Genomic DNA, 115,343 nt, shown 5'->3' on the forward strand with positions numbered 1-115,343 from the left:
TCCGACGGCCTGGCGATCTGGAACGGCAACGGCGAACACATCTGGCGTCCGCTCAACAACCCGGCGCGCATCACCGCCTCGGCGTTCGGCGACAACAATCCGCGCGGCTTCGGCCTGCTGCAGCGCGACCGCAACTTCGACCACTATCAGGATGGCGTGCATTACGAGCGCCGTCCAAGCCTGTGGGTGGAGCCGCTGGAAGGCTGGGGCGAAGGTTCGGTGCAACTGATCGAAATCCCGACCGACGATGAAATCCACGACAACATCGTCGCGATGTGGGTGCCGAAAGCCAAAGCCGCCGCCGGCAGCAGCTATCGCCTGCGCTACCGCCTGCATTGGATGAAGGACGAGCCGTTTCCGTCGCCGCTGGCGCGCTGCGTCGCCACGCGCCTCGGTAACGGCGGCCAGCCGGGCCAGGCGCGTCCGCAAAACGTGCGCAAGTTCATGGTCGAGTTCAAGGGTGCCCCGCTGGAGAAGCTGGCCTTCGGCGAATTGCCCGAGGCCGTACTGTCATCGTCACGCGGCAGCTTCTCGTATGTCTTCACCGAAGCCGTGCCGAATGGCGTAGCCGGCCACTGGCGCGCGCAGTTCGACCTCACCGTCGACGGCGACGATCCTGTCGATCTGCGCCTGTACCTGCGCCACAAGAACCAGACGCTGTCGGAAACCTGGCTCTATCAGTACCAGCCGTTCAAGACGCGCGGCGTCTACTAAGGGCGAGCTGGCGTCAATCTGACCGCGCCGGAACATACAGCATCGTTCCGGCGCACGCCATCCCCCCTCTCCTTCTGTTTCTTCCCGGCACACTCCGCACGATTCACAATTGCGCCGTCTTGTCATCAATTCGACACATTAGCCGCTTACTCTCTGGGAAACACTTTGCGGTCACGCAGAGGCATTCCATATTGAGGCAACAAATTGCGGTTATTGCGGGTATTGCGGTTACAACTATCGACGCGGCCGGCCTGGCTGAGCTCGGCGTTTCAGGACGGCCGGGGGCTGTCATCTGTGTATTTGCTGCTGTCCTGCTTCCTGCTGATCGTGATCTGGTCCATCACCTTCACACGCATCCGCAATGAAAAGGCGCTGGCAGTGGAAAGCTCGCTGTCCGACAGCAGGAACGTCGCCGCCATCATCTCTTCCAACCTAGAGGAAGTCCTCAGCAAGGCGCTGCTCTATTCCCGCATCGGCCAGTCGGTGCTGGACGGCGACGCGCACGCCGCAAGTTATCTGTCGCCGCTGTTCTTGGGCGACTCGGCGTATCTGCGCGTAGCCATCTTCGACGCCAACGCCAGGCTGGTCTATTCCTCGGCGCGGCAAAAAGAGGAGCCCGAGTTTTCCCAGTTGATCAACGCCGCTTACGTGTCGTCTCTGATGTACTCGCAACGCCAGGGTGGCATGATCATCAGCCCGCCGCTGAAAAAGGACGGCTACACCTGGCGCGTGCCCTTGCTGATCCCGCTGAAGAACAAGAACAATGAATTGCAGGGATTTTTCACGGCAATCCTTGACCTCGGGTATTTCCTGAAGACCTACAAGGACGTCAGCGTCGGCAGCGGCAGCCGCATCGAAATCCTCAACGCCACCGGCTTCCAGCTTGCCGAACTGAGCGGCAGCACGCTCTCGGGCGGCAGCAATTTCGCCGGCGAAGACTATGCGCTGTTCCTGGTCGACAACAAGGCCGACGGTGAAATCCGTGCCGTCCGCCCGGGCGAGCAGGAACAGCAGATCGGTGTACAACGCAAACTCGATCGCTATCCGCTGGCTGTGATCGTCAGCCGCGATCCCGACTTCGTGCTCGGCAAGCTGGCGCTGCCGCATCGCGACTACCGCTACCAGGCGATCATCATTTCCGTCATCGTGCTGCTGTTCTGCTACGGACTGATCAACATCGCACACCGGCGCAAACGCCTGTACGAAAAACTGCTGTTCTCGGAACGGGAAAAGAGCGGCCTGATCGATCAGCTCGAACAGGAAAAATCACGCGCCTATCAACTGGCTTCGCACGACTACCTGACCGGCATCCCCAACCGCATGCTGTTCCACGAAATCGCCGCCACCGAGTTGTCACGCGCGCGTCGCAGCCGCAAGTTGTATGCGCTGTTCTTCCTCGACCTCGACAAGTTCAAGGTCATCAACGACACGCTCGGCCACGCTGTCGGCGACGCCTTGCTGCAGACCGTCGCCACGCGCTTGCGCGCAGTCTTGCGCGAATACGACCTGGTGGCGCGGCTGGGCGGCGATGAATTCGTGGTGCTGGTGTCCGAAATCGCCGCCGAAGAACGTGTCGCCCAGATCGCCCGGGAACTGATCGCCGCCATCAGCGCGCCCTACCCCGACCTCGAAGGCCATGAAGTCCTGACCACCACCAGCATCGGCATTGCGCTGTATCCGCGCGACGGCCAGAGCGTCGACCAGTTGCTGACCAGCGCCGACGCCGCGATGTACACCGCCAAGAAAGCCGGCAGCGGCGCCTACCGATTTTACGACGCCTCGCTCAATGCTTCCGCCGCGCGCGGGCTCGAGTTGCTGGCGCGCTTCCGCCAGGCGCTGAAGAACGACGAGTTCTGCCTGCACTACCAGCCCAAGGTGGAGATGCACGATTTCGACATCGTCGGCATGGAGGCGCTGATCCGCTGGGAGCATCCCGAGCACGGACTGATCTTCCCCAACGACTTCATTGCACTGGCCGAAGACCACGATCTCATCATCCCGCTGGGACATTGGGTCATCAAGGCGGTCTGCCGCCAACTCGCCGACTGGAAGAAGCGCGGCCTCAAGGTGGTGCCGGTCGCCATCAACGTCTCGGTCAAACAATTGCAGGATGAGTTGCTGCTGGAGACCATCCTGGACGCGCTGAAAAAATACAAGCTGCCGCCCTTCCTGCTGGAGATCGAAGTCACCGAAAGCTGCTTCATTGACGACATCGACAGCGCCAAGGCTGTGCTGGAAAAACTGCGCGCGGAAGGCTTGCGCATTTCGCTCGACGACTACGGCACCGGCTACGCCGGCCTGAGCCACATCAAGACGCTGCCGGTCTATGCGCTCAAGATCGACCGCTCGTTCATCCGCGACATCCGCAACGACAACAGCGACGCCATGATTGTCGCCTCGACCGTGTCGCTGGCACGCAACCTCGGCCTCAAGGTCATCGCTGAAGGCGTGGAAAGCAAGGAGCAACTGATGCATCTGAAGGTGATCGGCTGCGATGAGGTGCAAGGTTTTTACCTGCAACGGCCGGTATCGGCGGAACAGATCGAGCCGGTATTGCAAAAAGGGAGATTCGATCCGCTATGAATACACTGAATGCATTGCTGACGCTGGCGCAGGCCGTCCGGAAAATTCCGCATACCCTGCGCGGCGGCGTGGCGCTGCCGCTGCTCCCCTTGTTTCCGCTGTCAGTGCTGATCGTGTTGCTGATCCTGACGCTCAACAGCCTGCCGGCCGACGCCGCCCAATGCGAGCGACCGGCGCGGCTGCGCTTCTCGTTTGTGCCGCAAGGTGAATTGCAAGACGATGGCGCTGCCTTGAAGCCGCTGTTCAATGATCTGGAGAAATCGCTTGGCATACCGGTCGAGGCGATTACGCCCGCCTCCTACGGAGCCGTCAATGAGGGCTTGCTGGCCGGCGCCGTCGACGTCGCCCGGCTGGGACCGGCGACTTATGTCTCGGCGCACAAGAGTGATCCGCAGATCACGCCATTCGCGACCTTGATGAATATGGCCGATGCATTCAGCGACGGCAATACGGCGGCATATTACTCGCTGCTGATCGTGCGCCAGCACGGCCCGGTGACGTCGATTTCGGGATTGAAGGGCAAGCGACTGGCATTGGCGGATCCGGAAAGCACCTCGGGTGCGCTGATCCCGCTGCATGTGTTTGCGCGCCAGTTGGGCACGACGCTGGACAAATACTTTTCGCGGATCGGCTATTCCGGCAATCATGAGCAATCGGTCAGCGCCGTGCTCAACCAGGAAGTCGACGCCGCCTTCGTCGCCAGCGCCAATCTCGGCGCCTTGATCGCCGCCGGCAAGGTCAAACGCGCCGATGTGCGCGTGCTGTGGAAATCGGCGCCGATTCCCTTCGATCCCTTCGTCTATCGCGGCCAGCTGTGCGAGGACATCCAGAAGAAAATCCGCGCCGTCTTTTTCAACAAGAAGAGCGCCAATGTGCAGGCAACACTGAGCAACCTGCGTGCCCAGGAATTCGTGCCGGCGCTGGACAAGAACTACGACATCATCCGCGGCCTGCCGTAAGGTCGATTTTGGTCTCGAACAATCTGCGCAGCCAGCGGATCAATCCGCCGATGACCGGCAATTTCTGAAACAGCTCTTCCGCCGCGTCCCAGTAGTCTCGATGCAACACGACCAGGCCTTCATCATTGAACTTCAGATGCGTGCTGCCGACAACGCTGTAGTGCTTGCCCTTGAGTTCGAACTCGAACACCCAGGTAATGAAGGCCTGATCGCCGTCGATCATGCGGTCGTGGATGATGAAATGCGGATTGTCGGTCGTGTCGAACATGTGTTCGTACACGGCGATCATGGCCGCGATGCCGCGGATGTCGTTGAACGGATCCTTGAAGTGCACGTCGGACGCATAGAACTGGCCGATGTGGCGCACGCTTTGTCGCGTCAGCGTGACATACCATTCGGCCAGCGCATCGAGTCGGTCTTTGAATCTGATCTCAGTCATGTCAGTCAGGTCATGTGCAAGAAACGGTGGAACAAGGCGAAGCGCCAGCGATAGGGAAGCATCTGGACCAGCTTCAGGATACGCGTAAAGCGGCGCGGAAAATGGATTTCAAAACGTCCCTCGGCGATGCCCTTCCAGATTTCGACCGCTGCGGCGGCGGGCGTTTGTATTGCGGGCATGGCGAAATCGTTTTTCTCCGTCAGGCCGGTCTTCACGAAGCCGGGATTGATCAGATAGACATTGATGCCCTTGCTGCGCAAATCACTGTAGAGAATTTCCGCCAGGTTGATCAGGGCCGCCTTGCCGGGACCGTAGACGCTGGCATTCGGCAAACCCATGTAGCCGGCCACGCTGGCCACCAGCGCTATGCCGCCGCTGCCGTGCGCCAGCATGTCGGGCAGCACGCTGGACAAGGCCGAATAGACGCTCACCAGATTGGTCTTGATGGTCTGCTCGGCGACGTCATCGCTGACCTCCCAGCTGCGCTCGGGACGATAATCGGCGGCGCAGAACAGCATCAGGTCGACGCCGCCGAATGCCGCGCAGATCTGGGTGTGACGCGCGCGCCAGGCGGCGTGATCGAGTACGTCGAACGGCAGGATCAGGGCCTTGTCGCTGGTCCCCGCCACGGCCTGCAAGGCCTCCAGGCGGCGCGCCGAGATCGCCACCTGCGCCCCCATCGCCAACGCCTGCCGCGCCAATGCGGCGCCGATGCCGCTGGAGGCGCCGATCAGCCAGATGCGCTTGCCGGTCCAGTCGTGCACGGGCTTGTTCATGGGACTAAACATCATGGTCTCCGTCAGTCCTGCTTGCGAAAGAACAGCGTCACCTGTCCGACTTCCAGTCCGAACTTGCTCATGCTGGTGCGGTTGATCATGGTGCGCTGGTCCATCTGATACATCCAGTCGTCCATGTGCATTTCATACGTCTTGCCGTCGACCGGCAGCAACAGGGTATAGCGCCAGTTCAACGCGTTGCCGGCGGCATGGCCGACCGCTTCGCCGACAACGTCGCCGGCGGTGCCGCGCCAGCTGCCGTCGGCTTGTTTGATCAGTGTCCAGACGCGCTGCTGGGTGCTGCCGTCGTCATAGCGGAAGCGCTCGTCCAGCGTCAGCTTGCCGTCCTGCGCGCTGCCGGTGATGTCGACATGAAAGCGCTTGACGACTTCGCCGCCGCGTTTCTGGAACATGCCCCAGGCCTCCGTTTTCCCGCTGAAAAATTGCACCGGGTCGAATACCGGCTCGTTCTTGGCGTAGTGCGAAACGTCGGTGCCGGCGCAGGCGCCCAGCAACGTGAGCAGCGACAAGGCTGCAAACCAGCGGATGATTTTCATGAAGTTGTCTCCGGTAAAACAGCAAGAGAATCGGATGCCGGCGTCGTTTTCAACAACAGCAAGGCGATCAGTTTGAATACGCAGGGTACGGCGGCATACACCCAGCCCAGCGCCGGGTTGCCGCTCATGCCGGGTTGATAATCGAACAGCGCCAGCAGCGGCAAGGCAAGGCCGGAGATCGCCAGCGCCAGTTTCGCCAGCAACGTCCAGACGCCGTAATAGGCGGCAGTGCTTTCGTGCCTGCCGATCACGTTGGCCAGCAATACCGGCGGCAAGGCCAGGTCGGCTCCCAGAGCCAGACCCGCTGCTACGCACACAGCGCCATAAAGCAGGACATCGCCCGCGCCCAGCAACACCGTACCGCTGAAAGCAAGGATCGCCAGCAACATGCCGGCGCGCCAGGCCTGCAATACACCGACGCGTTTGGCGGCGATTACCCACAGCGGCAAGCCGATCGCGGTAGAAATGAAATACGTCGCGAGAAAGCCGCCGGCGTAATCCGACGCTTGCAATCTGTCATTGATGAAAAACAGCGCCAGCGTCGCCGGTATCGCCACCGAGACGGCGTTCAGGAAATACGGCAACAGCAGCCGGCGAAATCCCGGATTGGATTTCATCGTCGCCACGGCATTGCGCCAGCCGCCCGCCTGCGCCGCGACTTTGTTCCAGCACGGCGCCAGCCACAGCAAAGCCGCCAGCGACGCCGCCAATGCCACGGCGAAAGCGGCCGAATACAGCGCGAAACCACTTTGGCTGCGAGCCCCGCTGACCATGATGAAGCCCGGAATCACACTCGCCAGGACCGCTCCCAACAAACCCATCAACTCACGCAAGGCGGAAGCGCCGAGCAAGCCGCCGGCGTCTTCCGACAAGCGCGCACCCCACGCCAGATAGGCAATATTGAGCATGCTGTGCGCGGTATAGGCAACGATCAGCATGACGCCCAGCCACGCCAGCAGATAGCCGCCTGAAGCGCGCACGCTCTGCGGCGGCAACCAGATGCCGAAGAACGCCAGCGCCAGCAACAACGCGGCCAGCGTCATCCATAAAGTCAACCTCGCGCCGTGCAATCGGTCGATGCATTGCCCGAGCCAGGGGTCTTGCACCGTATCGACGATGCGCGCCAGGAACAAGACCCAGCCGGTGCCCGCCAGCGTGGCGCCGAGATAGGAGGTGTAGTACAGCGGCGCCTGGATATACACGGGCAAAGCCGACATCGCCAACGGCAGGCCAAGCAAACCGTAGGCGAGATAGCGAAGCCGACTTTCGCTGTTCATTGGACTGCCTTCATTTTTCTGCTCCCAGCAGGCGATTGCGCAATTGCGTATCTCTGGTGCGAGGATCAAGCCAGATGGCGAAGAAGGCGCGCGCGAATTCCGCATCGCGCACCTCCGCCAGCAAGCGCGTGCGGCTGTAGAAACGGCAGCCGATGCCCGGCAGATAGACACCGGTGAGCTGATCGCCTTCATTGACGTCGGTGAAGGCGCGCGTCATGTCGGCTTCCCAGCGCTGCAATTGCTCGTTGCTGTAACGGTCGCCGAACAGGCGGCGGATTTCATCCATGCTGGTCTGCACGATGCGCGCACGGCTGATACTGCGCTGATAGGTCAACTCCAGCGCAAACGGCTGTTCGGGATCGAACGGCGTCGCGGCGCTCCACAGTGATGCGTCATAAATTTTCAGCCCGAACCAGCGCAGTCCGGCGCTACCCTGCAGGTGCGCCTGCGGCAGATCGTCACGCCAGCCCGCCGCCTGTGCAGGACCGGCGAACAATGCGACCGCGAGCAAGATGCATGCTGCAACACCTCTGCAGAAACACCCGCTTACGCAATCAGCCTTTCCGTAACATAAACTGAATGACATCGGTGCGCTCCTCATCGAAACCCACTTCGCAATAGGCATAGTAGAGTTGCCACAGGCGCATGAAGCGCTCGTCGAAGCCCTGCTCCTGAATCGCATCGCGGGCGCGCAGGAAGGAGGCGTGCCAACGGCGCAGCGTCTCCGCATAGTCGAAACCGAAACGGTATTGATCGAGGGTCTGAAGGCCGGCGTTGCGCGCCTTGGCGCAGAAGCGTTCCGGACTCGGCAGCATGCCGCCCGGGAAGATGTACTGGCGGATGAAATCGGACGTGCTGCGATAGCGTTTAAAGTATTGCTCGGCAATCGTGATCGACTGGATCATTGCGCGGCCGCCCTTTTTCAGGCGCGCCGACACGGTATCGAAATACTGCTGCCAGAAGCGCTCGCCGACGGCCTCGAACATTTCGATCGAGACCACGGCGTCGTACTCGCCTTTCAAATCGCGGTAGTCGCACAATTCCAGCTTGGCCAGATGACCGAGGCCGCGCACGGCGATACGCTGCTGCGCCACCTGCAACTGCGCCGCCGAGATCGTCACGCCGTGCACGCGGATACCGCGCACCGCAGCGTGTTCAGCGAAGCCGCCCCAGCCGCAACCGATTTCCAGCACGTGATCGCCGGCCCGCAAACCGAGTTGATCGATGATGCGCTGATACTTCTGCGCCTGCGCCGCCTCCAGGCTTTGTCCGTGATCGCCGTTGAAGATCGCACTCGAATAGGTCCAGCTGTTGTCGAGCCACTGATGGTAGAAGGCATTGCCGATGTCGTAATGCGCATGGATATTCTTGCGGCTGCCGGCGCGCGTATTGGCGCGCATCAGATGCCGCAGGCGATACCACAGCCCGGCCAGCTTGCCGCCGAACATCATGCGTTCCAGTTCCGCCTGGTTGCGCAGGCACAGACGCAGCAGCGCGCTCAGGTCGGGCGTGTCGATCCAGCCGGCGGCATAGCTTTCGGCGAAACCGATGTCGCCCGATTGCAGCATGCGGGCGCAGGCGCGCCAGTCGCGAATGATCATCTGCGCGCTGGGCGGTTGATGCAGGTCGCCGAAGGTCAGCGTATTGCCGTGCGGCGTAACCAGTTGCAGGTGACCGTGCGCAAGGCAATTGAGCAGGCGCAGAAACAGGCGCGTGGCCGGCGGTGCGGAGACGGAAGCGTCCAGGGGACGCGATGAATTCGATAGCGCAGCTTCGGGCATGGATGCGCTGAAGTGCTTCATCTCGGTCGGGTTCACGGTGACATCTCCTTGTTGAAATTGGCGGTCGCAACCGCGCTATCCGTTGGACGGGCCGGCTTGCGGAAAAACGGCACGCGCTTGCGCCAGAGTTTCCAGGCCTGCCAGTGAATTTTTGCGACGATGCCGAAGGTCAGGAAAGGCTGCGTCAGCAAGGCGCGCAACGCGACCGCCGACGTCATTGCCTGCAAGCGGCCGCCGACGGTGGTGTGGATCAGTACGCCGGGGCTTTCGCAATTCTCGGCGCCGTCTTCATAGTCGATGCCGATCAGCGTGGTCTTCTCCGTATCGCGAAAGCGAAACCGGTAGCTGCCGCGTACTTCGCAAAACGGCGACACATGCATGGCTTTGGCGCAGACCAGGCGCGTGTCGGGCGTAATCGCTTTTCGTTCGCCGTCAGCCAGCAGATAACGGTGCGTCTCGCCGAAGGTGTTGTTCACTTCGGCCAGTACGGCGCGCAAGGCGCCGCTGCTGTCATGGCACAGCCAGAAGCTGACCGGATTGAACACGAAGCCGAACAGCCGCGGAAAAGTCTGCAGCCAGATTTCACCGTCGCAAGGCAAGCCGGCGTCGGCCAGTTGCGCACGCATCCAGCCGTCCAGATCGCTGCCGTCGCGCGGACCGTAGTCGCGTGTCCTGAGCGACATCAACCGCGGGCGATTGACGCCGAACCAGGCATTGTTCGCAGCGGACAGCCGCGCCAGATTCAGGCGCACATAAAACACCGGGTAGACGAAGCGGTGCTGCGCCGGGCGCAGCCGCTCGTGCATGACCTGGCCGCGAACCAGATAGGCCGGTGCGCATGGGTTCGTCATGGTCAGACCTTCGCCCATAACGGCGCCACACCAAAATCCGCGACCACGCGCAGCGCCGATTTCAGGCCGTCTTCGTGAAAACCGTAACCAGTCCAGGCGCCGGCGAACCAGGTGCGTCGTTTTCCCTGGATGGCAGCCAAGACGTTTTGTGCAGCAATGGCCGCCTGATCGAATACCGGATGATCGTAGTCGAACTTCGCGATCGTCTTGTCGGCGGCGGGCGGCGAGAATGGATTGAGCGTCACCATCACCGCGCTCTTGCATGGCAACGCCTGCAATTGATTGAGCCAGTAGCTGACGCACACCGCACGGGCGCCGTCTTGCGCCGCAGAAGCTGCACCGAGGTAATTCCAGGAAGACCAGACTTTGCGCCGCTGCGGCATCAGCGACAGATCGGTGTGCAGGTAGGCAGTGTTGGCCTGATAGCGTACTGCCGACAACAGGGCGCGCTCTTCGGCATCGGCGTCAGTGAGCATGTGCAAAGTATCCGGAGCATGCGTGGCGAACACGACGCTGTCGAATTGTTCGTAACCGCTATGCGTGCGGACGGTCACCGCGTCGTCGCTGCGCAGCACCGTCAGCACCTCGGTGTTGAGCCGCACCGCCGGCAGGGTGGCCGTGATCTTCCTGACGTATTCGCGCGCGCCGCCTTTGACCGTGCGCCATTGCGGGCGATCATTGACCTGCAGCAATCCGTGATTGAGGCAGAAGCGCAGGAAGGTCGCGGCCGGGAATTGCAAGATATCCGCCGGCGCGCTTGACCAGATCGCCGCCGCCATCGGCAGCAGGTAGGCATCGCGAAACATCGCGCCGTAGCTGCCGGCGGCCAGCAGCTGTTCCAGCGTTACAGGCGCATCGAGGCTGGCGGCGAGATTGCTTTCCGCCGCGCGATTGAAGCGCAGGATGTCGCGCAACATGCCGAGGAAAGCCGGCGACAGCAATCGCCGGCGCTGTGCAAACACCGTATCCAGGCTGGTGCCTGCCCATTCGAATCCGCCGTCGTCGAGCGACACGCCGAACGACATGTCGGTGGTGTAACTGTCGACACCGAGTTCGTCGAGCAAGGAGATCAGATTCGGATAGGTCGCTTCGTTGAACACCAGAAATCCTGTATCGACCGGAAAGCTCAGGCCTTCCAGCGTCACGTCCACCGTGTTGGTATGGCCCCCTATATAGCTGCCGGCTTCGTACACCACGACGTCATGCTCACGGGCAAGGAAATACGCGCTCGCAAGGCCGGATATGCCGGCCCCGATCACTGCGATTTTTTGCCTTGCTTGCGTCATTGGCGACCTTTCGTGTCGTTTTGTCGTGCATGCGCCCGTTTGCGCGTTGTTGGTTTTGCTGCTTTTGCCACTTCGGTGCTAAGATTACTACCAATATAAAATAAAATCTACCAATTAGTAACTAAAGCTACCAATGAGTATTTTTGGCAAATTAAGCTTCAAGGATCAAGCCTTCAAGCTGCGTGAGAACGCCATTCTGGATGCGGCCACGTCCGTATTGGGCACCAAGGGTTACGACCTGATGACCATGGACGACGTCGCCGGCGCGGTGGGGATCTCCAAACCGAGCCTGTACAAGCATTTCAAATCGAAGGAAGACCTGGTCGGCGAAGCGCTGATCCGTCTGATCGATGGCGCGGTGGACTATCTGGCGCAACTCGATGCTGCGTTAAGTCCGAAAAACAAGCTGGCGGCACTGCTGGAATGGGCCTTGCGCGTGCGGCTGGACGGCGGCCTGCCGTTTCTGCCGTCGACCAGCGCACATGTGCGCGACATGCTCATGCGCAACCTCAAGTACGTCACGCGCGTACTCAAGCTCAACGGTCAGATCGAAAAACTAGTGCTGGCGGCGCAGAAAAGCGGTGAGCTCGACGCCGCCCTGCCCAGCGACGTCATCCTGTTCAGCTATTACGCGCGCACCTGCGATCCGGCGGTGGAATACCTGCAGCGCTTCAGCAAGATGAGCAACGAGGATATCGTGCGCCACATGCTGCAAGTGGCGTTCGACGGTTTTCATCCGGCGCGCTGACATCCTTGCGGCCATAAAAAAACCGGCGCTCTCGCGAGGGCCGGTTTTTTATTGTGCCGAGGTATCGATCAGAACGGGATGTCGTCATCCATATCCGAGAAGTTCGGCGCCGGACGAGCTGCCGCCGGCGCGCGCGCTGCGCCACCTCCGCCGCCATTGCCACCAGCACCGCCACCCGGGCTCTGACGCGCCGGCGCACCGCCGCCACCGCCGCCATAACTACCGCTGCCGCCGTCATCCGACGCGCCACCGCCCATGCCCTGGCGGCCGCCCAGCATTTGCATGGTGTCGGCGATGATTTCAGTCGTGTACTTTTCGACGCCGTCCTTGTCGGTCCACTTGCGTGTCTGCAGGCGGCCTTCGACGTAGACTTGCGAACCCTTTTTCAGGTACTGGCCGGCGATCTCAGCCAGCTTGCGATAGAAGGTGATGCGATGCCATTCGGTGAGTTCTTTCTTTTCACCGCTGTTCTTGTCTTTCCAGCTTTCGGTCGTGGCGACGGCGACGTTGGTGACGGCTTCGCCATTGGGCATGTAACGCGTTTCCGGGTCACGTCCGAGATTGCCGACGATGATGACTTTATTGACCGATGCCATTGTTTCTCCTGGATTTCACTAAATTTGATAATTGATTCACTGATTAAGCAGCTGCGCTTGCCGGCTGGACGCCGCGGCGCGGCAGATTTTTCATGTTAGACGCGATTATAAGCCAGGTCAGTGTTGCCACAGCACACATTACAAACACCGAGGGGGCGCCGGCATATTGTTTAAGCCATCCGCCCAGCGCGCCGCCGCAGAACAGACCGAGCGCCTGCAGCGTATTGTAGACGCCCAGCGCGGTGCCTTTGGCGGCGGCCGGTGCAATGCGCGACACCAGCGACGGCTGGCAGGCTTCCAGGATGTTGAACGCGATGAAAAATGCAAACAACAGCAACACCAGCACCCACCAATGCGCGGCGAAATGCGACAAGGTCAGCCACATGCCGATCTGCACCAACAGCAGCAAGGAAATGGCGGCGACGAACACCTGCTTCATGAGTCCACGCTTTTCGCCGATGAACACCGGCGGCAGCATGAAGACGAACGAGGCCAGCACCACGGGCAGGTAAATCTTCCAGTGCTCGGCTACCGGCAAACCGGCATATTGCACCAGCGCCGCCGGCAACACCACGAACATCGCCATCTGCGTCATGTGCAGTGCGAATACACCGAAATTCAGGCGCATCAACTCGCCATGGCGCAGCACCTCGCCCAGCGGCACGCGGCGCGCCTTGACCATCGGCGCATCGGGAACCACGAACAGCACTACGCCGATGGCAGCCAGCGCCAATACGCCGGTGAGCCCGAAGATGCCGCCCATGCCGATTGCCTTATATAACAACGGCGAGGCTACCAGCGACACCGCGAAGGTCAGGCCGATCGAGCCACCCACCATCGCCATAGCTTTGGTGCGATGTTCTTCGCGCGTCGAATCGGCGATGAAGGCAGTCACCGCCGCCGAAATCGCCCCCGCACCCTGAATGGCGCGGCCGGCGATGACCCAGCCGATATCCTGCGCGCCCGCGGCAATGAAAGAACCCAGGGCAAACAACACTAGTCCCACCACGATGACGCGCTTGCGGCCATATTTGTCGGATGCCATGCCGAACGGGATCTGGCCGAACGATTGCGCCAGACCGTAGATGCCCATGGCGAGTCCGACCATGGCCGCGCTTTCGCCGCCCGACATGCCTTTGGCATGGACCGCGAATACCGGCAGGATCAGGAACAGGCCGAGCATGCGCAAGGCGAAAATCGATGCCAGCGAGGCGCTGGCACGGATTTCGGCGCCGGACATGCCGGCTTTCTGTGCGGATTCGGAAGAATTGGCGTTCATGGTGGAAATGGTGGAGACGACGTGGCTGAGCATTCTGCAAGACCGGGTGAAAAATCAACAGACCGCGTTGACGGCTACCCAAACCGGCAAACCCGCAAACCCGATATGTTAGCAGCAAACAAATCCGGCACTGCTTTTTCCGAATCGCTTGAGTGGAACACCGTCGAATTCCCAATGCGCGGCATTTCTTTACTTAATTTTCATGTTTCGTTTTGTAACGCCATGTTTCCGGTTTGATCATTATGTAACAATAGACGGTTGCCCATTTCAGCCTGTTGCTCGTATTCAATTTTATGCTTTCGCCTGTCCGCTCTCCCTACCTGACGCCATTCCAGCAGCACCTTTCGCCGAAGGCGGCATGGTTGATTCTGGCAGCCGTGGCATGCGCCTACTTGCTTCCCGGTATCTTCGGACACGGCCCCTGGAAACAGGATGAAGCCTACAGCTTCGGCATGATCCATCACATGCTCACCAGCGGCGACTATCTGGTGCCGACCAACGCCGGCGTACCCTTCATGGAAAAGCCGCCGTTGTATTACTGGAGCGCCGCGCTGTTCGCCACCGCGCTGCATCCCTGGCTCAGCTATGCCGACGGCGCACGCGTGACGTCGGTGTTCTTCATGCTGGTGACGCTGCTGTTCGTGGCGCGGATTGCGCGCGCCGCCTGGAACGAAGATGGTTTCCTGAACGCGCGCGTGCTTGGCACGCTGGCGCTGTTCGCCGGCACGGTCGGCATGATCAAGCATGCACATGACATGTTCACCGACGTCGCACTGGTGTGCGGCGGCACGATTGCCATGTACGGCCTGCTGCGGATCGCGCTCAACGAACAACGCAAGACGCCGCGGCTGTCGGCGGCGCTCTGGTTCGGCCTCGGCGTGGGCATTGCCGAAATGTCCAAGGGCCTGTTCGTTCCCGTCATCTACGCTGCCACCGCCTTGCTGGTCGGCTTGCTGGTGCGCGAGTGCCGCTGCCGCTCCTACCTCCGCATGGTCGGTTTGGCCGTGCTGGTGTCGCTGCCGTTCTTCATCATCTGGCCGGCGTTGCTGGCGCAGCATTCGATGCCGCTGTTCATGGAATGGTTTTGGGACAACAACGTCGGCCGTTTCCTCGGCTTCTCCGTCAAGAAGCTTGGCTCCGATAACGACCACACAGTGATCTTCCGCGCATTGACCGGCTTTGCGCTGCCGGGAGCGCCGCTGGCCGTGCTGGCGATGGCCGGCGGCGAATGGCGCAGAATCCGTCAGCCGCGCGTGGCCGTTCCGCTGGCGTTCACTTCGGTGTGCGTCGCCCTGCTGCTGATGTCGGCCACTGCGCGCCAGTTGTACCTGCTGCCGTTGATCCTGCCGCTGTGCCTGCTCGGATCGGCCGCCATCGACCGCCTGCACGACTGGGTGCACCTGAGCTGGGATTGGTTTGCGCGCTTGTTTTTTGGCGCGATGACCGCACTTGTATGGACGATCTACGTGATTTCCATCGGTCCGGTTGAACACCATCATTATTTGTCTTACCTCGCCAAATGGCTGCCGCTCGGCTTCATCACGCCGCTGCAGCCGCTGGCGCTGGGTGCGGCGATTCTGATGACGCTGGGCTGGCTATGCTGCCTGCCGCGCCTGAAACAATGCGGCAAGTGGCGCGGCGCGCTGAGCTGGTTCGCCGGCCTGACGCTGATGTGGGGCGCGGCTTACACCCTGCTGTTGCCATGGGGCGATTTCGCCAAGAGCTTTGAATATGTCTACGCCCGCCTGTCGGACCAGCTGAAACCGGAATGGCGCAACGGCGATTGCATGGCCAGTATCGGCCTGGGTGAATCGGAAGCGCCGATGCTGTTTTATTACACCGGCATTCTCCACCAGCCCGTCGACCAGACCCTGAGAACCGGCTGCCGCTGGACCATCGTCCAGACGCCGTTCGGCACCGGTCTGCCGGCGGGCGAATGGACGCCGTTCTGGAAAGGCTCGCGCGACGGCGACGATGAACAGACTTTCAAGGTCTATCGGCGCAACACGCCGACGGCAGCCGCGACAAATCACGAAATCACGAAGTAACGCCAGGATCTTTCCCAGCCCGCCGGCCCAGCCGTAAATGGTGAGTCCTGATATAGTAATAGGTTGATCCTCCATTCAATGTTCATATGAACAACGGATGGAAAACTTACGCTGAAGGCATCCATGGAAGAAATTCGCATTCGCGGCGCACGCACGCACAATCTGAAGAACATCAGCCTCGACTTACCCCGCAACAAACTGATCGTGATCACCGGCCTGTCCGGCTCGGGCAAGTCGTCGCTGGCATTCGACACGCTGTATGCAGAAGGCCAGCGCCGCTATGTCGAGTCGCTGTCGTCCTACGCGCGCCAATTCCTGCAACTGATGGAAAAGCCCGACGTCGACCTGATCGAAGGCCTGTCGCCGGCGATCTCCATCGAGCAGAAGGCGACCTCGCACAATCCGCGCTCGACCGTCGGCACCGTTACCGAAATCCATGACTACCTGCGCCTGCTGTATGCGCGCGTCGGCACGCCCTACTGCCCCGACCATCCGGAAAATCCGTTGGCTGCGCAATCGGTGTCGCAAATGGTCGACGCCGTGCTGGCCATGCCGGAAGACACCAAACTGATGATCCTGGCGCCGGTCGTGGCCAACCGCAAGGGCGAGCACGTCGACCTGTTCGAACAGATGCAGGCGCACGGCTTCGTGCGTTTCCGCATCCAGAGCGGCACCGGCACGGCAAAAGTCTACGAGATCGATGACCTGCCCAAGCTGAAGAAAACCGAAAAGCACACCATCGACGTCGTCATCGACCGCGTCAAGGTCAAGGAAGACATCAAGCAACGCCTGGCGGAGAGTTTTGAAACCGCGCTGCGCATCGCCGATGGTCGCGCCATTGCGCTGGAGATGGATACCGCCAAGGAACATCTCTACTCCAACAAATTCGCCTGCCCCACTTGCGGCTATTCGCTGCAGGAGTTGGAGCCGCGCCTGTTCTCGTTCAACAATCCGATGGGCGCCTGCCCGGAATGCGACGGTCTGGGCCACATCGAGTTCTTCGATCCGAAGCGCATCGTCGCCTTCCCGAATCTGTCGCTGGCCAGCGGCGCCATCAAGGGCTGGGATCGCCGCAACCAGTTCTACTTCCAGATGCTGTCGAACCTGGCGGCGTTCTATGAATTCGACATCGACGTTCCGTTTGAACAATTGCCGGAAAAATCCCAGCAAGTGATCCTGTACGGCTCCGGCCGCCAGACCGTGCCGTTTACTTACGTGAACGAGCGTGGCCGCACCGTGATCAAGGAACACACGTTCGAAGGCGTCGTCACCAACCTGCAACGCCGTTATCGCGAAACCGATTCGATGGCGGTCAAGGAAGAACTGGCCAAGTTCATCAACGAAAAGGAATGCCCGTCCTGCGGCGGCGCACGCCTGCGCGTGGAAGCGCGTTTCGTCAAGATCGGCACCGGTCGCCAGCAGCGCGCCATCTATGAAGTCGCGGCGACGCCGTTGCGCGAAACTTTGGCGTTCTTCGAGAACCTGAAGCTGACCGGCGCCAAGAAAGAAATTGCCGATCGCATCATCAAGGAAATCATCTCGCGCCTGAAATTCCTCAACAACGTCGGCCTCGATTACCTCTCCCTTGAGCGCAGCGCCGATACGCTGTCCGGCGGTGAAGCCCAGCGCATCCGCCTGGCCTCGCAGATCGGCTCGGGCCTGACCGGTGTCATGTACGTGCTGGATGAGCCGTCGATCGGCCTGCATCAGCGCGACAACGATCGCCTGATCGGCACGCTCAAGCACCTGCGCGACATCGGCAACAGCGTACTGGTGGTGGAGCATGACGAAGACGCCATCCGCACCGCCGACTACGTGGTCGACATGGGCCTGGGCGCCGGCGTGCACGGCGGCGACATCATCGCCCAGGGCACGCTGGAAGACATCCTCAAGAGCAAGAAATCGCTGACCGCGAAATACCTCAACGGCTCGCTGGAAATCAGCGTGCCGAAGAAGCGCGTGCAGCCCGATCCGGAACGCCAGCTGACCATCACCGGCGCCACCGGCAACAACCTCAAGAACGTCAGCTTCGACCTGCCGGTCGGCCTGCTCACCTGCGTGACCGGCGTGTCCGGTTCGGGCAAGTCGACGCTGGTCAACGACACGCTCTACCTGGCCGCGTCGCGCCACCTGTACGGCTCGCAGACCGAACCGGCGGAGCATGAATCGATCAGCGGCCTGGAACATTTCGACAAGGTGATCTCGGTCGACCAGGCGCCGATCGGCCGCACGCCGCGTTCGAATCCGGCGACTTACACCGGTCTGTTCACGCCGATCCGCGATCTGTTCGCCACCGTGCCTGCCGCCAAGGAACGCGGCTACAGCGCCGGACGCTTCTCGTTCAACGTCAAGGGCGGCCGCTGCGAAGCCTGCCAGGGCGACGGCGTGATCAAGGTCGAGATGCACTTCCTGCCGGACGTCTACGTGCCGTGCGATGTCTGCCACGGCAAGCGCTACAACCGCGAAACCCTGGAAGTGCAATACAAGGGCAAGAACATCACCGAAATCCTCGAGATGACGGTGGAAGACGCGCATACCTTCTTCCTGCCCGTGCCGCTGATCGCGCGCAAGCTGCAAACCCTGCTCGACGTCGGCCTCGGCTACATCAAGCTGGGCCAGAGCGCGACCACGCTGTCGGGCGGCGAAGCGCAGCGCGTCAAACTGTCGCTGGAGCTGTCCAAACGCGATACCGGGCGTACGCTGTACATCCTGGACGAGCCGACCACCGGCCTGCATTTCCACGATATCGACCTGTTGCTGAAGGTGATCCATCGCTTGCGCGACCAGGGCAATACGCTGGCCATCATCGAACACAATCTGGACGTCATCAAGACTGCCGACTGGGTCATCGACCTCGGTCCCGAAGGTGGCGCAGGCGGCGGCAAGATCATCGCCGTCGGCTCGCCCGAAGACATCGCCAAGAATCCGGAAAGCATTACCGGCCATTACCTGGCGCCGCTGTTGAAAAAGAAGAAGTAGCAGAAAGACGCAAGGCCAGCCATGGACGCTCCACTCTCCTCAGCCCAGATCGAGGCCTTCCGCAGCCAGGGTTACCTGCTGCTCAAGGGCTTCGTTCCGGCGGCCGCCTGCGACGACATGCTGGCGGTGACGCGTACGCATGTCCAACAGGCCGTGGCGCCGCTGGAATACGAAGCCGAAGTCGGCTACGCCGGCGCGCCGTCATCGCTCGACGCACCGGGCGGCCGCACGGCGCGACGCTTGCGCGCGGCGTGGCAACGCGACGATCATTTCCGCGCGTGGGCATCCAATCCGACGCTGGTGGCGGCGCTGCATCAGTTGTTCGAGGAGCCGGTCAGCGTCACGCTGGCGCATCACAATTGTGTGATGACCAAGCATCCGACCTTTGGCACCGCAACCGGCTGGCATCGCGATATCCGTTACTGGTCGTTCCCGCGCAATGAATTGATTTCAGTCTGGCTGGCGCTGGGTCCGGAACACGCCGACAACGGCGGACTCAAGTTCATACCGCGTTCGCACCTGTTGCAATTGCAGCCGGACCAGATGGACGAACTCGACTTCCTGCGTCCGGAAGTGGCGACTAACCAGGCGCTGTTTGCGCAGGGGATTTCCGTGCCGCTCGAAAAGGGCGACGTGGTGCTGTTCCACAGCGGTCTGTTCCACGCCGCCGGTCGCAACAGTTCGGACCAGGTCAAGGCCTCGGTGGTGTTCGCCTATCACGGTCGCAGCAATGCGCCGATTACGGGAACACGCTCGGCGGCAGCGGAAGATATTGCACTGGATTGAGGATGCATTGATTGCTCAAAAAAAAAGGGAGTTGCCATTACCGGCAACTCCCTTTTTTACGTCCTGAAGTATCTCGAAGAACCTGCGTCAGAACTGTTCCCAGTCATCATCGTTCGGCTTGACTGCCGCACTCGCAGGCAAGGTCGGCGCAGCGGCAGGCTTCGCCACCCGGGCTGGGGCAGTCACCGGCTTCTTGGCTGCCGATACCGCCTTGACCGCTGCCGGACGCGGTGTGATGTCGACGGTGCGCACCGGAGCTGAAGCGGCTGCCAGCCGATGGGTGCCGTCCAGTTTGAACACGCTGACCGACTGCGTCAGGCGCTGCGCCTGGTCCTGCAACGACTGCGCCGCTGCCGCCGCCTGCTCGACCAGCGCAGCATTCTGTTGCGTAGTCTCGTCCATCTGGGTGATGGCGCGGTTGACTTCCTCGATGCCTGAACTCTGCTCCTGACTCGCCGCCGTGATCTCGCCCATGACGTCGGTCACGCGTTTGACGCTGGCGACCACTTCATCCATCGTGACGCCGGCCTGCTCAACCAGCTTGCTGCCTTCGCCGACCTTTTGCACCGAGTCGTCGATCAGGGTCTTGATTTCTTTTGCAGCGGCAGCGGAGCGCTGCGCCAGGCTGCGCACTTCCGACGCCACCACGGCAAAACCGCGGCCTTGTTCACCGGCGCGGGCGGCTTCCACTGCGGCATTCAGCGCCAGGATATTGGTCTGGAAGGCGATGCCGTCAATCACGCTGATGATGTCGACAATCTTTTTCGACGAGTCGTTGATGTTGTTCATCGTGACCACCACCTGGCTGACGACGTTGCCGCCCTCTTGCGCAATCTGCGACGCCGAGGCGGCCAGTTGGTTGGCCTGGCGCGCGTTGTCGGCATTCTGCTTGACGGTCGAGGTCAGCTCTTCCATCGCCGAGGCGGTTTCTTCCAGCGAGCCGGCCTGGCTTTCAGTGCGCGCCGACAGGTCGAGGTTGCCGGTGGCGATTTCGCTGGAGGCGGTCGAGATGGTGTCGGTGCTCACGCGCACTTCGCCGACGATTTGCTGCAGGCGGGCGTTCATGGTTTTCAGGGCTTCCATGAGCTGGCCGGCTTCGTCGCGCGAATGCACCACGATGTCCTGCGTCAGGTCGCCATCGGCCACGCCGCGCGCCACCCGGACGGCTTCATTGAGCGGTCCGGAAATCGCCCGCACCAGCCAGATGCCCATGATCAGCGCGACCGACAAACCGATGACGATGGCGGCAATGGTCATGGTCAGGAAGGTGTCGTAGCGCGCCTGCGATTCGTTGTAGAGCTGCTTGCTGACGTCCTGCTGCAAGGTGTTCAGCTTGGCCATGGTGGCGCTGATCTGTTTGGACATCTGCAACAACGGGCCGTTGTACAGATCGGTCGCCCCCTGGAAGTCACGGTTGTGCAGTGCTTCCATGGCCGGCTTGACGCCGTCGGCGATGAATTTCTTCTTCTGTGCGGTGAATTGCTCGGTCAGTTGCTTCTCTTCCGGCGTCAGGTAAGTCGCCAGGTAAGCTTGCCAGACCTTCTCGCCCTCTTGCAGGGTCTTGTCGAGCGCGTCCATGTTCTTGTCGATTTCACCGGAGTCTCCGACGATGGCGGTCGAGATGGCGTAACGCCCCATTTCGACCGCGGTCGCCACCTCGCCCAGTTGCCCAAGCGCAATGACGCGATCTTCGTACAGCGACTTGAGCGCCGAATTGGTTTGTTGCAGGCTGGTCAGGCCGACGGCGCCGAACAACGCCAGCAGAACTGAGAGAAAACTGACGACAAAAATGAGGCGCGCCTTGATGGAAAAATTCTTGAACATGACAACTTCCTTACAGTCGGATTGAGCACTGGATCAAGCACCCAGAGTGTCCTATTCTGTAAGCATTTCCCGTACCAAGATACGCGAAATAAAGCCGTGCGCACCACGCATTTCAACGGATTGACGGTTGTAATCCCAACCACAAACCCAGCGGCACGAAAATCAAGGCAGCCAGGTTTCCCATGAGCACGATCGATGCCACTTTGTCCGGCTCCTGGCGGTATTGCTCCGCCACCATGAAACACAGCACCGCCGGCGGCAAGGCGCCGAACAGATACATCTGGCCGCGCTGGCCTGCCGTCAACGGCAATACCTGATCGAGCGCAAAGGCGACGATCAATCCGACCAGCGGACACGTCACCGCGCCGACCAGGCCGATGTGCCAGCTCTTGAAGCTGATGTCCATCATGCGCACGCCGAGCGCGAACAGCATGATCGGGATGCTGGCTTCACCGAGCAGCTTCATCGCCGAGAACACCGGCTGCGGCAGCGGCACGTGCAGGACTGCGAACAATACCCCCAGCACCATGGCGACCATGATCGGGCTCTTGAACAGCTTGAGGAAGGAGCCGGGGCGGGTGCTGGTCGTACGCCCATGCTGCAGCATCTTGATGCCCAGCGAGAAGTACACGAAGGTGGCCGCCGTGAACAAGGCCACCGCCGCCGACAGACTCTCCGGGCCGAAGGCCAGCAGCATCAGCGGCACGCCCATGTTGCCGCCGTTGTTGTACATCATCGGCGGCAGGAAGGTGCGTTTGTCGTAGCCCAGCATTGTTGCCACCGGCCAGGCCAGCAGGGCAGAGCCGAGCGAGATGAGCACGCTGGCCAGGATCAGCCAGCCGTTGTGCGCCAGGTCGAAATCCTTGGCCGACAAGGCGCTGAACACCATCAGCGGCGCCAGCACCTCCATCGACACACGATTGACCGAGGCCATGTCGGAACGCACCACTTCGCCGCGCCAGCGCGCATAGCCGTAGCCGATGGCGATGATGGCGAAGACGGGAAGAATGATCCCGGTGATGCGTTCAAGGATTTCCATTCAGGTCCACGGTTTACTTTTTGAGGAGGCGTTTTTCGGCGCGCAGGATGTTTTCGCCGGTGCCGCGCAACACCACGATGTCGCCGGTCTGCAAGACGGTGTCCGGCGTGAACTCGACGCGCAGCTTACCGCGTCGGAGCATGGTGACTTCGGTGTCGAATTGTTCCAGCGCGACCTGATAGAGCGTCTTGCCGATCGAAACGGCGCCCTCGTTAAGAGCGACCGATTGCAGCCGCACGTTGAGGTTGTCATTGTCTTCGGGCACGTCCGAGGCGCCGTGGAAATAGCCGCGCAGGGAGGTATAGCGCTCGTCGCGCGCGCTTTGTACACGGTGCACCACGCGGCGCAGCGGCACGCCCAGCATCACCAGCGCATGCGAGGCCAGCATCAGGCTGCCTTCCAGCGCTTCGGGGACGACTTCGGTGGCGCCGGCCTCGAGCAGCTTGTCGAGATCGGCGTCGTCGTGACTGCGCACGATGACCGGCAAGGTCGGCGCCAGTTCATTGGCGTGATGCAAGACCTTCAGGGCCGACGGCGTGCTGGCGTAGGTCACCACCAGCGCGGCGGCGCGGTGGATGCCGGCGGCGACCAGACTTTCACGGCGGGCGGCGTCGCCGTAGGACACGTTGGCACCGGCTTCGCGGGTGTCGTGCACCAGGTCCGGGTCCATTTCCAGCGCGTGATAGGGAATGCCTTCTTCTTCGAGCAGCTTGGCCAGGCTCTGGCCGCTGCGGCCGAAGCCGGCAATGATGACGTGCTTCTGGCTCGACATGGTGCGCGTGGCCAGTTGCGTCAGCGCCAGCGATTGCAGCATCCATTCGTTGGCCGACAGCTTCATCACGATGGCGTCGGATTTGGCCAGCAGGAACGGCGCCGCCAGCATCGACAACACCATCGAAGCCAGAATCACCTGGATCAGCAGCGGATCCATCAGTTGCAGACCGCCCGCCTGGTTCAGCAGCACGAAGCCGAATTCGCCGGCTTGCGCCAGCGCCAGGCCGGTGCGCAACGCCACGCCGGTCGTTGAGCCGAACAGTTTGGCGAGACCGGCGATCAGCACGAATTTGAGCAGCACCGGGCCGACCAGCAGCAACAGCACCAGCCACCAGTGCTCCAGCACCAGGTGCACGTTGAGCAGCATGCCGATGGTGATGAAGAACAACCCGAGCAGCACGTCGCGGAAGGACTTGATGTCTTCTTCCACCTGGTGCTTGTATTCGGTTTCGGAAATCAGCATGCCGGCGATGAAGGCGCCCAGCGCCAGCGACAGGCCTGCCTTTTCGGTGATCCAGGCGGCGCCCAGCGTGATCATGAGCAGGTTCAGCATGAACAGTTCCTGCGAGCGCCGCTTGACGACGATCTGGAACCAGCTGCGCATGAGCTTCTGGCCGAAGAACAGCAGCAGCGCCAGCACCACCAGCGCCTTGATCGAGGCCCAGGCCAGTGTGACGACCAGGTTGCCGGAATTCTTGGCCAGCGCCGGCACGATGATCAGCAGCGGCACCAGCGCCAGATCCTGGAACAGCAGGATGCCGAGGATACGGCGGCCGTGTTCGGTTTCCAGCTCGAGCCGCTCGGTCAGCAGCTTGGAAACGATGGCGGTGGACGACATCGCCAGCGCGCCGCCCAGCGCAAATGCCGCCGGCCAACTGATTTCATGGAGTTGCGGCAGGACGTAGGCGGTGCTCCAGCCGAACACCATCGCGACGGCAATGGTCGCCAATACCTGCGCCACACCGAGGCCGAAGACAATGTGCCGCATGGCCGACAACTTGGGCAGCGAGAATTCCAGGCCGATCGAGAACATCAGGAACACCACGCCGAACTCCGCCAACGCGTGCGTGGTTTCATTGTCGTCGGCGAAACCGAGCCCGTGCGGGCCGATGACAATGCCGACGACGAGGTAACCCAGCATCGGTGGCAGATGCATCATTCGAAAAGCAACGACACCAAGCACCGCGGCGCCGAGCAGAAGAAGTGTGAGCTCTAGTCCTGAAAACATGTAGTGGAAAACGAAGCAAGTTTTATAAGTGGAGGCCGCAAGGCCTGTTAAGCCAGAATCATGCCCGCCTTGCCGCCATGGATTCCGATCGGTGTCGCACCGCAGCAAGCCCGCTGTGAGCAGCCTTGTTCCCAGGCTTTTCATGTTTTTGCGTCGCAAATGGCCGCGCCGGATCCGGCGGCATGACATCCCTGACACTACACGACGTTACATCTGGCAAGTTTTTTGCTTTCGTAATTCGTTTATACTTCGGTTATGAGTGTAACCGAAGCCAAAATCTTGCCAAAATCTTTTTCTACCGAACGCGCCCAGCGCGCGCTTGAGCTCGCCCGTCAAACTCTCCAGATTGAAGCCGACGCCATCCTGGCGCTGAAATCCCGCATGTCGGACGCCGACGCAGAGCCGCTGGCCCGCGCCGTCGGCGTCTTGCTGGAGTCCAAGGGCCGCGTCGTGGTGTCGGGCATCGGCAAATCCGGTCATATCGGCCGCAAGATCGCCGCCACTTTCGCCTCCACCGGTACACCGGCCTTGTTCATGCATCCGGCCGAAGCCGCACATGGCGATCTCGGCATGGTCACCGCTGGCGATGTTTTCATTGCCATCTCGAATTCCGGCGAGACCGCCGAGCTCATGGCCATCGTCCCCATCATCAAGCGCATGGGCGCCTACCTGATCGCCATGACCGGCAACGACGAATCCAGCCTGGCGCGCCTGTCGGCGATCCACCTGAACGTCGGCGTCGCCAAGGAAGCCTGCACCCTCAACCTGGCCCCCACCGCCAGCACCACCGCCACGCTGGCGATGGGCGACGCGCTGGCGGTGTCGTTGCTGGACGCGCGCGGCTTCCTCGAAGAAGACTTTGCCCGTTCGCATCCGGGCGGTGCGCTGGGCCGACGCCTGCTGACCCACGTGCGCGACGTGATGCGCACCGGCGACGCCATTCCGGCGGTCAAGCCGGATGTATCGCTGTCGGCGGCGCTGATGGAAATCACCCGCAAGGGCATGGCGATGACCGCCGTCGTTGACGACGACAACCATCCGATCGGGGTATTCACCGACGGCGACCTGCGCCGCCTGCTGGAGCGCGGTGAGGATTTCACCAAATCGTCGATTGCCGACGTCATGCACCGCGGTCCGCGCACCATCAACCCCGATCAGTTGGCGGTCGACGCCGTCCAGCTGATGGAAGAGTTCCGCATCAACCAGGTGCTGGTGGCCGATGCCCAGGGCAAGCTGGTGGGCGCGCTGCATATCCACGACCTGACCCGCGCCAAGGTGATCTGATGACAGATCGGTTCAGCCAGGCCAGCGCGGCCGCCCTCGCCAATGCCAAGCAAGTCCGGTTGATGATTTTCGACGTCGACGGCGTGCTGACCGACGGCGGCTTGTATTACGGCCCGGAAGGCGAACCGGTCAAGCGCTTCCACGCGCTCGACGGCCACGGCATCAAGATGCTGCAGCAATTCGGCGGCATCGCTACGGCCATCATCACCGCGCGCCAGTCGCCAATCGTCCTGCGTCGCGCCAAGGACCTGGGCATTGCCCACGTGTTCCAGGGCGTGCACGACAAGCGCATCGCCTTCGCGCAATTGCTTGAACAAACCGGCGTCGCCGCCTCCGCCTGCGGCTACCTCGGCGACGACGTGATCGATTTGCCGGTGCTGACCAAGGTCGGCTTCACTGCTTGCGTGGCCAACGGCCATCATGACGTCAAGCAGCGTGCCGACTACATCACCGACAGCTCCGGCGGCAACGGTGCAGCGCGCGAAGTCTGCGACTTCATCCTGACCGCGCAAGGCTATTACGAAGCAGCGCTGGCTGCTTACCTGGCATGAGCAACCGCAGCGGCGAACGCGCAGCGCAGCGCATCCGGCTGATCGTCATCCTGGTGGTGCTGACGGCGCTGGCGCTGGGCAGCTTCTGGGTGCTGCAGGTCATGCGCCGCAATACCGACGATACGCTTGCCGCACGTCCGCGCAGCAAGCCGGATTATTACGTTGAAGATTTCAGCTACGTGAAGATGTCCGAGACAGGCCAGCCGCGCTACGACATCACCGGCAAGAAGATGGTGCATTTCCCGACCGATGATTCGTTCGAAGTGACCTTGCCCGTCATCACCAGCCTGACCAAGGAAAAAGCGCCGATGACCCTCCGCTCGCAGCGCGCCAGGATTGAAGACGACAACAGCAAGATCCACATGTATGACAACGTCAACGCCGACCGCTCTGCGTTCGGCACCGCCGAAGACATGCACCTGAAAACCGAATACCTGTTGCTGTTGCCCGACGAAGATATCGCGCGCACCGACAAGCCGGTTGAAATCCGGATGGGGCAATCCATCATGAACGGCACCGGCATGATCGCCAACAACGCGACGCAGGAATTCCAGTTGCTCCACAATGTGCGCGGCACGTATCAGCCGCGCTCACGTCCGTCCCGTTAGCGTTTCGCCTTCATTCTTCAGCCGTCAGCCCAACGCCAATTGGCATAATCAAAACGAGATACTTGCGCAGGATCCTATGAAAACGACATCCCTACTGCCGCTGCTTACCGTGCTCCTGATGAGCGTTGCCGGCATCGCCCGCGCCGAACGCGCCGACACTGAAAAGCCGACCCGCATCGAAGCCGAGCAAATGGTGTACGACGACGTCAAGCAGGTGAAGACCTTCACCGGCAATGTCGTGCTCACGCGCGGCACGCTGCTGATCAAGGCCGGCAAAGTGGTGCTGACCACCGATCCGTCCGGTTATGAACTGGCCATCCTGTACGCCGCGCCCGGCCAGCTGGCCAGCTTCCGCCAGAAGCGCGACGGCGGTCCCAACCTGTGGATCGAAGGCCAGGCCGAACGCATCGAGTACAGCGAAAAGACTGAAATCTCGAAACTGTTTACACGCGCCCACATGCAACGCATGGACGGCCCGCGCGTGACCGATGAAGTCAACGGCGAATTCATCTCCTACGACAGCCGCGCCGAGTTCTATTCGGTCAACAACACCAACACCGGCGAAAGCAAGCCGGGCGGCGGTCGCATCACCGCGATCATCCAGCCGCGCGTCGATTCTTCGAAGGGCCAATAAGATGGCGACCAGTTCTCTCGTTGTACGCGGATTGAAAAAGAGCTACGGTGCACGCCAGGTCGTCAGCGACGTCTCGCTTGAAGTCGCCAGCGGCGAAGTGGTGGGTCTGCTGGGGCCCAACGGCGCCGGCAAGACCACCTCGTTCTACATGATCGTCGGCCTGGTGCCGTCCGACGGCGGCGAGATCGACCTCGACGGTTCGGCGATTTCGCGCCTGCCGATCCACGAGCGCGCCCAGCTCGGCTTGTCCTATCTGCCGCAGGAAGCCTCGGTGTTCCGCAAGCTCAACGTGGAAGACAACATCCGCGCCGTGCTGGAACTGCGCAAGGAAAACGGCAAGTCGCTCAGCCGCGATGAAATCGAAGGCCGCCTCAACAGCCTGCTGCACGAATTGCAGATCGAGAAACTGCGCGAAAGCCCTGCCTTGTCGCTATCCGGCGGTGAACGCCGACGCGTCGAAATCGCCCGCGCGCTGGCGACCGATCCGCGCTTCGTGCTGCTGGACGAACCGTTCGCCGGTATCGACCCGATCGCCGTGATCGAGATCCAGCGCATCGTGCGCTTCCTCAAGGAACGCGGCATCGGCGTGCTCATCACCGATCACAACGTGCGCGAAACGCTGGGCATCTGCGACCGCGCCTACATCATCAACCAGGGCACCGTGCTGGCCAGCGGCAGCCCTGACGACATCATCGCCGATGAGTCAGTCCGCCGCGTGTATCTGGGCGAACACTTCCGCATGTAATCTGCACGCAATTTTTTGCGGCCAACTGAAAACTGAATGAAACAATCCCTCCAGCTTCGCACCTCCCAGCATCTCGCATTGACGCCGCAATTGCAGCAGTCGATCCGTTTGCTGCAGCTGTCGACGCTGGAGCTGCACCAGGAACTGGAACAGATCCTGTCGGATAATCCGCTGCTGGAACGCCTCGACGACGCGCTCGACAATTCCGTGCGACTGCTTGCCGACGGCGCCCTCAGCAGCCCGTCATCGGCGCAGGCCGAGCCGGTCGAAAACAGCGCCGCCAGCGCCGCACCTGCGGAAGGCGAAGCCGGCGATCCGCAGGACAGCGCAAGCGGCGACGAGCATGCGAGCGGCGATACCGACTGGAGCTTCGACGACGTCGCACGCACCGGCAAGACGCCCGACGACGAAGACTCGCGTCCGCAACTCGAAGCGCATGACGTCACGCTGCGCGAACACCTGCAGGAGCAGACCCGCCTCACCGTGCGCAGCCTGCGTGACCGCGCACTGATCGAACTGATCATCGATGCGATTGATGACCATGGCTACCTGGAAGAGTCGCTGGAAGAAATCCATGCGCGCCTGCCCGAAGAACTGGAAATCGAACTTGACGAACTGACCATTGCGCTGAAGCTGCTGCAGAGTTTCGAGCCGGCCGGCGTCGGTGCGCGCGGCGCTTCCGAATGCCTGGCGCTGCAAGTCCGGCGCTTGCCGAAAGTGGCCTTCGTCACCCGTCGGCTCGCGCTCACCATCGTCGAAGATTATCTGACGCTGTTCGCCCAGCGCGATTTCAACAAGATCAAGAAGGCGCTCGGCTGCGACGACGAAGACCTGCGCGAAGCGCAGGCCGTGATTCGCCAGTGCCATCCGCATCCCGGCGCCGCGTTTGCATCGGGCCGATCCGACTACGTTGTGCCCGACGTGATTGTCAAAGCGGCAAAGGACGGCTGGCAGGTTTTGCTCAACCATGACGTGATGCCGCGACTGCGCGTCAACGCCATGTACGCCAATGCGCTCAAGCAGGCCAAGGGTGACGGATCGCTCGGTTCGCAGCTGCAGGAAGCCAAGTGGCTGATCAAGAATATGCGTCAGCGCTTCGACACAATTTTGCGTGTCGCTCAGGCAATTGTTGAAAGGCAACGCAACTTTTTTTCACATGGCGCCGTTGCCATGCGCCCCCTTGTGTTGCGCGAAATAGCTGATACACTGGGTCTACACGAGAGCACTATTTCTCGTGTAACGACTCAGAAGTACATGCTGACCCCGCATGGCATGTTTGAGTTGAAATACTTCTTCGGCAGCCACGTCGCGACGGAAACAGGAGGAGAAGCTTCCTCCACTGCGATACGGGCTCTCATCAAACAACTGATAGGAGCAGAAGACCCCAAGAACCCACTCTCTGATAGCAAGATTGCAGATATGTTGGCGGAACAGGGCATGGTGGTGGCGCGACGGACCGTCGCGAAATACCGCGAAGTGCTCAAAATTCCGCCGGTGAATCTCCGCAAATCTCTGTAAGTTTTTCTGTAGCAAAGCATCGTTGCTGTGTTCTGTTGAGTTCGGGTGTTTTGTTCTGGTGCTGCCTGCAAGCAACCGGACAATGCGTAAGAACCTCCAGCAATCTCACGATAGGAGTGCTGTATGAATCTGACCATTAGTGGCCATCACCTCGATTTGACCCCCGCCATCCGCGCGTACGTGCAAAACAAGCTGACGCGCATCAAGCGTCACTTTGACCACGTGATAGACATCAGTGTCATTCTCAGCGTAGACAAGCTGACCGAAAAAGAAAAACGCCAGAAAGCAGAAATAAACGTTCATATCAAGGGGAAAGACCTGCATGCCGAGAGCATTGCACACGACCTGTACGCCGCCATCGACATGCTGATCGACAAGCTGGATCGTCAAGTCATCAAGCACAAGGACCGCGTGCAAAACCATCACTCGATGGCAAAACGCCTGCCGGAAGAACCGCTTTCCGCAGCTGCCTCGTGATAGCCAACTAGCCGCCGGACTGGACCGGCAACAGAAAAAGGGCGCGCAAGCGCCCTTTCTTGTTTCTGCAATGACAACGTCACCGCATATTTCGAAATCATTTCCATCTTTTTTAAATTTTTTCTTAAAATCTTTTACAGAATTTCTTCCTGCTGCAGAGCGCCGGTCTTGCAATCCTGCAAATCATTTACATCTTGTTCGCAGCAGCCCTGTACGCGCCGTGTTGCCTGAAAGACATTTCCCTGTGCAACGGCACTCTCCCAACGCGCACGCCCGCTTTTTCATATAATGGCGGCATTGCGAACTTTTTGAAGGTGTAGTCATGAGCGAAGTCCAATCCTGGATCAAGGAAACCGTTACCCAAAACCCTGTCGTGCTGTTCATGAAGGGCACGGCGCAATTCCCGCAGTGCGGCTTCTCCGGCAAGGCGATCCAATTGCTCAAGGCCAGCGGCGCGGAAAACATCGTGACCGTCAACGTGCTGGAAAGCGCCGACGTGCGCCAGGGCATCAAGGAATACTCGAACTGGCCGACCATTCCCCAGTTGTACGTCAAGGGTGAATTCATCGGCGGCTCCGACATCCTGAGCGAAATGTACGAATCGGGCGAATTGCAAACCCTGTTCAAGGGCTGATCTCCTGTCCATCGCGACAAATTCCGCGCCGCGCCGGCGCCTGATCGTCGCCATCACCGGCGCGACCGGCGTGGCGTACGGCGTGCGACTGTTGGATGTGCTGCGCGAGGCGGATGTGGAAACCCATCTGCTGGTGTCCGAAGCCGGGGTGCTTAATTTGCATCAGGAACTCGACATGAGCCGCAAGGACGTCGAGGCGCTGGCCGATGTGGTGCATCCGGTGCGCGACGTCGGCGCCTCGATTGCCAGCGGCTCGTTCACTTCGTCGGGGATGATCGTCGCGCCCTGTTCGATGAAGACGCTCGCCGCCATCGCCAACGGCCTGTCCGACAATCTCATCTCGCGCGCCGCCGACGTGGTTCTGAAAGAACGCCGCCGCCTGGTGCTGATGGTGCGTGAAACGCCGTTCAATCTGGCCCACCTGCGCAACATGACCAGCGTCACCGAAATGGGCGGCATCATCTTCCCACCCCTGCCCGGCTTCTACCACCGCCCGCAATCGATCGCCGACATGATCGATCACACGCTGGGCCGCGTGCTTGACCTCTACGACATCCCGCATGCGCTGACGCCGCGCTGGGCCGGTCTGAAAAACCAGTCGACATAAAAAAACGCTGCCTTGAAAGCAGCGTTTTTTATTTGCGGAAGCGTATTTCAGCCGCGGCCGATAAAAGGCATTTTTGTTGCCATGACAGTCATGAACTGCACGTTGGCATCCAGCGGCAGGCTGTCCATGTAGAGGATCGCCTTCGCCACGTGGCCCGCATCCATGGTCGGCTCAACCTGGGTCGAACCATCAGCCTGCAAGGTGCCCTTCTTCATCAGCTCGGTCATGTCGGTCGAGGCATTGCCGATGTCGATCTGGCCGCAGGCGATGTCGTAGCGGCGACCGTCGAGCGAAGTCGACTTGGTGAGGCCGGTGATCGCATGCTTGGTCGCGGTGTACGACACCGAAAACGGCCGCGGCGCATGGGCCGAAATCGAACCGTTGTTGATGATGCGGCCGCCGCGCGGCGATTGTTCCTTCATGAGACGGAACGCTTCCTGGGTGCACAGGAAGACGCCGGTGAGGTTGATGTCGACTGCCGACTTCCACTGCTCGTAGCTGAGTTCTTCCAGAGACATCGGCGGCGCGAAGATGCCGGCGTTATTGAACAGCAGATCGAGGCGACCGAATTTCTCTTTTGTCTTCGCAAACAGGTTCTTCACCGAAGCTGGATCGCTGACGTCGGCCGGCACCACCAGTGCATGGGCGCCGAATTCGCCGGCCGCCTTGACGGTTTCTTCCAGCGGCTCCTGGCGACGACCGGCCAGCACGACGGCATAGCCGTCACGCAGCAAGGCCAGCGAAATCTGTTTGCCGATGCCGGAACCGGCGCCGGTGACCAATGCGATTTTCTTCGGTGCTGCCATCTTCTGTGCTCCTCTGTTTTCTTGGAAAGGGGGATGTCTGCCGTGCGCGTCAGTAGGTGCGGCACGTTCTCGTCGAGCGTTTTACTATAGCAGCTGTCGCCGCGCGGGGAGATGAAGTATTTTCAGCTGAGCCGGAACCCGAAGATCTCTGATCGGCTATGCTTGCGCACATCGTTTTTGAATCAGGGGAACACCATGTCCGACGTCACCATTTATCACAACCCGAAATGCAGCACTTCGCGCAACGTGCTTGAAATGATCCGCGCCGCCGGCATCGAGCCGGAGGTCGTCGAATACCTGAAGACGCCGCCAGACCGCGCCACACTCAAGAAGATCATCGCGGCCACCGGCGAGCCGGTGCGCAATATCATGCGCCGGCGCGGCACATCCTACGACGAGAAGGATCTGGACAACGCCAAATGGAGCGACGCGCAGTTGATCGACCTGATGCTGGAAGATCCGGTCCTGATCAACCGCCCCATCGTCGTCACTGCGCGCGGTGCTCGCCTGTGCCGGCCGGTAGAGAAACTGCAGGAAATACTGCCGCCGGCCTCGGCCTGACTGCGGCATCTTCCAACGGGAGATCGGCATCCGCAATACGCCCGCTCGGCTGTCCGAGCAGCGTGGTGCGGTACATGATGCGACGCTGGCTGTGGTCGTAATCGGCCAGCGCAATATGCATGGCGCTGCGGTTGTCCCACATCATGGTGTCGCCGAGCTGCCAGCGATGACGGTAGACGTTTTCCGGCACGACGCTATGGTCGTACAGGTATTGCAGCAGCGGCCGACTCTCTTCTTCCGTCATGCCCTCGATCGCCACCGACGTCATCTCGCTCACATACAGGGCCTTGCGCCCGCTGCCGTCGTGCACCCGCGCAATCGGCTGGTAGACCGGGGGATTGCGGCGGCGGATGTCGGCCAGCTCGTCGCTGGTGCGCACCTGCCGCGTCTCGCGCGCCGCCGTCATGTCGTGCAGCGCGTTGCGGCCGTCGAGGATGGACTGCAAGGTCGGAGACAAACTGTCCCAGGCCTTGTACATGTTGCAGAACATGGTGTCGCCGCCGACCTCGGGCAGCTCCACGCAATGCAGCAGGGAGCCTTTCGCCGGCCGCGTCGTGGTCGACAGATCGGAATGCCATTGGCGTCCCACCGCGAGGCGCTTGCCGCCTGCTTCATAGTTGGTGACCAGTAAAATTTCCGGATGCTCCGGGTGGCGAAATTTGGGAACCGCAGCATGATCATCGAGCGCGCCGAAGTGACGGCTGAACGCGATGTGCTCCTCGAACGTCAGCGGCTGGTTGCGGAACAGCAGGATGATGTGGCGATGCCAGGCATCGATCAGCGCCTGCACCGTCTCGGCATCCAGCGGACTGCGCATGTCGATGCCGATCACTTCGGCGCCCAGCGCCGACGACAATGGTTTCAAGGAAAAGCTACTCATGCTGCCTCCCGTGGATGGGGGCTACATCAGTTCGTCTCCGTCATTTTTATTTTTATCGCTGCATTCAAACGGTGGGTATGCGCGAACTGTCAGCCCAGAACAAAGCCTTGCGTTGCAGAAAACTCATCAGCACATGCAGGCATACGCCGATCGCCGACAGCACGAACAGCGTAGCGAACACGCCCGCCGTGTCGAGGTTGACGTTCATCTGCATGATGGCGTTGCCGAGTCCCTTGCGCGAGCCGAGGAACTCGCCGACGATGGCGCCGAGAATGCTGAAGATGATCGCGATATTCAGTCCCGCAAAGATCATCGGCAGCGCGCCCGGCAGGCGCACCATCGTGAAAATCTGCCAGCGCGTCGCGCGCAGCGAGCGCATCAGTTCCAGCCGCGCCGGATCGGTCGAGCGCAAGCCGCTGATGACGTTGACCAGGATAGGGAAGAAGGCGATGGTCGCAGCGATGATGACCTTCGACGTCATGCCGAAGCCGAACCACATGATGAACAGCGGCGCCACCGCCACCTTGGGCGTGGTCTGGATTGCAATCAAATAGGGGTACATCGTCTTTTCCGCCAGCGGGAACTGCGCGATCAGGCCGCCCAGCACGATGCCGAACAGCGCTGCCAATAGGAAGCCCAGCATGGCCTCGCCGAGCGTGTAAAGCGCATTGTCGAGATAGGCGGTATTGACCAGCGCCAACGCGATGTTGGACGGTGCCGGCATGATGTAGATCGGAATTTCGAAGAAGCGGATGATCGCTTCCCATACCACCACCACGGCGACGAATACTGCCGGGATCAGCAGCAGTTCGGGCCGCGCCTTGAGCGTGCGGCGCAGGCTGAAAGAGGCAGGCGCCGCAGTGACGCCGGCGTTGGTTGCGGCGCTTGTGTGCACGCTTTCCATCAGATGAACCCCTGTGTATTGAATTGGCTGCGGATGCGCTTGCTGTACACGCCGAAAGCATCGGTCGACATGATGTCGAGGCCGCGTTCGGCCGGCAGGTCGACCGTCACCAGGTCGGCGATGCGACCCGGGCGATTGGACAACACCATCACGTGGGTGCCGAGGAAAATCGCTTCCGGAATCGAGTGCGTCACGAAGATCACGGTCTTGCCGGCCTTGCGCCAGATGCGCAGCAGCTCCAGGTTCATCACCTCGCGCGTCATGGCGTCGAGCGCACCGAACGGCTCGTCCATCATCAGGATGGAAGGATCGTGGATCAAGGAACGCGCGATGGCGACGCGTTGCTGCATGCCGCCCGACAATTCATTCGGATAACGGTTGGCAAAATCGGCCAGGCCGACCATATCCAATAACTCTTGCGCGCGCACGCGGCTGGATGCCATGTCGAGGCCGAGCACCCGCGCCGGCAGCAGGACGTTGTCGATGGCGGTTTTCCACGGCAGCAGCACCGGGCTCTGGAACACCATGCCGATGTCGCGATGCGGTTCATGCACTTCTTCGCCGTTGACCTTGATCGAACCGGCCGAACGCGGAATCAGGCCCGACAGCAATTTGAGCAGGGTCGACTTGCCGCAGCCCGAGGGGCCGACGATGGTCATGAAACCGCCTTGCGGCACCGTCACCGAAATCGGACCGAGCGCCTGCACCTTGCCGCCGTCGTGGGTGGCATAGGTCTTTTCCAAGGCCTCGACAACAATGGCCGCAGGACTGTTCACAGCGTTTGCTTCTTGGCTGAATGACGTGTCTCGCACGATCGACATAACTGACATCCGGTTGACTCCTGAATGGCAAGCATCATAAAGCAAATGATTACAGCGCAAATGAATACTGCATCGGGCAAATCTGAAGCTAAGTGGTCAACTGCGACTTCACGAATTCAAGGCCGCCGCCGGCATTGACAATGTCCTGCAGGAAAGGCGCCAACGGCTCCACCTGCATCTGCTCGCCGCTGGTCGCATTGAAGATCGCACCGCGGGCGAAATCGATGTCGAGCTGATCACCGTCGTCAATGGCGTCGAGCACGTCGCTGCCCGCCATCAACACCGGCACGCCCATGAAGATCGCCAGGCGGAACGGCCCACGCGACAACGACCGCACCAGCAAGCCGACGCCGAGCGCCTTCATCGCCAGGAAGGGATGGCTGTGGTTGCTGCCGTGGGCGAAGTTGCGACCGGCCACGATGACGTCGCCGGGCTGCGCCTGCTGCGCGAACTCGGGCCGCACTTCGGTCAGAAGATGATGGCGCAGCATGCGCGGATCGAACTCGAATACGTGACGCGCCGAGATCAGCTGGTCGCTGGAGATGTCGCTGGAAAACTTCCATGCGCGCCCGCTCGTGGTTTTCCCGACCGCAATCATGCTGCGCCCCCTTCGGCAAGCGCGGCAAAAGCACGCGGATCGGTGATGTGGCCCGTAATCGCCGACGCCGCCACGGTCATGGCGCTGGCGAGGAAAATCTCCGCCTCGTTGCTGCCCATGCGACCCGGATCGTTGCGCGTGCTGGTGCTGATGCGGCGTTCACCCGCGGTCAGTCGTGCGATGCCGCCAAAGCAGGGACCGCAGGTCGATGGTGAAATGGTTGCGCCGGCGGCGGTGAGTTCGGTCAGCAGGCCTTCCTGCAAAGCCTGCTGGAACACTTGCTGCGTGGCGGGAATCACCAGCAGGTTTACATCGGCGTGCACCTTGCGGCCGCGCAGGATGGCGGCGGCGGAGCGGATGTCTTCAATCGAGCCGGACACGCACGAGCCGATGTAGGCATGCTGGATGACGATGTCGGACATCGCCTGCGCTTCGCGTACATGGTTGGGCGATGGCGGGATCGACACGCGCGGCGTCAGCGTCGCCAGGTCGATATCGATGGTCATGGCGTACTCGGCGTCGGCGTCGCTGTTGATTGACGCCGGCGCTTGCAGCTCAGCCGAATCGGCCACGCCATGCGCGCGCAGGTAATCGATGCAACGCTGGTCGACGGCGGCGATGCCCGACTTGGCGCCGGCGTCGACGCACAGGCCGCAGATCGTCATGCGCTCCGGCACCGACAGCGTCGACAAACCTTCACCCTGGTATTCGATGACGCGATAGCTGGTGGCTTCGTCGTCGAGTTGCTGCATGGTCGCCAGCACAATGTCGCGCGCCGCCACACCGGGGCGACAAGCGCCGTGCAGGCGCACGCGGATGGTCTCGGGCACCTTCATCCAGATCTGTCCGGTGGCCAGCACCATCGACACTTCAAACCCGAACGGCACCGACAAGGCGCCGACCGCACCCAGACCAGGCGCATGGCTGTCGGCGCCGGCGGCGAACATGCCTGGCGCAACCAGGCCCTGCTCCACCATGAGGGGATGCGTGATGCCGACACCGTCGAAGAAATGGCCGACCGACCATTCCTGCGCCAGCTGGCGCGTGAGCTTGTTGCGCTCGGCGCCGGCGACACTGTGCACTGGCACTTCGTGGTCGATGATGACGGCGACGCGTTCGGGATGCGCCAGTTTCGTGACGCCGATTTCGCGGATGCGTTTGATATAAGCGGAGAACGACACCTCCGGCGCCGTCACCAGGTCCGGACTGGCCCAGATGATGTCGCCGTGCTGCACACGGTCCTTGCCGCTGGTGCGCGCAAGGATTTTCTGCGTCATGGTTGCGCCCATAGCAGTCAGCTCCCTTCGTTCACTTGCGTCGCCAGTTCTGCATCGAAGGCGGCGGCGCGTTCCACGCCGACCAGCCGGCCGACGTCGGCGAACTGCGCCATACCGTCGACCAGTTGCACGGTGTCGCCGCTGGCGAACATGCTGCGCAACATGTCCTGCTGCGCCTTGAAGGTGGTCTGGATCAGCGACAGCGGATACAGCGACATGGCGAAGCCGGCGGCGGCCAGTTGCTGGCGTGTGTAATTGGGACGGACGGTTTCGGCGGCGACGTAGATCACCGGGATCTTCACGCTCGACGCCACCGCCTCCAGCTCGGCCGGGGTGCTCAGCGAGGGCGCCATGACGGCATCGGCACCGGCGCGTTCCATGGCCTTGGCGCGCACGATGACTTCTTCCAGACCATCAATGGTCATGGCGTCGGTGCGGCCGATGATGACGAACTCGCTGCTCTTGCGGCCTGCCCGTGCAGCCTTCAGGCGCAGCGACATTTCTTCGATCGGCACCAGTTTCTTGCCGGCCATGGCGCCGCATTTCTTGGGCATGATCTGGTCTTCGAGATGCAGCCCGGCGATGCCGGCTTTCTCGAAGGCGCGTACGGTTTCGACGATGTTGGCCGCGCCGCCGTAGCCGGTATCGGCGTCGACCAGTACGGGAAGCGAAACCGCTTCGGCGATGCGCGTCGCCTGCTGCACCATGTCGGTCATGGTGAGCAGGCCGATGTCGGGCTTGCCGTAGCTTGAGGCGAGCGAAAATCCTGTCATGTAGGCGGCTTCAAAGCCGGCCTGTTCGATCAGCAGGGCGCCGAGCGCGTCGTAGCAGCCGGGCACCGGCACGGCGCCGCCACGCGCCAGCATTTCGCGGATCAAGGTCCCTGGATGTTGCATCTGGTCTCCGTTGGTAGCGTGTCGGTCAGGTATTGACTCAGGTATCGACTCAGGTATTGCGTCAGGTCTGTACTTTACCTGCAACACGCCCGGCTCGCACATGTTGCCGTGCTACGCCCGCCACTCATTTTTCACTTCTGGTTGACTTCAATTAAATATACTTAGTAGTATGCGAATGTCAAGGACGATTCGTCAATTCCTTAGCCGCATTGCGGCACCCTTCCGACGTGGAAGACGTTGTCACGGTCATCAGCATCGACAACTTCCATCGCCCTGCAGCAGCATTATCAGGTTCAGATCCAGATTCATGTCCACAAGCGCCACCTTCGACGAGGCCACATGACGATCGACTATCGCAAGCTGATGCACTGGAAGATTCCCATCGCGCGCCAGCACGTGCGCCCGCAGGATTGCATCCTGTACGCGCTTGGCGTCGGTCTCGGCGCCGATCCGCTCGACCGCGACCAACTTCATTACGTGTACGAAGAAGGCCTGCGCGTGCTGCCCACCATGGCGACGGTGCTGGCCTATCCCGGCTTCTGGATGAAGATGCCCGATACCGGCATCGACTGGACGCGCGTGGTGCACGCCGAACAGCAGGTCATCCTGCACAAGCCGCTGCCGATATGCAAACAGCTGATCGGCGACACCCGCATCGTCGATATCGTCGACAAGGGGCCGGACAAGGGAGCGCTGATTTACCAGGAACGCGTGGTCACCGAGGAAGACAGCGGCGAACCGGTCTGCACCCTGCGCATGACCACCATGTGCCGCGGCGATGGCGGCGTGCAGAACATGCCGACGGCAGCATCTGGCCACCTTCATCCTGCGCCGGCGCCGTTGCCGGAACGTCCGGCGGACTTCTGCATCGACCTGCCCATCCTGTCGCAGGCCGCGCTGATCTACCGGCTGTCGGGCGACGGCAATCCGCTGCACGCTGATCCGGAAGTCGCCTTGCGCGCGGGATTTCCGCGACCGATCCTGCACGGTCTGTGCACCTTCGGCGTGGCCGGCCACGCCTTGCTCAAGGCCTTGTGCTGGTCGCCAGAGCCGGGACGCCGCATGGACATCCGCTCGATCGGCGCACGCTTCTCGGCGCCGGTCTATCCCGGCGAAATGCTGCGTACCGAAATCTGGCGTGAGGGCAACGACGGCAACCACATCGCGTTCCGCTGCAGCGTACCGCAGCGTGGCGTGGTGGTGCTCAACCATGGCGCAGCCCTCATCGCCGCGCACGCCGACACAAAAAACCGCAAGGAAGTCCTCCATGGCGCTTGACCAACAAACCCGCAAACAATTTGTCACGGCGGTGGAACGCTTCGTCGCCGAACGCCTGCTGCCGAACGAGGCGCTGGTGGAAGAACAACGGCGCGTACCCGACGACATCCTCGGCGAGATGGCCGCGCTCGGTCTATTCGGCCTCAGCATTCCGGAACGGTGGGGCGGACTCGGGCTCGGCATGGAAGATGAAGTCGCGGTGCTGATTGCACTGTGCCGAGCCAACCTGTCGTTCCGCTCCGCCATTGGCATCAACAACGGCGTCGGCTCGCACGGCCTACTGACGTACGGCAGCGACGCCCAGCGCGAGCGCTACCTGGCGCGCATGGCGGCGGGAGAAATGATCGCGGCGTTCTGCCTGACCGAGCCGGACTGCGGCTCCGATGCGGCAGCGCTGCGCACCAGCGCGCGCCTGGATGGCGACGAGTGGGTGCTCAACGGCGTCAAGCGCTACATCACCAATGCCCCCTCGGCCGACGTCTTCACCGTGATCGCGCGCACCGATGCCGACCGCCGCGACTATCGCGGCCTGTCCGCCTTCATCGTGGAACGCAGCGCACCCGGCCTGAGCATCGGCAACACCGACCGAAAGATGGGATTGCACGGTTCGCACACGGCTGACGTGATCTTCAGCGATTGCCGCATTCCCGCCGACGCCATCATCGGCGAGCCGGGACTCGGCTTTGCGCTGGCGATGTCCTCGCTCAATCGCGGCCGCCTCGGCATCGCCGCCGCCGCCATCGGCGCCGGCCGTCGTCTGATCGAAGAAGCGCTGGACTACGCCACCGAACGCCGCGCCTTCGGCGAACCGATCGCGCAACATCAACTGGTGCAGGCGATGCTGGCCGATTCGGAAACCGAACTGCTGGCCGCGCAATGCATGGTCGAACATACGGCGCGCCGTTTCGACCAGGACCTGCCGGTGATCAAGGAAGCCTCGTGCTGCAAGTTGTTCGCCACCGAAACGGTAGGCAAGGTCGCCGACCGCGTGCTGCAGATTTTCGGCGGCGCCGGCTTCATGGGCGATTACCCGATCGAACGTATTTACCGCGACGTGCGCGTGATGCGCATCTACGAAGGCACCTCGCAGATCCAGCAGCTGCTGATTGCGAAGCAGATGCTGAAAGAGCATGCGAAGAAACGCTAAGGACGACCGCCGCCGCAAATGACGATCTGCCCGCTGATGTAGTTCGACTCCGGAATGCAGAACAGATACACCGCGCCCGCCGCTTCCGCCGGCGTGCCGGCGCGGCCCATCGGGATCAGGGTTTCCAGGTTCTGCATCAGTTGCTGGTTGACGCCAACCTTGATCTCGTTGCCTGAAATATTGATGGTGGCGTCGTCGCCTGCCGTCGCTTCGGTCAGGCGCGTCTTGATCAGGCCGAAGGCGACGCTGTTGACGTTGACCTTGTAGCGTCCCCACTCCTTGGCCAGCGCCTTGGTGAGGCCGTTGATGGCCGACTTGGCGGCGGAATAATTGGCCTGGCCCGCGTTGCCCATGACGCCCGACACCGACGAAATGTTGACCACCTTGCGGAATACTTCGAGGCCTTGCGCAGTTTCTTCCTTGGCGGCGCGGCGGAAATATTCCGACGCCGCGCGCAGGATGCGGAACGGCGCCGTCACGTGCACCGCCATGATGGCGTCCCATTGTTCATCGGTCATTTTCTGGATCACGTTGTCCCAGGTGTAGCCGGCATTGTTGACGATGATGTCGAGCCGGCCGAAGCTATTCAATGCGGTGTCGATGAAACGCGTGGCGAATTCGGGGGCTGTGACGTCGCCGCAGCACACCGTGGCGCGACCGCCGGCAGCAATGATTTCCTGCACGACGCTCTCGGCCATTTTTTCATCGAGATCGTTGATGACCAGCGCTGCGCCATCGGCAGCCAGCTTCAACGCGATCTCGCGTCCGATGCCGCGGCCTGAACCGCTGACGATGGCGACTTTACCTTCGAGCTTCTTGTGCATATGGTCTCCTTGACGACACGATCTACGCCGCGCTTCATGGGTTGATGACGGACAAGCTTCAGTTCAGTTGGTTTTTTCGTAGATGGTGACGACGCAGGCGCCGCCCAGGCCGAGGTTGTGCTGCAGGCCCCAACGCGCGCCGTTGACCTGACGCCGCTCGGCCTGGCCGCGCAATTGCCAGGTCAGCTCCGCGCATTGTGCGAGGCCGGTGGCGCCGAGCGGATGGCCTTTCGACAGCAGGCCGCCGGACGGGTTGGTGACGATCTTGCCGCCGTAGGTGTTGTCGCCGTCGAGGATGAATTTCTCGGCGGTGCCGGGCGGTGTCAGTTGCAGCGCTTCGTAGCTGATCAGTTCATTGGCGGTGAAGCAGTCGTGCAGCTCGACCACCTGGATGTCTTCGGGTCCGACGCCGGCTTCGGCGTATGCGCGCTCCGCTGCGATGGCTGCCATGCCGTAGCCGACCAGCTTGCGCATGTCGCCGCTGTCGAAAGAATCGGGCCGGTCAGTGGTCATCGCCTGCGCCGCGATGGCGACGCTGGTGTCGAGATTGAACCAGCGCGCGAAACGCTTGGAGCACAGCACCGCCGCCGCCGCGCCGCAGGTCGGCGGACAGCATTGCAGGCGCGTCAGCAGGCCGAACACGGTCGGCGACGCCATGACTTCTTCCAGCGTGACGGGCGTGCGGAATACGGCGTAAGGATTGTTGGCCGCGTGTCGGCGCGCCTTCACCGAAATTTGTCCGAAGGTCTCCGGTGCGATGCCGTATTGATCGAGATAGTCCTGGCCCGCGCCGCCAAAAAATTGCGGCGCGCGCGGCAGCTCCGGGTCATAGCCGCGATTGCTTGCCATGGTGTCGAGGAAGCGCTGCAGCGGCGCCGGCCGGTCGGTGTAAATGGTGCGCAGCGGGCCCGGCATCATCTGCTCCACGCCGATCACCAGCGCGCAATCGATGGCGCCGCTGGCGATCGCCTGGCGCGCAAGAAACAACGCGGTGGAACCGGTCGCACAATTGTTGTTGACGTTGATGATGGGCAGACCCGAGAGGCCGACTTCGTAGAGCATCGCCTGGCCGACGGTGGAGTCGCCGTAGACATATCCTGCGTAGGCTTGTTCGATCGCCTCGTAACGGATGCCGGCATCGGCGAGCGCGGCGCGCGCAGCGGCGGCGCCCATTTCCACATACGACGCACTGGTACTTGGCTTCGCAAACGGCACCATGCCGACACCGGTGACATAGACTTTCTCGCTCACTGCCGCCTCCTGGCCCGATCGGGCATGTTGAGCTGCGTCAAAACAGAATTTTTGTTCGCGTGTACAGTATGCGAACGCGTGTTCGAAAATAATGCGGAATGATATTTGACTCTATTCATACTACTTAGTATATTAAGATGAAGTCAATATAAGAAAGCCGCTCTACAACAGACTGACCGCCGGGCCTTCGGCGCAATGGAGAGACGATGGCGATTATTTGGGATCCTTCCCTCGACCCTGACGCAAGCAAGTGGCGCGACATTGCGCGCCGCCTCGCCCACGATCAGCTGGCGCCGCGTGCCGCCGGCATCGACCGCGATCAGCGCTATCCCCACGAAAATGTCGAAGCCCTCCATGAGAGCGGCATCGCCTCGATGTTCATCCCCAAAGATTACGGCGGCGGCGGCGCTTCCCTGACTGCGTTCTGCGCCGTGATCGAAGAACTGGCGCAAGCATGCGCGTCCACCAGTGGTATTGTCGCAACCCTGCAGCTGGGTGCCATGCCCCTGCTGCGCGCCGGCACCAATGGACAAAAAGACACCTATATCCGCGCCATGGTAGCCGGACGCAAATCGATTTCGTTTGCGCTCAGCGAGCGTGAAGCCGGCTCCGATCCCTCCAACATGCAAACTCTCGCCACACCGGAGAACGATGGCTGGCGGCTGCGCGGCGAGAAGCGCTGGATCGGCGGCGGCGGCGAGTGCGCGTACTACGTGGTATTTGCGCAAACAGAACCGGGCGCAGGCCGGCGCGGCATCGCCGCCTTCATGGTGGCGGCCGACGCCGAGGGCGTGCGCGACGATGCGCGCGAAGACAAGATGGGCATGCGCGGCACCGTCAACAGCACCGTCGTGCTCGACACCTGGGTCGCGGCCGATTGCATGATTGCGGCGCCGGGCAAAGCACTGCGCCTGGCGCTTGAAGCGCTCAACGTCGGACGCGTTGTTGTAGCAGCACAATCGAACGGTATTGCACGCGCCGCATATGATGCAGCAGCACGCCGGGCGGCGGTTCGCACCACCTTCGGCCAGCGTCTGCTCGACCATCAGGGCATAGGTTTCAAACTTGCAGATGTCGCAACTCGGTTATCCGCAGGTAGAATGCTTGCATACGAAACCGCCCGCAGTTTTGATACTGGTCAGGATGTCGCGCTTATCGGCGCTCAAGCGAAGTTATTCTGTAGCGAGGCTGCTCACGATGCAGTCGATATCGGTGTACAGGTATTTGGCGGAGAGGGTTTCGTGAAACCTTCGCTCGTGGAGCGTCTTTATCGTGATCAGCGCGCCACCGAAATTTATGAAGGTACTTCGGAGATCCAGAGACTGGTGCTCGCACGGGCGATTCATGCCGAGTTCAATAATGAGGAGCAAGCATAATGAAGGTCGACACAGCACGTCACACATCGACAAACAATGAATTCGCCGGAGATGATTCGGACCCGCGCAGCGAGATCCTCGACGCTGCCGCGCTGGCATTCATGACAAAAGGTTATGCCGCCACCAGCATCGACGATGTCGCCGATATCCTCAGCGCCACCAAGGGCAAGATCTACCATCACTACCGCAAGAAAGCCGACCTGTTCTTCGACGTGCACAAGCGCGGCATGGAAATGGACCTGGCCGCGGTGCAGGAAGCCGCGTCGAAATCCCACGCACGGGCCATCGACAAGCTGCGCGCAATGACACTGGCGCACATCACCGTGATCATGGACCACCTGCCCTACCAGCGCGTCGCCGTGCAAGGCCTGGAGATGCATCTGGCCGGCGAGACCACCGCCGCCCAGCGCGAAGTGCTGTCGGAAATCCTGGTGCTGCGCGATCAGTACGAGAACCTGTTCCGCGACACCATCCGCCAGGTCATGGCCGAAGGCCACGCGCCCGACCAGGACCTGCAGATCGTCGTCAAGGCCTTCTTCGGCGCATTGAACTGGACCACCATCTGGTTCCGCCCGCGCGTCGACCAGACCGAAGACGAAAAGCTGGCGGTCGCCAACTCCATCTCCACCTTTGCGATTCGCGGTCTCGGCGCGGAGCAATAATCATGCGCTCCGGTGCGCTGATCGCCGCCGCGCCCGTGCATCTCGATCCCGCCGAAAGCTGGGATCGCGCCACGCTGGAGGCATTCCAGCTGGCGCAACTGCGCGTGCAACTGGCGCGGCTTGCCAGGGACAGCGCGTACTATGCGCCGCTGTTCCGACAGCTGGACTGGAACGTCGGCGAGCTGCGCTCGCTGGCCGACCTGAGCAAACTTCCGTTTACCACCAAGCCTGATTACATCAACACGATCGGCGCGCAGACGCCGTTCGGCAGATTCATGACCGTGCCGCAGGACGAGGTGCGGCGCATGCACTTTTCCTCCGGCACGACGTCGGCGCCCTCACCGCAGTTCTGGAGCGAGCACGACCTCGACCGCTGGGCCGGCCTGTACGCGCGTCACGCGCGTGCGCAGGGCATCGGTCCCGGCGACATCGTGCAATGCATGTTCAGCTACACCTGGTTCGTCGGCGGCCTCGGCGCCACGGCCGGTTACCAACGTGCCGGCGCCATGGTGATCCCGGCCGGCAGCCAGGATACCGAACGCCAGATCAATACTTTATTCACCTACGGCAGCACGGTGCTGTGCGGCACACCGTCCTTCATCACCCATCTCGCCGAAGAAGTGCGCAAGCGTGGCCGCGACCCTGCCGCCTCGACCGTGCGCAGCATCATGATGGGCGGCGAACCCGGCGCCAGCATCCCAGCCACGCGCCGGCGCATCGAGGCATTGTGGGGCGCACGCGCCTACGACGCTTACGGCTGCCTTGAATTCCAACCCATCGCCGGCGACTGCACCGCGCAGGCCGGACCGCACCTGGCGGAAGATTTCGCCTACGCCGAAATCGTCGATGCCGAAACCGGCGCCGCCGTTGCCGACGGCACGCCCGGCGTGCTGGTGCTGACCCATCTCGACAAACAAGCCGGCCCGCTGGTGCGCTGGTGGACCGGCGACATCGTGGTGCGCGACTCCAGCCCGTGCAGCTGCGGTCGCACGCATGCACGCCTGGTCGGCGGTGTACGCGGCCGCGCCGACGACATGCTGGTGGTGCGGGGCGTCAACGTGTTCCCTTCTGCAGTCGAGGAACTGGTGCGCGCCACACCCGGCCTCGGCGACGAATACCAGCTCGTCATCAACGGCTCGGTGCATGACGCCGCCGGCTTCATGAAATCGATTCACGTGCGCGTGGAGCAGACCGATACCGCCGCCGATACATCACGACTGGCGGCGCAACTGACACAGGAAATCAAACAGCGCCTGCAAGTCGGCGCGCACGTGGAAGTGCTGCCGCAAGGCACTCTCGAACGCAGTACGCACAAGGCAAAACGCGTCGTCAGGGAATAAAAAAACAAAGAGATCCACTGACACGGTAACAAAACAGCAGCAAAAAAACACCATCGGCGCAGGCCATCCTGACGCCAGGGAGGAGCGGACATGCAAAGCATCGTCACCGTGGAACGCAGCGACGCCGTCGCCTGCGTCACCATGAACCAGCCCGAGCGCCGCAACGCGCTGGCGCCGGAAATGCGCGAGGCCCTCACCGAAACCCTGGAGCGCCTGGCCGGCGATGTCGATTGCCGCGCCATCATCCTGGCCGGCAGCGACCGCAGCTTCTGCGCAGGCGGCGATCTGTCCACCCTGCCCGCCGGCGACACGCTCGCCAGTCGCAAGCGCATGACGCTGGCGCACCGCCTGCTGCGCACCATCACCGACATGCCCAAACCGCTGATCGCCGCCGTCGACGGTACTGCCTTTGGCGCCGGCATGGGCCTGGCGCTGGCCTGCGACTACGTAATGTGCAGCGAACGCGCACGCTTCTGCACCGCCTACTCCAACGTCGGATTGATGGCCGACATGGGCCTGCTGTGGTCGCTGCCGCAACGCGTCAGCGCCGGGCAAGTGCGCCGGCTGCTGTACACCAGCGTCGTAGTCGACGGCGAAGAAGCGCTGCGCCTCGGCCTCGCCGACCAGTTGGTGCGCAGCGACGAATTGCAGCAGGCCGCACTCGACCTCGCTACGCAGTTCGCCGCCGCCCCGCCGCTCGCGGTCGGTCTCACCAAGGCCGCGCTGGCGCGCCTGCCGGGCTCGCTCGACACGGTCATGGGGCTGGAACTGGACGGCCAGTTGCAATTGTTTTCGAGTGCAGATTTCACGGAAGGGCGGCATGCCTTCCTGGAGAAAAGACGGCCGCATTTTCAGGGTCGCTGAAGTGAAATGATCAAATTGACACGTACCTGCGAGTATCTGCAGGTACGGATAGGATGCTGGACTTCACCTACGAGGAAATCATGAAAAGATCAGTTGCCGCCCTTACCTGTGCCGGTGCCGCCGCCGGTGCGCTGATGCTTGCCCCCGCAGCGGTCAATGCGCAGGCCCGTGAAAAAGTCACCATCGCCATCGGCACTGACGTGCTCGACGCCTCGCAGGTCAACAACACCTCGCTGCCGATCTACACCAAGTGCTGGGAAAACGCCGGCCTCGACGTCACGCTGCAGCCGACCAATTCCACCACCGCCATGCAGGCGGTGCTGACCGGCCAGGCCGACATGGTCAACATGGGTCCTGCAGCAGCCATCATCGCGCGCACCAAGGGCGCGCCGTTGAAGGCGGTGTACCTCAACATGCGCCACAACTTCCAGTTCCCGGTGGTGCTCGACTCGTCACCGGTCAAGACCATCAACGACTTCAAGGGTAAAACCATCGGCGTGCTGTCGTACGGCTCCCAGATGGTGCAGATCTTCAAGGGCATGCTGACCGAAGCCGGCATCAATCCGGACAAGGACGTGACGTTTGTGGAAACCGGCTCCGGCGCGCAAGCCGTGACCGCGCTGTCGAAAGGCCGCGTCGACATCTGGGGTACCTGGGATTCGCAGATCGCCACGGCGGAAAACATGGGCCTGAAGCTGCGCCGCTTCTCCTCGCCGTTCGCAGAGAAACTCAACTTCGGCGGCTCCTACTTCGTGCGCGACGACATGATCACCAAGCGTCCGCAGACCATCGAAAAAGTCTTGCGCTGCGTGGCTATGGGTTCGGTGACGGCGCTGGCCAATCCGCAGGGATCGCTGAAGGTGCACTGGAAAGTATTCCCGCTGACCAAGCCATCCAGCCTCGACGATGCTACAGCCATCAAGCAGGGCCTGCACATCATCCAGACACGTGGGGAATTCCTGAAACTGGAACCGGGCGTCAAGTGGGGGGAAATCCCGATCAGCGCGGTCGCCAACATGGTGGCGTTCATGAAGGCCAACAACGTCATCCAGACCAGCCCGAAACTGGAAGACCTCTACACCAACCAGTTCATCCCGGCGATCAACAACTTCGACACCGCCAAGGTGGTTGCGGCGGCCAAGGCGCTGCCGCAATAAATACGGACAGCGATGCGCGTCAGGCCGGAACCGTGTTCCGGTCGGGCGCGGTCAGCCGCTCCAGCGTCCCCAGCCACTGCATCGCCATCTCGCGGCCATCGCCGCACATCTCCGCCGACGCCTGCAATCCCGAGCAACACGCGGGCCGTTCCGGCTGACCGAAAATCGCACAACGCAAGTCATCCATCAATTGCACGCAAGGCACGCCCGCCGGCTTGCCGTTCGGCATGCCGGGTATCGGACTGGAGATGGAAGGCGCAGTACAGCACGCGCCGCAGTTGGGGCGGCAGTTCATTGCGATATGGTGAAACCAGAAACGAGAGAAGGTCGGCATTGTACCGCCGATTGAAAATGCTTCTCCCCTCCCACGCTTCCTCCGCTTAAAAGCGATAGCGCATCGATAGATTCACCTGCGTCTTGGCGACCGGATCGATCAGCAGCCCTGCCGTGCTACCCACCGCAACTTCGCTGCTGTACTGATGCGGCTGCAGGACCAGACTGGCGGTCCAGTCGACCTTGCCGACCGAATACGTGCTGCGCAGGTCGTAGCGCGAGTACGGCCGCGAATAGCTCTTCACCAGCGGCGTCCCCGAGAAATACGGTACGCCCGAGATGAAGTAGGCGTCGGCGTTGAACAGCAGTTTGCCCGCAGCAAATGGCGTCGCGTACGCCGCACCGGCCTTGTAGGTATCGCGCGGCACCGACAAGTCGCTGGTGGTGCCCGGCGCCGCACTGTTGATGTGGGCGCGGATGATGCGGCCGAAGCTGCCGTAGATGCTGAAGTCGGGCGTGAAGTCGTAGCTGCTCTCCACCTCCCAGCCGTCGCGCGTGGTGTTGCCGACCGGGCCGAACACGTTCGGAGCGATCTGCGCGATTTCATTGTCGTTGACGGTGTGATAGCTGGCCGCGGACATGTGCCATTTCGACGTCGCGCGCAAGTTGAAACCGAAGTCGTAGGACGTGACCTTGGACGGTTTGAGATCCGGGAACGACGATCCGCCATTCGCCCCCAACGGCCCCAACGCACCGCTCGGACTCAGCTCGCTCTGCGCCGGTGAACGGAAGCCGCTGCCGCGATTGGCAAACAGATCGATGCTGCTGACCGGCGTCCACACCACACCGAATTTGGGCGTCGCCACGGATTGCTGGTAGCTCAAGGACGCGGCCGGCAACTTGCGGTTACTGATGTCGTAGTCGAAGGAATCCAGTCGCAGGCCGGCCAGCAGTTTGAGACTCTCGAACGGCTTGTACTGGCCTTGAGCGAACACGCCATACGTCACCAGATCGAGATCCTGGTCCAGGCTGTAGTTGGCGCCGGGCAGGCTGTTCGGCCAGTTCTGATTGAGCGCGGTGCCGACGTCGCGACGCACATCCGCGCCGAACGCCAGCGCCGCCTTGTCGCCGAACAGCATGTCGTAGACGCCGCGCGCACCCATGATGCGGCGATCGTCCGCAGCCACGTTCAGGGCCGTGGCGCTGGCGCCGGTGGCGCGGCGGCGCTCGTAGTCTTCCACATAGGCCGAGACGCGCAAGCCTTCAGCGCCGCTGGCCGGCGCGCGCGACAGCACCAGGCTGCCGCGCCGGGCGTCTCCCCACAGCGGCGGCGAGCTTGGATCGCGTTGTGTATCGCTGACCTTGCCGCTGCGCAGGTCATTGACGTTGAGGAAGCCGGCGGCGTTCCAGTCGGACTTCTGATACGCGGCGCGCACTGCCCACAGGCTGTCGCCCTGGATCATCGACTCCTTGATGAACAGGCTGCCGCGCTCGCCGTCGCTGTTGGCGCGGAAGCCGCCGATCTTGTACAGGTCGGCCACGACCAGCGACTGGATCGGTCCCGATTTGCCCGATATCACAGCGTTGAGCCGTTTCGATCCCTGGCTGCCGACGCTGATGGCTATGCTGTTTTCGGCGACGTTGCGCGTGGTGATGCTGACGGCGCCGGAGCGGTTCTGATCACCGTAGAGCGCCGAGAATGGTCCCTTGATGACATCGATGCTGTCTATCATTTCCGGGGTGAGCCAGGACATGTCGTTCATGCCGTGGTTGATCGCCGAGGACGGCAGGTTCTGCGGTACGCCATCAATGTAGACGGCCGTGTCGGCGCCGTGTGACGAGCTGAAGAATCCGCGCATCTTGATCGAGTTGCCGATGTCGCCCTGGTCCAGCGTGTGCGCCATAACGCCGGGTACGTGCCGCAGCAGGTCGGAGATATCGCGGCCGACATTGGTGCGATCGATCTCGGCGCGATCGATTACGGTGACGCTGGTCGGCAATCCACTGGTCTCGTTGCTGACGGCGGATTTGACGACATTTCTGCTGTCGCTCTTGCCGGCGCTCACGGAGATTTCCGGCAGGCTGGATTCGTTGGTTTGCTGGGCAGAGACGGCGATACTGAAGCTTGCTGCAAGCAAACCCAGTGAATAGCGTGACGTATATTTTTTCGATGGCAGCGTCTTGCCGCGCAGGCGACCTGCGGCCTGCCGGATTTTATTGTTCATGGTCCTTCCCCTGGCTTGTTTTTAGTGGTCGTGATCGTGTGCGGCGTAGTCGGGCGTGAAGGTCTTCGGACCTTTTGGCTGCACCACGGTCAGGCCGAGGCGATGGCGGATGCGCTCGAAGTGTTTGCCCTCGAAGTCGCCGCTGACGTCTTCGAAGCAGGTCGCCTCGATCACGTAGTTGCCGCGCCATGGCGTCGCGATGGTTGCCAGACCTGCGGCGTCGGTGCGCAGATCGGTAATCCAGCCGTTCGGGGCGATCAGCTTGGCCTTGAACTTTGCCAGCGGCGCACCTTTGAAGCTGAATTTCAGTTGATTGGCGACGCCGGTAGGAACCGCATCCAGATCCAGCGCGGCCGGAAAGACGCGATCGATCTGTACGTGACGGACATAGAAATTGAGTTTGAGAATGCCGAGCTTGTAGGCGCTCAGGTCCTTGACCGGCACCGAGACGTCCTGTCCGATCAGGCTTTCGTTGGCGGAGAGCGCCGGCGCGGTGGCGAAACCGTCGTGCGTCTTCCTTGCCGTGCGGGACGTCGTGACGACGTCGTCTTTCTTGTGCTGCTGCACGCTGAGGGTCAGGTTGGCGAATTCGTCGAGCCGACCCGGCGAAGCTTCACGCACGTTTTCGTCGACGCCGCCGAAGTAGATCAGATTGCCTTTGGATGTGTTTTCGGACCAGAGATAGTGCGCTTGCGCAGGCAGCGAGGCGAGCAGGGACAAGGCCGCGCAGATCAGTGCGGCCGAAGTGATTTTTTTCATATTGTCGTGAAGAAGGAAGCGGATGGAAGGTCGTGCGTAGCTCGCTCCGGCGTCTGGCTGGCGAAATCAATACGCACTCATTTTGCAACAGTGTTGCATTATGCCCGCATTACAATCCATTTGCAACATAGTTGCAAATTACGATTGAATCACCCCGATGCCACACTCCATACGCCGCGCGCGCCGCTGCGGCATAATCCCTCAGACAACATCAAAGATCGCATCACGATCAACAAGGGAAGGCGCATGACGCAAGATCTGAACGACCTCTATTACTTCGCGCAGGTGGTGGACCATCGCGGCTTCGCCGCCGCCGGTCGCGCGCTGGGCATTCCCAAATCGAAACTGAGCCGGCGCATCGCGCAACTGGAAGAACGCCTCGGTGCACGCCTGATCCAGCGTTCCACGCGCAGCCTGTCGGTGACCGAAATCGGGCAGAGTTATTACGAGCACTGCAAGGCGATGCTGGTGGAAGCCGAGGCTGCGCAAGAGGCCGTCGAACGCAATCGCGCCGAACCGCAAGGCACGGTGCGGCTGACCTGTCCGGTGGCGTTGCTGCATGGTCGCGTAGGCGTGATGCTGGCTGATTTCCTGATCGAACATCCGCGCGTGACCTTGCAGGTGGAGTCGACCAACCGGCGCGTCGACGTCGTCAACGAAGGCATTGACGTCGCACTGCGCGTGTTGTTGCCGCCGCTGCAGGACAGCGATCTGGTGCTGAAGATTTTTGGCGTGCGCCACTGGTGCTTGACCGCCAGTCCGACCCTGCTGGAAAAATGCCGCGTCCCGGAAGTGCCGGCCGACTTGCACCGTTTTCCCAGCATGAGCCTGGCGATCCCGGTGGAACAGCATGTCTGGCATCTGGAAAACGCCGACGGCGAATCTGCATCGATCCGTCACACGCCGCGCCTGATGACCGACGATGCCACGGCGCTCAAGCGCGCAGCAATCGCCGGCGCCGGCATCGTCTATCTGCCGACCATGGTGGTGATTGATGAATTGCGCAGCGGTGCGCTGGTGAAGGTCTTGCCCGAATGGTCGCCGAAATCCGGCATCATCCACGCCGTGTATTCGTCACGGCGCTTCCTGTTGCCGTCGGTGCGCCAGCTGATCGACTTCCTCGCCAAACGCTTCGACGAGCTCGAAGACTACTGAAGCACCGCGCTGCCGACGTCCAGAGGGTCGCCGCTCAACAGCAGCGCCGTGGTATCCGCGCGGGTTTCCAGGAACAAGCCGCTGCCGGGACGATCCAGCATGACGACTTCGCCGCCCAGCGCTGCATGGTCGCCGTTGATCAGCACCGATCCGCTCAGGATCGCCAGCAACAGCGTGCGACCTTCGACGGTCTTGAATTCACTCGTGCAGCGTGCATTCAACTGCAATTCCCATACATCGAAGGCCGACGTGGTCGGCATCGCGCCACGCCGGTTCAGGCAATCGCCTGCGATCACGCGGATGCTGCCGGCGCCGTCGGGCAAAGCGATGGAGGGGATTTTGTCGGCGGCGACAGTCTTGCCGGTGCACGACAAGGACGCCTGCGTCGGCGCATCTATCCACAACTGCAGCACTTGCGGCGACGCTTCACGCTTGCCGCTGCGATTTGCGGCCGCACGAAAAATTCCAGCATCCTGTTCGGCGGTCACGCTGCGGTATTGCACGTCGCCGGCATTGAGGACCTGCTTCTTGCCATCGGCGTCGACATATTCCAGGCGACCTTGCTGCACCATGGTCAACACTTTGCAGCCGCGATACAGCTGGCGCGCGCAGACATCCGGTGCGGTGCTGTCCGCCGATCCGACATGATCGAGCAGCAGGAAGGGGCTGACGTGCTGCCCCAGCATGCGCTTTGAAAACAGCGTATGCGCGAGCAAGCCGTCGCCGATGCGATGCTGCCTGGAACTGCTGTAGATACCGAGGATTTTTTTCATGATAAGCGCCGGTTCCGAACTGCGAACCGGCGTTTCCGATGATCCGCCGACAAGACCGGAAGGCGGGGTTCGACCGGTCTTGTCAGCGTTGGGAAATTGCTCAACGATTGTTGATTGTTCAACGATTGTTCAGCGATCAGGCGCCGTTGAAATCTGTACCGCCATGTTGACGGGCTTGCTTCAGTTCCTCAACAACAGCCTGACGCGAGACGGTCGACTTGTGCTGCACTTCAACCGGATACACGTCGTTGTTGATGATCTCGCCGTTGGCACGCGCTTGCTTCAATTCTTCGATGACCTCGGCACGGGTCTTGTGCGAGACGAATTGCGTTTCAGGTGGATAAACTTCTTCAGCCATGGCGCTGCCGACGATGGAGAGGAAAAGCAGGCCGCTGGCGATTTTCTTGATATTCATGATGGTTCCTTGGTGAGGTGGTTTGCTTGCTGCCGGGCTTCTCATGAAAGCCGGCAACGGAAATATTGGTGTTGCCTGGTAGCGCCGGGGATTAACGCAGATACAGCGTTTCGGTGTAAGTCAGCGGCTCGTGGCGTGCCAGCTTTTGCTGGATTTCCTGACGCTTGATCGAGGACTTGGTAGGCGTCTTTGCGGTTTGCTGGATGCTGACCGGCTGCGCTTGCGCAGTGTCGGACGGTTCGTTGGCGGCCAGGGCGCTGCCGGCGGCGAAGGTGCCGGCGACGGCGACCAGCAGGACGGCGGCGGTGAGTTGCAGGACGCTGCGGTCCAGACGTGCGGTAGTGGTGTTCATGGTGATGCTCCTTCTTTGCATTGTGTGCGTTGTTAGCGTTGTGCTTGTGGCAACGAAGCGTTCGAAGCCTTCCGGTAAAGCGCAGCGGCGTTTGCTGTAGTGAGGTGCAAGTGCGACTGCTTGGACTCAAGTGTAGGTTTTGCATTGAAAGTGCACTAGGAGGCAAAATCCGGATTCATCGTTCTATCAGTAGAACGATGAATCCCCTTGAATTCCCGCCTTCCGTCCGCGAACGGGGAACGCCCTCGCGCCGCGCGGTAGCGCCCGGCCTTCTGCAGGAGGGCATATGGATATCTGTTTATCTTCGTTATCAAGCGAGTTTTGCTGCCAGATAATCGGCGCTTGAATGTACCGACTTGCTTCGTCGCAAGTCCGTGCGCATTCCGATCATCGCGAAGCAGATAACCCGAGGCAACCCATGACCCAAGCATCACATCCGCCGTCGTTCGACGCCTTGCTGGCGCGTTTCGAACCCATCTTCGCGCGCATCGCGGAAGGCAGCATAGCCCGCGAGAACGACCGCGACCTGCCGTATGAAGCCGTGCAATGGCTCAAGGACGCCGGCTTCACATCGCTGCGTGTGCCGGTCGAACATGGCGGCAGCGGCGTCACGCTGCCGCAGTTCTTCAGCCTGCTGACCCGCCTGGCGGAAGCCGAATCGAATCTGCCGCAGATCCTGCGCGTGAATGCCGGCTTTACCGAACTGCTGCTCGAGCGCAAGGACGACGACGACACGCGCCACTGGCTCGGCGTGATCGGCAAGGGCGAGACCTTCGGCGCGGCCGCCTCGGAGCGCACCGGCACCACCGGCAATTCGGTCACGGTTACGCCCGATCCGGACAAGCGCGCCGATCACTTCCTGCTGAACGGCGAAAAATATTATTCGACCGGCACGCTGTACGCCGACTGGATCCTGGTGCGTGCGCACGACGATGAGTCTGATCTCAACGTGCTGATCAAGAGCAACACGCCCGGCGTGACGCGCGTGGACGACTGGGACGGCTTCGGCCAGCGCCTGACCGGCAGCGGCACCACGCGCTTCGACAAAGTCCTCGTGACGCAGCAGCAGATCCTCGATCGGTATCACGTCTCGCAACCGCGCCGCAACACCATCATCACCGCGTTCTACCAGACCGTGCACCTGGCCACGCTGGCCGGCATCGCGCGGGCGGTACAACGCGACGCGGTGGCGTTCACCCAGGCGCGCACGCGCACTTTCGGCGTGCCGGGAGTCTCCAGCCCGCGTGAAAATCCACTGGTGCATCGCGTGGTCGGTCGCCTTGCCAGCCTGGCGTGGTCGGCGGAACAACTGGTCAACGCCGTCGCCAGCGCCATCGACAATGTCCATCAGGCGCGCCTGGCCGGCACCGCCAAGCCCGAGGATTACATCGCGCTCGACGTGCAGACCTTCCAGGCCCAGCAGGTCGTGATCGGCCAGGTGCTGGAAGCCGCCACGCTGCTGTTCGAAGTCGGCGGCGCTTCCGCCACCAGCGACAAACGCCGGCTTGATCGCCATTGGCGCAATGCGCGCACGCTGGCCTCGCACAATCCGGCGACGCAGCGCGAAGCCGCCATCGGCGACTACCACCTCAACGACAATCCGCCCAACGAACGCTTCGGGGTGTCTTATGCGTAAGCACACATTGCGTGGTCTGTTGGGCGCGCTCGTAGTGAGCAGCGTTGCGTTGTTCGCCGCACAAGCATCGGCCGCCCCACAAAAGCCGGAGCTGCGTGTGGGCTTCGTGCCCGGCCCTTACATCGACGAGTTCAAGGTCGGCGTGCAACCGGAGCTGGAAAAGAAAGGCTACAAGATCAAGTACTACGAATTCAGCACCGGTCTTGAGGCCAACAGCGCGGTCTTCAAGGGCGACATTGATGCCAACGTGATGCAGCACTCGGTGTTCCTGAAGTCGTACAACGAGCGCAACAAGACCGACCTGGTCGGCATCGTGCAAGTGCCGACGCCGCCGATGGGCCTGTATTCGAAGAAGCACCGCAGTCTCGACGGCATCAAGAAGGGCTTCACCGTCGCCGTGCCGAACGACCCGGTCAATCTGCAACGCGCGCTGTGGATCTTGCAACGCCTGGGCTGGATCAGGATCAAGGAAAACGCCAATCCGGTCGACGTCACCGAACTCGACGTGGTCGAGAACAAGGTCGGCCTGAAACTGGTGCTGCTGGAAAACGCCCAGGGTCCGCGCGCGCTGGACGATGCCGACTTCGCCGCAATCCAGGGCAACTTCGCCATCTTCGCCAAGCTCAAGCTATCGGAGGCATTCATCCTGGAAGACATGACGCCGGCCTACATCAACGTGCTGGCGGTCAAGAAGACCAGGCAGACCGACCAATATGCGCGCGACATCGTCGAGGCCTATCGCTCCGACACATTCCAGAACGCGATCCGCGCCGATCGCTTCTATGACGGCTTCCGCCTGCCCGATTATTTCAAGACCAGATAAGCCCTGCCTGCATCACTGCTCCGCATCACCACCCTACCCATAAAAACATCAGAGGAACCAGCATGAACCTGTCCTATCGATTCCGCGTGCACGCCATCGTCGTCGCCGCACTGATCTCCGTCATGGGCCTCGCCCAAGTCCAGGCGGCCGACAAGACCCTGCGCGTCGGCGTGCGCGGCGGCACCGACGAACAGATCTGGGAAGTCGTCACCAAGGTCGCCAAGAAGAACGGCCTGAACGTCGAAGCGGTCGTCATCTCGGGCGCAGCCAGCCCGAACGAAGCGCTCAACAACGGCGACCTCGACGCCAACTCGTTCCAGCACATCCCTTTCCTGCGCGACCAGATCAAGCAACGCGGCTACAAGCTGAGCGTGGTCGGCAACACCTACATTTCGCCGATCGCGTTCTATTCGAAGAAGTACAAATCGATCAAGGATCTGCCTGACGGCGCCAAGGTCGCCATCCCCAACGATCCGAGCAACCAGACGCGCGCACTGGTGGTGCTGCGCGACGCCGGCCTGATCACACTGCGCGACGGCTTCGATCCGTTCACCGGCACGGTGTCGCTGAACGACATCACGGCCTACAAGAAGAAGATCTCGCTGACCGAAGCCGCCTCGGTGGTGCTGGCGCGCTCGCTGGAAGACGTCGACACGGCCGCCATCGTCAACACCTTCGCCTACCAGGCCGGCCTGATCGCCACGCGTGACGGCATCGCCGTCGAGAAGCGCGAGAACAATCCCTACGTCAACATCATCGTGGTGCGCGAGCAGGACAAGAACGCCGCGTGGGTCGCGCCGCTGGTGAAGGCCTACCAATCGGAAGAAGTGCGTCAGTTCATCCAGAAGCAGTACGGCGGCTCGGTGGTGCCGGTATTTTGAGTATCGCAGCATTGACCGACGTTGGCGCTGAGGCGGGACAGCCGGCGCCGGCGACGGTGGCGTCAGCAGTACCGCTGCCGTCGCCTGCTGCGACAGTAGCCGGCGACGTGCATCTGAGTTTTTCCAAGGTTTCCAAACAATATCCGGCACCGAGCGGCATCGTGCACGCGCTGCGCGAGGTCTCGTTCACGGTCGCGCGCGGAGAGATCTTCGGCATCATCGGCCGCAGCGGCGCCGGCAAGTCGACCTTGCTGCGCACCATCAATGCGCTGGAGCTGCCCGACGCGGGCGGCATCGCCATCGACGGCTTGCAGGTCGGCGGACTCGATGAAGACGGGCTGGTGCACCTGCGTCGCCGCGTCGGCATGATCTTCCAGCATTTCAACCTGTTGTCGGCCAAGACCGTACGCGACAACGTCGGCCTGCCGCTACGCGTGGCGGGCGTCAAACCGGATGTGGTTCGCAAGCGCGTCGATGCTCTGCTTGAACTGGTCGGCCTGAGCGACAAGGCCGAGGTGTATCCGGCCAAACTCTCGGGCGGGCAGAAACAACGCGTCGGCATTGCCCGCGCACTGGTGCACGATCCGGAAATCCTATTGTGCGATGAAGCGACGTCGGCGCTCGACCCCGAGTCGACACAGTCCATCCTGGCCTTGCTGCGCGACGTCAGCAGCAAGATGGATCTGACGGTGGTGCTGATCACGCACGACATGGCGGTGATCCGCGAAATCTGCGACCGCGTGCTGGTGCTCGACCATGGCCAGGCGGTTGAACAAGGTGAAGTGTGGCGCGTGTTCGGCGATCCGCAGGCGCCTGCCACGCGCGCGCTGTTGCGTCCGCTGCAGCATGGCTTGCCGGCCGACCTGGCGGCGCAACTGGTGGATGATCTCGACGGCAGGCCCGGCAATGCGCTGCTCAGCCTGCGCTTCAACGGCGCCGCGCAACCGCACGGCGTCAGCCTGCAACAACTGGCTCTGCTCGGTCCCGACGCCACGCTGATCCATGGCGGTCTCGACCGCATCCGCGGCCATGCGCAGGGCAGCCTGCTGGTGTCGTTACCGGCGTCGTCGTGGCAATCAATAAAAGCAAGCGGCGCATTCGGAGGATCCAACCACGGCCACGGCGCTGATTTCATCGAGGTTCTAGGTTATGTCCCTGCCACCGCTTAACAAATACTTTCAGGCTTTCTTTGAAACCTTGCTGATGGTGAGCGCCTCGGCGCTGATCGCCATCGGCCTGGGCCTGCTGCTGGCGATCGTGCTGACGGTGACCGCCAAAAGCAGTCTGTATCCGAAGCCGCGCCTGCATCGCGGGTTGTCCGTGACGGTCAACATCTTCCGCGCGGTGCCGTTCATCATCATGCTGGTGGCGTTGTTGCCGGTGACCCGCTTCCTGGTGGGCACCACGCTCGGCACCTGGGCGGCGGTGGTGCCGCTGACGGTCAACCTGATTCCGTTCTATGCGCGCATTGCGCAGGTCAGCCTCAACGACGTCGATCCCGGTCTGGTGGAGGCGGCGCGCGCGATGGGTTGCCGGCGCCGCCACATCATTCGCCACGTGCTGCTGCCGGAAGCCTTGCCCGGCATCGTCGGCGGCATGACGGTCAGCGTGATCGCCATGATCAACGCCTCCGCCATGGCCGGCGCAGTCGGCGCCGGCGGCCTGGGCGACCTGGCGATTCGTTACGGTTATGAGCGCTATGAAACGCGGGTGATGTTTGAAGTCATCGTGATCCTGATCGCACTGGTGTCCGTCATCCAGCTGGTGGGCGAGCGCGTGTCACGCCGCTTCGACCACCGCCATTGATTAAGCAGCTGGTCAGGCAGCGTCGGCGATGCTCTTGCGTCCGCCCGGACGCGCCAGCCCCAGATGTTCACGCAGGGTTGTTCCCTCATAGTCGCGGCGGAAGATGCCGCGTTTTTGCAGGATAGGTACGACGCCGTCGGTGAAGTCCTGCAAGCCGCTCGGCAGCGCATCCGGCATCAGGTTGAAGCCGTCGGCCGCGCCGCCCTTGAACCAGTGCTCGATGTCGTCGGCGATCTGTTCCGGCGTGCCGACCACCACGCGGTGACCGCCGCCGCCCGCCAATGCATACACCAGCTGGCGCGCGGTGTAGCCGTGCTGCCGCGCCTGCGCCAGCGTGGCGTTGAAGAAGGTGTGATTGCCGTTGCCGTTATTGGGCAGGGCGATGTCGTCGGGCAGGCGCTCATCAAGCTTGATGCGTTCCGGCGCCACGCCGAGGATGCCGGCCAGGCGATTGATGTTGTAGCTCCACGGGATCATGTCGATCAGCTCGTCGCGCCGGCGGATCGCGTCGGCCTCGGTGGCGCCGATGATGGTGGTCAGTCCGGCCAGGACCTTGACCGCATGCGGACCGCGTCCATAGGCCGCTGCGCGTGCATTGAGCTCGCGTCCGTAAGCCAGCGATTCCTCGAACGACTGCGACGCCGAGAACACTGCCTCGGCATGGCGCGCCGCGAGATCGCGGCCGTCGGCGGAACCGCCCGCCTGCACCAGCACCGGATGGCCTTGCGGCGTGCGCGGCAGGTTGAGCGGACCGTGTACGGAAAAATGCGTGCCGCGATGCGCGATCGGCTGCACCTTGGCGGTGTCGATGAAACGGCCGCCGACCTTGTCGCCGATCACCGCGTCGTCTTCCCAGCTGTCCCACAAGGCCTTGACCACGTCGGTGAACTCGGCCGCGCGCGCATAGCGCTCAGCGTGGTTCGGCACGGCGTCGCGGCCGAAGTTGCGCGCCGAGCCGAGATCGGCGGTGGTGACCACGTTCCATCCCGCACGGCCCTTGCTGACATGGTCCAGCGTGGCGAAGCGGCGCGCGATGTTGTACGGCTCGTTGTAGCTGGTCGAGGCCGTGCCGATCACGCCGATGTGAGTGGTCGCCGCAGCCACGCTGGCCAGCAGCACGGTCGGCTCCAGCGCAGTGATAGGACGGAAATCGATCTGCTCGATGATGGCGGCGTTGTCGGCCAGGAAGACCGCATCGAACTTTGCAGCTTCGGCGATCTGCGCCACGCGGATGTAATGGCCGACGTCGACGAAGGCATGCGGATCGGCGTCGGGCAGGCGCCAGGCCGAGGGCACGAAACCGGAATGCAGGACGTTGATGTTGAGATGCAGCTGGCGCGGGCGCACGGATGTGTCGCTCATGGAAGACTCCGGTCGGGAAGGGAGAGGCGGATCAGGTCGGAAGCGCCCGCGCCTTCATCGGCGCGGACCGATGGTGCATCAATGCACCTTGAAGAAGCCGTGGCGCTCGGCCAGCAAGTCGAGGATGCGGCGCGTGTCGGTGACGAAGCGCTTGTCGCCGAGCTGCTGTACGTGCGCGCTATCGGCCGGCAGCGCGTGCTCGTCGCCGAGGATCAGCACCGGCAGGCTCTGATGGTCGGCGTCGAGCGCCGCGACCACCTTCTGGCGCGGCCTGGCGAACGGCAGGCGCTCGATGTCGAGGCGTCCGGCGTGTTCCGGATCGCCGGCCAGCAGGCCTTCGATAGCCGCGCCGTCGGGGCAGATGAAACGTTCACCGGGATGGTTCGGGTCGGTGAATCCGGCTTCCAGCAACAACAGCAAATCGCGGCTCATGGCGCACTCCACAAAGAGAAAATCAATCGTTGATTCTCTTGCGCGCGCCACGCCGCCGCCACGAATATATCCGCATATTCATATACCGCGTGCAGTCTTGGATGGCCCTGGCGTCAGCGGGTCCGAAGATGAATTTGAAAGCAAGAACTCGTATTGCGCCGAGGGACAATTTTGGAATATACTGGATTTATGTACAGTATAATTCGACAATTAAGACATGAAGGAATCCGCCGCACCGAGGCGGAAGTGGCTGCCGACGCCGGTTTCGCCGGCATCGTGACGATGAGCATGGCCGGCACCACGCGCCAGATGACGCTGAGCGCGCCCGAAGGTGCGGACAATGCGGAAGGAGCGACGGTATTGTTGCTGTCGCCGCTGTATGAACCGCAATTGCTGAGCATGCATGCCGACGGCATGATCGTGCGCGGCTGGCAGCGCGTTCTGAGGGTATCCAATGAGCGCACCGGCAACAACACGCCGGGTGCGACCTATCTGCAGGAGTGGGTGCTGACGCTGGTGGCCCAGCGGCCGGCCAACATGCGCGAACTGAACACCGTGATGGCGACGCCCTTGCAACTGGTGCAGGGCAATTGAAAAATATTCGTCCGAGCTGTCAGACCTTGATGCCGTAACAACGCGCCGCCGTTCCACCCCACAAGGCGTCCTGCTCGTCTTTGCTCAAGTTGCTCGTCGCCCAGTCGGCAACCAGATCCGCTACCTTGTCATAAGAGTCCGCCAGCAAACACACCGGCCAGTCCGAACCGAACATCAGGCGCTGCGGACCGAAGGCTTCCAGCGCGGTATCGAGACAGATGCGGATGTGCTGGTAGTCGGCCGGCTGCAGGCCGTTGTTCCAGTCGGCTTCGGTGACCAGCCCCGACAGCTTGCAGACCACGTGCGGCAATTCACCCAGCGCCAGCAATTCCTTTTCCCAGCGCCACAGGGCGTCGTCGCTTTTGCCGCCGTTTTTGCCAAACTCGCGCAGCGCCGGCTTGCCAAGATGATCCAGCACCAGCCAGTGCTTGTCATGGCGCGCGCAGAATGCCTGCGTGTCGGCCAGTTGGCGCTCAAACACCAACACGTCGTAGACGTAGTCGCGCTCCTGCAGCAGCGCCACGCCGCGATTGAAATCGGCATGCTCCAGGAAGGCGCGCGCGTCGGCTTCGTCCTGCACCTGATGACGGAAACCCAGCAGCTTGTCGCCGCCATGCCATTCATCGAGGCGCTCGCCGAGATCGGGTACGGCGAGGTTTTCCCAGCCGACCACGCCGGCGATGAAATCATTCTCCTGCGCCAGTCCCAGTAGGAAGCGCGTCTCGTCGCGTCCCGAACGCGCCTGCACGGCAATCGAGGCATCCAGCTGGTGTACGCGCAACAGCGGCAACAAATCGGTCGGCAGCTTGTCCTGCGCCAGCACGTCCATGCCGGCGCCTATCCATGGGTAATCTTCAGCGCGATAGCGCCAGAAATGTTGATGTGCATCGATGCGCATGGTCATGGTCTGATCAAATTAAAAATTGAAAATATCAAATGAGAATGCCGGCGCATCCGCTTGGTGCGAATGCCGCCGGCATCGGATCCTCAGATCAAATGATCAGGCGATCAGTCGTACAGCACTGCCGCGATCTTCGGATCGGCGATGTTGCTCTTGTCGTACCAGTAGAAACCGGTGTCGATGATCTTCGGCAGCTTCTCGCCCTTGAGCGCCTTGACTGCCGCTTCGACAGTCTTGTAGCCGATGCCGACCGGATTTTGTGTGATCGCGCCTGCCATCTGGCCGTCGCGGATCGCATCCTTCTGCTGCTTGCCGGAGTCGAAACCGATGATGACGACCTTGCGCTTCATTTCCTTGGCGCCGTTCAGCACGCCGATGGCCGAACCCTCATTGGTGCCGAAGGCGCCCTTGAGTTTAGGATAGGCCTGCAGGATGGACTTGGTGACTTCGGTCGACTTCAGCTGATCGCCGGCGCCGTACTGGATGCTGACGATCTTGATCTTCGGATAGGCCGACTTGATGCGATCGACGAAGCCATCGCGGCGGTCGATGCCGGTGCGGCTGGTCTGGTCATGCGCGACCACGGCGACTTCGCCTTCCTTGCCGATCAGTTCGGCCATCTTGTCGGCGGCCATTGCAGCGGCGGCCTTGTTGTCGGTGGTGGCAGTGGTGACCGGAATGTCGCTGTCGACGCCCGAGTCAAATGCGACCACCGGAATCTTTGCGGCTTGCGCCTTCTTCAGCAACGGCAGCGCGGCCTTGCTGTCGAGCGCGGCGAAGCCGATCGCCTGCGGCTTCTTGGCCAGTGCGGCGGACAGCATGTCGATCTGCTTGTCGACCATGGCTTCGGTTTCCGGACCTTCGAAGGTCACCTTGACCTTGTAGTCGGTCGCTGCCTGGTTGGCGCCGGCCTTCACGGCTTGCCAGAACTGATGCTGGAAGCCTTTCGAGATCAGTGGAATATAAACTTCCTGTGCTTGTGCAATACCGCTTGCGCCGAACGCGAAGCTGAGGCCGAGGGCAATGTTGAGGGCTCTTCTCTTTATCATTTTTAAGTCTCCTTGATGAATGTAAAACAGCGGGGGTGCAGCGATTTCCTTGCTTGATTTTTACTGACGGCGACGGCGCAGGATATCCATATAGACGGCGAGAATGATGATCACGCCGGTGACCACGGTTTGCCATTCCTGCGCTACCGACATGATGCGCAGGCCGTTGATCAGCACGCTCATGATGAAGGCGCCGATGATGGTGCCGAGGATGGTGCCGGTGCCGCCCGACAGCGAGGTGCCGCCGATCACCACGGCGGCGATGGCGTCGAGCTCGTAGCCCTGCCCCAGCGCCGGTTGCGCGGAGTTCAGGCGCGAAGCGATCAGCAGGCCGGCGATGCCGCAGATGGCGCCGCTGACGGTGTAGACGGTGACCTTCCAGAAATCCACCTTGACGCCGGACAGGCGCAGCGCTTCTTCGTTGCTGCCCAGCGCGAAGGTGTAGCGGCCGAACACGGTCTTGTTGAGGATGACGCCGGCGGCGATCGCCACCAGGAACAGGATCAGCACGGCGTTGGGAATCGGCAGCGCCGGAATCAGGTCGCCGATCAGCGACTCCTGCGAAATCTGCGGGAACGACGGCGTGTCGTTGAAATAGATCGGCTTGGTGCCGGAGATCACCAGCGACAGGCCCTTGAGCAACATCATCATGCCCAGCGTGGCGATGAACGGCGGCACCTTGAGCTTGGCGATCAGCATGCCGGAGGTCCAGCCGCACAGCGCGCCGAAGAAGATCGCCGCGAAGATGCCGAAGCCGATCGGCAAACCCCAGTAGGTCAGGAACACGCCGGCCATGACCGAGCAGAACGTCATCATGGTGCCGACCGACAGGTCGATGCCGGCGGTGATGATGACGAAGGTGCAGGCGATCGCCAGCACGCCGTTGACGGCAGTCGATTGCAGGATGCTGACGAGGTTGTCGACCTGCAGGAAGTTGTCGTTGGCGACGCTGAAGAACACCATCAGCGCCAGCAGGCTGGCAAAGGCCAGCAGCTTTTGCCGCGTCGACGGGTGGAACAGGCGTTCGCGCAGGCTGCCGGCGCCGGCTTCGGAATCGTTTACAGGTGTCATGGTCAGGTTCGTTTGCGACAGTGGATTGGGAGTAGTTGCCATGGTCGTCTTCTTCAATGTGTGGTGGTAGCGGCGGTGACGGCAGTAGTTGCGGTAGCGGCAGCGACGGCGGAGGGGCGCTGCGTGGCCAGTTGCATGATCTTTTCCTGCGAAGCTTCGGCGGCGCTGAGTTCGCCGGTAATGCGGCCTTCGCACATGACCAGCACGCGGTGGCTCATGCGCAGCACTTCCGGCAACTCGGAGGAAATCATCACGATGGCCTTGCCTTGTTCGGCCAAGGCGTTGAGCAGTTTGTAGATTTCGCTCTTGGCGCCGATGTCGATGCCGCGCGTGGGTTCGTCGAAGAACAGGATGTCGCAGTCGCGCAGCAGCCACTTGGCGATCACGATCTTTTGCTGGTTGCCGCCGGACAGCAGGCGCGCCGGCTGATCGATCGACGGCGTCTTGATCGAGAGCTGGCGCACATAGCTTTGCGCCGTGCTGCGGATCGCGGCCTGGTCGAGGAACAGACCCTTTTTCAGGAAACGGTTCATGCTCGACATGACCACGTTGGCCTTGACGTCGAGACCGGTGGCCAGGCCGAAGTGCTTGCGGTCTTCCGACAGATAGCCGATGCCGTGGGCGACGGCGTCGGACGGCGACTTGATCACGGCCTTGCCGCCATGGATGAAGATTTCGCCGGCGTCGAGCGGATCGGCGCCGAAGATGGCGCGTGCAACCTCAGTGCGGCCAGCCCCCATCAGGCCGGCGAAGCCGAGAATCTCACCCTTGCGCAACTGGAAGCTGACGTCGCGGATCGCATGGCCGCGCGACAGTCCCTTGACCTCCAGGACGATCTTGTTGTCGCCGGCATTGGCGATAACCGGACGCGCACCGTCGAGCTGACGGCCGACCATCATGCTGATGATGGTGTCGATCGGGGTTTCTTCGGTGGGCACCGTGGCGATGTATTTGCCGTCGCGCATGACGGTGACGCGATTGGAGATGCGGCGTAGCTCGTCCATCTTGTGCGAGATGTAGACGATGCCCACGCCCTGCGTTTGCAGGTCGCGGATGATGCGGAACAGTTCGTCGATCTCGGCGTTGTTGAGCGCAGCGGTCGGCTCGTCCATGATCAGGACGCGCGAGTTGAAGGACAGCGCCTTGGCGATTTCCACCATCTGCTGTTTGGCCACGGTCAGCTCGCCGACCTGGGTGCGCGGGTCGAGCTTCAGGCGCATGCGCGCGAAGATCTCGGCGGTCTGGCGATTGAGCGTCTCCTCGTCAAGGAACATGCCGAAACGTCCGCGCGGCTCGCGACCGATGAAGATGTTTTGCGCAGCGCTCAGGTGATTCATCAGGTTGAGCTCCTGATGGATAATGCCGATGCCGAGCTCCTGCGCCGCGCGCGGACCGTCGATATCGACTTCCTTGCCGTCGACGAAGATGCTGCCCTCGTCCTTCTGATAGACGCCGGACAGGATCTTCATCAGCGTCGATTTTCCGGCGCCGTTTTCACCCATGAGCGCGTGCACTTCGCCCGGCAACAGGTCGAGCTGACAATTGTCCAGCGCGAGCACGCCCGGGAAGCGTTTGGTAACGTTACGCAACGAAATCAGGTATCCCGATTCGTTTGCGGTCTCTGTTTGTTCTGATTGCATGCCTGCCTCTTGATGCAAGTCGGTTATCCGTCTTTGCGGGTTGCCCTCACTGCGCCGTCAGGTCGAATATCTTCGCCATCGGCACCCATTTCTCTCCTTGCGGCGTCCACGGCGTCGGCGCCTGGAATTGCCACATCAGCGTTTCCCATTCCTGCACTTTGGGGTCGCGCTGCATCGCTTGCGCCATTGCCGCCGCGTCGTAGACGGCATCGTCGGTGTCCATGATCATCGTCATGCGCGTGCCGAGCCGGTAGATTTCCATGCCGGTCACGCCGTGCGCGCGCAGATGTGCGGCAATCTCCGGCCAGATGCGGCGATGATGTTCTTCGTAGCGCGCAATCAGTGCCGCGTCGTCTTTCAGGTCGAGGGCGAGGCAGTAACGCATGGCTCGCTCCTCAGCTCAGCGCGCGGTCGAGATGGGTATAACCGCCGTCGACGAACACCCATTGTCCGGTGGTATGTGCCGCGCGATCCGACAACAGGAAGACGGCTGTATCGGCCATTTCTTCCGAGGTCGTGAAGCGCTTGCCGAAGGGAATCTTGCTCGTGATCGAGGCCAGCTTCTCCTCCGGATTGTCGAAGCTGGAGATCCATCTTTCATACAGCGGCGTCATGACTTCGGCCGGGATCAGCGCATTGACGCGCACGCCGTCATTGGCCAGCGCGGCCGCCCATTCGCGTGTCAGCGAGAGTTGCGCGCCCTTGGATGCGCAATAGCCGCTGGTGTTGCCCTGGCCGGTGACGGCGGTCTTGGACGACACGTTGACGATGGCGCCGCGCGTGGCCTTGAGATGCGGCACGCAGTAGTGCGCCATGACGTAATAGTGAATGAGGTTTTTTTCCAGCGATTGCACGAACGCGGTACGACCGGCGTCGAGGCCTACACTGTCGTTGATGCCGGCGTTGTTGACGAGACCGTCGAGGCGGCCGAATGCACGCACGGTTTCGGCGACCGCTTGCTCGCACTTCCCTTCATCGGTCAGGTCGAGCAGGAAGAAGCGCGCCTGCGGTTGCAGTTTCAGCAACTGCTCCCGAAACGCTTCGTTCGGCTCGCTTTTGCCGAATATCACGGGAATCGCGCCTTCAGTAGCGAGTTGCAGCGAGATCGCGCCGCCGATGCCCGACGCGCCGCCGGTGACGATCACGACCTTGTCTTTGAGATGTAAATCCACGTTTGTCTCCGTGTTGCGATTGTTTCGATCGCTATTGTTGTCTTGTTTTTTTATCAGCCGCGGAAGCGATATTGCTCCAGCGATTCGGGCTTCATCGTAATCGAGAATCCCGGTGCGGTCGGCGGCATGTAGGCTGCCCCTTTGACCACGCAGGCGTCGATAAAGTGCTCATGCAGGTGATCGACATATTCGGTCACGCGTCCTTCGGTAGTGCCCGAGATGCACACGTAGTCGATCATCGACAGATGCTGCACGTATTCGCACAGGCCGACGCCGCCGGCGTGCGGACAGACCGGCAACTTGTACTTGGCCGCCATCAGCAGTACCGCGAGGATTTCGTTGACGCCGCCGAGACGGCAGGAATCGATCTGCACCACGTCGATGGCGCCGCGCATGATGAATTGCTTGAACAGCACGCGGTTCTGGCACATCTCGCCGGTGGCGACCTTGACCGCGCCGATGCCTTCGCGGATCTTGCGATGGCCTTCGACGTCGTCCGGGCTGGTCGGCTCTTCAATGAACCATGGCTTGACGAAGGCCAGCTCATTGACCCATGCGATTGCCTGGTCAACTTCCCATACCTGGTTGGCGTCGATCATCAGGTGACGATCCGGGCCGATGACTTCACGCGCGATGGTAACGCGGCGCTTGTCGTCGGCGAGGTCGCGCCCGACTTTGAGTTTGATGTGGTTGAAGCCGCCGTCGATGGCTTCCTTGCACAGACGGCGCAGCTTGGCGTCGTCGTAACCCAGCCAGCCGGCCGAGGTGGTGTAGCAGGGATAACCGTTCTGCTCCAGCAGGCGGATGCGTTCGGCCTTGCCGGGAGCCTGTGCGCGCAGCAGCGCCAGCGCTTCGTCGGGCGTGATGCAGTCGGTGATGTAGCGGAAGTCGATGCTGCGCACCAGTTCTTCCGGCGACATGTCGGACACCAGCTTCCACAGCGGCTTGCCTTCCGCCTTGGCCCACAGGTCCCAGACCGCATTGACGACGGCGCCGGTGGCGAGATGGATAGCGCCCTTGTCGGGGCCGATCCAGCGCAGCTGGCTGTCGGAGGTGATGTAGCGCCAGAAACGTCCCATGTCTTCACTGACCCAGGCCAGGTCGAGGCCGACCACCAGATGTTCCATCGCCTTGATGGCGGCGCAGCAGATCTCGTTGCCGCGACCGATGGTGAAGGTCAGGCCGTGGCCTTCGAGACCGGACTGGTCGGTTTCCAGGATCACGTAAGCAGCGGAGTAGTCCGGATCCGGATTCATGGCGTCGGAGCCGTCGAGCGTCTTCGAAGTCGGGAAACGTACATCCAGTACGCGCATGGAAGTGATGGTGGTCATCGTCTCTGTAGATAGAAAAAGGGGATGTTAAGAACCAATGTCAGTGAAGTCAGTGAAATCAGTGCCGCCGGTGGATGTGCACCGGCCGGTCACACTTTCTTGTCACGCTGTCCTGCTCCTGTCTCCGCAACGCTTTTTTGCGTTGCCGTTGTTGTTGTCCATGGTTCGCTTGAGGCCAGAAAGAGGCGCGAATGACCAGGAAGTGTGGCGATTATTGCACGCAGGCCTAAATTCATCAATAAAATTCTATTTTATATTTGAGTTTACTTTGCTACTATCGCTTCGCCGCAGACTACAACGGAATCACGTAACACCAAGTGATAACCAATAGATAGTTGAGAGATATCAAAACACAGATGTCTGTCGGGCAATATTTCTTTGATATTTTATTAAAATTAAATTTTACAAATAAAAATAAAATAAAGAAAGGAGACCAAAACCAACCTTAAGTTTTCCCTGTGGCAATTCCGGCATCGCTACCGCGCCCGACAAGCCGCATGCCGTACCGACGAAACACGGACGAAACACGAACACGCAGTCACCAACAACCATAAATGAAGACACATACGGAGATCCTCATGCAGACAATCACATCCATCGCCGCGACCAGCGGCAACCGCGCACCGCGCGGCGCATCCTCATTCAAGCTCGCCGCCGTCGCCGGCGCACTGCTCGGCCTGGCCGGCGCAGTGCAGGCGCAATCGGCAGTCACGGTCTACGGCCGCGTCGACGCCGGCGTCGACTATCAATCCAACGTTGCCCTCACCGGCGGCGGCAGCGGCAGCCTGTGGCGCGCCTCCGGCAACCAGTGGGGCACCAGCATGATCGGCTTCAAGGGCACGGAAGACCTGGGTTCGGGACTGAACGCCTTCTTCCTGCTGGAGTCCGGTTTCGATGCCACCAAGGGCGCCACCAACGGCTCCGCCTTGTTCAATCGCCGCTCTTATGTCGGCCTGTCCGGCAGCGCCGGTTCGCTGAAGTTCGGCAAGAACCTGTTCATCGACAACGATGTCTGGTTCCTCGACCCGACCGGTCAGCAATTCATCGGCACCGCCACGCTGGTGCGCGGCCGCAACTGGCAAGGCGCGGACAATGTGATCGAATACCAGACGCCGACCTGGGGCGGCTTCAATGCCACGTTCCAGACCGCGCTCGGCGAACAGGCCGGCTCGATCAAAAACAAGCGCAAGGACGGCGTCTCGCTGGTCTATCAAAACCAGGGCCTTGAGCTGCGCGCGATCTACGACCTGATCCGTGACAGCAACGGCAAGTACGGCAGCGGCCTCAATACCGACGGCACCCGCAATACCGTTTTCGATACGTCGAAGGAACTGATCCTGGGCGGCACCTACACCATCGACAAACTCAAGCTGTTCCTCGGTTACGAAAACCTGCGTGCGCCGGACGTTGCACCGGGCTCGCCGGACAAGGTCAATCATTACTGGCTGGGCGCGAACTATCAGGTCACGCCTGCGCTGACGCTGATCGGCTCGGTGTTCCGCGTCAACGTCAACAATGGCGGCGGCAACGCCAACCTGTTCATGGCCGGCGCCAACTACTCGCTGTCCAAGCGCACCCTGCTGTACGTGGGCGCGGGCACAGTCCGCAACAGCAGCACCGCCAACTTCTCGGTCGAAGCCACCAACAACAATCCGTTGCCGGGGCAAAACCAGAATGGCGCCTACGCAGGCATCAGTCATTCCTTCTGATGTAGTCAGGTGACACTCGCTGAAACCGGCAAAGCCGCATGAATGCCGGTTTCAGGGATAAAATGCCAACAAGACGAATTTGCGCAAAACGACAAACATCCGCATTCCCTTTCCACATTCAGCCAGCCCATGCCAAAAACCAAGAAAATCGTCCCTGAGGCGGAGTTGGAAGCCGTCGCCGAGGCTTCCGCCAACGACAGCGCCGCCGATACCGGCAAGACGCGCTATGCAGCGCCGGCGCTGGACAAGGGGTTGGACATCCTGGAATTGCTCAGTAAGTCCGAGCAGGTGCTGACGCTGAACCAAATATCCAAACAGCTGGGACGCAGCGTCAATGAAATTTTCCGCATGGTGGTGACGCTGGAGCAGCGCGGCTACCTGATCGCCGACAACGACCAGTACCGCCTGTCGCTGAAACTGTTCGAGCTGGCGCACAACAACCAGCCGATCCGTTCGCTGGTGAGTACGGCGCTGCCGCACATGCGCGAGCTGGCCAACCGCACCATGCAATCGACCCATCTGACCGTCTATGAAGCCGGCCGCGTGATCGTGGTGGCGCAGGTAGACAGCCCGGAACGCTGGGCCTTCGGCCTCAAGGTCGGCGCGCTGGTCAGTCTGACCGACACCGCGTCGGGCCACGTGTTGCTGTCATTCCGCGATGAAGCCGAGCGCGGCCGCATGCTGGCGGCGCACGTGCGCATGGACGGCGAACAGGAAGTCGACCACGCTCAGTTGCTGCGCCAGATCGCCGAAACCCAGGAGCGCGGCTATTCGCGCATGGAAAGCCGCCAGATCCGCGGCGTGGTGAATCTCTCCTATCCGGTGCTGGGCGCCAACGACCGTATGTTGGCGGCGCTTAACGTTCCTTATATCGAGCGCATCGACAAGAAGGTCAATCCCAGCTTGGATGAGGTGCAGAATATCGTGCAGGAAATTTCGGCGCGACTCTCCAAACTCATGGGAAGCAGCAGCTTCGGCACTTGAAACCAGTTGCTGAAAAATAAAAAAAGCCAGGCATCGCAGCCTGGCTTTTTGTTTGATGCGTACAGCGTTCAGCCGCCCTGCGAGACCTGCTCGCGATTGAGCGTCGGCAGGCTCTTGCCCTTGTTGTATTCAACTGCCGCGTTGGTCGTGTTGTAGCGCGTATAGGCCTTCATCAGATCGTCCATGAAATCCGACTCGCCCTTGACCAGGCGCCAGGCGCCGCGGGCGTCCTGCTCTTCCACGTAGGTGCCGAGACCGTCGTAGACGACGCTGACGGCGCGCGGCTTCTGTTCTTCCTTGAACTCGGTCAGGAAGCCGCGCATGTCATAGCCGCCCTTGCCGCGCATGAAGGTGTCGATGGCGGACTCCATCGCCGCTTCGCGATCGGTCAGCGCCTTGGTGTGGGCCTGGGTCAGCAACTCGCTCACGCCGGGATTGTCGGTGATGAGCATGTCGAACTTGCCGCTACGGTCGTCGCCTTCTTCCAGCACGTATTTTTTCTTGGTCGGCAGGATGCGCAGTTTCGGCGGCACGTTGATGCCGTAGCGGCCGATCAGGCCGCCCAGCGCCATCGTCAGCGCCGGGCTGACATCAGCCTTGGCCGCGCCGCTGAGGCCGTCGACGCTGCCGCGCGTGGCCATCATCTGGGCGAAACCGATGTCGTCGTTTTTGGCGTACGCCTTCGCCGACGTCGGCGACGCCGTGTTGTTGATGAAAAACTGGTTGTTGATGCTGTCCATTGCCGCTCTCCTACGGATTGCCGGGACTGCTGCCGATGCTACCAAGGCTGCTGCCCGGCTGCCTGTAAGCTTCCAATAAGCTGTCAATACGTTGCCGGATTGACAAATTCGTCCGATTTTTTGGCGATACCTGCCTGATTTTCCTATTGTAAGAGCCTTTTGTCTGTTCCGTTTGCAAGGACACCGCCGCATTCACCGCTTTATTCCCCGAATCCGGCGTTTCGTCGCAAACCGCTGTCGGCAGGGCCGGCGCGCCTTTACCCTGCTTTACTCACTCTACCCCGGCGCGCTTCTTGACGATATGACGGTTGCCACTTACATTGCTGACTCACCGGTAACTTACTGGCGGCGCCGCCGCTTCGCCATGGCTCAGCCTTCGAAATCCCCTTCCGTCCCAAAAGCCGCTCAAACCGCTTCAGACGTTTCCCCACGCGGACCGCGCTGGGAGCGTCGCAAGGAAGCGCGCCCGCAGGAATTGCTGGCCGCTGCGCTGGATATCTTCGTCGAGCGCGGTTTCGCGGCCGCGCGGCTGGAAGACGTCGCCGCCCGCGCCGGCGTCTCCAAAGGCACGCTCTACCTCTACTTCGACAGTAAGGAAAGCCTGTTCAAGTCGGTCGTGCGGACCAACATGCTGCCGCTGCTGGAAGAAGCCGAAGGCATGGTCGATCGCTATGAAGGCCACAGCGCCGACTTGCTGCGTGACCTGATCCTCGGCTGGTGGGCCTCGGTGGCGGATACAAAATTAAACGGTATTTCCAAACTGATGATGGCAGAATCCGGCAACTTCCCCGAACTCGCAGAGTTCTACCATGCCGAAGTCATCACGCGCTGCAACGCCACCATCGTGCGCATGCTCGAACGCGGCATCCGGCGCGGCGAATTCCGCGCCATCGACGCCGAGCACATGAAACGCGTGATCGTCGCACCGGTGCTGATGCTGATGCTGTGGAGCCAGTCGTTCGGCCCGTGCGCCATCGAGCCGGTGGAGCCCGGCGCCTATCTCGACAATTTCATCGACCTTTGCCTGAACGGCCTGCTGACCAAACCCTGATGACACTTTCCTTCTTTAAACGCCGCTCGGTCCTGATCGTATTGCTTGTGCTGGTGCTGCTGATCGCCTTCATGGCGCTCCGCAAGCGCCCTGCCGCGCCGGTCGCCGTGGTCGAAAAACCGGCGCAGGTGCTGGAATTCCTGCCGGGCGACATCGCCGTGGCCCAGGTCGAAGCCCTGCGCCAGGTACTGCCGATGTCGGGCGCATTGCGCGCGCTCAATCAGGTTGCAGTCAAGGCCAAGGTCGCAGGCGAGGTCAAGGAAGTGCTGGTGCGCGCCGGCGAAGCAGTCACCCTCGGCCAGGTCCTGATCCGCATGGACACCAGCGAATACCAGGCCAAGGTCGAGCAGGCCAAGGGCTCGCTGGTCGCTTCGCGCGGCCAGCTCGACATCGCCACAAAGTCGCGCGACAACAACCTGGCGCTGCTGGACAAGGGCTTCATTTCGCGCAACGCCTTCGACAACGCCGCCAGCCAGTTCGACATCGCCAAGGCCAACGTCGACACCGCGCGCGGCGCGCTCGACGTGGCGCAAAAGGCGCTCAACGACACCGTCATCAAAGCGCCGATGGCCGGCCTGGTCAGCACCCGCACCATCGAACCCGGCGAGAAGGTCTCGGTCGACAACAAGCTGCTCGACGTGGTCGACCTGCGCCAGATGGAACTGGAAGCGCCGGTGCCGACAGCCGACATCCTTAAAGTGAAGCTCGGCCAGGAAGTGCAGGTGCGCGTGGAAGGCCTGCCCGACGCCGTCGCCGGCAAGGTGGTGCGCATCAATCCGGCCACGCAGTCGGGCTCGCGCTCGATCATGGTCTACGTGCGCATCGACAATCCCGACAATCTCTTGCGCGCCGGCATGTTCGCCGACGCCAGCCTGACCCTGGACAAGCGCGACGCCGTGCTCACCGTGCCGACCACCGCGATTCAGAACGAAGGCGACAAGGCCTACGTGTACACCATCGAGAACGGCAAGCTGGCGCGACACAATGTCGTGACCGGCCTGCGCGGCGTCGACAGCAAGGGCAACGCGGTGGAAATCAGCAGCGGCCTGCAGGGCGGGGCGCGCATCGTCAAGGCCAACCTGGGTAACCTGAACGCGGGCACGCCGGTCAAGATTTTGCCGGCGGCGAAGGAATAGCGCATGTGGTTCACCCGCATCAGCATCGGCAATCCCGTGCTCGCCACCATGATGATGATGGCGTTCGTGGTGCTCGGCCTGTTCTCTTACCAGCGCCTGCGCGTCGACCAGTTCCCGGACATCACCTTCCCGGTGGTGGTGGTGCAGACCACCTATCCGGGCGCCTCGCCCGAGAATGTCGAGTCCGACGTCACGCGCAAGATCGAAGAAACCGTCAACACCATCAACGGCATCAATAGCCTGACTTCGCATTCGTATGAAGGCCTGTCGGTGGTCATCGTCGAGTTCGACCTCACGGTAGACCCGGCGCAAGGCGCGCAGGACGTCCGCGAAAAAGTCGCGCTGGTGCAGGCGGCCTTCCGCAAGGAAGTCGACCAGCCGCGCATCACGCGCTACGACCCGGCCGACCAGCCGATCTTTTCGATCTCGGTGACCAACGACCCGGCTGCGCCCAACACCCGTCCACGCACGCTGCGCGAACTGACCACGATTTCCGACCAGGTCATCAAGAAGCGGCTGGAGAACGTGCGCGGCGTCGGCTCGGTGACGCTGGTGGGCGGCGTCAAGCGCCAGATCAACATCTACGTCAAGCCGAACGAGATGGAAGCGCTCGGCATCGGCGTCGACCAGGTCATCACCGCCGTCAAGAACGAGAACCAGGAATTGCCGACCGGGGCGATCCGCATGGCCGACGCCGAGAAGGTGGTGCAGGTGCAGGGTCGCGTCAAGAATCCGGAAGATTTCAAGCGCATCATCGTGGCGCGGCGCGGCAGCCAGCCGGTCACGCTGGAACAGATCGCCACCGTGGTCGACGGCCAGGAAGAACAGGAAACGCTGGCGCTCTACAACGGCCAGCGCACGCTCGCGCTGGATATCCTGAAGGCGCAGGGCCAGAACACCATCGACGTCGCCGACGGCCTCAAGCAGGCCATCAAGGACATGGAGCCGAACCTGCAGAAACTGTATCCCGGCGTGCGCCTGCAAGTCATCAAGGACAGCTCGCGCCAGATCCGCACCGGCGTCGAGAACGTGCGCCGCACGCTGCTCGAAGGCGCGGCGCTCACGGTGCTGATCGTGTTCCTGTTCCTCAATTCCTGGCGCTCGACGGTGATCACCGGGCTGACCCTGCCGGTGGCGCTGATCGGCACCTTCCTGTTCATGTACATGTTCGGCTTCACCATCAACATGATCACGCTGATGGCGCTGTCGCTGTGCGTGGGCTTGCTGATCGACGATGCGATCGTGGTGCGTGAAAACATCGTGCGCCACGCCGGCATGAAGGTGCACGGCAAGTTCAAGACGCACAAGATGGCGGCGCTGGAAGGCACCGCGGAAATCGGCCTGGCGGTGCTGGCGACGACCTTCTCCATCGTCGCGGTGTTCTTGCCGGTGGGCTTCATGGGCGGCATCATCGGCCGCTTCTTCCATCAGTTCGGCATCACGGTGACGGCGGCGGTGCTGATCTCGATGTTCGTCTCGTTCACGCTGGACCCGATGCTGTCGTCGATCTGGCCGGACCCCGATGTGCACGGTGAAAAACGCAAGGACGGCTGGTACGCCAAGTCCATCGGCCGCGTGCTCGATCAGTTCGAACGCCTGGTGCAGTGGCTCTCGGCGAGTTACCAGAAGCTGCTCAAGTGGTCGCTGCGCCATCGCATCCTGACGCTGGTGCTGGCGCTGCTGAGTTTCGTCGCGGGCCTGGCGCTGCCGGCGGCGGGACTGATCGGTTCCGAGTTCGTGCCGCAGGCCGATTATTCCGAAAGCGGCGTGACCTTCTATACGCCGGTCGGCTCGTCGCTGGAACTGACCGAATCCAAGGTGCACCAGGTCGAAACCGTGCTGCGCCAGTTCCCGGAAGTGGTCGACACCTACAGCACCGTCAACACAGGCAATTCGCAGGGCAAGAATTACGCGACCGTATTCATCCGCCTCAAGCCGCGCAAGGAACGCCAGCTGAGCACTTCGCAACTGGCGCCGCAATTGCGTGAACGGCTCACGCGCGTGGCCGGCATCACGGTCACCCACATCGGCACGCTCGACGGTGTCGGCGGTGACAACAAGCAGGTGCGCTTCAGCCTGCTGGGGCCGGACCTGGATCAGCTCGGACGCCTGTCGGAAGAAGTCCAGACCAGGTTGCGCGCGATCCCCGGCGTGGCCGATCTCGACTCCAGCCTGAAGCCGCAAAAGCCGACCATCTCGATCGAACCGAAGCGCGACATCGGCTCCGACCTCGGCGTCGGCGTGGCGCAGATCGGCAACGCCCTGCGCCCTTTACTGGCCGGCGAAGCCGCCAGCAGCTGGCGTGCGCCCGACGATGAGAACTACGACGTCAACGTGCGCCTGGCGCCGACCGATCGCAATACGGTCGACGATCTGTCGCGCATGATGCTGGCCAGCAGCTTCAACAATACCGACGGCACGCCGCGCATGGTGCCGCTGCGCCAGGTGGCCGACATCCGCAACACGGTCGGCGCCAACCAGATCAACCGGCGCGACCTCAACCGCGAAGTGGAATTGTCGGCCAACGCCGCCGGCCGTTCCGCCGGCCAGGTCAACGCTGACATCAAGCTCATGCTGGACAAGGTCAACTGGCCGCCCGGCTATCGCTACCAGATCGGCGGCTCGACCAAAAGCATGAACGAATCCTTCGGCTACGCATTGGGTGCACTGGCGCTGGCGGTGGTGTTCATCTACATGATCCTGGCATCGCAATTCGCCAGCTTCCTGCAGCCGATCGCCATCATGTCATCGCTGCCGCTGACGCTGATCGGCGTGTTCCTGGCGCTGATGTTCTTCCGCTCGACGCTGAACATGTTTTCCATCATCGGCTTCATCATGCTGATGGGGCTGGTGACCAAGAACGCGATCCTGCTGGTGGACTTCGCCAATCAGGCGCGCAGGGAAGGCATGGAGCGCGGAGCGGCGCTGCTGGAAGCCGCCCATGTGCGCCTGCGGCCGATTTTGATGACCACGCTGGCGATGGTGTTCGGCATGGTGCCGCTGGCCTTCGGCATCGCCGAGGGGTCGGAACAGCGCGCGCCGATGGGCCAGGCAGTGATCGGCGGCATCATTACCTCGTCGCTGCTGACGCTGGTGGTGGTGCCGGTGGCGTACACCTACCTGGACGACCTCGGCGCCTGGGTCAAGCGCAAATGGTTCGGCGCCGCAGTAGTAGATGACAATGCGGAGGATGAGCATGCATCCTGACTATTTCCGTTTTGCAAGCATGGCGGAGGAATCGGCAAGCGATAAATTCGCTGAATTCCCCGCTGCGGCCCCGAAAGCAACAGCCCGGCGCTGTCTCAGAGCGCCGGGGTTTGATAAAATGCTGCCTTTACGTCGCTATTGAGCCCACTGCCATGAATATCGAACAAGCCCGCTTCAACATGATCGAACAGCAAATCCGCCCTTGGAATGTGCTGGCGCAAGATGTACTGGACCTTCTGACCGTGGTCCGGCGCGAGGAATTCGTCCCGGCCGCACATCGCAGCCTGGCCTTCTTCGATACCGAGATCCCGCTGCCGGGCGGCGAAAGCATGCTGGCGCCGAAGGTCGAAGCGCGCATCCTGCAGGAAGCCAACGTCAAGAAACACGAGCAGGTGCTGGAAATCGGCGCCGGCTCCGGCTACATGGCGGCGCTGCTGGCCTCCAAGGCGCGTCACGTGACCACCGTCGAGATTGACCCGGCGCTCAAGGCAATGGCTGAAGAAAACCTGTCCGGCTACGGCGTGACCAATGTCAGCGTCGAGCTCGGCAACGGCGCCCAAGGCTGGCAAGGCGAATACGACGTGATCGTGATTTCCGGCGCGCTGCCGTTCCTGCCGGACGCTTTCCTGAAGCAAATCAAGGTCGGCGGCCGCGTCCTGGCGATCATCGGCGAAGCGCCGGTCATGTCGCTGCAGGTGATCACCCGCACGTCCGACCAGGTCTACGACACCGTCGACGTATTTGAACTGATGGCCAAGCCTCTGCATGCGGCCAGCGAGCACTCCCACTTCACTTTCTAGGATATCTGCATGGAGCACATCACCGCACCGGAACTGGCCGCCTGGATCGCCGACCCGGACCGCCCGACACCCCTGCTGCTTGATGTGCGCGAGCCATGGGAATTCGAGACCTGTCGCATCGATGCTGCCCAGCTGATGCCGATGAACACGATTCCCGGCCGCTTTTCCGAACTGGACGAAGAACAGCCCGTGGTGTGCATCTGCCACCACGGCGCCCGCAGCATGCAAGTTGCCGCGTTCCTGGAGCGCCAGGGCTTTGCCAATGTGACCAACCTGACCGGCGGCATCCACGCCTGGGCCAAGCAGGTCGACACGGCAATGCCGACGTACTGATCCATCCCCTGTTTAGCAGCGCCAGGCCGCAGCAATATGGTGGTTTCGCGAGTCGCGCGGTCCACCGTGCGCAGCGTCGGATCATTTCCGCCGCTGCGCCGAGGTGGCGCAAGCAGGGAGTTTCACCTCTTCTCCAGAGAATTCAACGTATGCGTCAAGTCCTACTCGTCCCGCTGCTGACAGCCGCCCTGCTGGGTGCTTCGACGCATGCCGCCGCCGCCGATCTGGTGCAGGTCTATCAGCAAGCGCTGGCAAATGATCCGGTCTACCAGAGTGCGCGGTATGCGCTGCGCGCCGGCGAAGAAAAGATCACCCAGGGCCGCGCCGCCATCCTGCCCACCGTCGGCGTGGGCGGCAGCTATACGCGCTCCGGCGACACCATGCAGAATTCGGCCAACACCTATACGCTGCAGCTGACGCAGCCGCTGCTGCGCTGGGCCAATTGGGAAACCTACCAGCAGGGAAAATTGTCGGTGGCCGTGAGCGAGGCGCAATTCGCGCAGGCCCAGCAAGACCTGATCCTGCGCGTCGGCCAGGCGTACTTCGACGTGCTGGCGGCACAGGACGCGCTAGGTTTCCTGCGCGCGCAAAGGATCGCCATTTCGGAGCAACTGGCCTCGGCCAAACGCAACTTCGAGGTCGGCACCGCCACCATCACCGACACCAATGAAGCGCAGGCGCGCTACGATCTCGCAGGTGCTCAGGAAATCGCTGCGCAGAACGACCTCGAAGTAGCGCTGAGCAAACTGCAGCAGATCATCGGCCAGCCGCCGACGCCGCTGTCGGCGCTGCGCCCCAACGTGCAACTGAGCCTGCCGCAGCCGTCCATGATCGATCCCTGGATCGCCAGCGCGGAACAGCAGAATTACAGCGTGGTGGCGCAGCAGGTATCGCTGGAAATCGCCCAGAGCGAAATCCGCCGCAACCGCGCCGGCCATACGCCCACGGTCGACCTCGTGGCCGGCCGCAATTACACCAACCAGAACAGCCAGTTGACGCCCTACACCAATGGCCGCGGCTACGCCAACTCGATCGGCGTGCAATGGAATATTCCGTTGTTCTCGGGTTTCAGCGTCAGTAGCAAGGTGGATGAATCGATCGCGCTGGCCGACAAGTCCCGCTCGGATCTGGAGAATGCACGACGCACCGCCGTGCTCAACGCGCGCCAGGCCTATCTCGGCGTGAGCAACGGTTTGTCGCAGGTGAAGGCGTACGAAGCGGCGGAAGTCTCGAGCCTGTCGGCGCTGGAATCGAATCGCCTCGGCTACCAGGTCGGCGTGCGCATCAACATCGACGTGCTGAACGCGCAGCAACAGCTGTTTTCAACCCGGCGCGATCTGGCCCGGGCGCGTTACGACACGCTGATGAATGGATTGAAACTGAAGTCGGCCGCCGGCAGCCTGAAAGAGGAAGACCTCGCACAGATCAACCTGCTGCTGGGCGCGCCTTCCCCCTGACGTTCGAATGCGCTGTTCAGCGGAGCAGCGTCGGCGCCGTCTTGATGGCGTGAATGCAGGCGGTCAGCAGGCTCTCGGCTTCCAGCTCCAGATCGAAGCTGTCGGGCGAAAAGAACCAGTCGGCCAGCAAGCCGCTGAACATCGCATGCGCCATCAGGCAGGCGCGACGGATATTCAGGTTGGGCGGCAACTGTCCGCGAGAGATTGCGTTGGCGAGAATTTGCTCCATGCGCAGCATGCCTTGCATCTTGCATTCGCGCTGGCGCATCAGGATGGGATCGTTGTGGTCGACGAATTCGCACTTGTTGAAAATGATGTCGAAGACCTTGCGACAACGTGGATCGGTCGCGGCCTGCTTGAGCACGTAGACGCCGCCCTTGATGAACTCGCCGAGCGGATCGGTGACGCGCTCGTCGGCGTTCGCTTCCATGATGGCTTCCATCGGCAGGCGCACGCGATCGCACATGGCGTCGAACAGGTCGCTCTTGTTCTTGAAGTGCCAGTAGATTGCGCCGCGCGTGACGTCGGCGGCCTTGGCGACGTCGGCCAGCGAGGTATGCGAGACGCCGCGCTCGTAAAAAACTTGTTCGGCGGCATCGAGAATACGCGAGCGGGTTTCGAGGGCTTCTTCCTTGGTCGAGCGGGCCATATCAGCAGACCGCGTAGGATGTGATGGACATAAATGTTGAGTTCATTGCAATCTCCGTGCACCTTCGTTGTGCGATAAAGACAGACTGCCGCAGTTCTCTTTGACAAAGAGGCGTTTTCGCGAAAATCTGCATGTTTTGCATGTTTCTGAAAGTATCGTCGCATTGTCTTTCGACATATTGCGATACATCAATCAGATACATACATACAAGAATGTATGTATAATAGCACCGGATTTCAATGGCCGCTTGGGCGTTTTTACGATCGCTTTCTTTTGTTTCACCTGTCTGCTGTCTTTTCTGCACTGCAACAATTTTTGCGTTATCTTCTTGGTTCTGTCGCAGCACCCATTATTTTCAATCGCGTTTCTGGTATTCACTCTGTATTCACACTGCATTCACTCTGTATTCGTTCCGTAATTACTCCGTAATTGTTCCAAAGCTATATTCAGCAATATCAGTAATTTAATTTCAGCAATTTAATTACCGTATTCGAATCACCAGCTGCATGTGCAGCTTCAACTCTACCTACCGTGCGAGATATTTATGAGCTCAGTTAGTCGTTTCACGCGCCTTACCCTTACCGTCGTCGCAGCAGCCGCCCTCGCAGCCTGCGGTCAAAAACCGAACGCCCAGGCCGGCGCAGGCATGCCGCCGGGCGAAGTGTCCGTGGTCACCATCGCGCCTGAGCGCGTCACCATCAGCAACGAACTGCCGGGCCGCCTGGAAGCCACGCGCGTTGCCGAAGTCCGCGCTCGCGTAGCCGGCATCATCCTCAAGCGCACGTTCCGCGAAGGTAGCGAAGTCAAGGCCGGCGAGGTGCTCTACCGCATCGATCCGGCGACATTCAAAGCCAACTACGACAGCGCGCAAGCCACGCTGGCAAAGAGCCAGGCGTCGCTGACGCAAGCCTCGCTGAAGGCACAACGCTACAAGCCGCTGGTCGAAGTCAACGCCGTCAGCAAGCAGGAATATGACGACGCCGTCGCTTCGCAGAAGCAAGCGGAAGCCGATGTCGCCGCCGGCAAGGCAGCCGTGCAGACCGCTGGCCTGAGCCTGGGCTACGCCACTGTGACCTCGCCGATCTCGGGCCGCATCGGCCGCGCGCTGGTGACTGAAGGCGCACTGGTCGGCCAGGGCGACGCCACGCAATTGGCGGTGGTGCAGCAGCTCGACCCGATCTACGTCAACCTGACGCAATCGAGCACCGACCTGCTCAAACTGCAGCAAGCCATGTCCAGCGGCCAGTTGAAGACCGTCGGCCAGGGCAAGGCCAAGGTCACGCTGGTGACCGACGACGGCCGTCCTTACCCGCTGCCGGGCAAGCTGCTGTTCTCGGACATCACAGTCGACGCCACCACCGGCGCAGTGACCATCCGCGCCGAGTTCCCGAACCCGAACCGCACGCTGTTGCCGGGCATGTATGTGCGCGCGCAACTTGAGCAAGCGGTCAACGAATCCGCCATCGTGGTGCCGCAACAAGCGGTCATGCGCGACCTGAACGGTTCGTCGGTGTTTGTGGTCGGCGACGACAACAAGGTCGCGGCGCGTCCGGTCAAGACCGGTTCGGCCCAAGGCAATAGCTGGATCGTCACGGATGGACTGAAAGCCGGCGACCGCGTCATCGTCGAAGGTATCCAGAAGACCAAGCCGGGCGCGCCGGTCAAACCGGTGCCGTGGAAGGGTCCTGCCGCCGATGCCGGCTCAGCTGGCGCATCTTCTGCAACCGCGGCAACCGCTGCACCTGCAGCGGCGCCAGCCAAGCAGGACGCCGCAACCAAAGCTAACTAAGAGGCTGTCAGATGGGAAAGTTCTTTATTGATCGCCCCGTATTTGCGTGGGTGCTAGCAATCTTCATCATACTGGCGGGCGCGCTGGCCATTACCGGCCTGCCCGTCTCCCAGTATCCGAGCATTGCGCCGCCGACCATCGTGATCACGGCGACGTATCCGGGCGCGACCGCGCAAACCCTCGACGATTCGGTGACCAGCCTGATCGAACAGGAAATGAACGGCGCCGACGGCTTGCAATACATGGAGTCGCAAAGCCAGGCCAACGGCCAGGTACAAATCACGGTGACCTTCTCGCCCGCCACCAACGCCGACCTGGCAGCGGTGGACGTGCAGAACCGCCTGAAGCGCGTCGAAGCGCGTCTGCCGGCAGCCGTGACGCAACAAGGTGTGCAGGTCACCAAGTCGCGCAGCAACTTCCTGCTGTTCATCGGTTTGTCGTCGACCGACGGCAAACTTGATCCGGTGGCGCTGGGCGACTATCTGTCGCGTAACGTCCTCAACGAAGTCAAACGCGTTCCCGGCGTCGGCCAGGCACAGCTGTTCGGTACCGAACGCGCGATGCGCATCTGGATCGATCCGAACAAGCTGATCGGCCTGAACCTGACTCCAGCCGACGTGACTGCCGCCATCACCGCACAAAATGCGCTGGTGGCCGGCGGTACGCTGGGCGCCTTGCCGAGCCCGACCTCGCAGCAGATTTCTGCGACCGTGGTCGTGAACGGCCAGCTGACCAGCCCGGAACAGTTCGGCAACATCGTCCTGCGCGCCAATGCAGACGGTTCGTCGGTGCGCATGCGCGACGTCGCCCGCATTGAAGTCGGCGGCCAGTCATACGACACCTCCGGCCGCCTCGACGGCAAGCCGAGCTCGTTCATCGGCGTGCAGTTGTCGCCGACCGCGAACGCGCTGGGCACCGCAACCGCCGTGCACAAGAAGATGGAAGAGCTGTCCAAGTATTTCCCGGCCGGCGTGAAGTACACCATCCCTTACGACACCTCCAAGTTCGTCAAGATCTCGATCGAAGAAGTGGTCAAGACCCTGATCGAAGCGATCGTGCTGGTGTTCCTGGTGATGTTCCTGTTCCTGCAGAATATCCGCTACACCATCATCCCGACCATCGTCGTGCCGGTCGCGCTGATGGGTACGTTTGCAACCTTGTTCGTCTTCGGCTTCTCGATCAACGTGCTGACCATGTTCGGTATGGTGCTGGCGATCGGTATCCTGGTCGATGATGCGATCGTGGTGGTCGAAAACGTCGAACGCATCATGAGCGAAGAAGGTTTGTCGCCCAAGGAAGCAACCCGCAAGGCGATGGGCCAGATCACCGGCGCGCTGATCGGCATCACGCTGGTGCTGATCGCCGTGTTCATCCCGATGGCGTTCTTCGGCGGTGCGGTTGGCGCGATTTATCGCCAGTTCTCGCTGGCGATGGTGGCGTCGATGGTGTTCTCGGTGCTGATGGCGTTCACGCTGACGCCGGCATTGTGCGCAACCATCCTGCTGCCGGTCGAAAAGGGCCATCATCACGAGAAGCGCGGCTTCTTCGGCTGGTTCAATCGTCGCTTCAACAAGACTGCCACCGGGTATCAGGGCTTCATCGGCAAGATGCTGACCAAGTCCGGCCGCTACATGATCGTGTACGCGCTGATCGTGGCCTGCGTGGGCTTGCTGTATGTGCGCCTGCCGGCTTCGTTCCTGCCGAACGAAGATCAGGGCTACATCATCACCAACGTGCAGTTGCCGCCAGGCGCCAGCACCGGGCGTACGCTGGAAGTGATCAAGACCATCGAAAACTATTACCTCAAGCAACCTGCGGTCGAGCACGTCGTGGCGATTGCCGGTTTCAGCTTCTCGGGTAACGGTCAGAATGCCGGTCTGGTGTTCACCCCGCTGAAGGACTGGAGCGAACGCGACAAGACGCAATCGGCGGATGCAGTGGCCGGTCGTGCTTTCGGCGCCTTCTCGCAGATCAAGGATGCGATCGTGTTCCCGCTGAACCCGCCGCCTATCCCTGAACTGGGTAACGCGACCGGTTTCACCTTCCGTCTGCAGGACCGTGCAGGCCTGGGCCACAACGCCCTGGTGCAGGCGCGCAACCAGATCCTCGGCATGGCTTCGCAAAGCAAGGTGCTGGCGGGTGTGCGTCCTGAAGGTCTGGAAGATGCGCCGCAGCTGCAACTGGACATCGACCGCGACAAGGCTAACGCTCTGGGCGTGCCGTTCTCGACCATCAACAGCGTGCTGTCGACGGCATTGGGTTCGTCCTACGTCAACGACTTCCCGAACCAGGGTCGTCAACAGCGCGTGATCGTCCAGGCCGACGCCAAGCGTCGTCTGCAACCGGAAGATCTGGCCGGGCTGTATGCCCGCAACAGCGGTGGAACCATGGTGCCGTTCTCGGCCTTCACGACCTCGAAGTGGATCAACGGCCCTGTGCAGCTGATTCGCTACAACGGTTATCCGGCAATGAAGATCGCCGGCGGCGCAGCACCTGGCCGCAGCACCGGTGAAGCAATGTCGGAAATGGAAGGCTTCGTCGCCAAGCTGCCGGACGGTTTCGGCTTCGAATGGACCGGCCAGTCGCTGGAAGAAAAGACCTCGGGTTCGCAAGCGCCGGCACTGTATGCGCTGTCGCTGATCGCCGTGTTCCTGGTGCTGGCTGCGCTGTACGAAAGCACCTCGATCCCGCTGGCGGTGATGCTGGTGGTGCCGCTGGGTATTCTCGGCGCACTGCTGGGCGTGACGCTGCGCGGCATGCCTAACGACGTGTACTTCAAGGTCGGGATGATTGCGGTGGTCGGCTTGTCGGCGAAGAACGCGATTCTGATCATCGAGTTCGCCAAGGATCTGCAAGCACAAGGCATGGGCCTGATCGAAGCGACGCTGGAAGCGGTGCACCTGCGCTTCCGTCCGATCATCATGACTTCGCTGGCGTTCATCCTCGGCGTGCTGCCGCTGGTCATCGCCAGCGGCGCCGGCTCCGCCAGCCAACGCGCCATCGGTACCGGCGTGATGGGCGGGATGATCACGGCGACCGTACTGGCCGTGTTCCTGGTCCCGATCTTCTTCGTCGTCGTGCGCAAGATCTTCAAAGGCAGCAAGGCAAAGCCTGACGCTGCCCATCACAATATCGATGTGGAGGATAAGAATGTTTAAGTTTCCCACCCTGCGCCTGAAGCAGTTGAGCGCAGCCATGCTGGTGGTCGGTGTATTGTCCGGCTGCACGCTGGCGCCGACCTACGAGCGTCCGCAAGCGCCGGTCGAAGGCAGCTATCCGGCCGACGCCAAGGGCCAGGCGGCGTACGACGCCGCCACCCTGGGCTGGCGCCAGTTCTTCCCTGACCAGCGCCTGCAGGCGCTGATCGCGGCCGCGCTGGAAAACAACCGCGACCTGCGCACTGCCGCGCTGAACATCGAAGAAGCCCGCGCGCAGTACCAGATCGCTCGTGCCGATCTGCTCCCTACGCTGAACGCCACCGGCAGCGAGTCCCGCACCCGTTTGTCGTCCAGCCAGTCGACCACCGGTTCACCGTTGATCACCAAGAGCTACCAGGTCGGCCTGGCAGTTCCTGCGTATGAACTGGACTTCTTCGGCCGCGTCCGCAGCCTGAAGGATGCGGCGCTGGCGACTTACCTGTCGACTGAAGAAGCCAAGCAATCGGTGCAGATCAGCCTGGTGTCGCAAGTAGCCCAGGCTTACCTGACCGAGCGTTCCTATGCCGAGCAACTGAAGCTGGCCCAGCAGACGCTGGAAAGCCGTCAATCCAACCTCGGCCTGGCGCAAAAACGTTTCGACGTCGGCGCCTCGTCGGCGCTTGACCTGCGGTTGTCCGACACGCTGGTGCAATCCGCCCGCACCTCGGTAGCAACGCTGCTGCGCCAGCGCGCCCAGGCGGAAAACGCCTTGACGCTGCTGGTCGGCACCAACGTCAAGGACCTGCCTGCAGGCCAGGATCTGTCGCTGCAAAACATCGTCACCGACATTCCGGCTGGCGTGCCGTCGGATCTGCTGGCGCGTCGTCCGGACATCCGTTCGGCCGAGCAAAAGCTGCTGGCCGCCAACGCCAACATCGGCGCCGCCCGTGCCGCGTTCTTCCCGCGCATCAGCCTGACCGGCTCCTTCGGCAGCGCCAGCAGCTCGCTGGGCGGCTTGTTCGATTCCGGCTCCGGCGCGTGGTCCTACGGCCCGCAACTGAGCTTGCCGATCTTCGACTTCGGCCGCAACAGCGCGAATCTGGATGTGGCGGAAGTGCGCAAGAACCAGGCGATCGTAACGTACGAGAAAACCATTCAAACGGCTTTCCGCGAAGTTGCCGATGCACTGGTGGCGCGTGGCACGCTGGATGAACAGATCGAAGCACAGGAAGCCTTCCTGAAGGCACAACAGGAACGTCTGAACCTGACCGACCTGCGCTACAAGAACGGCATTGCCTCCTCGCTCGACCAGCTCGACGCGCAGCGTGATCTGTTCTCGGCGCAGCAGGCGCTGATCCAGGCGCGTCAATTGCGTCTGAATAATGCGATCGATTTGTATCGTGCGCTGGGTGGTGGGTTGAATGAGACGACGGTGTCGGTGGCGGCAGCGCCATCCGGACCGAAGTAAATACCTCTTCGTGCGGTAACGAAAAACGCCCCTTTTCAGGGGCGTTTTTTGTTGCGCGTTACTCGACGCAGTAGATCTATTTTTGCTGCGATGCTTTGTTCAGACGCTCCAGCTCCCACAGTGCCGCAGCATGTTCGGTAAATACCGTGACACCCTGCGCACGCGTCTTTTCAAACGCCGCTCGGGCTTGCGCGGTGTCACCTTTCACCACGTAATACTGGCCGATGTAAAACCACGCCTCCGCCAATGCCATTTCACGATCATCACCTTGCTTGCGCCTGACTTCCTCGAGCACCTGGTCGGGCGTCATTCGTGAAGCCAGCAACGCCAACGCTGCGTGCGGCCAATTGAGGGCATTCTTATTTCCGGCCTGGCGCAGAACTTCCGCCGACAATGGTCGCCCCAGTCGCAATTGAGTCCACGCTTGCCACAGGACAGGATAGAGGTTGACGTCATCCTTGCGGCCGGCCGCCTCGACGGCTTTGGCAAAGTCCGCTTCGGCTTCGTTGTACTTGCCGAGATAAAAACGCGCAATGCCGCGCCGCTGAAAAACGTTAGCCTCATCCGTGCCAAGCGTCAACGCCTTGGTGAAATCAGGAATACTTTTTTCAAAACTGGCATTGTCCAGGTACAGGTGGCCGCGGCACTCCCAGGCGCGCGCCAGCGAAGGAGCAATCCGCACTGCTTCGCCGGCATCTTCCATGCCTTTCTCCGGTGTGCCGATGTCAGCCAATGCTTCGGCGCGGGCGCACAACGCTTCCGCCAGATCGTCGCCTTTCAGTACGCCCCCCTGGATGGTCCGGCTCAACTGCGTGATCGTCTGCTGCAAACGCTTCTTGATGTTGTCCTGCAGCGTGGTGCCGCCGAATCCGAGCACGCCACTCTTCTTGATCGCGTTGGCGTCAACATACTCGACGCGCGGGATCACGCCATTGAGCTGATCGATCTCCTTTGACAGCTTGGGCAAATCGTCCGGTACGGCCTGCTCCGTCAACATCGTGAGCGAAGCCTCGAAGGTCGACACGTTACCTCGAAAACTTCGTTGCTGCTCCAATTCGAAAAACTGGTTACGTACGCGTCGATTCACAGGATCCCGCAACACCGCGACACTATCCGGCCAGTTGATCACAAGTTTGTATTTGGCGCGATAGGGCGCGCGCGTGAATACCGCCGGGAATTGACGCCGGAAGTTTTTCGGCAAGCTGAACGAATCGATGAAATTGCCCGGCACGAACTTGATGAACCAGCTGCGTTCGTATTCGCTCGCAGCCTTAGGAATTGTGTAGCGCGCCTTGAAGTACACCCGATTGTTGCTCGCATCATCCTGAAAAACCGGCGCTTGCGTAAGGTCGATGCCCGGATAACGGCGCTCATACTGCCCAAGCGCATATTTCTTGGTCTGTTCCGGGTTCAGACGTGGAAAGACGTTTCTCATTGCCTCGGCATCCAGGCCCCGCCAAGTCCAGGTCACGTCCATCACGGCAGCGCCGCCAAAGCTGGCCAGGCTCATGGTCTCGTTCAGCTCTACGGTATTGAGATCCAGCTTTCCCGGCCATTCGATGTTCGTCAGCGCAACGGTCTCAGGTGCGACCACCAGGCTCGCTGCGCCGTCATAGCGCACCCCCATCGTGTCCAGGCCGCCTGCTTGTCCAAGCAAGGTCGGGTCAAGGTAGAAATTCTTGCCATCCAGCCGCAACTGCACGATCACGTGGTCGAACGCCAGCGGCGTCGGCGCCATTTTGGCAGGCAGCTTCGACCGGCTGGCAGACAAGAGCAGCGGACTCGCGTCCATATCGAGCTGGCGCAGCAGTGTCATCAGGAGATAGGCCTTGTCCTTGCAATCGCCGAAGCGATGCTGCAGGACTTCACCCGGAGGATGGGGGCGATGCGAACTCTCGCCCATGGAAACGGAGAAATAACGGATCTCCTTTTGTACCCATCGCAACGCCGCCACGGCGCGCTGCTCCGGTGTCGGCAAGGTACGCCATTGCGCGATCAGCGGTTGCAGTTCCGGCGGCGTCTTTTCCAGTCGGGGAAACAGGCCGACAGCCCAGCGAGCGACCTCATTCCAATTCTTGAATTCGGAAAATTGGAGCTGACGATAAGCGATATAGTCGCCGGGAATGCCAGGCTCGTAGTCGATCCCTTCATTCGGTTGCAATGTGAACCGCAATTTGCGCCAGCCGGCCGCTTCGGTAATTTTCGGCTGAAGACTACCGCGTTCTTTCTCACCGAGGATGCGCCATTGAATGTCACGGCTGACCGGATGGCTCAGTATGACGCTGCGCAACTCGACGGGAGCATCGACATCGACTCCGGCGAATTCGCTGTAGCGGTCTTCAAAGACGGGGTTGGCTCCCTCAATGGTGTAGCTGACCTGCAGCGTGTCGCCTACACGCAAGTCGCTGATCAACAGCGAAGCACTGACCGCGCCACTGTAGACACCGTTCTCCAGGCCCAGCTCGCGCTGCAGGAAACGGACCCGCACCGAACGGGTCTGGTCCAGCACATCCTTTCCGCGCAGTACCTGCACTTTATGGAGGCTCAGTTTTTGATATTGCGGGACGAAATCGATATTGGTCTGCCCCATTTCTGTCAGCAGGGACACGTCGTTGATCTGGATGGCGCGGTTGACGTACACACTGGCGCGCCGGTCGACTCTGAATTGCGTATCCCACAGGCGGATGACGTAAGGATTGGTGCGTTTGGTAAGCGGTGGCGCAATCGGTTCGACCCAGGCAGGAAGGGCAGCGCCGCGCACGAAAGCTTCTGCGGCGACCTGTATTTCGCGAACCGGAATTTCATCACCTGCGGGAGCAGACCTATCCTGCGCATGGGAGCCGACAGCCAGCAGCAACAGCAAGACCGGCAACCATTGCCCTAGTCGAATAGGTATCGAAAGCATGTTGTTTATTCCCCTGTTGAAATTCTTTTTGAATCGCTCTGCGCGCGTATTTTTACCTGATCATTTTATCCAACAGCGCCATGGTACGCACCGTGGCTCCCTGATGCTGACGCGCAAAGGCCTGGGCGTGCTGTGCCATGGCGGTCCGCCGTATGCTATCGGCAAACAATGACTGCGCCTGCTGCAAAATATCGGCTGCGCTGTTCACGCGTAACGCGGCATCGGCAATGACGGCATCGTCGCTGATCATCTGGAAATTGAAGGTGTGCTCGCCGATCAGCACCGGGATTCCCAATGCGCTGGCTTCGATCAGATTTTGTCCGCCCAGCGGCAACAAGCTGCCACCGATGAAGGCCGTTTCACAAGCAGCGTAGTAAGCGGCCATTTCGCCCATCGAATCACCCAGCACGACAGCCGTATCGGCAGCCACCGCTGCGCCACCGAGCGTGGAACGCCGCTGCATGACAAACCCGCGCGCGGAAATCATCGATGCAACTTCGTCGAAACGCTGCGGATGGCGCGGCACGATTACCGTCAGGAAATTCCGGTCGGGGACGTTGACCAGTGCGTCGAGGATCAACGCTTCCTCTCCTTCGCGCGTGCTGGCGCACAGCAGCACCGGACGTTCGCCGAACTGCGCGCGCCATTGCTTGCCCAGCGCAATCATTTCAGCTGGTGCTTCAACGTCGAATTTGATGCTGCCGGTCACATGCACTTGCCGCGCGCCGAACAGGCGCAATCTTTCGGCGTCCTGTTCCGACTGCGCGGCGACGCAATCGATGCCTGCCGCAGCTTCCAGCAGGATGGCGCCGAACCGCTGGCCGCGTCGCAACGAACGCGCCGACAAGCGGGCGTTGGCGAGCATCACCGGCACGCCGGCGCGCACGCATTGGCGCACCATGTTTGGCCAGACTTCGGTTTCCATCAGGATGCAGATCTGCGGCTTGAAATGGCGCAGGAAGCGTGCGCACATCCAAGCGGTGTCGTACGGCAGGTAACTCTGGATCACGCGTTCGCCCTGGGCCGCGAACAACTGCTGCCCGGTCGCACGGCCGGTGGCGGTCATGTGCGTGAGCAGGATCGTGTGTTGCGGATAGGTTTGCAGCAAGGCTTCGATCAGCGGTTGCGCCGCACGCGTTTCGCCGACCGAGACGGCATGCACCCAGATCAGCGGCGGCAGCGTGCGCCGGCTGGATTGATCGTAAAAGCCAAGGCGCTCGCCAATGTGCTGCCGGTAGCCGGGCTCCTTGCGGCCGCGCCGCCACAAGCGCAATAACACGAACGGCAAGCCGACCCACCAGAGCGCGGAATAAAGCAGGCGCATCAAACCAGCTGACGTCCGGTGAGTTTGCTCAGGATGGCGAGCGGGCTGGCGGCGGGATCATATTGCTTTTCGGCGGGCAGGTGCAGTGTCTGCTCGAGCATGTACTGACCGGACATCACGGCATGCGACGCCTGGTCCGAGAAGCACACCCAGACCGAGCCGGCCGCGAACGGCATGGTGACCTGGCCGGCGCTTTCCTGATAGGCCATGTCGCCTTTCATGCCGTCATGCAGCTGCAGCATCAGGTGATCGTATTCGCTGCGCAGGGATTTGGTCACGTGCAGCGCCTTGAGCACCTTGGCTTGCCACGCGACATAAGGCTTGGCGCGCGGCACGAACTTGCGCGCCACGGTTTCGAACGGCTCGCCGACACGCCAGACGCGCGGCACGCCGTCGGGATTGATGTTGCTGAACACGCGCAGGATGCGCTCGCCGTAATTCGGTCGCGAAGGAAAGGCGTCGACATGCAGGCGGCGGTCATCGGCACGCCAGGATTGCGCGCGCGTCTCGACCTGGGTCGGACGATAGCTGGTCGGCGCCAGGCGCAGCGCGCCCTGGTATTTCGGCAGCAGTGAATACACCAGCGACTGCGCCTGTTCGCGGAAACGTCCGATCATCAGCGCCAGCGCCAGTTGCGTGGCGGTGTCGCCGACCGCGCCTTTCAGGTGACCGGCAGCGTCCAGACTGATGTTGCGGACCTTGGGATTACGGATTTCAGGATCCAGCAAGACTTTCTCTTCCGGCAACAGCACGAACGGCAACTGCGGGAAATACAGCACCTTGCCGCTTTCCAGGCCTGCGATCCATGCGGGATTCGGCTCCGCCACCTGCCAGTCGGTGACGCCGATTTCGATAATTTGCGATTCCATGTCGATATTATGCCTCGTTGTTCGGTGTGCTACTGCCGCGCTACGCGGCAGCCTGCGCCGACAATACGCCATCAATGGCCAGCAGTACTTGCGCTACATCAGGAGGATTGCCGGCATCACCAAGATTGGCGACGAAAGGCGACCAGTTTCCTTCGGTTTTCCAACGCGGAGAGTCGCAGTAAAGCTCCACGGTGGGCCGACAATATGCGGCGGCGATGTGTGTCAGACCGGTATCGAGTCCGACCACCAGCGCGGCACGACGAACCAGCGTCACCGCCTCCATCAACGGCAGCGCAGGGAGCACTGTCGCCTGCGGCATCAACGCCGCCAGTCTCTCGGCCGCCTGCTTTTCCTTCGGATTGCCCCACGGCAGCAAGACCGGCAGGTTGCGCGCTTGCAGGGCCTGCGCCACGGCGACCCAATGCTCGGGCGCCCATTGTTTGGCGGCCCGTGCCGTGCCGTGGAAAAATACCGCGTAAGGTTGTTGGGGCAGCCAGTCGGGTGAATTGTCCGGCGTCGGTGCACCAAGGGCAAAATCTGCAGCCCCATCCGGTGCGTAACCAAGCGCAACGGCCGCTACGGTGCGCGCACGCAGCACCGCATGGGTATGCAGCCCAACCGGCACGCTCTGGGTATGGAAGATCCGCGACAGCGGCTCGTAACCCGAGCCTTCAGTGGCGTTGGCCAAGCCGACCCGCTTGCCGCCCGGCGCCAGACGCGCCATGCGCATCACGACGCTGGTCTTGAGCAAGCCCTGGGTGTCGAAGACAAGGTCGTACGCCTCGTTGCGCAGCTGGCGGTAGAACCCGGCAATTTCGGCGCGTGTGGCGGCCGAACCAAGGCTCTTGCGCCAACGCCGCAGGGCGATCGGGATGATGTTGCGGACATGCGGATTGAGCCGCACCAGGCTGGTATAGGCCTCTTCCACCACCCAGTCGATGTTGGCATCCGGATAATGGCGCCGGATGTCGGCGACCATGGGCATGTTGTGCACCACGTCGCCAAGGGACGAAACGCGGACGATCAGGATGTTCAAGGCTAACCCACTATTATTTGTCTGTGGGCCAGCATCTTACCCCTTTCAAAAGGGCAAGGCTACATCCGGCCGGGCCGCCAGGATCACGCGCCGGAACTCATCCTGGATGCGCGCCAGCGCTTCCCCGGTTTCGGCCTCGAAGCGCAACACCACGACCGGAGTGGTGTTGGATGAGCGCATCAGGCCGAAGCCGTCGGCGTACTCGATGCGCAGGCCGTCGATCGTGATGATCTGTTCGGCGCCGGGGAATTTTGCATCGTTTTGCAATTTGCCGATCAGGGCGAAGTTCTCGCCCTCCTGCAGCTTCAACTGCAATTCGGGCGTGCTGATCGATTGCGGCAAGGCGTTCAGCACGGCCGACGGATCGGCTTCGCGGCTGAGCAGCTCCAACAGGCGCGCACCGGCATACAGGCCGTCGTCGAAGCCGTACCAGCGATCCTTGAAGAACACGTGCCCGCTCATCTCGCCGCCCAGCGGCGCGCCGGTTTCGCGCAGCTTGGCCTTGACCAGCGAATGGCCGGTCTTCCACATCAGAGGCTGACCGCCACGCGCGCTGATCCATGGCGCCAGGTGGCGCGTGCATTTGACGTCGTACAGGATTTCGCGGCCCGGATGGCGCGTGAGCACATCGGCAGCGAACAGCATCAGTTGCCGGTCCGGATAAATGATCTGGCCGTCCCTGGTCACCACGCCGAGACGGTCACCGTCGCCGTCGAAGGCCAGGCCGATCTCGTTGTCGGTTTCCTGCAGGCAGCGGATCAGGTCCTGCAGGTTTTCCGGATGGGCCGGATCAGGATGATGATTGGGGAAGGTGCCGTCGACTTCGCAGAACAGTTCGGTGACTTCACAACCTAGCGCACGGTATAGCTCGCCGGCGAATGCTCCGGCCACACCGTTGCCGCAATCGATGGCGATCTTCATCGGACGCGCCAGTTTGGCGTCGCCGACGATGCGGTCGATGTACTGCTTGCGGATGTCATGGGTGCGGTACGTGCCGGCGCCGCTGGTGAATGCGTTCTTCACGATGGCCTGGTACAAGGCCTGGATGGTTTCGCCGTGAATCGCTTCGCCTGCCAGCACCATCTTGAAACCGTTGTAGTCGGGCGGATTGTGGCTGCCGGTGACCATCACGCCCGATTGCGTGCCCAGCACGTGCGTGCCGAAATACACCATTGGCGTGGCCACCACGCCGAGGTCGATGACGTCGATGCCGACCGATTGCAGCCCGGCGGCCAGCGCGGCTGTCAGTTCAGGACCGGACAGCCGGCCGTCGCGGCCGATCACGACTGCGGTCTGGCCCTTGGCCAACGCGGCGCTGCCAAAGGCTTGGCCGATCTGGCGGGCGACATCGGCATTGAGGGTCTGGCCAACGATGCCGCGGATGTCGTAGGCTTTAAAGATGGAGGAAGATACTGTTGGCATGAGTCGAAGCTTTGCAGAAGGAGAAAAAACGCTACTTGTTTCTTTTTTTGAAAATCATCCAGCGTGGCGCTTTGAAACGGACGATGCGCGCATACAGCCACAAATACGTTGCAATGAAAACCAGAGCGCACACCATCAACGCTCCCGTATGCCTCCAGAATAGAGTTGCGGGGACGACGGCCAGCAAGGACAGTATCCAAAGATAGGGAGACGTCATTGAGTTGCGACGCGTCAAGGCGCGAGCATCCTCCCGACCTACCGCCCAAAGTACCACCCGGCGAAAAATCAAACTGTGCAAATGAATGCCGTCCGGCATGCCGGGGGATTTACCACGCAAGAAAATGCGTCGATATGCGGAAAAAAGTGTCTCAAAAACCGGGTAAATCAACAAGAGCAAGGCATACCACGACGAAACTTCGGGATTGCGCATGACGAGCAGAATGGACAGTTCTCCAAGGATAAAGCCAAGGAAATACGCCCCACCATCGCCCAGGAAAATCATCCCGGCAGGGAAATTCCAGATAAAGAATCCGGCGGTAGCACCTGCGACGATCAGGGCAACGACCAAGACGAAAACATCATTCACCTGCAGTGCTACATATCCGAGCGACAAGAGCATGCAAATGGTGACTACGCTGGCCAGCCCGTTGAAACCATCAATGATGTTTACCGCGTGCGCAACACCGGCAACGGCAAATACCGTCAGCGGCAGCGTGATCCACATCGACTGAATAATCCATTCGCCGTAGCCCCAATGCAAATGTTGAATCTTGGCATCAAGCAGAAAATACCCCAGCACGGCCGCGATCAGGGTCAAACCCAAGCGACGCGTCGGACTGACTTTGCGCGTGAAATCTTCAACGATGCCGCCGGCAAAGGCGACCGAAGAGCATATCAGCAGAAGACCGATTTCAACGCCCAGTTGATGTGATTTCCAGACGGAAATGGCGCTGCTTGCGATGACCGTGGCGAAAATGCAGAGTCCGCCGATGCGAGGAACGGCATGCGTGTGCACTTTTTGAACACCGTCCAGGTCTACATCCAGCCCGGCACCGTGAAAATGGGCATGGCGGATCACCAACAAGGTAAGAATGGCGCAGATGACGAAGCTAATAAGAAAAGATGACATAAATGAAATTCATTGGGGTACTGGGTATGTAGACGCCTTGCCCCCACGATAGTCTCGCCAGGAAAGGTGCGATTATATCTCCCCCCTTCCCCCCACGATTCGATTCTCTTCCTCGAATAAATCAAAAATCATTTGGACCGCAGCGATATTTGGGGACCAGACAATCTTGAAAACCGTTAGCTTGCTCCCGCAGCCGTTACCGCCGGTCACTCCCTCAAGACAAGAAAGGCCGTCCTTTCGTTGTTAGTACACAACTGAATCGGTAAAATACAGCCCTTAAAGCGTCGAACAAGGGGACAGTCAACATGCGTTGGTATCTGATTCACACGAAGCCAAGGCAGGAAAAGCTCGCGCGGGAGAACCTTGAACGGCAGGGCTACACCTGCTATCTCCCGTTGTTACCGACAGAAAAATTTCTTCGAGGAAAACTTACGATTTCCGCAGAACCTCTTTTCCCTCGTTATTTGTTCATTCGGCTAGATCACGGCGGTACTGCAAAAAGCTGGAGTCCGATCAGATCGACCAAAGGAGTAAGCAGGTTGGTCACTTTCGGTACAAAGCCGGCCATCGTCAGTGATGCTTTAATTGATGTATTGAAGTCATTGGAAGCTGCCAAGCAGCAACCTCAACCTCTGTTCTTGCCAGGGGAACGAGTGCGCTTGACCAGCGGCGCCTTCACCGGCGTCGAAGGCATCTATCAGATGAGCGATGGCGAAAATCGCGCCATGGTGCTCATTGAAGTGTTGAGCCGGCCGGTGCAAATGCAGGTTGCCCCTGGGAATCTATCCAAAACGAGCTGATCCGTCAAAAATACGCACGGCTCTTTACATCAAGACCTATGGTTTTGTAAAGAAACGTCATCCGCCCTTCCGTGCATCCCTCAGGCAGCAATCCGTTCATCTCATGAACAGCCTCTATATTCCCGTATAATAACTAGTTCGATTTTTTAACCATCCAACATGCGCATGCCGATCGTGACACGGTATGGCGGTAGCGTGCCCAAACGTCTCATTTTTCATTTGCTCAGGTATGACGAACCGCCGCGCCGAATTTCAAGAAGATGTTCAGTTCCAGGTATTGCAGCGCTTGCAGGAAAATCCTGGCTTGAGCCAGCGCAGCATGGCGAAGGAACTTAACATCAGCCTTGGTAGTGTTAATTTTTGCTTTCAGGCATTGATGGAAAAAGGGTGGGTCAAAGCGCAAAATTTCAGCCAAAACTGCAACAAGCTGGGTTATGTCTATTTATTAACGCCTTCCGGTATCGCAGAAAAATCGAAACTGACAACTCGCTTTCTAAAACGCAAACTCGAAGAATATGAAACGCTGCGACAAGAAATAGAACAGCTCAAAGAGCAACTTGAAGCCGAACTACCTGACGACTCCAGGCAAGCCAGCTAAGCACCTGAATAAGCAAGCATCTACACAATATCGCCGCGGAGATTTATGCCCTCATCCCCAAAAATTTATGTTGCAGGACACCGAGGAATGGTCGGTTCCGCCATCATTCGCACTCTGCAACAGCAAGGTCACAGCAATATCGTGACACGCACGCATGAGCAACTGGACCTGACCGAACAAGCTGCAGTACGTGCATTCTTTGAGTCCGAGAAGCCCGATCAGGTTTATCTTGCCGCCGCCAAGGTTGGCGGCATCCATGCAAACAATACGTATCCTGCGGAATTCATTTATCAGAATCTGATGATGGAAGCCAACCTCATCGAGACGGCGTTTCGTAACAACGTTAAGAAACTGCTGTTTCTGGGTTCGAGCTGCATCTATCCCAAGCTGGTGCCGCAGCCGATGCGAGAAGACGCCCTTCTTACTGGTACGCTGGAATCGACCAACGAACCCTACGCCGTCGCGAAGATTGCAGGCATCAAATTGTGCGAAAGCTATAACCGCCAATACGGCGCAAGCCACGGCATCGACTATCGCAGCGTCATGCCGACCAATCTGTACGGTCCCGGCGACAATTACCACCCGGAAAATTCCCATGTGATCCCGGCGCTGATCCGCCGTTTTCATGAAGCAAAAGTCAACCTCGCTCCAAGCGTGGCGATCTGGGGCACCGGCACGCCAAAACGTGAATTCCTGTATGTCGACGACATGGCGCTGGCCAGTGTCCATGTCATGAATCTCGACAAGGCGATTTACGACCAACATACCACTCCGATGCTGAGCCACATCAACGTCGGCTACGGTGACGATGTCACCATCCGCGAACTCGCGGAACTCGTCGGCAAGACGATCGGCTATCAAGGGAAAATCGAGTTCGACTCCAGCAAACCAGACGGCACGCCGCGCAAGCTGATGGACAGCTCGCGGCTCAATGCGTTGGGCTGGAAAGCCAATGTAGCACTGGCCGACGGACTCGCCTCGGCATATCAGGATTTTTTAAAAATAGAGTCAGCCCGTAGATAAAGGAAATAAACAAATCATGACAGCAAAACCAAAAGTCGCGCTCATTACGGGCATCACCGGTCAGGATGGCGCCTATCTTGCAGAACTGCTGCTCGACAAGGGCTATATCGTTCACGGCATCAAGCGCCGCACCAGCTTGTTCAACACCGATCGCATCGACCATCTCTATCAGGACCGTCACGAAAAAGGCGTGCGCTTTTTCCTGCATCATGGCGACATGACCGATTCGTCGTCCCTGGTCCGCATCATGCAACAAACTCAGCCTGATGAAGTCTACAATCTGGCGGCGCAAAGCCACGTAGCCGTCAGCTTTGAAGAACCCGAATACACGGCAAATTCGGATGGCCTCGGCGTACTGCGCCTGCTGGAAGCAATTCGCATCCTTGGTCTGGAAAAGAAGACCCGTTTCTACCAGGCCAGCACCTCGGAACTATACGGTCTGGTGCAAGAAATTCCGCAAAAGGAAACAACACCGTTCTACCCTCGCAGCCCCTACGCTGTCGCCAAAATGTATGGCTACTGGATTGTCGTCAACTATCGCGAAGCCTACGGCATCTACGCTTGCAACGGCATCCTGTTCAATCACGAATCGCCGCTCCGCGGGGAAACCTTCGTCACTCGCAAAATCACCCGTGCATTGGCGCGAATCAAACTTGGTCTGCAAGAATGCCTGTACCTCGGCAACCTTGATGCGAAACGCGATTGGGGCCACGCCAAAGACTACGTTGAAATGCAATGGCTGATGCTGCAGCAGGAAAAACCGGAAGATTTCGTCATCGCCACCGGCGTGCAATACAGCGTGCGCGATTTCGTGAATATCGCCGCCCAGGAATTGGGCATCCAGTTCCGCTGGGAAGGCCAAGGCGTGGACGAAAAGGGTTACGACGCCAATGGTGTCTGCCGTGTCGCAGTGGATCCTCGCTACTTCCGTCCGACCGAAGTCGAAACGCTGCTGGGCGATCCGACCAAAGCCAAGGAAAAGCTTGGCTGGACACCGCTTACGTCATTCAACGATCTGGTCTCTGAAATGGTGCGTGAAGACCTGAAGGCTGCTGAACGCGACGAACTAGTCAAGAAGCATGGCTACAAAACCATGGACTACAAAGAGTAAGCTTATGGCACGTTTTACCATTCTGAATCTACCGACGTTCACCGATCCCCGCGGCTCTCTGACAGTATTGGAAGACGCCTTGCCGTTCAAGGCGGTCCGAACATACTGGATTTATGGTGCGGACGGGCAAACGCGTGGCGGTCATCGCCACACGCATACGCGCCAGGCCCTTGTTGCTATCAGCGGCACTGTCACCATCTTCATGAACGACGGCATCCGAGCCGACACCGTTGAACTGAATCACCCCAGCCAATGCCTCCTGGTAGAACCCAAGGATTGGCACACGATGACGTTCGGCCCCGGCTCCGTGCTATTGGTCATGTCTTCACATACCTACGATCGCAGCGAATATATCGATACGCCTTATGAATAATATGCAGATGATTGAGTATGAAAGTCTTGGTCTCTCCAACGCCGCTTTTATGGAAGACATGGAAGCGGCGGCAACACGGGTGATCCGATCCGGCTGGTACGTCATGGGCAAGGAAGTCAGCAGCTTCGAGGCTGAATTCGCCGAATTCATTGGTGCGAAGCATTGCATCGGTGTCGCCAATGGGTTGGATGCATTGATCCTGTCGATCGAAGCTCTGGATCTGCCCAAAGGTAGCGACATTCTGGTCGCTTCAAATACTTATATCGCCACGATTCTCGCCATTCTGCGCGCAGGCCATCAGCCGGTTCTGGTCGAACCCGAACTGGCAACTTTCAATATGGATCCGGCGCTCTTGCCCTGCGCCATGACCAACAAGACCCGCGCAATTTGTGTCACCCATCTGTTCGGAAAAGTCTGCCGCATGGATGCGATTGCCGCATTCGCCAACGAGCATGGTCTGAAAATCATTGAAGATTGCGCGCAGTCGCACGGCGCCAAACTGCAGGGACGAATGAGCGGCACTTTCGGCAACGCGGGCTGCTTCAGTTTTTACCCTACAAAAAATCTAGGTGCGCTCGGCGATGCCGGCGCCATCACCACGGATGACGACGAACTGGCGGACAAGTTGCGACACCTGCGCAACTACGGCTCGAAACAAAAATACGTCAATCGCTACGTCGGCATCAATTCGCGACTGGATGAATTGCAGGCAGCCTTCTTGCGCGTCAAATTGAAACACCTTGACGCCATGACCGAACACAAGCGCATGCTCGCTGCAATCTACGATGAGCACTTGCCGGCATGGGTGCAAAAGCCGCTGCGGCGTGATGATGAATTCGATGTCTTCCACATCTACGGGATCCGGCATCCATCACGCGATGCCCTGCGTCAGTATTTGCTGGATAACGGCGTCAAAACCGAAGTGCACTACCCAATCCCGCCACATCATCAGGAAGCCATGAAGGGCATCCTGGCAGGTGTTTATCCGATTGCGGAAGAGCAGCATGCAACGGAATTGAGCTTGCCGATCTCGAACGGCCATATGGCGGACGACATTCGACGGGTATGCGACGTGATCAGTGACTTTGAAAATATAAAATGACCGATCACAAGGAAATTCCCTCATTTCATTCCGATGGCCAGACCGAAGAACAGTGGGATGTCATTATTGAACCTCGCGGAAAAATCGCTCACATCGACTTGGCGTCGGTTTGGCGTTATCGCGATTTGATATGGATGTTTTTCAAACGTGACTTCATCACGTTTTACAAACAAACCGTACTTGGTCCTCTGTGGTATTTGATCCAGCCGATTGTCACTGCGACAACTTATTACATCGTCTTCGGAAAGATAGCGAATTTATCGACGAATGGCCTTCCACCATTTCTTTTTTATATATCTGGCATCGTTTTATGGTCTTATTTTTCGGCATGCCTGACCAATAACTCAGAAGTTTTCTCAAAAAACTCCTCACTATTTAGCAAGGTGTATTTCCCTCGCCTTGTAGTGCCGATTTCGGTCGCCATGAGCGGTCTGGTCGCATTGGCCATTCAGTTCTTATTGCTGATTCTGGTCAGTACAATATTTGCCATCCAGGGAACAGCCCCTCTCAATCTTCTCGGGTTGCTATATGTCCCATTGCTAGTGCTCTACATTGCGGTTCTCGGTATGGGAACCGGACTAATTGTCTCTGCAATGACGGTACGTTTCAGAGATCTTGTATTCGCGGTCGGTTTTGCAACGCAGCTGTGGATGTATGCAACGCCGGTTGTCTATCCGTTTGGACAAATTCCTGAGAGGTACCAATGGTTTTATTACCTCAATCCCATGACGTCGCCCATTGAAACATTGCGCGCGACGTTATATGGAGCGCCTGCTGTCAAAACAGAAATATGGATTTCGAACCTGGCGATAACAGCAGCACTCCTGGTTGCAGGATTAGTTCTGTTTTCAAAGGCAGAGTCAAACGCTATGGATACGGTGTAACGAAGAGTCATGACCAACGACATTGTCATCAGTGCGCAGCACGTTAGTAAAGAATATCGCCTAGGCGTCATCAATCACGGCACCCTGTATCGCGACTTGCAAAGCTGGTGGGCTAAACGTAGAGGCAAAGAAGATCCGAATGCAGAAATAAAAGATTTCGCACGCGACAAACGTGAACGTACACGGATTAATGGAGATCTGTTCCATGCGCTGGACGATGTTTCGTTCAACATCCGTCAAGGAGACGTCGTCGGGCTGGTCGGAAAAAATGGAGCAGGAAAATCCACGCTGCTAAAGATCATTTCCCGTATCACGTCTCCGACGTCAGGAAATATCCGCATACGCGGACGCATCGCCAGTCTGTTGGAAGTGGGTACCGGTTTTCATCCTGAATTAAGCGGCCGTGAAAATGTATACCTGAATGGTGCGATTCTTGGAATGAGCAGAAGAGAAGTCGCTTCAAAATTCGAAGAAATTGTCGAGTTCTCCGAGATTGGCGGCTTCATTGATACCCCCGTAAAACGCTACTCATCAGGCATGTACGTCAGACTTGCATTTTCTGTCGCGGCACATCTTGAACCAGAGATTCTATTGATTGACGAGGTTCTGGCTGTCGGTGATGCCAACTTTCAAAAAAAATGTTTGGGGCGAATGAGTGAGGTCAGCAAAGATGGCCGCACCATTCTCTTTGTCAGTCATAACATGACCGCTATCAGCAGTATCTGCCCTACTTCTATTTTCATGAATGATGGTCGTGTCGAAGGCATTGGTGACTCCAGCGACATCATTCAAAGCTACTTGTCATCCGGACAGACAGGCAACAACGGTGTCTATTCAGTCCCCCCCGAACAGCTGGACGGCAAAGCGGTGATATTCCATGTCGCGATTCTGGACCAAGACGGCTTGGAAACCGGCACAGTTGAATTGACGAAAGAATTTTCCATTGCCGTTTGCTATGAACTGCGCGAATCACTATCTGGCCTTAGTGTGGGCTTGCAAATCATGGGAGAAGATGGATACACCAGTATCTACAGTCTCTCCGATCCGGAACTTGACCCCTCCAGACTCGACGCAAGAATGCCAGGAAGATACCGATCCGTCGTGAAATTTCCTGTGTGCGCACTAAACACTGGCGCGTTTTATATCCGAGTAGGCATCTCCTCAAGATTTTCGATTTACTCCGTCGTCGAAGGGTTCCGCTTCGAAGTATCGGACAGTGTCGGCATTATCCAAATGCTAGGACAGTCCCGAAAGCCCTCGATATCTGCACTGCAATTACCTTGGCAAATTGAACGTCAATAGCATTTGGAAATACATTTTATGAAAGCTGTACTTATCACAGGAGCCGATGGCTTCATTGGCTCACATCTCGCGGAGACATTGGTTACTGCGGGAGTTAAGGTCCGAGCTCTTTGCCAATACAATTCGTTTGGCAGTTGGGGATGGCTGGATCAATCGCCGCTCGCCAGTCAAATGGAAATCGTGCTTGGCGATGTGCGAGATCCAACTCAGATGCGAACAATCTGCAAAGGCGTTGATACGGTCTTTCACCTTGCGGCACTTATCGCCATTCCTTATTCGTATCAAGCAAGCTCCAGTTATGTCGACACCAATGTGCAAGGGACGTTGAACATGATGCAAGCCGCGCTTGAAGCTGGTGTTGACAAAGTAATTCAAACTTCGACCAGTGAAGTCTACGGGACGGCAAGATATGTCCCGATAGATGAAGCTCATCCACTGCAAGCGCAATCTCCCTATTCAGCGACAAAAATTGGTGCTGATGCAGTCGCCTACAGCTATTTCTCAAGCTTCAATTTACCAGTAACAATCGCGCGGCCATTTAATACTTATGGCCCACGGCAATCGGCTCGTGCAGTGATTCCGACTGTCATTACGCAATTGCTTACGGGACAACGCAACCTTAAACTCGGTAGCCTTTCACCGACACGCGACTTCAATTTCGTGCGAGATACCTGCGCCGGCTTCATTGCGTTGGCCAACTGTGCCAACACTTCCGGCGAAACAATCAATATTGGATCTGGAACAGAAATTTCGATCGGCGATACGGTAAATATGATTGCCCGACTGATCGGAGCAGAAATTGAAATTGAATGCGATGAACAGAGACTGCGCCCGGCAAATAGCGAAGTCGAACGCCTCTGCTGCGATAACCGCAAAATTCAAACGCTGACTAATTTTTCACCTTCCGTTGCACTTGAGCAAGGATTGCAAGAAACAATCGACTGGTTGTCCATCCCAGAAAACCTGAAACGTTATAAAGCGGATATCTTCAATGTCTAAACGTGCAGTCATTCTCGCCGGCGGAAAAGGAACGCGCCTGCGTCCTTACACAGTCGTACTCCCAAAGCCGCTAATGCCAATTGGCGAATTTCCGATTCTGGAAGTCATCATTCGGCAGTTGGTGAAGTCCGGATTCACTCACATCACGCTGGCAGTAAATCATCAGGCAGAAATCATCAAAGCTTTTTTCCAAGATGGGGAGCGCTGGGGAATTCGCATTGACTACTCGCTGGAAACCAGTCCGCTAGGAACAATGGGGCCACTGCGCCTGATTAAGGATTTGCCCGAGAACTTCCTGGTCATGAACGGAGACATCCTGACAGATCTGAATTTTTCCAACTTCTACGATTCGCACGTGCAATCGAAGCATGTCTTTACCATTTCTTCGATGCGCCGCCAGCATCTTATTGATTATGGCGTATTGGACACAAGTAGCGCGGGTGTTCTTACCGGTTTCAGAGAAAAGCCCTCTGTTGATTATGAAGTCAGTATGGGAGTATATATGCTCAGCGCGGAGGCATTACAGCTCATCCCGGTCAATGCTCCTTTCGGTTTCGATGGGCTAATGCTGAAGCTGCTCGAATTGAACCGTGAAGTAAACGTTCGCGCCTTTAGCGGATATTGGCTTGATATCGGGCGTCCGGATGACTACGCTAAAGCCATAGATGAATTTGAAAATACGAGAGCCCGTTTCCTCGATGATTGATGTCATTGTCACCGGCGCGTCCGGCTTCATCGGGCAAGCACTCTGTGATCGCCTCGAACAAGACGGTCTTTCGGTACTGCGTGTGGCGCATCGACACGGCTGCGTAAGTGAGGCAGCTACTTGGAATGCACTACCGAAGGCAGGAACTGTCATGCATTTGGCTGGTCGCAGCTATGTGCCGCAAAGCTGGCAAGAGTCCGCCGATTTTATGCGCATCAACGTAGTCGGCACGGAACAAGCCCTGGCTTATTGCCGCAACAACGACGCATCTTTGGTGTTTGCCAGTGCATACGTCTACGGCATACCTGAAAAATTGCCGATACGAGAGTCGGATCGTACTGCACCGAATAATCCTTACGCGTTGTCAAAACGCCTGGCAGAACAGCTTTGCGAGTTCGCAAGTAAGATCCAAGGTGTTCCAACTACGATTTTGCGTATCTTTAACGTCTTCGGCCCGAAGCAACGCGCAGAATTTTTAATCCCAAGCATCGTCGATCAAGTTCTTAACAAGAAAGAGATCAATGTTTTGGATCTGTCTCCACGACGAGATTATGTCTTCGTCGAGGATGTTGCTGAGGCGTTTGTGAAGGCAATGAAAACACCAAATGGATTTCGCTGCGTCAACGTCGGTTCCGGAATTTCGTATTCGGTGCAAGAAGTGATCGATATCGTGCAGGCGGTCGGCGGGACAAATCTGCCTGTGCGTTCTGCCGCGGTAGAGCGACGACAAGAAATCCCCGATGTACGAGCCGATGTAACAATGGGTCAACAGTTGCTAGGCTGGCAGTCCATAGTGGACTTTCGTAGTGGAATAGAAAGAATTTTATTAGGAGCTGAATGTGAGTGATCGTTATGTGCCCATCAACAAGGGCAACTATTCCATGGACACGGCTGAGCGAGAACAGTTGTTTGAAACATATCGTGGTGAAGGCTGGGAAGCCGAATATGCCGACTATCGCAAGAAATGGAGCGATCTGGCAAAGCAGCAGGTCGTATCTGATTATCCGCTTCTCGTCGATATTGAATTGTCTTCCATCTGCAATTTGCACTGCCCGATGTGCTACACAATCACCGACAAATTCAAGGAACATGTCGACACCACGCGGATGGACTGGGACCTCTATCGAAAAATTATTGATGAGATCGGCGGAAAAGTTCCTGCAATTCGCTTGAGCCTCCGTGGCGAAGCGACACTGCACAAAAAATTTGTTGAGTGCATCAAGTATGCAAAAGACAGTGGTATCAAAGAAGTGTCGACTCTGACTCACGGTGGAAAACTGACGCTTCCTTACTTCGAGCAGATTGTCGATGCTGGAATCGACTGGATTACGATTTCTGCTGATGGAGTTGGTGAAACCTACGAGAAGATTCGCAAGCCAATCAAATTCAACGACATTCTGGATAAGATTAAGGCCATGCAGCAGTTCAAGAAAGAGCGTGGTTTGCATCGCCCAGTGATCAAAGTACAGGGAATTTGGCCCGCAATCAGAGATCATGCGGAAGAATACTACGATACCTTCGCGCCACATGTGGACCTGGTTGCCTTCAATCCACTGATTGACTATCTCGGTAACGATACACACATCGAGTATCTGGAAAATTTCACATGCCCACAACAGTATCAGCGCCTCGTTATTGGTGCGGATGGCTTGGTCATGAAATGCTCAAACGATGAAGAAAATCGCGAGATCATTGGAGACATCAAATCTGAAACGATTCATCAGATCTGGCATGGCGAAAAGATGAGTGCAGTACGGGCCCTGCACAAGCGGGACAGAGGCTTTATGGAGAGTTCTGTCTGTAAAAAATGTTACTTGCCACGGAAAACTGAAGATGAAGCAGCGGAAGTCGGAGGGCGCACATTTACTGTAAAAAACTACGTGTTCCGGATTCAGGTGGTGGGTAAGTAACATTGGCTAACAACGTGTCCATTCCTGCGGAAACAACTTCAGTGATCGAGAGGAAGCGTTACGATCATTTTCAAGTTGCACGAGGTATCGCGTGTTTAATGGTATTTGCGAATCACGTTAGCGGTCTTTTAAGTGAGGGCCTGAATAGTGAAACCACATCCTCTGGTTTCGCACCATTTCTCGTCCCGATGGGTTTCCCTTGGGTATGGTTATTTCTTGTACTGTCTGGGTTCTTGCTGACAAAAGGCTTTGTAATAGGACGCTTCAGCCTCGATAGCGCAGGAATTAAGCACTTCATCATTGCTCGGCTACATCGGCTATTACCGCTACTTTGGTGTGTGAGCGCACTCTGGTTTGCACTTTATATTACCGGGATATGGAGTCCGCACTTACCCGCCTTCGATTGGAAACGGGAAATAGGTGTGGCCTTGGCGTTTCCGTGGCTTCCGTACTTCCAAAGCACAAATGCAATTAGCTCGATGAATAGCCCCGTGTGGAGCGCTATCATTGAAATTCATTATTCACTTCTGCTGCCTTTGCTTTTCGTGTGGATAGGATTGTCCGCAAAAAAAATGAGGTGGATATTAGTTGCATGGGCATTTGGAATTGGTGCTCTGGCTTGCACTATTTTTCTTTTTAAGAGCTGGGATATATTTCCATTGGTATATGGAAATCATCTCTATAACTTGGGATTTTTTATAGCAGGTGGAATATTGTCGCTACGGTCGCCTGGTATTTATATCAAACGATTGCCGTGGTCTATTGTGATCATCTTTACCGTTGCCTCATTGCTGTTCGTCCAATACGAAGCGTTCTTCTACTTGAATGCAACTCTTGCGCTATCCCCACTGCTCATGCTGCCGGTTTGGTGCATTGTTGTTGCGAGATGTGACGATCAATACCAAGCATCCGTTCCGACAAAATTTTCTGGACTTTGGCGAGGAATGAATTTGTTAAGCATTTTAGAAACGCTGGGGATGATGAGCTACTCCCTCTATCTGGCGCACAAGCCGATTAGCTATATTTTGATAGAGAAATTGCATCTAACTCGATGGACCTCGACCATCCCTGAGCTGGTTGTTATGACATTTTTGTGCCTGCTGTTATCCCTGCCGCTCTTTGGGGTTCTGTTCATTTTTATAGAACGCCGCTTCAGGATGCATTCTGCACCACAGTTGACAAACTCTCGAATGATATGACTGGAACACAGGAACACCATGTTTAGACGTTATACAAAAGATCGCTGCTACATCATCGCTGAAATTGGCGGAAACTTTACGACTTTCGAACAAGCCAAACGGCTGATCGACGAAGCAGCCGCCTGTGGCGTGGATGCGGTGAAATTGCAGACTTACCAAGCTGAAACACTATCGAGTCCTGAAGCAATTTTCGACATGGAAAACACCGGTGTCGTGTCTCAGTATGAACTGTTCAAGAAGTATGAAATCAATGAGGCCCTGCATCGCGCAGTATTTGAATATGCGGATAGCAAAGGATTGGATTGGTTCTCGTCCCCATCGCATCAGAATGATGTTGACATGCTGGAACGCTGCGATGTCGGCGCTCACAAGATCGGTTCCGATGACGCAGTCAATTTGCCATTTCTGCGCTATGTTGCCAGCAAAGGTAAACCAGTCATCCTGTCTACCGGCATGTGCACACTTGACGAAGTTGTAGAGTCGGTCAATACAATGCTTGCGGAAGGCAATGAAAAAATCATTCTTTTACATGCCATTACCAGCTATCCAACGCATCCGGAGAACGTCAATCTGCGCGCCATGCAAACCTTGGCGAACACATTCCCGCAACTAGATATCGGCTACTCAGATCACACACTCTCCCCCGTCGCATGCCTTTGTGCAGTCGCGATGGGTGCTCGCGTCATTGAGCGACATTTCACATATGACAAACAAGCAGATGGTCCTGATCATATGCTTTCCGCAGACCCTTCCGAAATGAAATGGCTGGTAGATGCTATTCGATCCTATGAGATCATGCGAGGAAGCGGAATCAAGCGCCCTGCAAATAGTGAGCAAAAAACCCGCAAAAACAACCGAAAGAGTATTGTCGCGGCTCGCGACATACGTGCAGGCGAGCGTATTTCTGAAGTTGATATTGCGATCAAGCGTCCAGGGTATGGTATTGCGCCTAAATACTTCCCGCAGATCATAGGACGCAGCGTTCTTCAAGACATGCCTGCCGGAAGCGTGCTCAACTGGGATCGTCTTACGTGAAACTGGGCATTATCATCCAAGCGCGAATGGGATCATCCCGCCTTCCTGGCAAGGTATTGCGGCTCATAGCCGGAAAACCGTTGCTTGCGCATGTCACAGGCCGACTCAATGGCTTGAAGCATCAGGCCACTATCGTTATCGCGACGTCAACCCAAACTCAGGATGACGCAATTGCTAAATGGTGCGAGCAAACCTGCAGCATTTGTTTCCGAGGATCGGAGTTGGATGTGTTGGATCGATATTTTCAATGCGCCCAGCAATTTGGCTTCAGCCAGGTCGTCCGACTGACAGCTGACAATCCTTTCACAGATATCAACGAGCTCGATCGCCTTATTGAACAGCATCTGGCACAACACAATGATTACACTCATTCTTTTGGCATGATGCCGCTTGGAGTCGGTGCAGAAATAATGACAGTTGATGCACTCCAAACCAGCGCTGTCGAAGGTGTGGCGCCACATCACCGCGAGCACGTCAATGAATTCATTCAAGAAAATCCTGAACGTTTTCGTATTGGTGTTTTAGACGTTCCTGCCTCGAAGAAGGCTCCAGAGCTGCGTATGACTGTCGATACAATTGCCGATTTTGATCATGCATGCCGTCTGGCCGATATCTGCGCGCCGGAGTGGTTAAGTACGGAACGAGCAATTTCTGCATGCTAGCACTTTGCATTGAAAGTTCGCACGCTCGAGGAATGGGGCATCTGTTTCGTGCTCTGGCATTGGCCGATGGACTGCGAGAGCACAACGTCGACTTGATTTTTCTTCTCAATCAGCACAAACCAGCTTTGGAGTTGATTGCTTCACGTGGATACGACAGTGAGATCGTGCCGCTCGAGCGTGCGGGAGAGTGGGAGAAAGATATTGTCGCAAAGAGAAATATTCGCCTTTGGATCAATGATCGGCTTAACACGGACGCGCGCCATGCCGCACGTGTTACGGAAGCCGGAATTCCCTTGGTTACCTTTGATGATCGCGGAAGTGGTTCCCCGTATGCGGACATTAATATCGCGGCGTTGATTTTTGATGAAGTGGGCACGCTTAAGGGAAAGCGGGTATTGCAAGGACCAGACTATCTGGTCATCAATCCGGAAATCCGGAATTTTCAACGTGTTCGCACCAGTCAAACCTCGTTGCTGGTGACCTTAGGTGGAAGCGATACTTATGGCGTGACGTTATCTGTGGTTCGTCACCTGATGAAGATCGGAAAGGCAGCGACCGTTGTAGTCGGCCCTGGATTTGCACATATGGATGAATTGCAAGAGCTGCTTACTCCTGCGTTTTCCTTAAAACAAGGGGTTCCCTCTTTAATTGAAGAGTTCAGCCTCCACGATCTTGCTATCACAGGAGGTGGTGTGACACCTTTTGAAGCTGCAGCATCCGGGCTTCCGACAATTGTTATTGCAAACGAAAAATTTGAAGTAACCGTCGGGCAAGCACTGGAAAATTTTGGGGTATCACGCTATGCAGGCCATCATGACGACATCGATTGGTCATTGTTTGACCTCATGTTGCCAATAGAAACGATGAGCCGACGGGGCATAGAAAAAATTGGCCTGCATGGCCGTCAGCGCGTCATCACGGCAATTATGGAGCTGCGTTGCCAATCATGAGCAAGACCGTCGTTATCCATCAGCCAGACTTTATTCCTTATCTCGGCTTCTTCCATCGTTTCTTATCAAGTGAACTGTATCTGGTTCTGGATCACGTGCAGTTCGTCAATGGCACCTCCAGGGCATGGACTCATCGCGATAAGATCAAGACTCCTAAAGGAGCACAATGGCTGAGCGTCAGCGTGAAAAAGGCGCCGCGAGACACACCTATAAACGAAATCGAGATCTCGACTGTCGTTGACTGGCGCGCAGAAAATCTCAGATTGCTCGAAACAAACTATCGGACGGCGCCATATTACGAAGAGATCATGCCTTATCTTCGCGAACTGTACGGCACCTCTGATACCATGCTTGCAGATTTCAATCTGCGTTCTATTCGGATGCTAATGTCGCTGCTCGATGTCGTTCGCCCGATGATTTTTTCCAGCGCGCTATCCCCCACGGGTGCAAAAAATGAACTGCTGATCGACTTGCTGAAGAAAGTTGATGCAACCCGTTATCTGTCCGGAGTTGGGGCACGCGACTACATGGACGAAACACTATTCCATCAGGCGGGTATCGACGTTGTTTGGCAGAACTTTCAACACCCTGTCTATCCGCAGCTACATGGCGACTTCGAACCCTATCTCAGCTCGGTGGATGCGCTGTTTAATTGCGGAATAGATGGTTCCCGCCGACTCCTAAGAGGAAAACAATGAATATTTTGGCGATTGGCGCGCATTTCGATGACGTCGAATTGGGTTGCGGAGGAGCACTGGCTCGTCATGTGGCGCAAGGCGATGATGTTTACGTCTTCGTGGCCACCGTATCGGGATTCACCAATCAATACGACCAATCGGTTCGTAGCAATGAAGTAGCCCGTGCAGAAGCCGAAGCAGCCATGAAAATTATTGGCGTCAAAGAAATGATTTGCGGCGATTTCAAAACGCTGGAAGTTGAATTTGTCGACAGCTTGAATATACAAATACTTAAACTGGTTGAATCACTAAAAATAGATACGGTGTACGCGCACTGGACAGGCGATATTCACCACGATCATCAGGCAGTGGCGCGCGCTACGCTCCATAGTTGCCGCCATGTCCCGCGACTCGTCATGTATCGAAGCAATTGGTACCACTCGACAACAGATTTTCGCGGAAATTTTTATAGCAATATCACTGATTTCTGGGATATCAAAGAACAGGCGATACGAGCACATGTATCTGAGATGGATCGGACAGGAGCCAAGTGGATCAATTTTTTCCGCAATGAGGCGGAAAATGCCGGTCAACGCATCGGTGTGAAATATGCGGAAGTCTTTGAGGTCGTGAAATGGCTTCAGCCTTGAGCAAGCTTCGCCGATGCATCTCCTGGATTCTACCGCATGGAATTGTCTTGCTGCGCCAACGACGCGCCATACCGAAACCGCTACCAATACCGCACGAACTACTTGCCAGCAACAGCCTCTTTCGAGGGAAACATGGAGGGCATGCATGCGTCATATTGGGTAATGGCCCCAGCGCAAAAGAGCTTGATCTGTCGGCACTGACGGGGAAAATCGTCATTAGCGTCTCCAACGGATATTTTCATCGCGACTATCAAACCATCGCACCTCGCTATCATTGCGTCCCACAGATTACATATGGACGCATGACCGAGGCGGACACTGTGCTTTGGTTTGAGGAAATGCATGCACATCTTGGTGACGCAGAGCTGTTTCTTAATGAAACGGAAGAAAATCTAGTGCGTCGTCACGATCTGTTCCACGGTCGGAAAGTGCATTATGTTGCGTTTCGCGAAAGTTTCGACGAACTTAGTTCGCCGGCAATTCCAGATCTGACCAAACCAATACCACGAATCGAATCCGTACCAATCATGGCGCTAATGATTGCCATGTATCTTGGCTTCGACAAGATCGCAATGCTTGGTGTTGACCACGATCATTTCAAGAGCAAGCAATACGTCTATGCATTCGACCTAAAGGTCCAGGCTGGCAAAGACTTTTCTGTGACACAAGATGGCGATGTTCAAACCCCTTGGCATGACGAATTTCAATCGTTGGCGCGCTTGTGGAGACAATACCGTGCTATTGGCCGAATTGCCGCAGCCAATAACATCACGATCGTCAACGCGACCCCAGGGGGGGAGCTAGACGAATTCCCTCGGATTGCATATCGGCAATGGCTGGAGCACGAAAAGTGAGAACTCTGGATTTGACTCTATTCGGCGTACGTACTTTCATCCAAGTTGGTAAGGATGAACGAGCCGAGCGCGAAGCGGAACATCGAGCAACTAATAACTACTTCGAGGGTGACTACGAAAACTGGCAATCCGCGCTGGCCGACGCGCGCGGTTACGACCAACCTACGATCCTGCAGAAAGCCGTTATCGCGACGAGAACGGTACAGCATGGGGAAGCAGCATATGAGAGAGACACCGTCGTTTATAAAACACCTGCTTACTCCCATCCGCAGTTGACATGGCTTCTCTATGCGGCATCGCGCTCACATGGAAAACTTCATGTGTTGGACTTTGGAGGTGCCTTAGGAAGCACCTATCATCAACACCACCACGCTTTGAATCATCTGCCGGACTTGCTCTGGGGAGTCGTCGAGCAGGCGCACTATGTGGAAGCAGGGCGTTCGGAATTTTCTGATCAGCATCTTAGCTTCCATTTTTCATTGAAAGAATGCTCGGCAGCAGTTACGCCTAACTTCGGCCTCTTGTCGGCCACTTTACAATATCTCGAAAAACCTTATCAACAGCTGGAAGAAATGCTGTCCCTTGGACTGCCTTATCTCTTGCTGGACAAGACGTTGGCACATCGGCTTGGTCGCGACAGATTGGTCGTACAGCATGTCCCATCGTGGATCTACGACGCCAGCTATCCTGTATGGCTATTAGACGCAGATAGACTAGAGAAGCTGTTCTCTCAATACGACTATAAAATCGGCGATACGTTTGATCCCTACCCCGGCAGTACAGTACAAGTCGATGATTTTTGTTCGGCATATTCAAGCTGGTTTCTTGAAAAACGTTTTTAAGCATCATTGCAGACATGACCATTTACGTTCTAATTCCTGTATTTAATCGCGTACAACATACTCGACGTGTAATCGACGCCCTACGCCAACAGAGCCTGGCTCCAGAACTCAATATTGTCGTCATCAATGACGGATCGACTGATGACACTGCAACTTACCTTTCGCAGCAAAAGGATGTCGTCGAACTGCGCGGAAACGGAAGTCTCTGGTGGGGAGGAGCGATTCAGAAAGGGCTTGCATATGCGCTAGCGCGTCAACGACCGAATGACTACGTATTATTTCTCAACAACGACACTTGGTTTGAGCCAGATTATGTGGAAACGTTAATGCGCGTAAGCAAAGAAGGAGGCGGTGCCGCTGTTGGAAGCGTAATACACGAAGACGACAAAGACCCTCCAATTGTCAGTATTGGTCCTCGTATCAATCTCAATCGCATTGCGGTATGGGACTTGTTCAATGAACTATCTCCGGATCAAATTCGTTCCCCCGCGCCGACCTACAAGGTAGATGCATTGTCAGGGCGTGGCACGCTATATCCAATTGAGCTATTTGAACTGTACGGACAAATGCGTCCGTTTTGGTTGCCCCATTATTTGGCTGACTATGAAATTGCGATGCGTTTTGGTCGTGCCGGCGTGCCGCTATTGGTCAGTAGCCATGCAGCCGTCTACTCCCCTCCTGTGTACGGTAACGATGTCTCCAGCATGAACTGGTGGGATCGCCTTTTTAGTCCGCGCTCATCGAGTAATATAATTCGCCGTCTGGCATTTTACATGCTGGTCGGGTCACCTCTTCAACGCTTGACCGCGCCATTGCGCATGACATGCTTTGCCGCTTTGCGTGCCTTGCAACAATTTAAAATTAACCAAAAAGAGAGTTCCCCAAAATGAATACTGCCGCTCCCACCATTTGTATCGTTTGCGGTAGCGGCATGAGCGTCTTCATTGACAAAATCTGGGACGATCGCTATGGATGCCCAGGGGTGTTTTCAATCCAGCGCTGTCACATATGTACTCAGATGGCTACGACTCCTCCGTTAAAGGAGTCAGATCTTCCAGCGTTGTACAGCACTTATTACCCGCGTCGCAGCGTCGAATTTGAAGGTCTTGAGAAAGAGGCTTCGAAAGTCCTTGAACCTCATGCCAAGACACGACGTTGGTTTGCCGGAACAGACAATCAGGGCCATTACCTGGCAAAACCTGGCCAAAAGGTTTTGGACATTGGTAGCGGCTCTTGCCTCTCGCTTCTTGAACAACGTAATCTCGGCGTGGAAGGATATGGCGTCGAAGCTGATCCGAATGTCCGTCGAATAGCCGATCATTTCGGTTTGCGCGTGCATGTCGGCAGCATCCATGATCAACCGTTCCCCGGCGAGACTTTCGATATGATCGTATTGAATCAGGTGATCGAACATGTACCGGATCCAGAGGCATTAATGCTGAACATCCGCCATCGTTTGAAGCCGGATGGTCGGGCGGTAATGTCCTTTCCGAATGCCGCTTCGCTACAACGTAAACTGTCTGGACACAAGTGGATCAACTGGCATGTGCCGTACCATCAGCACCACTTCAATCGACAGTCGTTCCGTAAGCTGGCAGAAAAGACCGGTTACGAAGTGATCAGCGCTCGGACTATTACACCCAATCT

110 protein-coding genes (2 of these 110 cut by a window edge) are annotated in these 115,343 nt (G+C 59.5%); 65 read left to right on the plus strand and 45 right to left on the minus strand.

Translation table 11 applies throughout. The features are described from left to right. The 3 genes from E4P32_RS17180 to E4P32_RS17190 form a co-directional block, all read left to right on the plus strand. Positions 1–714, plus strand: partial view of a glucan biosynthesis protein D gene (locus E4P32_RS17180; protein WP_116436432.1) — the 3' end only. Its footprint begins 900 nt before the window's first position; 714 of the gene's 1,614 nt are visible here — the last part of the coding sequence; its start codon lies off the left edge, out of view; it ends in the stop codon at positions 712–714. Positions 715–936: 222 nt separating this feature from the next. Then, on the plus strand, positions 937–3,297 hold the full coding sequence (locus tag E4P32_RS17185) for an EAL domain-containing protein (RefSeq protein WP_348533514.1): 2,361 nt from the start codon (positions 937–939) through the stop codon (positions 3,295–3,297). Further along, complete coding sequence (locus E4P32_RS17190) at positions 3,294–4,256, plus strand: phosphate/phosphite/phosphonate ABC transporter substrate-binding protein (protein ID WP_116436433.1); 963 nt, start codon at positions 3,294–3,296, stop codon at positions 4,254–4,256. Before E4P32_RS17185 ends, E4P32_RS17190 begins: the two co-directional genes overlap by 4 nt. On the opposite strand, the gene E4P32_RS17195 is transcribed toward E4P32_RS17190, so the two are convergent. From E4P32_RS17195 to E4P32_RS17230, 8 genes are read right to left on the minus strand one after another with little or no spacing between them, the layout of a single operon-like run. Then, entirely contained in the window at positions 4,237–4,695 is a 459-nt protein-coding gene (locus E4P32_RS17195; RefSeq protein WP_116436434.1) for a nuclear transport factor 2 family protein, read from the minus strand. The two genes, E4P32_RS17190 and E4P32_RS17195, sit on opposite strands and share 20 nt — an antisense overlap. A gap of 5 nt (positions 4,696–4,700) precedes the next feature. Beyond that, a complete protein-coding gene (locus E4P32_RS17200) occupies positions 4,701–5,486 on the minus strand; it encodes an SDR family NAD(P)-dependent oxidoreductase (protein WP_233526764.1) in 786 nt (261 codons plus the stop codon). An 8-nt stretch (positions 5,487–5,494) separates the two neighbouring features. Beyond that, positions 5,495–6,028: a DUF3833 domain-containing protein gene (locus E4P32_RS17205; protein WP_116436436.1), complete on the minus strand. Its 534-nt coding sequence runs from the start codon at positions 6,026–6,028 to the stop codon at positions 5,495–5,497. Next, positions 6,025–7,305: an MFS transporter gene (locus E4P32_RS17210; protein ID WP_116436437.1), complete on the minus strand. Its 1,281-nt coding sequence runs from the start codon at positions 7,303–7,305 to the stop codon at positions 6,025–6,027. Before E4P32_RS17210 ends, E4P32_RS17205 begins: the two co-directional genes overlap by 4 nt. A 10-nt stretch (positions 7,306–7,315) precedes the next feature. Further along, on the minus strand, positions 7,316–7,816 hold the full coding sequence (locus tag E4P32_RS17215) for a chalcone isomerase family protein (RefSeq protein ID WP_233526765.1): 501 nt from the start codon (positions 7,814–7,816) through the stop codon (positions 7,316–7,318). Positions 7,817–7,859: 43 nt separating this feature from the next. Next, a complete protein-coding gene (locus E4P32_RS17220; RefSeq protein WP_116436644.1) occupies positions 7,860–9,086 on the minus strand; it encodes a cyclopropane-fatty-acyl-phospholipid synthase family protein in 1,227 nt (408 codons plus the stop codon). A 32-nt stretch (positions 9,087–9,118) separates the two neighbouring features. Continuing rightward, on the minus strand, positions 9,119–9,937 hold the full coding sequence (locus tag E4P32_RS17225; protein ID WP_167735703.1) for a DUF1365 domain-containing protein: 819 nt from the start codon (positions 9,935–9,937) through the stop codon (positions 9,119–9,121). Between the two features lie 2 nt (positions 9,938–9,939). Beyond that, positions 9,940–11,223: an FAD-dependent oxidoreductase gene (locus E4P32_RS17230; RefSeq protein WP_116436440.1), complete on the minus strand. Its 1,284-nt coding sequence runs from the start codon at positions 11,221–11,223 to the stop codon at positions 9,940–9,942. A gap of 133 nt (positions 11,224–11,356) precedes the next feature. Between E4P32_RS17230 and E4P32_RS17235 the strand changes: the two genes are divergently transcribed. Next, complete coding sequence (locus tag E4P32_RS17235) at positions 11,357–11,971, plus strand: TetR/AcrR family transcriptional regulator (protein ID WP_116436441.1); 615 nt, start codon at positions 11,357–11,359, stop codon at positions 11,969–11,971. A gap of 68 nt (positions 11,972–12,039) precedes the next feature. On the opposite strand, the gene ssb is transcribed toward E4P32_RS17235, so the two are convergent. Both ssb and E4P32_RS17245 read right to left on the minus strand, forming a co-directional pair. Next, positions 12,040–12,567, minus strand: coding sequence for a single-stranded DNA-binding protein (gene ssb / locus E4P32_RS17240; RefSeq protein ID WP_116436442.1), 528 nt, complete (start codon positions 12,565–12,567; stop codon positions 12,040–12,042). Between the two features lie 43 nt (positions 12,568–12,610). After that, positions 12,611–13,807, minus strand: a complete 1,197-nt coding sequence (locus tag E4P32_RS17245) for an MFS transporter (RefSeq protein WP_116436645.1) — start codon at positions 13,805–13,807, stop codon at positions 12,611–12,613. A 60-nt stretch (positions 13,808–13,867) separates the two neighbouring features. On the opposite strand from E4P32_RS17245, the gene E4P32_RS17250 reads away from it, so the two are divergent. The 4 genes from E4P32_RS17250 to E4P32_RS17265 all read left to right on the plus strand — a co-directional run bounded on the left by E4P32_RS17250 (position 13,868) and on the right by E4P32_RS17265 (position 19,659). Then, on the plus strand, positions 13,868–14,083 hold the full coding sequence (locus tag E4P32_RS17250; protein WP_135008757.1) for a hypothetical protein: 216 nt from the start codon (positions 13,868–13,870) through the stop codon (positions 14,081–14,083). A gap of 56 nt (positions 14,084–14,139) precedes the next feature. Further along, on the plus strand, positions 14,140–15,894 hold the full coding sequence (locus E4P32_RS17255) for a glycosyl transferase (protein ID WP_116436443.1): 1,755 nt from the start codon (positions 14,140–14,142) through the stop codon (positions 15,892–15,894). Between the two features lie 123 nt (positions 15,895–16,017). Continuing rightward, positions 16,018–18,873 carry an excinuclease ABC subunit UvrA gene (uvrA, locus tag E4P32_RS17260; protein ID WP_116436444.1) on the plus strand — a complete coding sequence of 952 codons (2,856 nt, stop codon included), beginning with the start codon at positions 16,018–16,020 and terminating at the stop codon, positions 18,871–18,873. A 21-nt stretch (positions 18,874–18,894) separates the two neighbouring features. Next, positions 18,895–19,659, plus strand: a complete 765-nt coding sequence (locus tag E4P32_RS17265) for a phytanoyl-CoA dioxygenase family protein (protein ID WP_116436445.1) — start codon at positions 18,895–18,897, stop codon at positions 19,657–19,659. A gap of 87 nt (positions 19,660–19,746) precedes the next feature. Here E4P32_RS17265 and E4P32_RS17270 read toward each other — a convergent pair whose 3' ends face one another. The 3 genes from E4P32_RS17270 to E4P32_RS17280 all read right to left on the minus strand — a co-directional run bounded on the left by E4P32_RS17270 (position 19,747) and on the right by E4P32_RS17280 (position 24,524). Next, complete coding sequence (locus E4P32_RS17270; RefSeq protein WP_116436446.1) at positions 19,747–21,483, minus strand: methyl-accepting chemotaxis protein; 1,737 nt, start codon at positions 21,481–21,483, stop codon at positions 19,747–19,749. 112 nt (positions 21,484–21,595) lie between these two features. After that, positions 21,596–22,522, minus strand: coding sequence for an AEC family transporter (locus tag E4P32_RS17275; RefSeq protein ID WP_116436447.1), 927 nt, complete (start codon positions 22,520–22,522; stop codon positions 21,596–21,598). Positions 22,523–22,535: 13 nt separating this feature from the next. After that, positions 22,536–24,524 carry a cation:proton antiporter gene (locus E4P32_RS17280; protein ID WP_116436448.1) on the minus strand — a complete coding sequence of 663 codons (1,989 nt, stop codon included), beginning with the start codon at positions 24,522–24,524 and terminating at the stop codon, positions 22,536–22,538. A gap of 255 nt (positions 24,525–24,779) precedes the next feature. On the opposite strand from E4P32_RS17280, the gene E4P32_RS17285 reads away from it, so the two are divergent. The 9 genes from E4P32_RS17285 (at position 24,780) to E4P32_RS17325 (ending at position 31,582) form a co-directional block, all read left to right on the plus strand. Then, complete coding sequence (locus E4P32_RS17285) at positions 24,780–25,808, plus strand: KpsF/GutQ family sugar-phosphate isomerase (RefSeq protein WP_116436449.1); 1,029 nt, start codon at positions 24,780–24,782, stop codon at positions 25,806–25,808. Then, a complete protein-coding gene (locus E4P32_RS17290; protein WP_116436450.1) occupies positions 25,808–26,359 on the plus strand; it encodes an HAD hydrolase family protein in 552 nt (183 codons plus the stop codon). Before E4P32_RS17285 ends, E4P32_RS17290 begins: the two co-directional genes overlap by 1 nt. Next, entirely contained in the window at positions 26,356–26,967 is a 612-nt protein-coding gene (gene lptC, locus E4P32_RS17295) for an LPS export ABC transporter periplasmic protein LptC (RefSeq protein ID WP_116436451.1), read from the plus strand. Before E4P32_RS17290 ends, lptC begins: the two co-directional genes overlap by 4 nt. 76 nt (positions 26,968–27,043) lie before the next feature. Beyond that, positions 27,044–27,601 (plus strand): lipopolysaccharide transport periplasmic protein LptA, encoded by a 558-nt coding sequence (gene lptA / locus E4P32_RS17300; protein WP_116436452.1) that lies wholly within the window; start codon positions 27,044–27,046, stop codon positions 27,599–27,601. A gap of 1 nt (position 27,602) precedes the next feature. Then, entirely contained in the window at positions 27,603–28,346 is a 744-nt protein-coding gene (gene lptB / locus E4P32_RS17305) for an LPS export ABC transporter ATP-binding protein (RefSeq protein WP_116436453.1), read from the plus strand. Between the two features lie 36 nt (positions 28,347–28,382). Next, positions 28,383–29,864, plus strand: coding sequence for an RNA polymerase factor sigma-54 (locus E4P32_RS17310; protein WP_116436454.1), 1,482 nt, complete (start codon positions 28,383–28,385; stop codon positions 29,862–29,864). Positions 29,865–29,987: 123 nt separating this feature from the next. Then, positions 29,988–30,341 carry a ribosome-associated translation inhibitor RaiA gene (gene raiA / locus E4P32_RS17315; protein ID WP_116436455.1) on the plus strand — a complete coding sequence of 118 codons (354 nt, stop codon included), beginning with the start codon at positions 29,988–29,990 and terminating at the stop codon, positions 30,339–30,341. A 322-nt stretch (positions 30,342–30,663) separates the two neighbouring features. Continuing rightward, the gene (grxD, locus tag E4P32_RS17320; RefSeq protein WP_053195041.1) at positions 30,664–30,975 is read left to right on the plus strand and encodes a Grx4 family monothiol glutaredoxin; all 312 of its coding nucleotides are present in this window, start codon (positions 30,664–30,666) and stop codon (positions 30,973–30,975) included. A gap of 4 nt (positions 30,976–30,979) precedes the next feature. Further along, positions 30,980–31,582, plus strand: coding sequence for a UbiX family flavin prenyltransferase (locus tag E4P32_RS17325; protein WP_116436456.1), 603 nt, complete (start codon positions 30,980–30,982; stop codon positions 31,580–31,582). Positions 31,583–31,629: 47 nt separating this feature from the next. Here E4P32_RS17325 and E4P32_RS17330 read toward each other — a convergent pair whose 3' ends face one another. Continuing rightward, on the minus strand, positions 31,630–32,388 hold the full coding sequence (locus E4P32_RS17330; RefSeq protein WP_116436457.1) for an SDR family oxidoreductase: 759 nt from the start codon (positions 32,386–32,388) through the stop codon (positions 31,630–31,632). Between the two features lie 195 nt (positions 32,389–32,583). Between E4P32_RS17330 and arsC the strand changes: the two genes are divergently transcribed. Then, complete coding sequence (arsC, locus tag E4P32_RS17335) at positions 32,584–32,949, plus strand: arsenate reductase (glutaredoxin) (RefSeq protein ID WP_116436458.1); 366 nt, start codon at positions 32,584–32,586, stop codon at positions 32,947–32,949. Here the strand turns inward: arsC and E4P32_RS17340 are convergent. From E4P32_RS17340 to E4P32_RS17365, 6 genes are all read right to left on the minus strand, one after another. Further along, positions 32,876–33,829, minus strand: a complete 954-nt coding sequence (locus E4P32_RS17340) for a TauD/TfdA family dioxygenase (RefSeq protein ID WP_116436459.1) — start codon at positions 33,827–33,829, stop codon at positions 32,876–32,878. The two genes, arsC and E4P32_RS17340, sit on opposite strands and share 74 nt — an antisense overlap. Before the next feature lie 64 nt (positions 33,830–33,893). Then, positions 33,894–34,733 (minus strand): ABC transporter permease, encoded by an 840-nt coding sequence (locus tag E4P32_RS17345; protein ID WP_116436460.1) that lies wholly within the window; start codon positions 34,731–34,733, stop codon positions 33,894–33,896. Beyond that, the gene (locus tag E4P32_RS17350) at positions 34,733–35,563 is read right to left on the minus strand and encodes an ABC transporter ATP-binding protein (RefSeq protein ID WP_116436461.1); all 831 of its coding nucleotides are present in this window, start codon (positions 35,561–35,563) and stop codon (positions 34,733–34,735) included. The genes E4P32_RS17345 and E4P32_RS17350 overlap by 1 nt, the downstream gene beginning before the upstream one ends. A 79-nt stretch (positions 35,564–35,642) precedes the next feature. Continuing rightward, positions 35,643–36,152 (minus strand): 3-isopropylmalate dehydratase, encoded by a 510-nt coding sequence (locus tag E4P32_RS17355; protein WP_116436462.1) that lies wholly within the window; start codon positions 36,150–36,152, stop codon positions 35,643–35,645. After that, positions 36,149–37,429 carry an aconitase/3-isopropylmalate dehydratase large subunit family protein gene (locus tag E4P32_RS17360; RefSeq protein ID WP_233526766.1) on the minus strand — a complete coding sequence of 427 codons (1,281 nt, stop codon included), beginning with the start codon at positions 37,427–37,429 and terminating at the stop codon, positions 36,149–36,151. The genes E4P32_RS17355 and E4P32_RS17360 overlap by 4 nt, the downstream gene beginning before the upstream one ends. Before the next feature lie 17 nt (positions 37,430–37,446). Next, positions 37,447–38,325 (minus strand): isocitrate lyase/PEP mutase family protein, encoded by an 879-nt coding sequence (locus E4P32_RS17365; protein ID WP_158559756.1) that lies wholly within the window; start codon positions 38,323–38,325, stop codon positions 37,447–37,449. 339 nt (positions 38,326–38,664) lie between these two features. Here E4P32_RS17365 and E4P32_RS17370 point away from each other — a divergent pair, with 339 nt between their 5' ends. Further along, positions 38,665–39,603 carry a MaoC/PaaZ C-terminal domain-containing protein gene (locus E4P32_RS17370; RefSeq protein ID WP_116436465.1) on the plus strand — a complete coding sequence of 313 codons (939 nt, stop codon included), beginning with the start codon at positions 38,665–38,667 and terminating at the stop codon, positions 39,601–39,603. Next, positions 39,593–40,750, plus strand: coding sequence for an acyl-CoA dehydrogenase family protein (locus tag E4P32_RS17375; RefSeq protein WP_116436466.1), 1,158 nt, complete (start codon positions 39,593–39,595; stop codon positions 40,748–40,750). The genes E4P32_RS17370 and E4P32_RS17375 overlap by 11 nt, the downstream gene beginning before the upstream one ends. On the opposite strand, the gene E4P32_RS17380 is transcribed toward E4P32_RS17375, so the two are convergent. Beyond that, positions 40,747–41,574: an SDR family oxidoreductase gene (locus tag E4P32_RS17380; RefSeq protein ID WP_116436467.1), complete on the minus strand. Its 828-nt coding sequence runs from the start codon at positions 41,572–41,574 to the stop codon at positions 40,747–40,749. The two genes, E4P32_RS17375 and E4P32_RS17380, sit on opposite strands and share 4 nt — an antisense overlap. Before the next feature lie 63 nt (positions 41,575–41,637). Further along, entirely contained in the window at positions 41,638–42,825 is a 1,188-nt protein-coding gene (locus E4P32_RS17385; protein ID WP_116436468.1) for a lipid-transfer protein, read from the minus strand. 206 nt (positions 42,826–43,031) lie between these two features. Between E4P32_RS17385 and E4P32_RS17390 the strand changes: the two genes are divergently transcribed. The 5 genes from E4P32_RS17390 to E4P32_RS17410 all read left to right on the plus strand — a co-directional run bounded on the left by E4P32_RS17390 (position 43,032) and on the right by E4P32_RS17410 (position 48,224). Continuing rightward, the gene (locus E4P32_RS17390) at positions 43,032–44,201 is read left to right on the plus strand and encodes an acyl-CoA dehydrogenase family protein (RefSeq protein ID WP_116436469.1); all 1,170 of its coding nucleotides are present in this window, start codon (positions 43,032–43,034) and stop codon (positions 44,199–44,201) included. After that, on the plus strand, positions 44,201–44,863 hold the full coding sequence (locus tag E4P32_RS17395) for a TetR/AcrR family transcriptional regulator (protein WP_116436470.1): 663 nt from the start codon (positions 44,201–44,203) through the stop codon (positions 44,861–44,863). The genes E4P32_RS17390 and E4P32_RS17395 overlap by 1 nt, the downstream gene beginning before the upstream one ends. Positions 44,864–44,865: 2 nt before the next feature. Beyond that, positions 44,866–46,203: an AMP-binding protein gene (locus tag E4P32_RS17400; protein WP_116436471.1), complete on the plus strand. Its 1,338-nt coding sequence runs from the start codon at positions 44,866–44,868 to the stop codon at positions 46,201–46,203. A 90-nt stretch (positions 46,204–46,293) separates the two neighbouring features. Next, positions 46,294–47,067, plus strand: coding sequence for an enoyl-CoA hydratase-related protein (locus E4P32_RS17405; protein ID WP_116436472.1), 774 nt, complete (start codon positions 46,294–46,296; stop codon positions 47,065–47,067). A gap of 80 nt (positions 47,068–47,147) precedes the next feature. Beyond that, positions 47,148–48,224, plus strand: a complete 1,077-nt coding sequence (locus E4P32_RS17410; RefSeq protein ID WP_116436646.1) for an ABC transporter substrate-binding protein — start codon at positions 47,148–47,150, stop codon at positions 48,222–48,224. 19 nt (positions 48,225–48,243) lie between these two features. Here E4P32_RS17410 and E4P32_RS17415 read toward each other — a convergent pair whose 3' ends face one another. The 3 genes from E4P32_RS17415 to E4P32_RS17425 form a co-directional block, all read right to left on the minus strand. Then, positions 48,244–48,519, minus strand: a complete 276-nt coding sequence (locus E4P32_RS17415) for a YkgJ family cysteine cluster protein (RefSeq protein ID WP_147306550.1) — start codon at positions 48,517–48,519, stop codon at positions 48,244–48,246. Between the two features lie 85 nt (positions 48,520–48,604). Continuing rightward, complete coding sequence (locus E4P32_RS17420; RefSeq protein ID WP_116436474.1) at positions 48,605–50,722, minus strand: TonB-dependent receptor; 2,118 nt, start codon at positions 50,720–50,722, stop codon at positions 48,605–48,607. Between the two features lie 21 nt (positions 50,723–50,743). After that, positions 50,744–51,481, minus strand: a complete 738-nt coding sequence (locus E4P32_RS17425; RefSeq protein ID WP_116436475.1) for a hypothetical protein — start codon at positions 51,479–51,481, stop codon at positions 50,744–50,746. A 246-nt stretch (positions 51,482–51,727) separates the two neighbouring features. On the opposite strand from E4P32_RS17425, the gene E4P32_RS17430 reads away from it, so the two are divergent. After that, on the plus strand, positions 51,728–52,636 hold the full coding sequence (locus E4P32_RS17430) for a LysR family transcriptional regulator (RefSeq protein ID WP_116436647.1): 909 nt from the start codon (positions 51,728–51,730) through the stop codon (positions 52,634–52,636). On the opposite strand, the gene E4P32_RS17435 is transcribed toward E4P32_RS17430, so the two are convergent. The 3 genes from E4P32_RS17435 to E4P32_RS17445 form a co-directional block, all read right to left on the minus strand. Then, positions 52,630–53,409 carry a pirin family protein gene (locus tag E4P32_RS17435; protein ID WP_116436476.1) on the minus strand — a complete coding sequence of 260 codons (780 nt, stop codon included), beginning with the start codon at positions 53,407–53,409 and terminating at the stop codon, positions 52,630–52,632. The two genes, E4P32_RS17430 and E4P32_RS17435, sit on opposite strands and share 7 nt — an antisense overlap. A 136-nt stretch (positions 53,410–53,545) precedes the next feature. Next, complete coding sequence (locus tag E4P32_RS17440) at positions 53,546–53,824, minus strand: DUF4148 domain-containing protein (protein WP_116436477.1); 279 nt, start codon at positions 53,822–53,824, stop codon at positions 53,546–53,548. Between the two features lie 91 nt (positions 53,825–53,915). After that, entirely contained in the window at positions 53,916–54,176 is a 261-nt protein-coding gene (locus tag E4P32_RS17445; protein WP_116436478.1) for a hypothetical protein, read from the minus strand. A 418-nt stretch (positions 54,177–54,594) separates the two neighbouring features. On the opposite strand from E4P32_RS17445, the gene E4P32_RS17450 reads away from it, so the two are divergent. From E4P32_RS17450 to E4P32_RS17470, 5 genes are all read left to right on the plus strand, one after another. Beyond that, positions 54,595–55,812 carry an acyl-CoA dehydrogenase family protein gene (locus E4P32_RS17450; RefSeq protein WP_116436479.1) on the plus strand — a complete coding sequence of 406 codons (1,218 nt, stop codon included), beginning with the start codon at positions 54,595–54,597 and terminating at the stop codon, positions 55,810–55,812. After that, on the plus strand, positions 55,805–56,635 hold the full coding sequence (locus tag E4P32_RS17455; RefSeq protein ID WP_116436480.1) for a MetQ/NlpA family ABC transporter substrate-binding protein: 831 nt from the start codon (positions 55,805–55,807) through the stop codon (positions 56,633–56,635). The genes E4P32_RS17450 and E4P32_RS17455 overlap by 8 nt, the downstream gene beginning before the upstream one ends. A gap of 62 nt (positions 56,636–56,697) precedes the next feature. After that, positions 56,698–57,516: a MetQ/NlpA family ABC transporter substrate-binding protein gene (locus E4P32_RS17460; RefSeq protein WP_116436481.1), complete on the plus strand. Its 819-nt coding sequence runs from the start codon at positions 56,698–56,700 to the stop codon at positions 57,514–57,516. 107 nt (positions 57,517–57,623) lie between these two features. Then, on the plus strand, positions 57,624–58,685 hold the full coding sequence (locus E4P32_RS17465; RefSeq protein WP_233526777.1) for an ATP-binding cassette domain-containing protein: 1,062 nt from the start codon (positions 57,624–57,626) through the stop codon (positions 58,683–58,685). Beyond that, positions 58,666–59,322, plus strand: a complete 657-nt coding sequence (locus tag E4P32_RS17470) for a methionine ABC transporter permease (RefSeq protein ID WP_116436482.1) — start codon at positions 58,666–58,668, stop codon at positions 59,320–59,322. The genes E4P32_RS17465 and E4P32_RS17470 overlap by 20 nt, the downstream gene beginning before the upstream one ends. A gap of 12 nt (positions 59,323–59,334) precedes the next feature. Here the strand turns inward: E4P32_RS17470 and E4P32_RS17475 are convergent, their stop codons facing one another. Then, on the minus strand, positions 59,335–60,684 hold the full coding sequence (locus E4P32_RS17475; protein ID WP_116436483.1) for an LLM class flavin-dependent oxidoreductase: 1,350 nt from the start codon (positions 60,682–60,684) through the stop codon (positions 59,335–59,337). A 78-nt stretch (positions 60,685–60,762) separates the two neighbouring features. Then, entirely contained in the window at positions 60,763–61,116 is a 354-nt protein-coding gene (locus tag E4P32_RS17480) for a DUF3088 domain-containing protein (RefSeq protein WP_116436484.1), read from the minus strand. A 246-nt stretch (positions 61,117–61,362) separates the two neighbouring features. Between E4P32_RS17480 and E4P32_RS17485 the strand changes: the two genes are divergently transcribed. Then, complete coding sequence (locus tag E4P32_RS17485) at positions 61,363–61,710, plus strand: hypothetical protein (protein ID WP_116436485.1); 348 nt, start codon at positions 61,363–61,365, stop codon at positions 61,708–61,710. A gap of 19 nt (positions 61,711–61,729) precedes the next feature. Here E4P32_RS17485 and E4P32_RS17490 read toward each other — a convergent pair whose 3' ends face one another. From E4P32_RS17490 to E4P32_RS17520, 7 genes are all read right to left on the minus strand, one after another. Next, positions 61,730–62,614: an amidohydrolase family protein gene (locus E4P32_RS17490; protein WP_116436486.1), complete on the minus strand. Its 885-nt coding sequence runs from the start codon at positions 62,612–62,614 to the stop codon at positions 61,730–61,732. A 104-nt stretch (positions 62,615–62,718) separates the two neighbouring features. Then, entirely contained in the window at positions 62,719–63,660 is a 942-nt protein-coding gene (locus E4P32_RS17495) for an ABC transporter substrate-binding protein (RefSeq protein ID WP_116436487.1), read from the minus strand. A 60-nt stretch (positions 63,661–63,720) separates the two neighbouring features. Beyond that, positions 63,721–64,731 (minus strand): ABC transporter permease, encoded by a 1,011-nt coding sequence (locus E4P32_RS17500; protein ID WP_116436649.1) that lies wholly within the window; start codon positions 64,729–64,731, stop codon positions 63,721–63,723. A gap of 53 nt (positions 64,732–64,784) precedes the next feature. Further along, positions 64,785–66,371 (minus strand): sugar ABC transporter ATP-binding protein, encoded by a 1,587-nt coding sequence (locus E4P32_RS17505; protein WP_116436488.1) that lies wholly within the window; start codon positions 66,369–66,371, stop codon positions 64,785–64,787. A gap of 46 nt (positions 66,372–66,417) precedes the next feature. Then, entirely contained in the window at positions 66,418–66,756 is a 339-nt protein-coding gene (locus tag E4P32_RS17510; RefSeq protein WP_116436489.1) for an L-rhamnose mutarotase, read from the minus strand. Between the two features lie 10 nt (positions 66,757–66,766). Next, a complete protein-coding gene (locus tag E4P32_RS17515; RefSeq protein WP_116436490.1) occupies positions 66,767–67,543 on the minus strand; it encodes an SDR family oxidoreductase in 777 nt (258 codons plus the stop codon). A 53-nt stretch (positions 67,544–67,596) separates the two neighbouring features. Beyond that, a complete protein-coding gene (locus E4P32_RS17520; RefSeq protein ID WP_116436491.1) occupies positions 67,597–68,874 on the minus strand; it encodes an L-fuconate dehydratase in 1,278 nt (425 codons plus the stop codon). Positions 68,875–69,452: 578 nt separating this feature from the next. Here E4P32_RS17520 and E4P32_RS17525 point away from each other — a divergent pair. Both E4P32_RS17525 and E4P32_RS17530 read left to right on the plus strand, forming a co-directional pair. After that, positions 69,453–70,583 (plus strand): porin, encoded by a 1,131-nt coding sequence (locus tag E4P32_RS17525; protein ID WP_233526767.1) that lies wholly within the window; start codon positions 69,453–69,455, stop codon positions 70,581–70,583. Positions 70,584–70,712: 129 nt separating this feature from the next. Next, on the plus strand, positions 70,713–71,567 hold the full coding sequence (locus tag E4P32_RS17530) for an IclR family transcriptional regulator (RefSeq protein ID WP_116436492.1): 855 nt from the start codon (positions 70,713–70,715) through the stop codon (positions 71,565–71,567). A 68-nt stretch (positions 71,568–71,635) separates the two neighbouring features. Here E4P32_RS17530 and E4P32_RS17535 read toward each other — a convergent pair whose 3' ends face one another. Next, positions 71,636–72,307, minus strand: coding sequence for a hypothetical protein (locus E4P32_RS17535; RefSeq protein ID WP_116436493.1), 672 nt, complete (start codon positions 72,305–72,307; stop codon positions 71,636–71,638). 364 nt (positions 72,308–72,671) lie between these two features. Between E4P32_RS17535 and E4P32_RS17540 the strand changes: the two genes are divergently transcribed. From E4P32_RS17540 to E4P32_RS17565, 6 genes are all read left to right on the plus strand, one after another. Next, complete coding sequence (locus tag E4P32_RS17540) at positions 72,672–73,358, plus strand: TetR/AcrR family transcriptional regulator (protein WP_116436494.1); 687 nt, start codon at positions 72,672–72,674, stop codon at positions 73,356–73,358. Further along, entirely contained in the window at positions 73,358–74,494 is a 1,137-nt protein-coding gene (locus E4P32_RS17545; RefSeq protein ID WP_116436495.1) for an efflux RND transporter periplasmic adaptor subunit, read from the plus strand. The genes E4P32_RS17540 and E4P32_RS17545 overlap by 1 nt, the downstream gene beginning before the upstream one ends. 3 nt (positions 74,495–74,497) lie before the next feature. After that, on the plus strand, positions 74,498–77,701 hold the full coding sequence (locus E4P32_RS17550) for an efflux RND transporter permease subunit (RefSeq protein ID WP_116436496.1): 3,204 nt from the start codon (positions 74,498–74,500) through the stop codon (positions 77,699–77,701). Positions 77,702–77,853: 152 nt separating this feature from the next. Then, the gene (locus E4P32_RS17555) at positions 77,854–78,501 is read left to right on the plus strand and encodes a protein-L-isoaspartate O-methyltransferase (protein ID WP_116436497.1); all 648 of its coding nucleotides are present in this window, start codon (positions 77,854–77,856) and stop codon (positions 78,499–78,501) included. Positions 78,502–78,510: 9 nt separating this feature from the next. Beyond that, positions 78,511–78,834, plus strand: a complete 324-nt coding sequence (locus E4P32_RS17560) for a rhodanese-like domain-containing protein (protein WP_116436498.1) — start codon at positions 78,511–78,513, stop codon at positions 78,832–78,834. A gap of 149 nt (positions 78,835–78,983) precedes the next feature. Beyond that, on the plus strand, positions 78,984–80,291 hold the full coding sequence (locus tag E4P32_RS17565; protein ID WP_116436499.1) for a TolC family outer membrane protein: 1,308 nt from the start codon (positions 78,984–78,986) through the stop codon (positions 80,289–80,291). 16 nt (positions 80,292–80,307) lie between these two features. Here E4P32_RS17565 and E4P32_RS17570 read toward each other — a convergent pair whose 3' ends face one another. Next, positions 80,308–80,940, minus strand: coding sequence for a TetR family transcriptional regulator (locus E4P32_RS17570; protein WP_135008759.1), 633 nt, complete (start codon positions 80,938–80,940; stop codon positions 80,308–80,310). A gap of 544 nt (positions 80,941–81,484) precedes the next feature. Between E4P32_RS17570 and E4P32_RS17575 the strand changes: the two genes are divergently transcribed. The 3 genes from E4P32_RS17575 to adeC are packed head-to-tail and all read left to right on the plus strand — an operon-like array spanning position 81,485 to position 87,334. Next, positions 81,485–82,729 carry an efflux RND transporter periplasmic adaptor subunit gene (locus E4P32_RS17575; protein ID WP_116436501.1) on the plus strand — a complete coding sequence of 415 codons (1,245 nt, stop codon included), beginning with the start codon at positions 81,485–81,487 and terminating at the stop codon, positions 82,727–82,729. Between the two features lie 11 nt (positions 82,730–82,740). Continuing rightward, positions 82,741–85,887, plus strand: coding sequence for an efflux RND transporter permease subunit (locus E4P32_RS17580; RefSeq protein WP_116436502.1), 3,147 nt, complete (start codon positions 82,741–82,743; stop codon positions 85,885–85,887). Beyond that, positions 85,865–87,334, plus strand: a complete 1,470-nt coding sequence (gene adeC / locus E4P32_RS17585) for an AdeC/AdeK/OprM family multidrug efflux complex outer membrane factor (protein ID WP_116436503.1) — start codon at positions 85,865–85,867, stop codon at positions 87,332–87,334. The genes E4P32_RS17580 and adeC overlap by 23 nt, the downstream gene beginning before the upstream one ends. A gap of 76 nt (positions 87,335–87,410) precedes the next feature. Here the strand turns inward: adeC and E4P32_RS17590 are convergent, their stop codons facing one another. The 6 genes from E4P32_RS17590 to E4P32_RS17615 are packed head-to-tail and all read right to left on the minus strand — an operon-like array spanning position 87,411 to position 96,019. Then, on the minus strand, positions 87,411–90,239 hold the full coding sequence (locus tag E4P32_RS17590; RefSeq protein WP_116436504.1) for a DUF3857 domain-containing protein: 2,829 nt from the start codon (positions 90,237–90,239) through the stop codon (positions 87,411–87,413). A gap of 52 nt (positions 90,240–90,291) precedes the next feature. After that, the gene (gene waaA / locus E4P32_RS17595) at positions 90,292–91,563 is read right to left on the minus strand and encodes a lipid IV(A) 3-deoxy-D-manno-octulosonic acid transferase (protein ID WP_116436505.1); all 1,272 of its coding nucleotides are present in this window, start codon (positions 91,561–91,563) and stop codon (positions 90,292–90,294) included. Continuing rightward, positions 91,563–92,432 carry a Kdo hydroxylase family protein gene (locus E4P32_RS17600; protein ID WP_116436506.1) on the minus strand — a complete coding sequence of 290 codons (870 nt, stop codon included), beginning with the start codon at positions 92,430–92,432 and terminating at the stop codon, positions 91,563–91,565. Before E4P32_RS17600 ends, waaA begins: the two co-directional genes overlap by 1 nt. Before the next feature lie 40 nt (positions 92,433–92,472). After that, positions 92,473–93,468 (minus strand): lipopolysaccharide heptosyltransferase I, encoded by a 996-nt coding sequence (gene waaC / locus E4P32_RS17605; RefSeq protein ID WP_116436507.1) that lies wholly within the window; start codon positions 93,466–93,468, stop codon positions 92,473–92,475. Between the two features lie 45 nt (positions 93,469–93,513). Continuing rightward, positions 93,514–94,890 (minus strand): phosphomannomutase/phosphoglucomutase, encoded by a 1,377-nt coding sequence (locus E4P32_RS17610; protein WP_116436508.1) that lies wholly within the window; start codon positions 94,888–94,890, stop codon positions 93,514–93,516. A 31-nt stretch (positions 94,891–94,921) separates the two neighbouring features. After that, positions 94,922–96,019: a glycosyltransferase gene (locus E4P32_RS17615; RefSeq protein WP_116436509.1), complete on the minus strand. Its 1,098-nt coding sequence runs from the start codon at positions 96,017–96,019 to the stop codon at positions 94,922–94,924. 305 nt (positions 96,020–96,324) lie between these two features. Here E4P32_RS17615 and rfaH point away from each other — a divergent pair, with 305 nt between their 5' ends. The 22 genes from rfaH to E4P32_RS17725 all read left to right on the plus strand — a co-directional run. Next, positions 96,325–96,819 carry a transcription/translation regulatory transformer protein RfaH gene (rfaH, locus tag E4P32_RS17620; RefSeq protein ID WP_116436510.1) on the plus strand — a complete coding sequence of 165 codons (495 nt, stop codon included), beginning with the start codon at positions 96,325–96,327 and terminating at the stop codon, positions 96,817–96,819. 229 nt (positions 96,820–97,048) lie between these two features. After that, complete coding sequence (locus tag E4P32_RS17625; RefSeq protein WP_116436511.1) at positions 97,049–97,417, plus strand: MarR family EPS-associated transcriptional regulator; 369 nt, start codon at positions 97,049–97,051, stop codon at positions 97,415–97,417. Positions 97,418–97,462: 45 nt separating this feature from the next. After that, positions 97,463–98,440 carry a GDP-L-fucose synthase gene (locus tag E4P32_RS17630; RefSeq protein WP_116436512.1) on the plus strand — a complete coding sequence of 326 codons (978 nt, stop codon included), beginning with the start codon at positions 97,463–97,465 and terminating at the stop codon, positions 98,438–98,440. A gap of 16 nt (positions 98,441–98,456) precedes the next feature. Then, the gene (gene gmd / locus E4P32_RS17635; RefSeq protein WP_116436513.1) at positions 98,457–99,551 is read left to right on the plus strand and encodes a GDP-mannose 4,6-dehydratase; all 1,095 of its coding nucleotides are present in this window, start codon (positions 98,457–98,459) and stop codon (positions 99,549–99,551) included. A 4-nt stretch (positions 99,552–99,555) separates the two neighbouring features. Further along, positions 99,556–99,924 (plus strand): FdtA/QdtA family cupin domain-containing protein, encoded by a 369-nt coding sequence (locus tag E4P32_RS17640; RefSeq protein WP_116436514.1) that lies wholly within the window; start codon positions 99,556–99,558, stop codon positions 99,922–99,924. Next, on the plus strand, positions 99,917–101,026 hold the full coding sequence (locus E4P32_RS17645) for a DegT/DnrJ/EryC1/StrS family aminotransferase (protein WP_233526768.1): 1,110 nt from the start codon (positions 99,917–99,919) through the stop codon (positions 101,024–101,026). Before E4P32_RS17640 ends, E4P32_RS17645 begins: the two co-directional genes overlap by 8 nt. Then, positions 101,023–101,910 carry an ABC transporter permease gene (locus tag E4P32_RS17650; protein ID WP_116436515.1) on the plus strand — a complete coding sequence of 296 codons (888 nt, stop codon included), beginning with the start codon at positions 101,023–101,025 and terminating at the stop codon, positions 101,908–101,910. The genes E4P32_RS17645 and E4P32_RS17650 overlap by 4 nt, the downstream gene beginning before the upstream one ends. Before the next feature lie 9 nt (positions 101,911–101,919). After that, positions 101,920–103,212: an ABC transporter ATP-binding protein gene (locus E4P32_RS17655; RefSeq protein ID WP_116436516.1), complete on the plus strand. Its 1,293-nt coding sequence runs from the start codon at positions 101,920–101,922 to the stop codon at positions 103,210–103,212. 18 nt (positions 103,213–103,230) lie between these two features. Then, positions 103,231–104,211 carry an NAD-dependent 4,6-dehydratase LegB gene (locus tag E4P32_RS17660; protein ID WP_116436517.1) on the plus strand — a complete coding sequence of 327 codons (981 nt, stop codon included), beginning with the start codon at positions 103,231–103,233 and terminating at the stop codon, positions 104,209–104,211. Further along, on the plus strand, positions 104,204–104,917 hold the full coding sequence (locus E4P32_RS17665) for a sugar phosphate nucleotidyltransferase (protein WP_116436518.1): 714 nt from the start codon (positions 104,204–104,206) through the stop codon (positions 104,915–104,917). The genes E4P32_RS17660 and E4P32_RS17665 overlap by 8 nt, the downstream gene beginning before the upstream one ends. Beyond that, positions 104,877–105,764: an NAD(P)-dependent oxidoreductase gene (locus E4P32_RS17670; RefSeq protein ID WP_199525699.1), complete on the plus strand. Its 888-nt coding sequence runs from the start codon at positions 104,877–104,879 to the stop codon at positions 105,762–105,764. Before E4P32_RS17665 ends, E4P32_RS17670 begins: the two co-directional genes overlap by 41 nt. After that, positions 105,757–106,827 (plus strand): radical SAM protein, encoded by a 1,071-nt coding sequence (locus tag E4P32_RS17675; protein WP_116436520.1) that lies wholly within the window; start codon positions 105,757–105,759, stop codon positions 106,825–106,827. Before E4P32_RS17670 ends, E4P32_RS17675 begins: the two co-directional genes overlap by 8 nt. Before the next feature lie 14 nt (positions 106,828–106,841). Then, positions 106,842–108,026 carry an acyltransferase gene (locus E4P32_RS17680; RefSeq protein WP_135008760.1) on the plus strand — a complete coding sequence of 395 codons (1,185 nt, stop codon included), beginning with the start codon at positions 106,842–106,844 and terminating at the stop codon, positions 108,024–108,026. 18 nt (positions 108,027–108,044) lie between these two features. Next, positions 108,045–109,061 (plus strand): N-acetylneuraminate synthase family protein, encoded by a 1,017-nt coding sequence (locus E4P32_RS17685; protein WP_116436522.1) that lies wholly within the window; start codon positions 108,045–108,047, stop codon positions 109,059–109,061. Beyond that, a complete protein-coding gene (locus tag E4P32_RS17690; RefSeq protein WP_116436523.1) occupies positions 109,058–109,723 on the plus strand; it encodes an acylneuraminate cytidylyltransferase in 666 nt (221 codons plus the stop codon). Before E4P32_RS17685 ends, E4P32_RS17690 begins: the two co-directional genes overlap by 4 nt. 32 nt (positions 109,724–109,755) lie before the next feature. Then, a complete protein-coding gene (locus tag E4P32_RS17695; protein ID WP_116436524.1) occupies positions 109,756–110,673 on the plus strand; it encodes a glycosyl transferase in 918 nt (305 codons plus the stop codon). Then, positions 110,670–111,371, plus strand: a complete 702-nt coding sequence (locus E4P32_RS17700; protein ID WP_116436525.1) for a WbqC family protein — start codon at positions 110,670–110,672, stop codon at positions 111,369–111,371. The genes E4P32_RS17695 and E4P32_RS17700 overlap by 4 nt, the downstream gene beginning before the upstream one ends. Beyond that, on the plus strand, positions 111,368–112,000 hold the full coding sequence (locus E4P32_RS17705; RefSeq protein ID WP_116436526.1) for a PIG-L deacetylase family protein: 633 nt from the start codon (positions 111,368–111,370) through the stop codon (positions 111,998–112,000). The genes E4P32_RS17700 and E4P32_RS17705 overlap by 4 nt, the downstream gene beginning before the upstream one ends. A gap of 47 nt (positions 112,001–112,047) precedes the next feature. Continuing rightward, on the plus strand, positions 112,048–112,854 hold the full coding sequence (locus E4P32_RS17710; RefSeq protein ID WP_199525700.1) for a hypothetical protein: 807 nt from the start codon (positions 112,048–112,050) through the stop codon (positions 112,852–112,854). Further along, entirely contained in the window at positions 112,851–113,696 is an 846-nt protein-coding gene (locus E4P32_RS17715; protein ID WP_158559757.1) for a methyltransferase, TIGR04325 family, read from the plus strand. The genes E4P32_RS17710 and E4P32_RS17715 overlap by 4 nt, the downstream gene beginning before the upstream one ends. A 14-nt stretch (positions 113,697–113,710) precedes the next feature. After that, positions 113,711–114,586 carry a glycosyltransferase family 2 protein gene (locus E4P32_RS17720; RefSeq protein WP_116436529.1) on the plus strand — a complete coding sequence of 292 codons (876 nt, stop codon included), beginning with the start codon at positions 113,711–113,713 and terminating at the stop codon, positions 114,584–114,586. Further along, positions 114,583–115,343 carry the 5' portion of a class I SAM-dependent methyltransferase gene (locus tag E4P32_RS17725; RefSeq protein WP_116436530.1) on the plus strand. Its footprint extends 250 nt past the window's final position, so only the first 761 of its 1,011 coding nucleotides appear in the window; it begins with the start codon at positions 114,583–114,585; its stop codon lies off the right edge, out of view. The genes E4P32_RS17720 and E4P32_RS17725 overlap by 4 nt, the downstream gene beginning before the upstream one ends.

It is taken from the genome of Herbaspirillum sp. 3R11 (assembly GCF_004563925.1).
Taxonomy (GTDB): domain Bacteria; phylum Pseudomonadota; class Gammaproteobacteria; order Burkholderiales; family Burkholderiaceae_D; genus Herbaspirillum.

Bases quoted from the DNA above. Each gene is read 5' to 3' on its own strand.
- E4P32_RS17575 (WP_116436501.1), top strand. From the start codon at position 81,485: ATGAGCTCAGTTAGTCGTTTCACGCGCCTTACCCTTACCGTCGTCGCA.
- E4P32_RS17660 (WP_116436517.1), top strand. From the start codon at position 103,231: ATGAAAGCTGTACTTATCACAGGAGCCGATGGCTTCATTGGCTCACAT.
- E4P32_RS17375 (WP_116436466.1), top strand. From the start codon at position 39,593: ATGGCGCTTGACCAACAAACCCGCAAACAATTTGTCACGGCGGTGGAA.
- E4P32_RS17440 (WP_116436477.1), bottom strand. From the start codon at position 53,824: ATGAATATCAAGAAAATCGCCAGCGGCCTGCTTTTCCTCTCCATCGTC.
- lptB (WP_116436453.1), top strand. From the start codon at position 27,603: ATGGCGACCAGTTCTCTCGTTGTACGCGGATTGAAAAAGAGCTACGGT.
- E4P32_RS17655 (WP_116436516.1), top strand. From the start codon at position 101,920: ATGACCAACGACATTGTCATCAGTGCGCAGCACGTTAGTAAAGAATAT.
- E4P32_RS17290 (WP_116436450.1), top strand. From the start codon at position 25,808: ATGACAGATCGGTTCAGCCAGGCCAGCGCGGCCGCCCTCGCCAATGCC.
- E4P32_RS17420 (WP_116436474.1), bottom strand. From the start codon at position 50,722: ATGAACAATAAAATCCGGCAGGCCGCAGGTCGCCTGCGCGGCAAGACG.
- E4P32_RS17665 (WP_116436518.1), top strand. From the start codon at position 104,204: ATGTCTAAACGTGCAGTCATTCTCGCCGGCGGAAAAGGAACGCGCCTG.
- E4P32_RS17700 (WP_116436525.1), top strand. From the start codon at position 110,670: ATGAGCAAGACCGTCGTTATCCATCAGCCAGACTTTATTCCTTATCTC.
- E4P32_RS17400 (WP_116436471.1), top strand. From the start codon at position 44,866: ATGCGCTCCGGTGCGCTGATCGCCGCCGCGCCCGTGCATCTCGATCCC.
- E4P32_RS17370 (WP_116436465.1), top strand. From the start codon at position 38,665: ATGACGATCGACTATCGCAAGCTGATGCACTGGAAGATTCCCATCGCG.
- E4P32_RS17425 (WP_116436475.1), bottom strand. From the start codon at position 51,481: ATGAAAAAAATCACTTCGGCCGCACTGATCTGCGCGGCCTTGTCCCTG.
- E4P32_RS17510 (WP_116436489.1), bottom strand. From the start codon at position 66,756: ATGCGTTACTGCCTCGCCCTCGACCTGAAAGACGACGCGGCACTGATT.
- E4P32_RS17505 (WP_116436488.1), bottom strand. From the start codon at position 66,371: ATGCAATCAGAACAAACAGAGACCGCAAACGAATCGGGATACCTGATT.
- E4P32_RS17540 (WP_116436494.1), top strand. From the start codon at position 72,672: ATGGCTCAGCCTTCGAAATCCCCTTCCGTCCCAAAAGCCGCTCAAACC.
- E4P32_RS17570 (WP_135008759.1), bottom strand. From the start codon at position 80,940: ATGGCCCGCTCGACCAAGGAAGAAGCCCTCGAAACCCGCTCGCGTATT.
- E4P32_RS17475 (WP_116436483.1), bottom strand. From the start codon at position 60,684: ATGAGCGACACATCCGTGCGCCCGCGCCAGCTGCATCTCAACATCAAC.
- E4P32_RS17495 (WP_116436487.1), bottom strand. From the start codon at position 63,660: ATGATAAAGAGAAGAGCCCTCAACATTGCCCTCGGCCTCAGCTTCGCG.
- E4P32_RS17415 (WP_147306550.1), bottom strand. From the start codon at position 48,519: ATGAACTGCCGCCCCAACTGCGGCGCGTGCTGTACTGCGCCTTCCATC.
- E4P32_RS17685 (WP_116436522.1), top strand. From the start codon at position 108,045: ATGTTTAGACGTTATACAAAAGATCGCTGCTACATCATCGCTGAAATT.
- E4P32_RS17565 (WP_116436499.1), top strand. From the start codon at position 78,984: ATGCGTCAAGTCCTACTCGTCCCGCTGCTGACAGCCGCCCTGCTGGGT.
- E4P32_RS17550 (WP_116436496.1), top strand. From the start codon at position 74,498: ATGTGGTTCACCCGCATCAGCATCGGCAATCCCGTGCTCGCCACCATG.
- E4P32_RS17645 (WP_233526768.1), top strand. From the start codon at position 99,917: ATGAATAATATGCAGATGATTGAGTATGAAAGTCTTGGTCTCTCCAAC.
- gmd (WP_116436513.1), top strand. From the start codon at position 98,457: ATGACAGCAAAACCAAAAGTCGCGCTCATTACGGGCATCACCGGTCAG.
- raiA (WP_116436455.1), top strand. From the start codon at position 29,988: ATGAATCTGACCATTAGTGGCCATCACCTCGATTTGACCCCCGCCATC.
- E4P32_RS17445 (WP_116436478.1), bottom strand. From the start codon at position 54,176: ATGAACACCACTACCGCACGTCTGGACCGCAGCGTCCTGCAACTCACC.
- E4P32_RS17225 (WP_167735703.1), bottom strand. From the start codon at position 9,937: ATGACGAACCCATGCGCACCGGCCTATCTGGTTCGCGGCCAGGTCATG.
- E4P32_RS17330 (WP_116436457.1), bottom strand. From the start codon at position 32,388: ATGGCAGCACCGAAGAAAATCGCATTGGTCACCGGCGCCGGTTCCGGC.
- E4P32_RS17190 (WP_116436433.1), top strand. From the start codon at position 3,294: ATGAATACACTGAATGCATTGCTGACGCTGGCGCAGGCCGTCCGGAAA.
- E4P32_RS17365 (WP_158559756.1), bottom strand. From the start codon at position 38,325: ATGCAACATCCAGGGACCTTGATCCGCGAAATGCTGGCGCGTGGCGGC.
- E4P32_RS17285 (WP_116436449.1), top strand. From the start codon at position 24,780: ATGAGTGTAACCGAAGCCAAAATCTTGCCAAAATCTTTTTCTACCGAA.
- E4P32_RS17435 (WP_116436476.1), bottom strand. From the start codon at position 53,409: ATGAAAAAAATCCTCGGTATCTACAGCAGTTCCAGGCAGCATCGCATC.
- E4P32_RS17340 (WP_116436459.1), bottom strand. From the start codon at position 33,829: ATGAGTAGCTTTTCCTTGAAACCATTGTCGTCGGCGCTGGGCGCCGAA.
- E4P32_RS17460 (WP_116436481.1), top strand. From the start codon at position 56,698: ATGAACCTGTCCTATCGATTCCGCGTGCACGCCATCGTCGTCGCCGCA.
- E4P32_RS17630 (WP_116436512.1), top strand. From the start codon at position 97,463: ATGCCCTCATCCCCAAAAATTTATGTTGCAGGACACCGAGGAATGGTC.
- E4P32_RS17265 (WP_116436445.1), top strand. From the start codon at position 18,895: ATGGACGCTCCACTCTCCTCAGCCCAGATCGAGGCCTTCCGCAGCCAG.
- E4P32_RS17705 (WP_116436526.1), top strand. From the start codon at position 111,368: ATGAATATTTTGGCGATTGGCGCGCATTTCGATGACGTCGAATTGGGT.
- rfaH (WP_116436510.1), top strand. From the start codon at position 96,325: ATGCGTTGGTATCTGATTCACACGAAGCCAAGGCAGGAAAAGCTCGCG.
- E4P32_RS17650 (WP_116436515.1), top strand. From the start codon at position 101,023: ATGACCGATCACAAGGAAATTCCCTCATTTCATTCCGATGGCCAGACC.
- E4P32_RS17255 (WP_116436443.1), top strand. From the start codon at position 14,140: ATGCTTTCGCCTGTCCGCTCTCCCTACCTGACGCCATTCCAGCAGCAC.
- E4P32_RS17610 (WP_116436508.1), bottom strand. From the start codon at position 94,890: ATGCCAACAGTATCTTCCTCCATCTTTAAAGCCTACGACATCCGCGGC.
- E4P32_RS17615 (WP_116436509.1), bottom strand. From the start codon at position 96,019: ATGTCATCTTTTCTTATTAGCTTCGTCATCTGCGCCATTCTTACCTTG.
- E4P32_RS17275 (WP_116436447.1), bottom strand. From the start codon at position 22,522: ATGGAAATCCTTGAACGCATCACCGGGATCATTCTTCCCGTCTTCGCC.
- E4P32_RS17270 (WP_116436446.1), bottom strand. From the start codon at position 21,483: ATGTTCAAGAATTTTTCCATCAAGGCGCGCCTCATTTTTGTCGTCAGT.
- E4P32_RS17560 (WP_116436498.1), top strand. From the start codon at position 78,511: ATGGAGCACATCACCGCACCGGAACTGGCCGCCTGGATCGCCGACCCG.
- E4P32_RS17450 (WP_116436479.1), top strand. From the start codon at position 54,595: ATGACCCAAGCATCACATCCGCCGTCGTTCGACGCCTTGCTGGCGCGT.
- E4P32_RS17555 (WP_116436497.1), top strand. From the start codon at position 77,854: ATGAATATCGAACAAGCCCGCTTCAACATGATCGAACAGCAAATCCGC.
- waaA (WP_116436505.1), bottom strand. From the start codon at position 91,563: ATGCGCCTGCTTTATTCCGCGCTCTGGTGGGTCGGCTTGCCGTTCGTG.
- E4P32_RS17200 (WP_233526764.1), bottom strand. From the start codon at position 5,486: ATGATGTTTAGTCCCATGAACAAGCCCGTGCACGACTGGACCGGCAAG.
- E4P32_RS17280 (WP_116436448.1), bottom strand. From the start codon at position 24,524: ATGTTTTCAGGACTAGAGCTCACACTTCTTCTGCTCGGCGCCGCGGTG.
- E4P32_RS17535 (WP_116436493.1), bottom strand. From the start codon at position 72,307: ATGGACAGCATCAACAACCAGTTTTTCATCAACAACACGGCGTCGCCG.
- E4P32_RS17580 (WP_116436502.1), top strand. From the start codon at position 82,741: ATGGGAAAGTTCTTTATTGATCGCCCCGTATTTGCGTGGGTGCTAGCA.
- E4P32_RS17310 (WP_116436454.1), top strand. From the start codon at position 28,383: ATGAAACAATCCCTCCAGCTTCGCACCTCCCAGCATCTCGCATTGACG.
- E4P32_RS17530 (WP_116436492.1), top strand. From the start codon at position 70,713: ATGCCAAAAACCAAGAAAATCGTCCCTGAGGCGGAGTTGGAAGCCGTC.
- E4P32_RS17355 (WP_116436462.1), bottom strand. From the start codon at position 36,152: ATGATTGCGGTCGGGAAAACCACGAGCGGGCGCGCATGGAAGTTTTCC.
- E4P32_RS17695 (WP_116436524.1), top strand. From the start codon at position 109,756: ATGGGGCATCTGTTTCGTGCTCTGGCATTGGCCGATGGACTGCGAGAG.
- E4P32_RS17430 (WP_116436647.1), top strand. From the start codon at position 51,728: ATGACGCAAGATCTGAACGACCTCTATTACTTCGCGCAGGTGGTGGAC.
- E4P32_RS17545 (WP_116436495.1), top strand. From the start codon at position 73,358: ATGACACTTTCCTTCTTTAAACGCCGCTCGGTCCTGATCGTATTGCTT.
- E4P32_RS17480 (WP_116436484.1), bottom strand. From the start codon at position 61,116: ATGAGCCGCGATTTGCTGTTGTTGCTGGAAGCCGGATTCACCGACCCG.
- lptA (WP_116436452.1), top strand. From the start codon at position 27,044: ATGAAAACGACATCCCTACTGCCGCTGCTTACCGTGCTCCTGATGAGC.
- ssb (WP_116436442.1), bottom strand. From the start codon at position 12,567: ATGGCATCGGTCAATAAAGTCATCATCGTCGGCAATCTCGGACGTGAC.
- grxD (WP_053195041.1), top strand. From the start codon at position 30,664: ATGAGCGAAGTCCAATCCTGGATCAAGGAAACCGTTACCCAAAACCCT.
- E4P32_RS17600 (WP_116436506.1), bottom strand. From the start codon at position 92,432: ATGGAATCGCAAATTATCGAAATCGGCGTCACCGACTGGCAGGTGGCG.
- E4P32_RS17350 (WP_116436461.1), bottom strand. From the start codon at position 35,563: ATGTCAGTTATGTCGATCGTGCGAGACACGTCATTCAGCCAAGAAGCA.
- E4P32_RS17720 (WP_116436529.1), top strand. From the start codon at position 113,711: ATGACCATTTACGTTCTAATTCCTGTATTTAATCGCGTACAACATACT.
- E4P32_RS17490 (WP_116436486.1), bottom strand. From the start codon at position 62,614: ATGACCATGCGCATCGATGCACATCAACATTTCTGGCGCTATCGCGCT.
- E4P32_RS17410 (WP_116436646.1), top strand. From the start codon at position 47,148: ATGAAAAGATCAGTTGCCGCCCTTACCTGTGCCGGTGCCGCCGCCGGT.
- E4P32_RS17245 (WP_116436645.1), bottom strand. From the start codon at position 13,807: ATGTCCGGCGCCGAAATCCGTGCCAGCGCCTCGCTGGCATCGATTTTC.
- E4P32_RS17345 (WP_116436460.1), bottom strand. From the start codon at position 34,733: ATGGAAAGCGTGCACACAAGCGCCGCAACCAACGCCGGCGTCACTGCG.
- arsC (WP_116436458.1), top strand. From the start codon at position 32,584: ATGTCCGACGTCACCATTTATCACAACCCGAAATGCAGCACTTCGCGC.
- E4P32_RS17640 (WP_116436514.1), top strand. From the start codon at position 99,556: ATGGCACGTTTTACCATTCTGAATCTACCGACGTTCACCGATCCCCGC.
- E4P32_RS17230 (WP_116436440.1), bottom strand. From the start codon at position 11,223: ATGACGCAAGCAAGGCAAAAAATCGCAGTGATCGGGGCCGGCATATCC.
- E4P32_RS17205 (WP_116436436.1), bottom strand. From the start codon at position 6,028: ATGAAAATCATCCGCTGGTTTGCAGCCTTGTCGCTGCTCACGTTGCTG.
- adeC (WP_116436503.1), top strand. From the start codon at position 85,865: ATGTGGAGGATAAGAATGTTTAAGTTTCCCACCCTGCGCCTGAAGCAG.
- E4P32_RS17395 (WP_116436470.1), top strand. From the start codon at position 44,201: ATGAAGGTCGACACAGCACGTCACACATCGACAAACAATGAATTCGCC.
- lptC (WP_116436451.1), top strand. From the start codon at position 26,356: ATGAGCAACCGCAGCGGCGAACGCGCAGCGCAGCGCATCCGGCTGATC.
- E4P32_RS17590 (WP_116436504.1), bottom strand. From the start codon at position 90,239: ATGCTTTCGATACCTATTCGACTAGGGCAATGGTTGCCGGTCTTGCTG.
- E4P32_RS17220 (WP_116436644.1), bottom strand. From the start codon at position 9,086: ATGCCCGAAGCTGCGCTATCGAATTCATCGCGTCCCCTGGACGCTTCC.
- E4P32_RS17520 (WP_116436491.1), bottom strand. From the start codon at position 68,874: ATGACCACCATCACTTCCATGCGCGTACTGGATGTACGTTTCCCGACT.
- E4P32_RS17210 (WP_116436437.1), bottom strand. From the start codon at position 7,305: ATGAACAGCGAAAGTCGGCTTCGCTATCTCGCCTACGGTTTGCTTGGC.
- E4P32_RS17625 (WP_116436511.1), top strand. From the start codon at position 97,049: ATGACGAACCGCCGCGCCGAATTTCAAGAAGATGTTCAGTTCCAGGTA.
- E4P32_RS17360 (WP_233526766.1), bottom strand. From the start codon at position 37,429: ATGACGCAGAAAATCCTTGCGCGCACCAGCGGCAAGGACCGTGTGCAG.
- E4P32_RS17500 (WP_116436649.1), bottom strand. From the start codon at position 64,731: ATGACACCTGTAAACGATTCCGAAGCCGGCGCCGGCAGCCTGCGCGAA.
- E4P32_RS17670 (WP_199525699.1), top strand. From the start codon at position 104,877: ATGAATTTGAAAATACGAGAGCCCGTTTCCTCGATGATTGATGTCATT.
- E4P32_RS17470 (WP_116436482.1), top strand. From the start codon at position 58,666: ATGTCCCTGCCACCGCTTAACAAATACTTTCAGGCTTTCTTTGAAACC.
- E4P32_RS17455 (WP_116436480.1), top strand. From the start codon at position 55,805: ATGCGTAAGCACACATTGCGTGGTCTGTTGGGCGCGCTCGTAGTGAGC.
- uvrA (WP_116436444.1), top strand. From the start codon at position 16,018: ATGGAAGAAATTCGCATTCGCGGCGCACGCACGCACAATCTGAAGAAC.
- E4P32_RS17525 (WP_233526767.1), top strand. From the start codon at position 69,453: ATGCAGACAATCACATCCATCGCCGCGACCAGCGGCAACCGCGCACCG.
- E4P32_RS17235 (WP_116436441.1), top strand. From the start codon at position 11,357: ATGAGTATTTTTGGCAAATTAAGCTTCAAGGATCAAGCCTTCAAGCTG.
- E4P32_RS17195 (WP_116436434.1), bottom strand. From the start codon at position 4,695: ATGACTGAGATCAGATTCAAAGACCGACTCGATGCGCTGGCCGAATGG.
- E4P32_RS17390 (WP_116436469.1), top strand. From the start codon at position 43,032: ATGGCGATTATTTGGGATCCTTCCCTCGACCCTGACGCAAGCAAGTGG.
- E4P32_RS17380 (WP_116436467.1), bottom strand. From the start codon at position 41,574: ATGCACAAGAAGCTCGAAGGTAAAGTCGCCATCGTCAGCGGTTCAGGC.
- E4P32_RS17405 (WP_116436472.1), top strand. From the start codon at position 46,294: ATGCAAAGCATCGTCACCGTGGAACGCAGCGACGCCGTCGCCTGCGTC.